This is a genomic window from Paenibacillus sp. FSL K6-2859 (assembly GCF_038008265.1).
GTDB classification, from domain to species: Bacteria; Bacillota; Bacilli; order Paenibacillales; family Paenibacillaceae; genus Paenibacillus_AQ; species Paenibacillus_AQ nitricinens.
This window is the reverse complement of the sequence record NZ_JBBOYU010000001.1, coordinates 576,715-692,057: the sequence shown is the minus strand read 5'-3', so window position 1 is coordinate 692,057 and position 115,343 is coordinate 576,715. Positions and strand designations below refer to the sequence as shown.

The window sequence follows — 115,343 nt, the reverse complement described above, 5'->3', positions numbered from 1 at the left end:
ATTCGTTGACCACGCCTCTTATTGGCATTCTACCCCACCCCATTTCATAACCTCCTTCTGATAATAAAATTAATTTCTACCCATTATCTACATGATACCTCCTTTGGATTAATTTGTAAAATATTTGAAATCATTCATTCTTGCGAATAGAAAAAAAGCATGTGCCCCTCAGCTTAATGCTGCAAGACCACACGCTTTATGATTCGGAGATTTTCTTTTACTCGTACAAGTTACGGATTTCCACTCCCTGAGGAAGCTTGAATGGATTTTCCTTGTTGATTCGGTCGTAGAACATGATCCCATCGAGATGATCAATCTCATGCTGGATGATGATGGCTTGGTAGCCCTTAAATTTAAGGACCACTTCCTTACCTTCAAGATCATATCCCTTTACCTTCACAGATTCATAACGAGGTACAAATCCATGCACCGGCCGATCAACCGACAGACATCCCTCGCTCTCCGGTAAGTATACCATGGTTAGTGAGTGACTGATGATTTTAGGATTAACCCAAGCATGCTCTACAATCCGCCCTCTTTCATCCGTAGAGTACATTACAAACATACGCTTCAACAGTCCGATTTGATTCGCTGACAGACCTACGCCCGAACGTAAATTGTATTCTTCGGAGATCTCCGGATCCTGGCTGTTCTTCAGAAACTGAAGCATACATTGCAGAGTCTCACGATCCTCCTTCTGTAAAGGAAGCTCCACCGGCTGTGCCACGGTACGAAGCACGGGATGACCTTCCCGTACAATATCATCCATTGTGATGATATATTCAGCACTAAATTTTGAACTAGACAATATTCCATCCACCTTTGCCTTACGGGCTTAATTTAAAGTACTTATGGTATAGTATGCAGATTTATGGATTTATGAAAGCCGTTCGCAGTTTGCTACTATAATTAACATCAAATCCAAGTCCGGTCGCCAATGCGGCAAGGGGAAGATAAGTTTTATCTTCTTTGCCTACCTTTTGCAGAAAAGCAGGGGTATCAATGGCTACATTCTGTCCATTCACCTTAATAAATTTGCTGCCGATCGTGATTACAACAGTCCGTCCACCGTATTCAATAGTCGCACTGGAGGTCTTATTATCCCACTTTCCATTAGCGCCTACGGCATTTAGAATATCTTTAAGCGCCAAGAAGTTCTGACCATTCTTAAGGATGGGCTTATTCGGCGTATTTAACTCTACACCCTTTACAACAATCGACATCGGTACAGTATCTGCAGCCATCGCCATTACAGTGGGAATGCGGTATTCCCCCCATTGTAATTCAGCAAATACTTTTGCAATGGTCTCGTATCCGAGCTGCGTAGGGTGAAAATCCGCTTGTCCGGCCCCGATAATATGCGTGAGTGATCCCTCTGAGCCGGCAAACTTTGCCGCTACATGAGCTACTACTACATTTGCTCCTTCTTGATTCATACTTGCAGCCACACGATCTGCCGAATCCGTAAATTTCGCTGCTGCGGTCATCAATTTAGTGTACATCGCACCAAGAGCGATCTTAGGAGCAGGCTGATATTGATCAGCCAGTATAATTGTTGCTTGTGGATTTATCGCACGAATATTCTCAAGACTTGCCTTCACATTCGTATTGTAATCCGCCAGCTTCTGCTCCAGCTGAGATTCGAAATCTGTATCTGTCAGCTCCTTAACCTGTAAGAAAAGACGGCTTACATCATTCCCCCCAATTGTAATCGTAATCAGATCGGCTTCCTTCAGCTCTGATGCAATCTGAGGGGTTAATTTTATGAATTGGTCTATCCGCGGATCTGGAAGACCTGACTGAATACCTTCAGCCGTAATCACTGAGCCATCCTTGATTGCCCCTGTGTAATTACGTAATCCAGCAGTAGTCAGTCCTAAAATACCATAATTGGTAAGCTCGCTCCTGCCATGATACCAACCCTGCTCCAGTAGTCGCTCCGCATAGCCGTAAGGCTTGGTATTCACATCCGTCATTCCCGGCTCATATCCGGCAGTAATCGAATCGCCAAGAGCTACGATGCGAAAGACATCCTGACTTGCATCTTGTGTTGCAGACGTGTCAGCTGCATTTGCCGATCCGGCACCTACGCCAATCAGCACAGATAACAAAAGCATACTGCTTGTGCTGGCTGCTAAAATTCTTCTCCACTTGCTTAGCATCGTATCCCTCCCAAAATGTTCTAATTCTCATTCTACCATCCCTGATAGCAACGCAAAAGAGCGGCCACCCATATTAGGGAAACCGCTCTGAAAATCACAATTATTATCACAGCTAGCAACGAATGTCTTATTCTTTATTGGAATCCTCTTGTGAATTCAAATTTTTCCCGGCACGTTCCAGATATTTATCATAACGCTCGTCTAGTTCACGTCCAATCTTACGGTACCGCAGCGTCTCCTCCACAATAGGATCCATTGTGGTCTGGATACGAATCTCATACTTCGGAGAGATCTCACGGATTTCTTTAGCTATACGGTCACCCTGTTCCATCTCACCATCAACCAACATTTCGCTTAGCTTGCGTTCAAGATCATCCTTCTCGCTCATGATGCATCGTCCTCCCTAAAGCTTATATCCTGTTGCTTCAGCATTCTTCAGTGACGAAACCAAATATTCGTGAATATGACCATTACTTGCAACTATATGACGAGTGCCAATATCATATGGACGCCCAAGCGTATCCGTAATTCTGCCCCCTGATTCCAGCACTAGAAGCACTCCTGCTGCACAATCCCAGGGGCTTAAGCCTACTTCCCAGTATCCATCTACCCGACCTGCTGCCACATAAGCCAAGTGTAGAGCAGCTGAACCTCCTGCGCGAATACCACGAATCTGCGGAAGAATGCTCTGTAGTCCTGCCATATTGACAGGCTGCGCAAATTCACGGTCCGGCGGAAAGCCCATAGCAATCAAGCTATCTCCAAAAACGTTCTCTGTAGATACTGAGGTAGGAACACCATGCATGTAGGCTCCCTTACCTTTTTCAGCAACGAACATTTCATCACGAATCGGATCGTAAATTACACCAACCGATAATTCTCCACGAATCACCAAAGCAATGGAGACACAGTAAAACGGAAATCCGTGTACAAAATTAGTCGTACCATCTACAGGATCTACAATCCACAGATATTCATGCTCACGAGCTTCTTCCAATGCAGCCGTCGCTGCTGCTGCTCCCGGGGATACGCCTTCCTCACCAAGGATCGCATGATCTGGATAATGTGTCAGAATCAATCGGCGGATCATCTGTTCAACGCCTTTATCTACTTCCGTAACCAGATCCTGAGCCGATGTTTTCGTACTAAGTTCATTCACCAGACCCTGTCTGCTCTTTATCCACTCTCCTGCTTTGGCAGCAGCATTAATGGCTACCGCCGTATGTCCCTTGCTCGTTACTACATAGGGTTCACGTTCGGTCTTACCCTCTGGTTTTATAGGACTCATATCTTCACTCCGCTTCCTTGAACATAATCGCCATTGGCATGAAATTTTTAGCAATCCTATTCACAATACCGTTCAATACGCCAAAACGTTCTCAAAGTTCCGCCATAGGGATACCCATTTCTATGATCCCTTGAATGTTAATCTAATCGTAATAAAGTTTCATTCAACGTACCCTATTTCAAGTTACATATCAAGTCATGACAGGGCCCGTATTCGGGACCTATCGCCTTATTTTCATTGTTTAAGGTTCAATATTCACACTTGCCCCATTTAATACGGAAATTCCGTTACCGGCATCAGCCAGCTCCTTCATTGCTTCCATCAATCCAAATAACGCACCATCTTTTAGTTTTGCCTCAATCATAACATCGAGAGCAGGGGTATCTGCAGCTATTCGCTTTAAAAAAGCTACCAATGGCGCAGGCTCCACACCATCTGCATGGCTGCGTGGATCAGACGGACTGCGCGGACTAGATACATGAATCTTAGGCGGCAAAAGCTCTCCCGATGGAACATCCTTCTGCGCAAGCTCGCTCCGCCATGTCTGCTGAATGTCAGGCCACAGCTCCCAAGGGAGCTCTCCTTCATTATTCACCCATTGATGGTGAATATCCAGCACCATCGGCAGACCTACATTCTGGCAGACTGCCAGTGTCTCCGGGGCTGTGAAGGTCTTATCATCATTCTCCAGCGTAATCCGCGCCTGCAGCGCTGCTGGTAGCTCGCGGAAATGCTCCTCGAACCGCTTGGCTGCCACCGGCTTGTCCCCGTAGGCTCCGCCGATATGAATATTGTTCTTCGCCATGGCAGGAAGACCCATGGCATTCAGCATGTCCGTGTGGTGCTGCAAATCCCGGATGGAACTTACTAGCACCTCAGGACGGGGTGTACTAAGCACTGTAAAGTGATCTGGATGAAAAGACACCCGCATCCCATGCTTTTTCACATATTGCCCCACTTCCGCGAATTCCTCAGCGAGCGCAGCAAACGGATTCCAATCCTGTAAATCAGGATGCGTCGCTAGAGGAATCAGCTTAGAAGTGAGACGATACACGAAGATGTCCGAACCCACATTATGCTTCATTAGTCGCAGTGTATTATGCAGATTCATCCGAGCGAGGTTCTCCAGACGACGAAGTGCCGCTTCACGGTCATCCAGCTTCTTGAAGGAGGCCATCGTCATGGTTTTGGATGGAGAGCAGTCTTTAATAACGGTGGACATCGCTACATATCCAAATCGGACTATCATCCCTGCGATCCAAAAAACATTTCATCTGCTAGTGCAGTCTGTACTTTGGATTCTTCTTCATTCAGTTTACGCACGAGTTCCATTTCGACCGCTGTAACCTCATGCCCCTGAAAATTAATCTCTGCAATCGAAGCAGAGATTTTGACAATCGCTACAGCTACATTCTCAGGCGTGTAGGCAATCACCTTCTGACCTGTCGGATATACGCGAAAGCCCTGCTTCACCATTTTGGTACGCCCGTACTCCAGCAGCTCGTACAGCTCTTGTTCATTTTTGAACTTACAGACGGAATTGAATTCAGTTTGAAAACCCATATTTTTTCGCCCCTTTCTAGTCGCTATAAACCCGCTGGTAGCTTCAATTACTCATTGTCATACTTAAGACCTTGTTTGAAATTATAGCGCTCTAAAGCTAACTCAATCATACGGTCTAGCAGAGCTCTATAGGATACACCTGTCTCACGCCACAATAATGGATACATGCTGTAAGGCGTGAAGCCGGGCATCGTATTCACTTCGTTTATTAGAATTTTACCATCCGATCTCCGCAGGAAGAAGTCCGCCCGGGTAATCCCGCTACCCTCAATCGCTCGAAAAGCGGTTATCGCGGACTCCCGCAAATGATCGGCAACTTCAGAATCTACTGGCGCAGGAATCATCATTTGCGATTTGCCGTCCGTATATTTAGCTGCGTAGTCATAATATTCTCCAGAAGAAACGATTTCACCCGGAACAGAGGCCTCTGGCTCATCATTTCCGAGCACACCGACCTCTACCTCACGAGCATCCACGAATTCCTCAATAATGACTTTGGTGTCATAACGGAAGGCGAAGTCTATAGCTTTTACAAGACTTTCCTTATCAGAAGCCTTAGAAATACCTACACTTGAGCCCAGATTAGCAGGCTTTACGAATACTGGATATCCCAGTTTATCCTCTACACCCACAATCAACTCATGACTTTTTCTTTTCCAAGCGCTGATGTTAAAATAACAATATTCACACTGATCCAGACCTGCATCAGCGAATAGCTTCTTCATAACAACCTTATCCATCCCTGCCGAAGAGGCAAGAACACCAGCCCCAATGTAAGGAATATTCGCCATTTCGAACAACCCTTGAATTGTACCGTCCTCGCCATACGTGCCGTGCAATAGTGGGAACATGACGTCCACCGCTTTATCCGCACCGGATAGTCCACTAAATACTACATTCAGAGCTGTGCCCATATCTTCCGTTGCATCTGAAAGCTTAAGCTGCTCTACCTTACTGTAAGGTGCCGATAACGTCTCTCCGACTTTCCACAAGCCCTGTTTTGAAATATAAAAAGGGATAATCTCATATTTATCGTAATCAAATGAGTTCATCACGGCAAAAGCCGTCTGTAGTGATACCTCATGTTCTCCGGATTTGCCCCCGTATGCCAGCCCTACGGTTAGTTTTGCGTTCCCCATACCTTTATAACCTCTTTCTGTCTTATAAATAGTCGTTAATATGAAAAAAACGGTATTTCGTTTGATCCGTCCATGCGTAGGAATCACGATAGTCCCAGAAGCGATGACGACTGCTAACGGTACGTGCATTCACAAGCGGCATGCCACCAGCATCAAAGGCTGTGACGATCGTGCTGTGCTGATATTGCCCGTTACCATCCCAGTCATATTGAATGATATCGCCCAGCATCAATTGCTCCGGCCGCTCCATGACTTCCGCACGCAAGCCATTGCTCCGGCTAACGCTCAAATAGCGCTGCAGACTGTCTGATACAGCCCAGCTATAACTCCACCATTCTTGTTTTCCTTGGTAGCCTTTGTACCACCAGCCCGTTTCTCTTTTACCAGTATAGTTGATAGGCGCGCCCCCTGCAAAGAGGCATTGGGAGACATAATTCGTACAATCCACCTCAAATGTTTCGAACTCCGGATTCCCGTCTTTCCACCAACGGTCGGCATAAGCCACCGCTTCTTCACGATTGTAGCGAACCTCTCTTGAGCCCGAGATCTCACCAAGAATATTCCGGTTTAGAAGGGGCTGTGATGGCAGCGGAGCAGGCAAAGCTTCCCCCCATTTGGACAACCTGCCTGATAACTCCGCCTCAGCTCTATGAACTGTATTCCTTTCGGGAATGGTTCGTTCTATAGCAGCAATTTCCCAACCCCCTCCGTCCCGCACAAAGGTCAACCGCTCCAGCTCAACCCTATCCTCGCGGTGGTTAACGCCTCCTTTTTCATAATAGAGTGCACTATGCAGCGTAACCTCTGCTACCACCTCAGTCGGAGTCTGCCGGACGGTCCGTAAAGTCTTTACACCTGTTTCCCCACGCAGCGGAGTGATCCCACGAGCGGTATACCATTCAGCGATACGGCGTGAACGTTCCCCTTGCTCCACCAGAAAACGCGGATCTTTAACGGATACGGAAACTGTTTGCGATGAGGACTTAGGTTCCACCCTGGCCTTATTCACTTGATCTACATATACATATAGACTCTGCTTCCACTGTTGTTCCATTATACTCGCACCCCTTCATTCCCTTTTAACTACTGCTCTATGTATATGAAAGGAAACAGGCCGCTATACAGATCGCTTCAATTTACATGGTAGGGCATATGCTTTGCTTATAGCTTACGTTTTAGAGGTAACTCTAAATGGTTTCTGAGATGCGATATTTGGGCTTTATATATAGGAAAAAAAACTTTACTCCCCTCTTTGTAACCGTTATAATTAAATAACATGCAATGTGAAATTGAGTTTCAATAGATGAAACAAGGAGGCGCACATATGCCAAGCAAGGATCATTTCTCGTTGGCCCGCACCCTGGAATCAGGTGGCAAATCTTATCGCTATTATGATCTTAACTCCCTTGAGGAACAAGGATTGGGCTCTATCTCTTCCCTTCCTTTCTCGATCAAAGTATTACTTGAGGCGGCTGTTCGTCAATTTGATGGACGGGCGATTACAGAAGAACATGTGAAACAATTGGCTGATTGGTCAGGCGACATTGATCGCAATAAAGAAATTCCGTTTATCCCTGCTCGTATCGTACTTCAGGACTTTACCGGTGTTCCGGTAGTCGTAGATCTGGCTGCTATGCGTGATACTGTAAAGAAAGCCGGCGGAGATCCTAAACAGATCAACCCGCTCGTTCCCGTTGACCTTGTCATTGACCACTCTGTTATGGTTGATGCTTTCGGTACGGCAGACGCTTTGGAATATAATATGAACGTGGAGTTTGAGCGTAACGAGGAACGTTACCGTTTCCTTCGCTGGGCACAGACCGCTTTCAATAACTTCCGCGCAGTTCCTCCAGCTACCGGTATCGTGCATCAGGTGAACTTGGAGTATTTGGCTTCCGTAGCCACTACTAAAACTATCGATGGTGAAACTGTCGTTTATCCAGATTCCCTTGTTGGAACGGACTCCCACACTACTATGATCAATGGACTTGGTGTTGTAGGCTGGGGTGTAGGTGGTATTGAGGCTGAAGCAGGTATGCTCGGACAACCGCTCTATTTTGTTACACCAGATGTAGTGGGCTTCAAGCTTACAGGCAGCCTTATCGAAGGGGCTACAGCAACAGACTTGGCACTGACAGTTACTGAAATGTTGCGTAAAAAAGGCGTTGTCGGCAAATTCGTCGAATTCTACGGTCCTGGTCTTGCTAACATCAGTCTTGCTGACCGGGCAACGGTTGCTAACATGGCGCCGGAATACGGAGCAACGATCGGTTTCTTCCCTGTAGATGAAGAGACACTTGCTTATCTTCGCAGCACAGGTCGTCCAGATGATCTGGTCGAGCTCGTTGAATCTTATTACAAAGCACAAGGCATGTTCCGTACTTCGAATACGCCAGACCCTCAGTTCAGCGATTTCATTGAACTTGACCTAGCTTCTGTCGTCCCAAGCTTAGCTGGACCAAAACGTCCGCAAGACCGGATCGAGCTTACGCATATGAAAGAGAATTTCGAAGGAATTATCCGTACACCTGTAGACAAAGGCGGTTATGGTCTCAGCGATGAGAAAATCGCCCAAGTTGTAGAAATAGAACATAAAAATGGCACCAAAAGCAAGCTAAGCACAGGCGCGGTCGTGATCGCAGCGATTACAAGCTGTACGAATACTTCCAACCCTAGCGTTATGCTTGGTGCAGGTCTTTTGGCGAAAAAAGCTGTGGAACGTGGTCTGACCAAACCAGCATACGTGAAGAGCAGCTTGACTCCAGGATCATTGGTAGTTACTGAGTATTTGGAAAAAGCAGACCTGCTGAAGCCACTTGAAGCACTGGGCTTCTACTTGGCGGGATATGGCTGTGCTACTTGTATCGGTAACTCCGGTCCATTGCCTGAAGAGGTTAGCCAAGCCATCACTGATAACGATATGACCGTAGCTGCTGTAATCTCCGGTAACCGTAACTTTGAAGGCCGCGTACATGCTCAGGTCAAAGCCAACTACTTGGCTTCACCGCCGCTCGTAGTTGCTTACGCACTGGCTGGCACTGTAAATATCGATTTACAGACTGAACCGCTCGGATTTGATCCACAAGGTGAGCCAGTATTCCTGAAGGATATTTGGCCAACCACTGCTGAAATTCGTGAAGCCATTGGTCTCTCCCTTAGTCCGGAGATGTTCCGTCGTAAATACGAGAATGTATTCACTGCTAATGAACGTTGGAATTCTATCCCTGTTCCACAAGGCGAGCTGTATGAGTGGGACGATAACTCCACGTATATTCAGAATCCGCCATTCTTTGAGCATCTGGCAGACGGTCTGGGAGACATCAAGGATATCAAGGATGCACGCGTTCTGGCGTTGCTTGCTGATTCCGTAACAACCGACCATATCTCACCTGCAGGTAATATTTCTACCTCTGGTCCTGCCGGCGAATATTTACGCGATCATGGTGTAGAACGTGCAGACTTCAACTCCTACGGCTCACGCCGCGGAAATCATGAAGTCATGATGCGTGGTACATTCGCTAATATCCGGATTCGTAACGCAGTAGCTCCAGGTACAGAAGGCGGAGTTACAACCTTCCTGCCAAGTGACGAAGTCATGTCCATCTATGACGCTTCCATGCTGTATCAGGACGCTGGACAGAATCTCATCGTTATCGCCGGTAAAGAATACGGCACAGGAAGCTCACGTGACTGGGCTGCCAAGGGCACACTTCTGTTAGGTGTTAAAGCTGTTATTGCTGAGAGCTTTGAGCGGATTCACCGCAGCAATCTGGTTGGTATGGGTGTGCTTCCACTGCAATTCCAGGAAGGCCACGGCTGGAGCAGCTTGGGACTGACCGGACGCGAGACCTTCAACATTACCGGTCTCGATAACGAGGTGACGCCAAGCCAAGATCTAACTGTTACCGCTACCCGTGAAGACGGTACTCAATTTGACTTCCCTGTTACTGCACGACTCGACAGCACGGTTGATATTGATTATTATCGCAATGGTGGTATTCTACAAACTGTACTTCGTCAAATGCTGGCAGATGCCACAGATTCTTCGGCTGTATCGGTAGAATAGGTTTAATAAGGAATGTCTCGCGTCCACGAGTGGCTGTGAGGCAGTTCCTTGTCGCTGGAGCGCCCCAGTAGCCGATTGTTGGCTGCTGGGGCTTCTTTGTTTGCTTGGACCCTTGCCCTGAGTCTAGGGGTTCAGGGGTAGATTAGCGTCTTCTGAGTCCGGATGGCTCGGGAGATATCAGAAGAACAACCTAAATTACTGGTAAACTAGAACGGGTTACGGCGTTTTTACTCTAGTGTTCCAGCTCTGGTATTACGACGTTACGCGCTTCCGAGCATCTCAGCATAGTAAGCAGTGGATTGCCAAAGGCAACACTGAGCTCGGTTAGTCGTCAGGTACCCATTATTCGACAAAATCAAGCCCCCCTTACTCAAAAAAACAAACAGCGATCCTCCAATAACGGAGAGATCGCTGTTCTGCTTCTTAACGGTCTGTCTCATTCAGCGAAAAACACACTTTATGAGACCACCCTGTTCTTCCTATGGAATCATCATACCCATTTCACTTGCTGCTTCCTTCAAGATGGCGGCATACTCCACTAACGTATCCCTAGACAAGCGGCTGACCGGCCCTGACAGCGATAATGCCGCAATCACATTTCCACTACGGCCTGTGACAGGTACAGCCACAGCGGCCGCACCAGACTCACGTTCTTCGAAACTAGTAGCATACCCTAACCGGATGATCTCATTAAGCTGATCTTTGTATACACTCTTCTCAACGTAATCCGGCCACTCCGAACTCTCCAGCAGCGCTCTCAACACCTCAGGCGGTGCATACGCCGCTAACACCTTACTCGACGCACCTACGGATAATGGCAGCCTCGCACCGATCTGTGCGACTCTACGAATCGCCTGCTGGCTCTGTACCGCCTGAATACGTACGCGTTCAATACCATCCCGTAAGTAAAGACTTACCGTCTCTCCGAGTCGATCTCTCAGCCGTTCCATAGATGGCAGCAATACCGCTGCCGACTCGTCAAAAGCAGGCAGATGCGTAGACAACTCCCAGATGCGTATACCCAGCCTGTATTTTTCTGTCGCCGGATTGCGAATAAGAAAGCCCTTTTCCTCGAGTGTTGCCAGCAATCTGTGGACTGTACTCTTATGTAAGTCAATCTTTGATGCGATCTCTGTTAACCCTAAATCACTGTCCTGCGTAAAACAAAGTAATATGTCGAGCGCACGTTCTACCGCGCGTACCGTTAGCTTTCGGTCCTCCACAGTAATCCCCCCTCGTGTTTCATCAAGTGAAACGCGGTTACATTATAATTAACTCTATCTTAGTGCAAAACTCTACGGAAAGTCCAGTATATTCACTGAGCCGAAAAAGACTGGTCCGCACTTTACAGTTACATTACAAAACGGTCCAATTCATTGACTTTGTAAGTGCTTCAACATACGATAAACATATTAAATATACTAATGCTTTAGTATCATTTTCGACAAAATATCCTAGGCACTAGTACTCACATCATACTTAGGAGGGGACCTTATGGATCTGACAACCAGCCGAGCAGGCACGTCAGTCTCCCGTCGTCCTAAACTACCTAAACAGGGCAGTTCATCACGACTATCGCTGCGGATGATCCGTGTTAAGCATATTATCGTTGCATTGCTATTATCTATATTCTTCTTTTTAGCATTTTGTTTTGTCTCGCTTCATGGCTACATCGCTTGGGTGCTGTCCAATCCAACCGTTGCGCCACTGTATTCCAATCCTATGATGGCCAAAGGCCTCGCCTACGAGGATGTAACCTTCCCAGCTAAGGATGGCAGTCGCATGATGAACGGCTGGTATATTCCAGCCAAGGATGCCACTAAGACTATCGTGTTCAGTCATGGCTATGGTGCCAACCGCGAAGAGTCTTGGGTACCTATGTACGATCTCGCGCACTATGCACACAGTCTGAATTTCAATGTCGTAATGTTTGATTACGGATTTGCTGCCCAAGGTAATAAGGATATTGCAACCGGCGGCAAAAAAGAATCCCAGCAGCTTCTAGGCGCCATTGATTTCGCAAAGGAACGCGGGGCGAAAGAGCTAGTTGTTTGGGGCTTCTCCATGGGTGCTGGCACAGCACTGCAGGCAGGATTAGTATCTGAGGACATCGACGCGATGATTCTGGACAGCACCTTTTTGTTAGAACCAGACACGCTGTATCATAATATCAAGCAGAATATCGATCTGCCGCGCCAACCTTCCCTGGCGATCATGGAAATGCTGTTCCCGGTACTGAACGGTACGGGACTAGATCAAATTCCTTATGCCAAGGTTAAGTCCAAAGATTATCCTTTCCCTATCCTATTCATGCATGGAACCAAAGACGATAAAGCCCCTTATCCTATTGCCGAAGAACTAGCAGCAAATCAGAACAATCCGTTCTCTGATTCCTGGATCATCGAGGGTAGTCATCATGAGCTGTTGTTCCGCGAGCATCCCCGTGAGTATTTGCGGCGGGTCTCCGCTTTCTTAGGGAATGTCCATTTGGCCAAAAATAATAATGGCGATCAGCCAGCGATGGCAAGTAACTAACTAAGTGCTAATAACCATACGAACAGCCTCTTCCAGGGACAGAAAGAAATATATCCTAGGAAGAGGCTGTTTTCATCCCCAGGAAAAAAAGAAGCCCAAGAGTCACTCTAAGTTTATGTTCTTCATAACCTTCCAAGACCGTTCATATAATGGACTGATAAAGACATATCACGGGAGGTTTTCTTGGCATGCTATATGTATACGGGCCGATGCTGCCAGTACGTATTCTGGAAGAAATCGTATTTTGGAAAACTCAAGAGAAAGAGCATACTGAGGTCATCAAAGCGATCGTACCTAAATTAGAGGATCCTTATGTGAAACTCCTCGATGAATGGGCCGTTGTTTTTGGTGCAACAGAGCAGGCGGCACAGCAGCTATTGAATGCTGCCCTTTCCGCTTCTCCTCCACCACAGGCAGAACTCACTGCGGAAACGGAAAAACTGCTACATATCTCCTGCAATCAATCCCAAGAGTTCGTCCGGCAGCTCTTTGCCATCATGGAGAGCAGCGCGGCGGTCAAAGCTGTCCCCCTTGCAACTACTGTGATTCTGCATATTATTCGCGAATCAGAATACTTTCTCGCCGTACTGCAGACACTCAGCTCGCCCGGAAAACTTTCACAAATCATGCGCGATTATAAAGAGGATTATGTCGTAAGCATCGATACAGACAATATCACGCGAAATGATGGATTCTCTACTTTTACTGATACTGTTCCTGATATCCGCGATAAAAACGACGCGGTACCCATTGGCGGCCATACGCTACCTCCCTTGCCTTACGCCTATAATGCACTAGAACCTTATATTGACGAAAAGACGATGAGAATTCATCACGATAAGCATCATCAAAGTTATGTAGATGGATTAAACAAGGCTGAAGTTAAATTAGCAGATTCCCGTAAGAACGGTGACTTCGATCTCGTTAAACATTGGGAGAGAGAATTAGCCTTTAATGGCGCAGGCCACTATCTTCACACGATCTTTTGGAACGTGATGTCTCCGCAAGGCGGGGGGCGCCCAACAGGTGCTTTATTAGAAGCTATAGAACAAAGCTTTGGAAGCTATGACAGCTTCAAGAAACAGTTCACCGAAGCTGCGAATAAAGTAGAAGGTGGCGGATGGGCCATTCTCATCTGGAGCCCACGCAGCCATAGACTAGAAATTCTCACTGCAGAAAAACACCAAAATTTATCGCAATGGGACGTTGTTCCGCTCTTGGCCTTGGATGTATGGGAACATGCCTACTATCTGAAACATCAGAATAATCGTGCGGATTATATTAACGATTGGTGGAAGGTCGTCAACTGGCCATATGTGTCAGAGCGTTTTGCCGCTGCCAGTAAACTGGCATGGAAGCCTTACTGATCACTTTTCACTTCGTAGAAGACATCACTTCTATTCGCTTATATTGACCCAAAAGGACCGATCACTCACAAAAAGTGAATAATCGGTCCTTCTAATTTCGAGGCATAGACACCTCTATATACTATTCTTTAATCAAGCTCAGAAACTCCGCACGAGCGGCGGCATCCTCCCGGAAGACCCCTCTAGTAGACATGGTTACCGTCTTACTTCCTGGCTTCTTCACTCCACGTGCGCACATACAAAGATGTTCACCTTCCACTACGACCATAACGCCGTGAGGGCTTAGTACCTCCGTCATAATATCCGCAATTTGCGTCGTAATGCGCTCTTGAACCTGCAAACGCCGACTCACTGCTTCAACTAGGCGGGCTAATTTGCTGAGTCCAGCAATCCGTCCGCTCGGAATGTATCCAATATGCACTTTACCGAAGAAAGGAGCCATGTGATGCTCACATTGGCTGTAATAGACGATATCCTTCACGATCACTAGCTCTTCATGAGACTCATCAAAAGTAACACCGAGCGCCTCGCGGGGATCTATCGAATAACCGCCGAATATCTCCTCGTACATCCGCGTAACACGTGCTGGTGTTTCAAGCAGTCCCTCGCGGCCGGTATCTTCACCGATTAATTCTAATATTTTCTCAACGTGATACTCGATTTGCTCACGGTTCTCTGATACTTTACCGTTCACGTATTCATTGATGTTCCCCATGATGTCTCCCCCTTCCGCACCCGTATAATTTCTATCCGGACCCGGTTACTTACTTCTACGTTTATTCCCTTTAGCTGCTCCTGGTCGGGCGCCTGTCTGGTTCTGATTCTTCATCATCTGTTGGGCACGTTGCATTTGTTTCCCATTCAGGTTATAACCCATTTGTTTCGCAACCTTTTGCAGCATTTCAGGATCATTCTGCATAGTTGTCATTTGTCTGCGCAGATAATACACACCGATAAAAAATCCACCGATGAGACCTACGACCAATGTAATAATAGGTAATGCGATATTCATCTAAAGCCCACCTCTACACTCTATTGTCTGCATCGCCATATGGCGCGCGAATCTATCATAGCATTTCGAGAACTGGACAGCAATTGGGAATATGCAACCTGTCTATGATCTTTTTCCTTCATTAACATCACTGTCCTCTCGTGCCTGCTTCGCAGTAAGGAGCACATCCTGTGCCCGGCTCAGCATTTCTTTTACCGTGTCATGCTCTTCGCGATCTAAAGCCGATTCAACAGCAGCTAGAGCCTCCTCACCACCGATGCGTCCCAGCGCCCAAGCAGCCGTGCCTCGCATCTCAGGCCGCGGCTCTTTCAGAACAATTTCTGTTAGCTTAGGCACAGCCTCTACTTCCTTGAAATTACCGAGAGCGATGATCGCATTTCGTTGCATTGGTTTTTTGCCTCTCCAGGCAGCAGAGCTATTTCCGAATTTCTCTTTGAATTCACGATTGCTAAGATCCAGGATCGGCATTAACAATGGCTTCACGATCTCAGGATCAGGCAGCATCTGAGGGCGATGATTCCAGTTCTTCCCTCGATTCTTGGGACATACAATCTGGCAGGTATCACAGCCGTATAGACGATTGCCAATCTTTGTCATGTATTCGTCACTCAGAAATCCTTTGGTCTGCGTCAAAAAAGAAATGCAAGCCTGCGCGTTAAGTTGACCCGGACCCACCAGCGCGCCGGTTGGACAGGCATCAATGCACTTGGTACATTCCCCACAGCCTTCTTCAACAGGTTCATCCGGAGCAAAAGGAATGTTCGTAACCATCTCCCCCAGATAAATCCAGGATCCCCATTTGGGCGAGATAATGGAACAGTTTTTGCCGCTGAAGCCTATTCCTGCTCTCTCCGCAACTGCTCTATCTACCAACACACCGGTATCGACCATACTTTCCAGCACAGCCTCCGGCACACGTTCATGAATAAAGTCCTCTAACTTACTTAAGGCCTCCCTCAGCACATGATGATAATCCCTGCCCCATGATGCTCGGGCGAGAATGCCTCTACGCGCACCTGGCTCAGACTTCGGGGGATTCTCCATTTTGGAAGGGTACGCTACTGCAATTGCAATAATTGACAAAGGCTTGTCCCCGGATGACAGTGCTGGAATCGTCCTTTTATCCAAATCTGGTTCCTCGAAACCCGATTCATAACCTTTGTCCCGATGGTCTTGCAGAATATTTTTTAAATATAAAAAAGGCTCTGCTGTAGTAAACCCGATATCATCAATACCGAGTGACGTCGCAGCCTCCTGAATTTCCGCTTTAAGCTCTGCCCACTTGGAAGGCGGGGGTGCGTACGGTGACTGAAAAGTATTGTTCATTTCCGCCTTCTCCTTTTCATATCGTTAATAATCTTTCTTATAATCCTTTCAGTTTAGACAACGGCCACCAGATATAATCCGCTCTGCCTACAATCATGTCCTGAGGGATCGAGCCGAAATAACGGCTATCTTTGCTTGCTGAAGCATGACGGTTATCTCCCATGACAAAATAATTTCCGCTCTCCACCGTTAACGCCGCGAAATCCGGGTCTTCAATCTCGGTATCTATATACGGCTCATTCACTATTTTCCCATTCACATATAACTGGTGATCCTTCACTTCTATGATATCTCCAGGTATGCCAATGACACGTTTCACTAAAAAATCCTTTCGACTAGGCCCCGTACTAGGATCATGAAGAATGACGACATCCCCGTGTTTTGGGTTTACAAACATCAATGAAAGCTTATTAATAAAGAGCCTCTCACCTTCCACAAGCGTTGGCTGCATAGACTGACCTTTGACCGTTGATATATTGAACACAAAAATATTAAGAACCGACATTACCGCAAAGACAACTACCGCTGTAAGCAACCATTCCTTCAGTTCCGCGGCCAAACGACCTCCAAAGCCTTTCTTTGATCTGGAGGATCTATGTCTTTGCTTCCGATTACGCATGAACTCTACTTGGGACTCCTGACTCAATATGTCACCTCTTATTCTCAATTATTGATGTCTATACTTGCAGATATTATAACAATAAAAAAGCATATCTCCCAGCCATTAGTAATGGACTTCTGGAAAATACGCTTGAGTATGAATGAAACAGACTATATCATCAACTATAGTTCTTTATTTAGTAAATGTTTCCGCTTACGCATCTGAGTGACCGAAATTACCCAACAATGCTCAGCTTCCGGACAGATTTGAAAATTTGATTCTCGCTATATCCCATAGCTTCATACAATGGCAAGGCAAAAGAATTATGCTCATCGACAGCTACGTAGATACCACTAACCTTACGAGCTTGAAACCTGGATTCCATAGCCGATACCAGACTTCTACCGACTCCTCTGCGGCGATAATCAGGATGTACAGCAATCCGGAAATAACAACCGTGGTTTTTCTCAATCGTACCAATCAGTGCTCCAACAATTTCTTCTTCATCTTCCGCAACTACAATGAGATCTGAATCCCATGAAAGCTGCCTGGAGAAAGGCTCGATAGTGTTCTCGAAACATTCTTCCGATAATGCTGTTTGCAGCAAATCAGTCACAGGGCTAACGTCGCTTAATTGAAAGGAACGAACGTGCATTCTTTAAAATCTCCCTTGTCTATGGCTTATGAATTTAACAAAAAGAAGGGGTTCCCTTAACATTGAGAAAATAAAAAAAAGCATCAAATACCGAGGAATACCTGCTTTTAAATCTATTAAAGCACACTTTTCTCGTGATATCATCATTTTTCTTTTGAAAGCGCTTAATATCAAGCGTTTACATTTTGACTAGGATTCATTGTTTCATTATAAGGGTAATTATATTGATATATGTCTATAGGGTGAAGGCTCTTTCTTTTAACATTCTAAATACAATTGATATTCCTGTTTACATTCCAATTATACTTTATAAACATTTATGTTTGTTTAATGTTGCATTATTGATCCAGATACTGTTTAATTAAAGTATCCTATTGGGAGATACCCTATAGTACATATCAACAATAAAGAATTTTGACGATAAACCGCCGAAGTTCTTTATCTATACAAATTCTAATATACTCAGGAGGGATTTTTCCATGGCATTTCAATTACCAGCACTTCCTTATGCAAACAACGCACTCGAACCACACATCGACGCTTTGACGATGGAAATTCACCATGATAGACACCATAACACATATGTGACTAATCTGAACGCAGCTTTGGAAAAGGCACCTGAATTGCAAAGCAAAAGCATCGAAGAACTTCTTACAGACCTGAACGCTGTACCAGAAGCTATCCGCACTGCTGTTCGTAACAATGGTGGCGGACACGCTAACCATACCTTGTTCTGGGAAGTTATCGGACCAAACGGCGGCGGCGCACCAACTGGCGCACTTGCAGCAGCTATCGACAGCGAGCTGGGCGGATTCGAAAAATTCAAAGAAGATTTTGCAGCAGCAGCAACTACTCGTTTCGGCAGTGGCTGGGCTTGGCTAGTTGTTAAAGATGGCAAACTGGCAGTAACAAGCACACCTAACCAAGACAACCCAATCAGCGAAGGCGCTACTCCGATCCTCGGACTGGATGTATGGGAGCACGCTTACTACCTGAACTACCAAAACAAACGCCCTGATTACATCAAAGCGTTCTGGAACGTAGTAAACTGGGAAGAAGTTGGCAAACGTTACGAAAGCGCGAAATAAGGAATTAAATTACGGATAAAGTCATAGCCTTCAAGGCTGTGGATTTCCCGTTTAACTAAGTATAAACAAAGAAGGTATCTCCGAGCTGTTATGGCTCAGGGATACCTTCTTTGTGTTTGGGTCGTTTATTTGGGTGGGGTGTGTAGAGAGTTTGTTTGAGACTAATTTCGTTTAGAAGCAGATTTGTTAAAAACAAGGTTCGTTAGTAACAGGGTTTGTTAGAAACAAATAGGGTAGATCTTTATCCTCGGACATCACTTTTTTACTCCGCTTGAATGCAGATCAATGAGTGTGGAACGAGACTGCCCTTTATCGTACCGCTGTTGAAAAGACGCCAAAATGAGGCATTCTGCTTCTAATTAGGGAATAACTCCCTCTAATTCTGCTCATAAACACTTAAATACGAGTAATTAGGGAAATCCTCCCTCTAAATCATCCATATTGGAGCATAATTCAGGTATTCACCCAAATTAAAGGGAGTTTTTCCCTAAAAAGATCAAATACAGATCCCCGTGGTCAGTTTATAGGGAGGAATTCCCTTTAAACTGACCACAGGGATGAGGTAAGTGATCATGTTTAGATGCGTACGCCACTCTCTCTTCACGCACAACATATATATACAACACATTTAACTGTATCGATGCATTTAACACATCAAACTGCATCAACTCACACAGCACAATCGACGCATTCATCACATCTTAAATATCTACACATTCGACTCGCTCAGCACATTCCACGCATTTAACACATCTAAAACATCTACATATTCATCTCGCTCAGCACAATCGACGCATTTAACACATTTCCTACTCCAGAGACTTTGGATGCATTTCTTACTTCATCCACTTCCGCGTAATTTACTTACTTCAGACACTTCTCATATATCTGCTGTTTCTCTTACAACTCATTCTTTTGCCACATCGGATAATCTCTACTCCCCCGACTTCGCCAGCTCTTCCTGCTCGTCGAAATAAAGGTTCAGCAGCTTCAAGAAGACATTAGGAAACGCATAATTAGCCATGTCCTCACGGCTGATCCAGCGAACAGCTCCGCCATCCTCTGGACTAGCATTGCCATCCTCAAATTTCTCGATGGGCACCTTACTGTCCATCTCTGGGAACAGGCCTGCTTCCGCGGTGTAGGCTGCCTGTCCTTCTGCCGCTATTGGCAGCGGAAGGGCGTCCTCCTCCCTGCAGCGATACACCTGCAGGGTCCACACGATATGGCTGAAGATATGCTCAGCAGCCATCCAGTGCTCCTCAGGCCGGGCGGAGATCCCGGCCTGCCGCAGTGACCGGCGCAGCCGGTCCCGCGCCGCGGCCTCCGGCAGCCGCGCGCTCTTAGCGCCGCCTTCGGCTGGCGGCGCCTGCCAGTGCGGCAGCTCCCACATGCGGGCTAACAGCCCGCTTTGTGGCCGCTGCCGGATGAGCACTTGGCCCGCGTGGGCACCGCGGCCCTCGATCAAGGCTGCCAGCCGCTCCTCTGGGCGCGGCGGCTTGGCCTTGGTCTTGACGGGCAGCGAAGTCTCGCAGCCCGCCAGGCGCGCAGCGCAATGCTCCATCACCGGGCAGGTTAAGCAGCTCGGTGATTTCGGGGTGCATACGAGCGCCCCGAGCTCCATAAGCGCCTGATTAAAGGAGGCAGCTTCCCCCTCTGGGATCAGCTCAGCCGCCAGGCGCTCCATTTTCACGCGGGTGGGTCCCTTAGCGATATCATCCTCGATGAGGAAGTATCGGGACAACACCCGCATTACATTACCATCTACCGCTGGCTCCGGCCGATTAAACGCAATACTGAGAATAGCCCCTGCTGTGTAAGGACCCACTCCCTTTAAGCTGAACACCGCCTCACGATCATTCGGCACCTGTCCCCCATAAAGCTCCTTTACCTGCTTGGCTGCATGCTGTATATTACGTGCGCGGGAATAATACCCTAAACCTTCCCAACACTTAAGCACGTCTTCTTCAGGGGCATCAGCGAGTGACTCCACCGTCGGAAAACGTTCAATAAAACGATTAAAATAAGGGATTACCGTGTCTACCCTTGTCTGCTGCAGCATAATTTCAGAAATCCAAATATAATAAGGATTGCGATGCCTGCGCCAAGGCAAATCCCGCTTCTGCCCTTGATACCACTCCAGCAAATGATAACTGAAATATTGCTTGGCCTCCCGCAGCTCCTGATCTTGTTTATCTTGTCCTTCTTTTAAATCCACCTGTTTTTGTCGTTCATCTCGCTCTAGCAAATCTTGTCCTTCTCGTGCTTCTTCTCGTTCCTGCAAAACCTGTCGTTCTTGTTGTTTCATTGTAACTCTCCTTGCCCTTCTATAATCACGGTTCAATTCATGAACCTAGCTCCTCCACCACCGCAAAAGCTGAAGCCAAATCACGGCCATGTGTTATCGTAAGATGAATGATATACTTCTGTCCTTCAGGTAGATCTAGTCTGCTCCAGGCTTCGCATGATAAGGTTACTTCCGGCTTACCTTTATGGTCAGGTAATATCTCAATATCCTGAAAACCAACCACATTACCAATACCACAGCCTAAAGCCTTCACAACGGCTTCCTTGGCAGCAAAACGCCCGGCTACGAACTCAGCCAACCTTCCACCTCGTTGCTCAGCAAGCTGGTACTCTTGCTCCGTTAGGATGCGCTGGTTAAATTTTTCCCCCTGTCCCCTAAGCATTACCTCAGAGATTCGCTCAATTTCTAACACATCATGTCCGATTCCGTAAATCAAAATTTCACGCTCCTTATGGACGTGTATCCTATACTACTTCAATAATGGTATGATCATTATACAGGTCTTTCATTTCAATTTTTAATTATAGTCCTATAAGATTCTTTCTGCTATCTTAAAAGAAAATGCTTTGGAAGTCTATCTAGATGCCTTCGTGATGGACTTGCTGATTTACTTCATTTATATATAGAGAGAGGGGATTACCCTATGCAGCATCGTAATTTCGAAATACCCGCTGGTGAAGACGCTGTTCTCCGCTGCTCACACTTTCCTGCCCAAGAAGCACCTAAGAGCCTAATCGTTATTGCACACGGCTACAAGGGCTTCAAAGATTGGGGGATGTTTCCTTACATAGCCACTACTCTCAGCCAAGATCATGAAGTGATCACCTTCAACTTCTCACATGCCGGAATCGGAGAGGATCTGCTGCATTTTACCGAGCTTGAGAAATTCGCCCGCAACACCTTTCGTCGCGAGCTGAAGGATATGGAAATACTGTTGTCCTACCTTAGCCAGCACCCGAAATTTGGCAGCTTGCCCTTATTCCTTCTCGGGCATAGTCTTGGAGGGGGAATTTGTCTGGTCTACACGCTTGACCATCCCAATGAAGTTAGCGGGGTCATTTCCTGGAACGGGGTTACGAAGCTCGATTTGTTGACAGAAGAACAAAAGCAGGAGATGAAGCAAACAGGACGAACCCACGTCCTTAATGCACGCACGGGCCAACAAATGCCGCTGGATGCTGTTATTTTAGAAGATATGGAGAACCAACAAGAACGTTATAACATCCTTGAACGCATGAAGACAGCGTCCTTCCCAGTTGTTCTTATTCAAGGCAGTCTGGATGGAGTGCACCTCCGGCAAGGATCTGAGCAGCTCACTGAACTCCGACCCGATATTAACTGGGTTCATATTCCTGAGGGTAATCATACCTTCGGTACTGTGCATCCTTTTGCCGGCACTACCCCACAATTGGAGCTTGCGATTGCTTCGACCACTGATTTTATCGATCAAACGCTGGCTAACTAAGATTCTTGTAGCTTATCCATCTCATAAAATATCCCCACAGAGTGAAGCTTTGCTTTGATGAATACTCAGATACTTTTTTTGGGGCCCCAAATATATACTTTCTGATATGATAAAAACCGCCACGTGAGCTGCTACAACGCAGATCCGTGGCGGTTTCTACTGCTACCTATTCTAAATTCCAGGAATGACATTGCGCTTATGCGCCGTTCTCCGGTAATAATTCTCGAGTTTCTCAGCTACCTCAGGCTTAACCTGCTTGCCTTCCAAATAATCACTATTATCGTCATAAGTAATGCCCAGCTCGGTTTCATCCGTCTGCCCCGGCCATAAGCCTGCCGTAGGTGCTTTAGTAACAATATCCGCAGGCACACCAATATGAGCAGCTAATTGACGAACCTGACGTTTATTAAGTGTGGATAGAGGTGTAATATCTACAGCGCCATCCCCCCACTTGGTGTAGAAACCCGTAATGGCTTCTGAAGCATGATCCGTTCCTACTACAATCAGATTGTTCTCAAAAGAGAGCGCATATTGCATAACCATACGTGTTCTCGCTTTAACATTACCCTTGCCTTGATGGGTCATATGACGATGTTGCCCCAAGGACTTCAGGCTATGCTCTACTTCAAGCGCAATCTCATTTACAGCTTCCTCAATGTTTGTCTCCACGGTATGGGTCAGATTAAAGGCTTTAGCGACATCATAACTGTGCTGGATATCCTCTTGAACACCATATGGCTGGTAGACGCCAAGCGTAATATACTCTGTGCCTTCTTGAGCCGACAGCTCGTCTGTAGCCAGCTTACATAGACCCGCAGCTACCGCGCTGTCCACCCCGCCGCTAATGGCGATCAATAATCCTTTGGCCCCTGCCTTCAGCACGTACGACTTTAAGAAATCAACCCGTTTGCGTACCTCATCTTCTACATCAATCGTTGGCTTCACACCAAGATCAGCAATAATTTCTTCCTGTAAACTCACAAACCACACCCCGTTCCATCAGAAATGGTTCCATATCCATCAAAATATCCATACCAAGTGAAGCTCTGTGCTTCTAAGTATATTCTATCCCATTATCGCTCTTATATTTTGAAAAATCCCGCAACAGCCGAATTACCGACTATTGCGAGATTATATGGAATAACTTTTTTACTTGCAAAAACGATCGAAAACTTCTTTCAACTCAGCAGCAATTTCAGCAGCTGAACGATTCTCAACACTATGGCGTTCAATAAAATGAACGAGCTCTCCATCCTTCATCAATGCGATGGAAGGGGAAGATGGCGGATAAGGAGCAAAATATTCACGCGCTTTAGCAGTAGCTTCTTTCTCTTGACCTGCAAACACTGTGAACAAGTGATCCGGAGCGATCTCATTTTGCAATGCCTGAGCTACACCAGGACGGCATTGTCCAGCAGCACAACCACAGACCGAATTCACGACTACAAGCGCCGTACCTTTTGCGGTAGGAAGAGTGGCTTCCACCTCTTCTGGAGTCATAAGCTCCTGAAACCCAATGCTTGTAAGGTCATCACGCATAGGCTGAATCGAATCTCTCATATATTGATTAAAAGACATGGACATTTCTCTGCACTCTCCTTCACTAATTACTGTTTTGTCAGATAACATTACAGCAGTACTTACTAACTTTATTATACATTCATACTCTGTGAAAGCAAGAGATGCTGCAGTAACCTGATTCAATCCGCAAGCATGGCTTCGCTATATTCTTCCTTTGCTAAAGGGAAGGAGATGGTAAATACTGTACCCTCCCCTTCTACAGAATCTACAGTTATTTTGCCGTTATGCCGTTCCACAATACTGAGACACAAGGATAACCCTAGACCCGTTCCCTCCCTTTTTGTTGTGAAAAAAGGGGAAAACAACTTCTCTCGTTGACTTTCCGACATACCTATTCCTCTATCCCTTACAATCAGCTCCACTTGATCCTGATTACTGTGTGTTTCCAGTGTCAGAATCCCCTTGGATCCCATAGCCTCCATACCGTTGCGGCCTAAATTAAGGATAAGCTGCTTTATTTCCCGAACGTTTAACTCCAATTCATGGATGGATGCGTTCAGCTTTAACTCAACACTTTGACCACGAAGATTAGCATCCGCCCATAGCAGCGGACTGACTTCTTCTATAACTCGGTGTAAAAGCACCTTCTCCTTATCGGATATCCGGCTCTGCGCCAGCGATAGGAAATCGTTAATAATGCTATTCGCCCGATCCAGTTCCTCGAGCACGATCTGATAATAAGAATCCAAATCATCCGAACTCTTTTCTCTCATCAGCTGCAAGAATCCACGAACTACCGCCATAGGATTACGAATCTCATGGGTAATTCCGGCAGCCATCTGCCCTACTAAGCTCAAACGTTCCACATGGTCAAGCTCAGAACGGAGTTTCACTTCATCCGTAATATCCTGTGCAATGAGTACCACTCCACTCGTTAATCCTGAGTTCTTATGCATTAGTGGTGCTGAATAAATTTGATAGATCCGCGTTCCATGAATCATTCGCTCATGGGAACGCCGTTTATGCTGAATGTTATCCCGTACCCGCATATATGCATCAGCATCCGCTGAACCATTAAAAAACTCCCTAACCGGCTTGCCAATAATATCTTCCCTTCTCAAATTGGGATAATGAATTCGTGCCATTCCCAACATACAATCATTAAGGTCGGTCACAACTCCGTGATCATCCAGAGACATAATACTGAGAGGTACTACATTTGTAATCTGCTGCAGCTTCTCAGACTCCCACTGGAAATTATCACTTATACTTTCCATATGTACTTTAGCCCGCCAACTACTCCAGACCATTTCAACAAAATAAACAAAAATACCACCTAGCGCGATCGTAAAAAAAAGATACACAGTAATCAAAAACGACTCGCCAGAATGGGCTTCATATATATTTTCCCCACCTATAATAGGTACAAGTGCAATGAACAACATGTTCGGACAAAGAACCATCCATAACATTCCTATCTTCTCTACCACTGTGCCTTTCTTAAAAGGCTTAGCCAGCCCAAATAGCAACGGATATAATAATATTCCTGAATTTAATATCATATTACTTATTCCGGTTGGCTCTGCAATGATTATATTGCAGACAAGCAAACAGATGGACAGCAGAATCCCTGAACGTACAGTTCCATATAAAATACCGATATAAGCAGGGATCATTCCTAAATTCAAATAAGCAATACCGAATAAAGTCGTCGAAAGAAGTGAGCATAGAATAAGGCTTAACGTACACGCCAAAACCAAAAAAGTTTGATTATCCGGGAAACTACCTTTTTTTCGAGCCACAAGCCCCCGGTCCACCCACCACTGAATCAGAAAAAGAAAGGAGCATGCTGCCGATATTTGCAATAATATATCCTTAATTGCGCCAATAATTACAATCACACCCCAAAATGGACAAATTGCCCTACATGTCTAGATTAAAGCACAGGATCACTCTTCTGACAACGAATTATCACTAAGTGGATGGACAAGACTGGTTACATGAGAGTCAGAATGGTATGATTCCGTTAGGAAAACACGAAGTAACACCCGTGTCTTAACATGTAAAGGAGTAAAATTTCATGAGCAACTTCGATGTGATCGTCATAGGTGGCGGCCCTTCGGGATTAATGGCAAGTGTAGCCGCAGCAGAACACGGGGCATCCGTACTACTGATCGATAAGGGAGCTAAGCTAGGACGAAAGCTCGGGATATCTGGTGGCGGACGCTGCAATGTAACGAACGTCAAGGAGAGAGATGAGTTAATCTCCTATATCCCGGGAAACGGGCGGTTTTTGTATAGCGCCTTCGACCATTTTAATAATCAAGATATCATTGCCTTTTTTGAAGGCTTAGGTATTGCATTAAAAGAAGAAGACAACGGACGGATGTTTCCCGTCTCCGATAAAGCCTCCAGCGTTGTCTCCGCCTTAATCAACAAAGTACGGAATCTAGGTGTGCAGATTATGACAGATAGTCCTGTCTCACATGTAATATATGAAGAAGGGGCTGTTAAGGGTGTTCAGCTGGGTCCCGGCAAAACGATTTCCAGTGCTGCCGTAATCATCGCCACCGGAGGAAAGTCCGTTCCTCAGACTGGCTCTACAGGAGATGGGTACCCATGGGCTGAAGCCGCAGGCCACACCATTACTGAGCTATTTCCGACAGAGGTACCGATTATTTCACGGGAAGAGTGGATTAAATCCGGTGAGCTGCAAGGATTGTCGCTACGCGATGTGGCACTAACTGTCTGGAATCAAAAAGGAAAGAAGGTCATTTCTCATCGCGGAGATATGATATTCACCCATTTTGGATTATCCGGGCCAATTGCACTGCGCTGCAGCCAATTTCTGAGACAGGTCCAGCGTAAATCAGGGACTGACACTGTTGAGATGTCCATCGATCTCTTCCCTGATCTGAACTTGCAAGAAGTGGAATCATTGCTGCAAGACAAGCTGGACCAGGAGCCGAAGAAAGCGATCCGCAATTCACTAAAGGGGCTGCTGCCAGAACGTCTCATTCCCCTCTTGTTAGCTAAAGCTGACCTGGATGGAGATATTACGGGGCATCATGTATCCAAGAATGGATTGCTTGCGCTAGCAGGCATCTTGAAAAGGATGCCCGTTAATGTTCATGGTACCCGTTCCCTATCCGAAGCCTTTGTTACAGGCGGCGGCGTAAATCTGAAAGAGATCGATCCCAAAAGAATGGAATCGAAGCTTATGCAAGGGTTATTCTTCTGTGGAGAGGTACTCGATATCCATGGCTACACTGGTGGCTACAATATAACAGCCGCATTCTCTACTGGGTATACAGCAGGCAAACATGCTGCTGACCTTCGCCTTAGCTAATGCGGTGCAATTAAAAACAGCGTGAATTGAGAAGCTTCTCAATTCACGCTGTTTTTAGTTCTATCTATCAATCTTTGCCCAGCCGGAACGTACCAAATATTCTGCTGATAAAGAGTCCAACCATGTATCCAACCGGAATGAACAAGATGAGCCCCCACCATCCATATAAAGAGAGACAGATCAGTGCGGAGGAAATCATGGTAAAGGGAAGCAATAGGATAGGGACCGCATGCATACCTGCTTCAGCTTTTTGTTCTTTCGTAAACGGAAGGATCCCAATGTAATCATCACCAACAAACAACGACCAGAAAGAGAACAGCCAAAACGTCATAAGCGATGTTAAGACTACAAATCCCAGCCATTTGAACCCCGATGGAATGATAAGGATCGCTACAGCGGACACGGCTGTAAAAGCAAAGTAAAGCTTCAAATGGGCCGGATTTCGCACAAGTGCCTTAATCGCTGCCGCAGAGAACCGGCTCTCGGCAGTCTTTGATTTAAGCAAAGGCTGTGACTTCCGGAAAATCCACGGCTTATGGCGAGTCGGACGAGGTTTATCCAGAACATTGCGAAGCAGTATGGCTGCTATCTTCATTCGCTGCTTGTAGTCTTCGCGCACGTCGTTCATAAATGTCCCACGCATCACTAAGCGACAACGGAAGGCGATTATTGCAACGACTGTAAATACAACCGCACTGAGACAAATGAAGAGCGGACGATCACTCCAAAGGCTAGCTACTCTGAAATAGATAGCGTTCGGGACGGAGATCGCCAGAAACAGCCACAACCAGCGCCGCCAACCATGCTTTTGTACTTTTACAAGATGTCCAAGTAACTTAACACACCAGCTGCACGCCAAGGTCAGAGCGAACAGCGCCCACACCTCCGATGACGTCATCTCAAATCCCCGAATCAGAAAAGGCAATAACAGTGCAAAAGCCACAACGAACTTCAGCGATGTTACAATCAGGCTGTAAAGTAATCCTCGAAATACGATCGTATTTATCCAGCGCTGCCTTTGTCTAAGAAATAATAGATCGCCTTCCTGCAACAATAGCACCAAGCCCCCATTGCAGATCAGAAGTACTAATAATGAAAGAATGAGCATAAACGGCAAATTTTCGCTCCAAGCCGGTAGCCCCTCATTCCAGAATCCATAATACAACCGCCCGCCCAGAAAACCTCCGGGAATAAGAATATATAAGAGCACGGTCCAATCAGCCGCCGTACGGATAATAGCGGATTGCTCACGCCAATGAGAGAATAGCCGCCGTCTGAATAATTGTTTGGCATTAGAAAAAGCAAATGCCCGCTTGCCCTGCTTACTCATGTCAGTTCGTCGAAGCAATCAAACAACGACGCCTCCGGCAGCCCAGCATAATCGCGTATATCTTCGAGTGTTCCCGAGGCGGCAACCTTTCCCCCGGAGATCAGTACGAAATCATCGCATATTTTCTCTGCAGTATCCAGTACATGTGTGGACATTAATACACCAGCTCCACGCTTCCGCTCCGCTTCCAGCAGCCGCAGGAAATCTTTCGTAGCCCGAGGATCTAAACCAATAAATGGCTCGTCCACAATATACACATCCGGCTGTACCAAAAAGCCAAGCATTAGCATCATTTTTTGTTTCATGCCCTTAGAGAATCCAGCTGGAAGATCATTGCGCACATGGCCCATACCAAACTGCTTCAACAGTCTTTCTGCAGTTTCTTCGAACTGTTCGTACTTCAGTCCATAGGCAGCGGCCGCTAAATCCAAGTGCTCCCACAATGTCAAATCCTCATAAAACACAGGTTGCTCCGGTACATAAGCGTATGATTTATTAACTCCACTAAAAGACACCTTAGCCTTGGTATTCTTCAACAAACCAAGCAGGGTCTTAATGGTTGTACTTTTCCCAGCACCATTAGGTCCGATCAATCCGAGCAGTTGCCCTCGCTTCACTTGAAAAGAAATATCGAATATGCAAGGATCTCCCGCTTCATAGCCAGCTTCATCGATCTCAACATCGAGCACAATGTCGTCGTAGCTATCGGTATCCATCATTGTATCTACCTTCTCCATACTCTCCATCTCCTAAAACTTCTAATAGGTACTATTATAAATTGCATTCTCTATTACGTATATGAATGATATTCAAATGATCAACAGAGGCAATCGCAACTTATCTAATCGTACTATATATTTTTCCTGAAAATAATCAAGCTGCTTTTTTCACAATAATAACTTAAGCCCTGTGCAATAGCGAATAAAAGAAACCTCCCATCAAAGGGAGGTCTGTCCTACAAATTCCATGTTATTCGTCGCAGCTATTCCTTCCTGCTTCTTGATCGCCGCCTCATCCCTGCGTTCGATTTTACCACGCAGCATTAACAACCCTAGTCCTAACAATCCTGTAAGCAAACCAGATAGAATAAAGGCAGATACCGGCCCCGATGCTGTCACTAAGGCTCCACCGGCTACAGGTCCTAGAATAACAGCTGCGCTTGTAAGACTGCCAATGGTTCCAAATACACGACCTGTGTATTCCGCAGGTGTCCGTTGCTGGAGCATTGAATTGAAGGGGATAAACGCTAATCCTGCACCCACACCAGCAAACATGAAGGACCCAAACAAAGCAATGTTCATCCAGATTCCCGCTTGGCCATGAGCAGTTACGATTCCTGCACCCGAGAAGACAACGCCCATGATTACAGCCCCTAATCCCATAAAAATAAGCGGATGCTTACCACTGCCTAATCGGCTTACAAGCAGCGCAGATAGTAAGGTTCCAAAGCCACTGGCTGCTACACACCACCCCAGGAGATCTCCGTTCACACCTGGAATCTCCCGGAATAACGTTACAATCTGAGAGTCTCCGATCTGTAGCATTAGCAGCACCAGTACCAACATAACAATGCCACACAGCACTACAGGCATTCCTGCAATCACTTGCAGACCTGCCGACATTTCTTGGCGGAAGGATTTACGTACCTCCGTATCCCCCCCGCTTGTTTCCGTATCTTTCTTCTTAATTGCAGCTGTACGCGGTAATCCAAGCAAAATGATCGCCGATAAAACGAATGTAGCAGAATCGATCATATAACAAACAGATATGCCGAAGGCTGCAACTAGCAATCCACCAAGCGCTGGACCCACAATTTTAGTTATCTGCTCTATAGATGAGCTAAGCGCCATTGCTTTATCCATCTGAGCCACAGGCACAAGTTCCTTAATCTTTCCGCTTTTGGCCGGAGAGAACAGCACATCCATACATCCCTTAGCCAGCAGCAGCACATAAACCTGCCACAGCGAGCCTGCAAATACCAAGCAAATAACTACCGCTGCACGGGCTATATCTGAACCAATCATTAGTGCCTTGCGGTTGAAACGGTCACTTAAATAGCCGGCAAACGGACCTCCTAACAGCAGAGGCACAGCCATACATAAAGATAGGGCCGTAATCTCCCATGGCGTAGCATTCCATTTGAATCCTACCATCGTCAATAGTGCCAATATATGCAACCAGTCTCCTATGTTCGATACAAGCTGTGCAGCGATAAGCAACATAAATGGCTTATTCGCGGTTAGCTTACTTTCTTTTAAAGCATGAATATGATGTTCCTCCATCCTTCCTTCACTCCCCATTACTATTTCTCGATAAAATAATAGTAAAATATTGGAGAATGAGATTCATCCGTCTCGGGTCGTAAATGGCACTTGAACCGTGGAATGAAATTAATATCCTTTCAGAGACTGAGGTGAAAAACATTCAATTTCAACATATTCAAAAAATTGTTTGATTTTTAATAATTAAAAGTTGCTCATTGTGACAAATCACATGTTCTTCATCCGATCTTTCACGTATTCTATTGTTATCTCAAAGTTCGTTGCACAGGTAAACCGTGCACTAATAGATATGATTACAGAACGTGCGACGAGTTCACATGATTAACGATAAAGGGTGGAGAAGCATGATACAATCTTATGAACGTGATACACAATTAACACTACATTTGTACCGGGTATTTGCCAAATCCTTTAAAAGCATTAATGAGCATGCTGTTACTGGTAGCAAAATTGAAGGTTTTAATCCTACTGCCTTTGCCGTCATGGAAGTGTTGTACTATAAGGGACCACAGCCCATTCAACAAATTGGCGCCAAACTGCTGCTACAAAGCGGCAACGTGACTTACGTAATCGACAAGCTTGAAGAACGCGGCTATTTGCAGCGCAAGCCTTGTCCAAGTGATCGTCGTGTGATTTTCGCGGAGTTGACCGCGGAAGGCGAACGTCTCATGAATGAGATGTATCCGAAATACTCAGAGCGTCTTCATCTTGCTTTCAGCGGACTAAATGATGAAGAGAAGGAACAAATGATCACTCTGCTCAAGAAGATGGGCCTGCAAGCTGAGAAGCTTTCCCCTCTTCCCCGTAAGTAGAGCTAGAGGCTAGGCTGCTTTTTACTTCATATGTGTTAGACAAGCTGTTATCGCACGAAGAAGCCCGACCGGTAAATACCCGGTCGGGCTTCTTTATATGATTTAGAGATTGAGTTATGCCTTTTTCAAAGAAGAAGTAGCATCCTCTACCGAAGGTACACCCTTGCGCAAACCCCAAGATATAATTAGTGATAAGACAGCGAATACTGCCATCACGATGAATAGTGAATGAAGTCCTCCTTCAAGTGCACCACGCAAACTGTTGGATACTTCACCAGACAGGTTAGTTCCTGTATGCGAGCCGAGCAGCTTATTAATATCTTCACCTGTTACGTTTGAATCCGGTTGTTTTCGCAACAGTTGATCAATATTCAAGTTCAGCCAAGAACCAAATATAGCTACCCCAATGGTCTGACCCAGTGAACGGGTAAATGCATTAAGCGCTGTGGACGCACCACGTTGATCGTACGCAACCGAAGATTGAGCGATAATCGTGAAGACCGTAGAAGAGTATCCGAAGCCCACTCCACAGACCAGCATTAAGCCTAAGAGTATTAGCTGCGAAGATTCTCCAGTCAAGAAGACCAGTCCAATTGCTCCGGCAGCAATCATCATCAACCCAAGCATTGCCGTCCGGCGAGAACCCGCGCGCAGAATCATCCGTCCACCTGCTATTGACCCAAGCATCCAACCTACAGACATTGGTGCAAGCAGCAAACCTGAGATTGCAGCGCTTTTTCCAGATACGCCTTGCACCCATAAGGGGATATACGTAGAAAGTCCAATAATTAAGGTACTTACCAGCAGGTTAGCACCCGTTGATACCGCGATGTTACGGTTTGAGAATAAGTTCAGTGGAAGCATAGGCTCTGATGCACGGCGCTCCACAAACAGAAATAGAATTAACAGGATAACCGCTGCACCCAGTGTTGCCAGTAGTAATGGAGAAGTCCATGCCAGATTCTGTCCTCCAGTGGACAGTCCAAAGAGTAAAGCCCCCATGCCTGCTGCGAACAGAAGAACGCCTGCCACATCGATCTGTGTCTTCCGACGCACCTTCTCTTCCTTCAGGTAGCGCGCAATAAATACCATTGCCAACACACCAAATGGAAGATTGAATACAAATACCCAGCGCCAGCTTAAGTAATCTACCACATAGCCACCAAGCAGTGGCCCTACCAAAGAGGAAATCCCCCATACAGAGCTTAGCAGCCCTTGTGTCTTTGCTCTTTCTTCAATGCTGTAAATATCACCGATAATAGTAAAGGTCATTGGAATAAGTGCACCCGCACCGATCCCCTGTATCGCGCGAAACAGGATCAGCTGTTCCATACTTTGAGATATGCCGCATAATAATGAGCCTAGTAAAAAAACAGCCGCTCCCCACATGAATACAGGTTTGCGTCCGAACAGATCACTGATTTTGCCAAAAATAGGTGTAGTAATAGCCATTGCCAGTAAATATGAAGTAAATATCCAGCTCAGCCACTGCATTCCCTGAAAGTCGCCTACAATCGCCGGCCCGGCTGGTCCTGTTACAGTCCCCTCAATGGCCGCCAGAAACGTGGCCAGCAGTACCCCTGTTAATATTAGTTTACGTTCTAAATCCCCTGTTGACTTCAATGTTCCAAACCCTCTCTTTATGTATTAAGTGGATTGCCACTCCTCGCGCAGTAAAGCATAGAGAGCAGTATCCTGAAAGCCGGAAGCGATCTGCCTGTATTGACGCAGTAAGCCTTCTTTCTGAAATCCAAGCGTATGAACCAGCCTCTCCGCACGGATATTATCTGGATGACAGAACGCTTCAATCCGATTCAAGCCCATAATATTGAAACCAAAATCGAGTACAAGACCAAGTGCTTCTTTCATATATCCAAGCCCCCAAAAGGCAGGCGACAGATCACAGCCTATTTCACCACGGTAAGCCCCCTGAAGCTGCCAATGGTTATACCCACAGCTACCTATGACTTCCTCCCCAGGTCCAATAATACTCCAACGTAAGCTCTCCTCTTCCTGAGCCATCTGTGATAGAAGGTCTATAAGCTGCTTCGTCTCTTCTATAGAGGATAATGCCGGTGCACCCAGCCAGAGAGTAACTTCCGGATCAGACCAAACCTGAAATAACGCTGACGCATGCTCTGTAGTCATAGCAAATAATTTTAATCTTCTACCGATCAGTGTAGGTGTCACTCCATTGCATAGATACAATTCTCCGCTCCCCCTTCAACTTATCAATTATACATCATTCAAGAGTATATCCTTAAGCTAAAAGTTCTAATTTTTTTAACATAGAAAAGAACAAATTGTATCCTCTCACGTAAAAAGCGCCTGCATCAGAAGGTTAATTCTCCCTTGATACAGACGCTTTTATGAAACTTTGAGTTAAATGATTTCATTCTGCTCCCTGAATAACTTCACTACACAGCACCTGAAGTTTGGCTCGAATATCCTTGAACTCTTCAATACCCGTGCCAGTAATACTGTACCCTTCACTATGTGCAGTCAGAAAGTTGTCCAGCGTCAGCTTTTCCAATTCCTGTTTCACTTCGCGTTCTCCTACACGATATCCCATGTCTTCCAGTCCGAGCAGCATCTCCGAGATCGTCACATCTTTATCATGGGCACAATAAAGCATGTGGATTCCTATGAACAAGTTCTGTACATCAGCGCGCATATTCCACTCCTTCTGGCAACAAAGCCTTCGGTATTTACTCTTGCATTACCCTATGACAGTTCATTGGAAACATCACCACAAGGGTTCAGCGCTACAGAGGGAGTTTGATACATTCCAAAATATTACAAATTAATGTTGTGTCTTGACGTACCCCTCATAGCTGTACTATGTTGTTAGTTACAGTTAATGGTTTCATATTGAATTTAAAGTACAGGAAGGTGATGCTTCATGTTTCAAGCTATGCCCTATGATGGAACGCGCAGCGAGCAGTTTGAAGCCGTTCTAATCCAACTCGAAGCATTGATGAAGGACGAACCAAGTGCTACAGCCAATCTGGCTAATGCTTCGGCACTACTTAAACACGCTCTACCGGATACGAATTGGGCCGGTTTTTATTTATTTGACGGCAAGGAGCTAGTACTTGGACCTTTTCAAGGCCTCCCTGCATGCATTCGAATTCCGCTATCTCGCGGGGTGTGCGGAACGGCAGCCGCAGAGCGACGCACACTTGTAGTAGGAGATGTGCATGCATTCCCAGGTCATATTGCCTGTGATGCAGCTTCTAACAGCGAGATTGTTGTTCCTTTACTAAAGGATGACCGCCTGCTTGGCGTGCTTGATATCGACAGTCCGCTTAAGGATCGCTTTGATGACGAGGAACGCCGGTTTCTGGAGCGGTTCGCAGCTTTAGTATCGGAAGCTATCTAAAAATCCTCTCACAAATATATACTTTCTGATAGGTCAAGCATAAACGCCTTCGTCGTCCTCATAAGGACGGTAAGCGTTTAAGCGAGAAATATAAGACATAAAGTATGGTGTGAAACTTATACTTTATGTCTTATATTTTAAAAAAGGCTGTCTTATTTGTAGGGGTTACCTACTTATAAGACAGCCTTTTATGTTGATCCTACAGTCGAACTGGACTAATGTTCCAAATCTCAGCTGCATAGCGACTAATTGTGTTATCGCTGGAGAATTTACCGGAATGACCAATATTAATAATGGACTTCTTCAGCCATTCCTGCCGATTGCGGTATGCCCGATCAATTTCGACGTGCGTCTCAACGTAACTGGCGAAATCCTTCAGGACAAAAAACTCATCGTTATTATCCAGAAGAGAGTGGAAGATACTCTCAAACTCCGCAGCGTGACAACATATAGGTCCTGGTTTGATTAACTGATCCAGCACTTCCTTCACACGACTATCCCCGTTGTAAATATCACGCGCATGATAACCGCCATGCTGGTAGTAATCCATGACCTGCTCCGCGCGAAGTCCGAACAGGAACATATTGTTGTCTCCCACCATTTCATGCATTTCCACATTTGCGCCATCCATCGTCCCTACCGTCAATGCACCGTTCATCATAAACTTCATATTCCCGGTACCGGATGCTTCTTTGCTGGCTGTAGAAATCTGCTCACTGATGTCCGCTGCAGGAATGATCTTTTCTGCTAGGGATACCGAATAATTTTCAAGGAAAAAGATACGAATCTTCCCTTTAACATCCGGATCTTTATTGACTACCTCCGCAACTGTATTAATCAGTTTGATAATCCGCTTCGCCAGATGATAACTTGGCGCTGCCTTTGCTCCGAATATAAACGTGCGTGGAACCATATCCATCGAAGGATTATCTTTGATTTGATTGTACAAATGCAGAATATGCAAAATATTAAGCAACTGGCGCTTGTAGGCATGCAGACGTTTCACCTGTACATCAAAGATAGAGTCTGGATCGACATGTACAGAATGCTTGCTGTAGATGTACTCTGCAAGACGAAGCTTATTCTGGCGCTTAATACTTGCTACTTGTTCCTGGAAGGAAGCATCCTCACAATATTTAATCAAGCCAATCATTTCTTGAGGATGGCTCACCCAACGGGTCCCTATCGATTGATTGATCAAATTAGCCAGGTCCGGATTGGCATGCAGTAACCATCGCCGATGGGTAATTCCGTTCGTCTTATTATTAAACCGGTGTGGATACATTTCATTAAAAAGCCGCATCTCGCGCTTCATTAATATTTCTGTATGCAACGCCGCGACTCCATTGACACTATGGCTCGCTACAATCGCCAGATGAGCCATCCGAACCTGATCATCATGAATAATCGCCATCTGCGCAATTCGATCCTGATCCCCCGGATAACGACTCATAAGCTCGCCACAGAAGCGCGCATTGATCTCTTCAATGATAAGAAAAATACGTGGCAGTAGCTCCCTAACCATTTGAATAGGCCATTTCTCAAGCGCTTCGCTCAGAATAGTGTGATTAGTATAAGAGACCATACGCGTCGTGATACTCCATGCCTCATCCCATCCTAAACCATGTACATCCATCAAAATCCTCATCAATTCAGGAATCACCAACGTTGGATGTGTATCATTAATATGAAGAGCAACCTTGTCAGGCAGCGATTCTATAGGAATCCCAAGCTTGGCATAGGTACGCAGAATACTTTGCAGCCCCGCACTACAGAGAAAATACTGCTGCTTCAGGCGAAGCAGCTTGCCTTCGTATTGAGAGTCATCTGGGTACAGAAACTCCGAAATGGATTCTACCGAACGCTTATACTCCAGAAACTTATGATAATCCGTCCCGGCAAAAGAACCAAAGGTTCTAGAGGGCTGGGTAATGGATTCTGCACTCCAGTTCCGCAGTGTATTCACATGCCGGCGATCTGCACCAATGATAGGGACATCATAAGGCACTGCACGAACAGCCTCATATTGCGTATGCTCAAATACGAGCCGTCCGTTCTCTTCGCGGGTCTCAATAGTCCCCCAGAACCTAACTTCAACCTGCTTGTCTTCGCGGCGCACTTCCCAAACATTATCATTCTGCAGCCAATAATCAGGAAGCTCCACTTGATACCCATCAACGATCTTCTGCTCGAACAGGCCATATTTATACCGTATACCACAGCCATGTCCCGCATATTGCAGGGAAGCGAGTGAGTCCAGGAAGCAGGCAGCCAAACGACCGAGACCTCCATTCCCTAACCCAGCGTCCGACTCCTCCTCCTCTATATCCTGCAAGCAAAAGCCAAGGTCCGCTAAACCTTCTCGCACTACTTCCAGTACACCCATATTCAGCAGATTGTTCCCTAAAAGCCTACCGATCAAGAATTCCATTGAAAAATAATAAACCTGCTTATCTTTATCGAGCTTATATTTCTGGTTCGTTTCCGCCCAATTTTTTCCGGCGTTCTCACGAATCATGTTGCCCAGTATTTTATAGACATCGGCATTCGAGGCTTCCTCAAGCGGTTTACCTAATTTACCAATGAGGGTCTCACGGAATACCTGTTTGAAAGATTCTTTATCGTTAAACAACAGTAGGTCCTCCTGACAAATGCTTTTATTAGAAGTGCAGCAGACTGTGCCATTAGATCAGACAGGTTAATACTGCTTTGTGCATCTAATCCAGTCGTTAGATCTTGCTGCTCTTGGCGATGACGAATGGACGTTTGCTATCTCCAACAAGAATTCGATTCTTACTCAAATGTACGTCTTTATCCATAATTACATTCTCAATGACCGCATTTTCTTCGATGACGCACTTTTGCATAATTACTGAGTTGATGATCTTCGCTCCCTTACGCACCTGGACCCCACGAAAGATCACGCTATTCTCTACCGTTCCAGCTATAATGCAGCCATTCGCCACCAACGAATTACTGACATTAGCACTTTCCAAGTACCTTGTTGGAGCCTCATATTTAATCTTCGTCTGTACCGGGCTTTCTTTGAACAAACTGAAGTAATTCTCCTGCTGGAGCAGTTCCAAACTGTTCTTATAATAACTCTCTAATGAATTAATTACGGCATGATAGCCATGATATTCGTATGCGGCGATATTAAATTTATGTCGGTTCTTCTGAATCACATCACGGAAAAAATAACTCTCTCCATGCGCAATGCAATGCTCCACCTGCTCCAAGAACAGTTTTTTCTCCATAATGAAGATATCCAGATATAAATTAGGATGGTCTTTCTCATGATGGATATTAGTTACCTTATTCTCTTCGTCTACTTCAATACGCTGGCATAGATCATGTTCTGGCTGCAGTTCTTCAATCTTTTTATACACTACTGTAACGTCGGCACCCTTCTCCAGATGGTAACTGTACAAATCCTGAAGATCAATTGTATTGATATGCTGGCTGCCGGAAAACACGATATATTTAGCAGATCCCCGTTTAAAAAGATCCAGATTGTTATGATAATGCTGTAAGTCCCCGAGAGAAGTATCCGTAGGATCGTTCCAGTCTGGAGGCAAAATGAATAATCCTCCATGCTTGCGGTTCATATCCCAAGATTTTCCGTCACCCAAATGGTCCATTAGAGAACGGTATTTACGGCGGACGAACAGGCCAACGCTCTCCAGGTCTGCACGCATCATATTAGAAAGCACGAAATCAATCAACCGATAACGACTGGCAAAAGGTACGGCTGCACCACAGCGGAAATAAGTGAGTTCATTTAGTTTGTCAAGTTCATGATCCAGATTAATTACACCCATGAGTTGCTTCATCGGAATCCACCGTCCTCTTATAATTTATAAGAAAGTATAAGTTTCACGATATACTTTATCCTTATAAATCTCGCATAAACGCTTACCGTCCCTAGAAGGACGCCAAAGGCGTTTTAGCTTGATTATATGGTTTTGGCTACAGCTGATTTACGTTTTTTGCTTTTGTTGTCGATCAGCAGAATTTCATTCTCATTCTCCCGTTCGATGCCTATTTCCATATAATCGTCGATTACCGTATTCTCACTAATAATCGCTTTATGAATACGTACATTTTTGCCAATCTTGACCTTAGGCATAATCACGGAGTCCGTAATTACACTTCCCTCACCCACTTCTACACCATAAAAGAGAACCGAGTGATTCACTTCTCCGTGCACAATGCAGCCCTCATTAATAATGCAGCCTGACACTTTCGCCCCAGGGGCGACATATTGGGCAGGTTGATTCGGATTACGTGTAAAAATGCGCCAGCTAGGATCATTTAGATTAAGTGGCGGGGTATCGCTCAGCAAATCCATATTCGCTTCCCATAAGCTAGTTACTGTACCTACATCTCTCCAGTATCCTTCAAAAGGGTAAGCAAATAAGGAGTTTCCGTCCTCCAGCATTAAAGGAATGATATCCTTGCCGAAATCGTGGGAGGATCCTACATTCTCTCCATCCTCCAGTAGATGCTTGCGGAGAACCTCCCATTTGAAGATATACACCCCCATAGAAGCTAATGTACTTTTTGGCTGAGCGGGCTTTTCCTCAAATTCGTAAATTTTTAGATCTTCCTCGGTATTCAAAATTCCAAATCGGCTTGCTTCCTCCAGCGGAACGTCAATGACAGAAATTGTGCAATCGGCGTTTCTTTCCTTGTGGTATTGAAGCATAGCGTGATAATCCATTTTATAAATGTGATCTCCGGATAGAATAAGAACATGCTCTGGATCAAACTGATCCACAAACTTAAGATTCCGATAAATCGCATCTGCTGTTCCCCGGTACCAACTGCTTCCATTCTCACGTTCATGCGGTGGCAACACGAATACCCCGCCGTTCTTACGGTTCAAATCCCAATCGCTGCCTACTCCGATGTAAGAATGCAGTATGAGTGGCTCATATTGAGTCAGCACACCCACTGTATCAATACCTGAATTGGAGCAGTTACTTAAAGGGAAGTCGATGATCCGATAGGTCCCTCCAAAATAAACAGCGGGCTTGGCAAGCGATTTGGTTAAACCTTTCAATCTTTTGCCTTGGCCTCCAGCCAATAGCATGGCTACCATTTCCTTTTTCTTCATGGAAAAGCCTCCCTTGACTTATGGGTAATATGAAGTTCAGCAAGCACAGGTTGAATGAACAGAAGTTCCAAAAAGAAGTGAATGAACAAGAAATACACTTGAAAGAAATGAGCCTTGATAGGAAGATGGACAAAGATGAGAAAAACGTGGAAGGAAATATAACACGGTCGAATAATCTTCCCTAAAATGGGTAACTTTCACCAAAATCAGGAGATTATCCTTATTGTAAAGTGTTCTATATCCGCCGTCAAAACCCTTTATCACATTTTCGAAAATCCGGATTTTTTAACCTTGTTTGTTATTAAACACATTAATATTACTTATAACTAAATTAACCCCTTTGAAACATCATGAAATAAGAAAAGACTCCTTTACACGTAAAGCAAAGGGACGGATCTTCAGCAAACTTTCAACCGGATATGTCATAATGTAGCTATCTATCACTGATTTGGAGGTACCTATGATGAAAGCAGCTCAAGGCGTTCGACTACTGCTAGTAGATGATGAGCCTCATATACTACAATTTCTGGAGCTGGGTCTCCTTAACGAAGGATTTGAAGTTAGAACCGCACCCGATGGGATCACAGCCATCTCGGTAGCTGCTGAGTTCAAGCCACATGTAGCCATCCTAGATGTCATGATGCCTGGCATGGATGGATTCGAGTTATGTCATTACCTTCGCTCAGAAGAGACGGAACTAGCCGTTATTATGCTAACTGCAAAGGATGAAGTGGACGATCGAGTCAAGGGTCTCACTATTGGCGCTGACGATTATATGGTCAAGCCCTTCAGCTTCGACGAATTGCTTGCCCGAATTCAAGCGCGGCTACGCAATCAGTTTCCAGGTCTGCTCGGCGAGGTGCGCTGCGGTCCATTCCGAATTGATAGCCGTAGAAAAGAAATTCGCTTCAAGGAAGAAGTCCTTGAACTCTCCCCCACGGAATACGAGTTATTACAGTATCTCGTTATTAATCACGGCCTTGTACTAAGTAAACCCATGATTCTTGATAAAGTGTGGGGCTATGATTTTGGTGGTGAGGAAAATATCGTTGAGGTCTATATCCGTTCACTTCGCGAGAAGCTAGGGGATAAGGAGCACCGTATTATCCGTACCCTGCGGGGAGCAGGCTACCGGGTAGATCTATGAGTAAGCGCATCTTTAAATGGTTTCGTAAGCTGCCTGCACCACGTTCTCTGCGTAAGCAGTTGCTAGCCATTTCGCTGCTCATTCTATCAGGATTGCTGCTGCTAATCGGAGTATTACAATATATACTCATGCGGGATTTCATATATAGCAATAGAGCAGAGTCTATGGAAGCGCAAATACGTTCTGTTCCCCGTGAAATGTTTTTCAACTTTTTCAATTCCTATGACGAGGACACCACAACTCCAAATGAGGGAAACACCGAGTTTAATGGCAATTTGCCGGGGGAAAGAAACGGCGAGAATAAAATTCCAAATGGTCAAAGAACCGGTGAAAATAGGCGTCCACTCCTGCTGGATGCCCATACAACACTCGCTATTTATAGCGCGGATGGCACCTTCCGAGACTTACAGCAAATGACTTTATCTGATTCAGCCGCGCCTAGATTAACGAATGAACAATACAATAATCTGCTCACTCATATCACGGATAGAGCAACAGGAAACTATAAGCTCGTAGAGGCCGATGACGGCACTGAACATCTGGCTATATTTGTGAATCTCTATAGACCTGGAAATACTCGATTGCTACTCCAAATGAGTGTGAATACCGGACCTCTTACGGATGTAATCTTACAGCAATTGATGATATACGCAGGCTTGTCAGTGATTGCTTTATTGGCTGGCTTCTTCCTATACTTGCCTGCCCTTCGAAAGACGCTGGTCCCTCTGTCAAATATGGGAGAGTCCGCCGAGATCATTGATGCCGGTAATCTGGATATCCGATTTCCAATGAACCAAGGCCAGACTGAGATCGACAAGCTGGCTCATTCATTCAATGGTATGCTCGAGCGTCTCGAAATATCCTTTCATAATGAACGGGAAGCCAAGGAACAAATGCGCCGCTTCGCTGCCGACGCTTCTCACGAGCTGCGAACACCGCTGACCTCGATCCATGGCTTTCTAGAGGTCTTACTGCGAGGCGCTGCGGATAATAAAGAACAGTTATACAATTCATTGCGAAGCATGCATGGCGAATCGAAACGGATTAATAAGCTGGTGGAGGATTTACTGCTGCTCGCTCGGATGGACGGCGCCCCTCAACTGCGGATGACGAATCTACTGCTCGGTGAGGTCATATCCGAAATGAAGCCGCATCTGCTCTTGTTAGCGGATCAGCGCAAGGTTACTTTTGATATCTCGTATGGCATCCAGGGTAAATATGAACCCAATAAAATCAAACAGGTGATTCTGAATCTGTTCCACAATGCGGTTCAGCATACGGATGCAGAATCTGGCACCATTCATCTCTCTTTATATGCTAGGGGAAATGAGGCCATTCTAACGGTGCAAGACAACGGCTGCGGGATTTCTCCAGAGCATATCCCACATATCTTCGATCGCTTCTACCGCAGCGATTCCTCTCGTACACGAAAATATGGTGGATCTGGACTCGGCCTTTCTATTACCAAGTCTATCGTAGAGGCACATCAGGGCAAGATTATTGTAAGCAGCACCCTCGGTGAGGGAACAACGTTCAGAGTTACCCTTCCTTGCGAGGAAGGATTAGCCAAGAGAGAGTAATAGTCGTTATAATAGATGATAGGCTTAAGCCCATGCTTACGAAGTAGTTTTACTACGTTGTCCATTCTAAGGAGCGTCGCTCCGCAAAACTTAAGCCTATGCTTTCGAAGCGAGTTTTGCTCCACAAAACTTTTAGGAGGTCAAAAAAATGTACGAAATCGCCGTAATTGGAGCCGGTCCTGCCGGTGCAAGCGCAGCCCTGTTCGCCGCCAAGGCGGGCAAAAAAACGCTGCTGATCGACAATGATAAAGGCATGACCCGTAGAGGATGGTTTGAAAATTTTTATGGAATTTCCGAAGTAGGCGGTCCTGATCTCGTAGAAACCGGACATAAGCAAGCCGTCAAATTTGGCGCTGAGCTGGTAGCAGAACAAGCGATTAACCTCACTTCCAGCGGCAATGGATTCGTCATTGAAACTGAAGACGGAATCATTTATGAAGCCAAACATGTTATTCTAGCAACAGGCGCCCTTACCGATCTAGCCGCCAAAGCAGGTGTGGAAACTAAGGATGGTACAGAACCAAGAATCAAAACAGTAGTCGCTGTTAATCCAGAAGGTAAAACAAATATTGAAGGCATTTGGGCTGCAGGTACCGTTGCCGGAGTAAGTGTACATGCCATTATTACGGCAGGCGATGGCGCGAAGGTAGCCATTAATGTGATTAGCGAGCTAAATGGCGCGCGTTATGTTGATCATGATGTGCTAAAGGCTTAATCAATGACTGAAAATATAGATCCGGAGACGATTCTTAGGAATCTGTCCTCCGGATTTTTTATATCGCAAAAAATAACTGTACTTGGTGCAGTTATTTCATACCTTAGCCCCTCTATGACTCTTTTAAGTGCAGTTTATGCAACAAAAAACAGATGGAAAGAGTATTTCCATTGGATTATGAAGAAATAAGTGTATCAAGTGCAACTAGGTCGATATATAGTAGTCTGATGCGCTTTTTAATTGCATAAAGTGCGCTTATTTGTTCATCCCCAACTGCCCTGTAAACGCCCCACGCGCAAAAAAACTGCCCCAAACATCATCCCACCGCCGCCGAAGACGATGTTAGGATCGTTTGTTACAGTCTCCTTCAATCACTAGCGTGTACCCCAAGGTAACGCCCCCACTTCTTCACTTTCCTTCAGACTAGCAGCCAGCTTTTGCAAATACGGAACCAGTAATGGACGCAACTCCTCCCGGTTCAATCCGACCTCCAGCGTAGCCTGAATGTAGCCGAATTTATCACCAATATCATAACGTCTGCCGATCAAATCCAGCGCTAGCAGACCTTCAGTACGGCATACCTCATGCAATGCATCAGTCAGTTGATATTCACCACCTGCTCCCCGTTCAAGGTTAGCCAGCACTGAAAATATCGAAGACTCCAAAATGTAACGTCCCATAATCGCATGCTCTGAAGGTGCCGTATCCGGTGAGGGCTTCTCCACCAAACCTTTAACTTCATGGACGCCTTGTAGTGAACCGCTAGATGAAATAATTCCGTATTTATGAACCTCCTGCCGTGGTACCTGCTGAACACCGACGATGGTCTTCTCTTCTTGTTCATACAATTGCATCATTTGCAGTAGCGCCGGGTCCTCCGAGACCATGATATCGTCACCGAGCAGAACAGCGAACGGCTCATCGCCAACGAACTGTTCCGCACAAAGGATGGCGTGACCTAGTCCTAGCGGCTCTTTTTGCCGAATGTAATGAATGCTGGCCAGTTCGCTAATCGCTTGGACTTCACGAAGCAGCTCCTCTTTTCCTTTTTCCAAAAGCATCTGTTCCAATTCCACTGATTTATCGAAATGATCTTCAATCGATTTCTTGTTACGCCCCGTCACGATAATGATACTTTCAATGCCGGATCGAACAGCTTCTTCTACGATATATTGAATCGCCGGCTTATCCACAATGGGCAGCATTTCCTTGGGCTGAGCCTTAGTTGCAGGCAGGAAACGAGTGCCTAAACCCGCGGCGGGAATAACCGCTTTTCTAATCTTCACAACGAATCCCTCCCTTGTATTTATCGATTGTGTAGAGCTTGCTGCTCACGAGCATCCTGCTGCTTCTTGCCTTCATAGAACTCCTGAACAATATAGAGCGGACGTCCCTTGGTCTCATCATAAATCCGACCGACATACTCACCCAGAATCCCTAACATAATGAGCACAAAACCATTAAAGGTCAGTGTGATTCCGATCATCGATGCCCAGCCTTTAACGACTGAATCCGTAAAAATCACCAGATATAGCACATACATCAGATATAGAAAACCAGAGGCCGACAGCAACGCGCCAAGGTATCCTGCCAGCTTCAGCGGCTTATAAGAGAAGGAAGTAATTCCATCCAGAGAGAGCTTAATCATCCGTTTCAGCGGATATTTTGTTTCTCCCGCCAGACGTTCATCGCGTTCATATTCAATGGCTTTTTGCCGAAAACCGACCCAGCTGACCAGACCGCGTACGAATCGATTTTTCTCCGGCAGGCGTTTGAGCTCCTCACAGACTTTACGATCGATGAGGCGAAAATCCCCCGTATCGACAGGTATTGAAATATCGGTTGAATAACGTAGCACTCTATAAAAGAGGCTGGCCGTCCACTTTTTGAATAAGGATTCTCCGTTGCGCTTTATCCTTTTGGCATATACAACTTCATACCCCTGCTTCCATTCCGCAATCATGTCCAGAATCAGTTCCGGCGGATCTTGTAAATCGGCATCAATAATGACAACTGCATCCCCTAGGGCGTAATCCATTCCGGCAGTAATAGCGATCTGATGTCCAAAGTTACGAGACAAGTCGATCAGCTTCACACTCTCATCCCAGTAGCTATATTCCTCAATCATCTGGGCGCAATTATCTGTGCTGCCGTCATTCACAAAGATCAGCTCATACACTTCATTAGTTAAGCCCATTACTTTTTTGATACGTCGATACGTCTCTTGAATGACCGCCTCTTCGTTAAACATCGGTATAATAATGGAATAGCGCACGTGGGTACTCATGAGCAGCTCCTCCTTAAATTTGAATAATGAAGCGTGCCTGATCTATCTCATAACACGCTTCATATGCTTAACATTCGCCTAGTTTACAGTGACCTTGTATAATGTACCGCTGTTTCCTCCATCGCTTCCTGCCCAATCGGCTGCTGGAACTTCTGTACCATTCTCTGTGATCCAAGTCGTCAACTCGGAGCTTCCCCCGCGTCCACCACCCATACCACCGCTATTGATCAGGAAGTACTTCACCTTTCCGCTCTCTACGAACGCCTTTAGGGTATCTGGGGTATACACGGTGTCTGAGTTAGAAAATCCGTTCAAAATAACAACCGAGGCACCCTTATCAACGATATATGGAGCTGCTGTGCCATAATCCAATGTAGCAAAAAGATAAGGCTCCCCAGTATTGTTCTCCTCCAGATAGGACAACAGACTCTCATTCGCACTTGCGGCGCTATTACGTCCAAAATTGCTTGGACTGCCGCCCATTCCCCCTCTACCCTCACTACTGCTCGGGCCTGCCTCAGGGGTTTGACTGTTTAAACCATAAGTTATGGGAGTAGCTGCCCAGTAAAGCGGCCCAACTAACAATACTAATACAGCTGCAATACCTGTCGCTGTCGTATAAATAAAGGATTTTTTAAAGCCTTTAAGAACTACCAGGACCAGCGAAACCACTATGCCTGCAGCTAAAATCCCAATGGACCAGCCACTGCCAATCGTATCGTTATAAGGATGAACAATGTACCACTGGAACCCTGCTGTAACCAGCGTTGCGGCAGGCAATAGCCAAGACAGCCAACCAGAGTGCTCCCGATATAGCGTCCACAGCTTCGACCATCCTGCACCGACTAATGCTGCAACTGGTGGAGCCATCATCACCAGATAATATTGATGGAAGAATCCTGCGATACTGAAGAATCCCATAACGGGCACCAGCCACGCTAACCAGAAGAGAGCCTCTTTATGAGCTTGGGTAAAGTTCTTTCTCCGCAGATTGGCGAATAATCCAATGATGCCTAGCAATACGAAAGGCAGCATCCAGCTAGCTTGACCTGACAGCTCCGATTGGAACAGGCGCAGTGGACCTGCTGTTCCTGTATTGAACATTCCGCCTCCGCTTCCACCGCCGTTCATGCCGCCGCGATTTCCTCGCCCGCCGTCCTCGCCACCAAATTGCCGACCTTGACTGTCTGTTCCACTAGGAGGCTGACCTGGTGCACCTCCATCATCGTCACCAGTCTGGGTATTCGAGGTCGAATTTGTGCCTTGCCGGCCCGAAAATGCTGCACGTCCGCCATCAGCGCCACTATTACTGCCTGACCCGTTCATGTTGGGCATCTCGCCATTCATAGCTGGCATTTCACCATTCATGTTCGGCATCTCGCCGCCATTCATTCCTGGCATTCCACCGCCACCACCACCTGCCCCGCGATCCCCCGTTAATCGGGCCACGCCATTATACCCAAAAGCAAGATTCAGCACTGAATTGGTACCACTGCTGCCGATATAAGGCCGTTTGCTGGCGGGAATCGAATCCACGATCACTGCCCAGGATAAGGAGACTACAAGCAAAATTGCTGTGGAGGCGGCCAATACTCCCGTCTTCCGCTTCCAGTTCACTTTGGCAGCTAAGACATAAAACAAATAAAAAGCCGGTAGAACCATGTACGCCTGTAGCATCTTCTCGTTAAAACCAACACCGATTAACGCAAATGCGGTAAGAAGGCTGCCCATCTTGTTGCTCTTCGTCCCTTTAAATAGAAACCATGTCGCGAGCAGAAGGGTGAATACAAGCAGTGCATCAATATTGTTCGTCCGGCTGACTGCCGCTGCTACCGGAGTAGTCGCCATGACTAGAGCTGCTATACGTGCTGCCGCTCTGCCAAAGGTAGGCTTCACCAGCAGGTATACAAGTAACACGGAGCCCACGCCGCCAAGTGCCTGTGGCAAAATCACACTCCAACCGTGCAGCCCGAAGATAAGCGCGCTAAGTGTCTGAATCCAAAAGGTAACTGGTGGTTTATCTACCGTTACTGAACCCGCGGAGTCCAGTGAAGCGAAGAAGAAATTATGAAAGCTCTGCAGCATACTTCCCACCGCGGTGGTGTAGTATGTATTCACATAGTGGTCATTCCAAACACCATACCCGTACAAAAAAGCGGCAAGTAATAAAATGAGCCACAATATAAGATCCGAGCTTATTTTTTTGACCCTGCTCATCTCCATCCACTCCTATCCTTTGATCATCTGTATTCCGGCAGTTCTGTGCCCCCGGTTCAATCTTTCTGTAGGTGTATTATTTCACCCTTACCTTAACTCTCAATGAGTCCAAGCTGAATGTTTGCTGAATATACAAGGCCCCCAGAACGCAAAAAAGACCCCACAATGTGGAGCCTTTCTGTTTTTAAAATTGACTATTCCATCCTGCCCATAGCAACGAGCTTATTCACTGTATTCCAGTTACGTGCTGTAACAGACATACCTAATATTTTGTCAAAAGAAACCTTAAAAAGCGGCGATTGGCTCACGCTGATCTCATATAACACGTACATCTCTCTGCCGGCAAAACGCAGTTTATCCGGTCCTTCCTCATAAATACGCAGCTTATCTAGTGCTTCAGCTGAAGGCACTGCTGGCAGAAAAGAAACATACCATCTTTTGAACGCCTCTGGGTCGGTCAGCTGAAAGGGATTATTAGTGATTACTTCCTCCATCTCAGCCAGTGTACGAATCATAACAGAGACCTCAAAACCAAAAACCTCATGAATCTGGCGTTCAATGACTCCGCTAAGGAGACTCTCCGATTCCTCATCACTTTCAAACACTACATTGCCGCTCTGAATATACGTTCGTACATTGTGAAAACCAAGGGACTGCAACATTGTCTTCAGATCCTGCATCTTAATGATTTTGTGGCCGCCGACGTTAATGCCACGCAGCAGCGCAATATAGATAGTCATGGAGCACACTCCGTTTCTAGTCAGGATCAAGGTAGTCCCACGGTTAAGGTCTGCAGACGTTTACGCACTTCTTTTACCAGAAGCTCCTTCTCCGGTGGCGGAAGTCCTTCCACCAGACGCGCGGCAGCGATTGGCAAAATCCAGCGGTCTATGTCCTCATAGGCGAGACCTGATAAACTGAGATACTCCCGAATGTATCCCTTGGTTAATTTCTTTCTAATAAAACCTATCATCATTCTCGATAAGGCAGAGGCTCCAGGAGGCATGGCTCCCATACTGAACATCACTACAGATCGAGCAGCATCGGCCGCTGGTTCTCCCGCCACACCTGTCATCCAGTCGATTACCCAGAGCTGGTCATCCATAAGCACATTGTCAGGATGGAAATCTCCATGACATAAATGGGTTCCTTGTGGTAACTTCTCCAGATAGCTCAGGATGGCTGACTTCTCATCTTCACTAAGCATTGGAGCCCCCATAATATTCCACTTCAACATATCCTTCTGCTGTCCAATTTCTTCTGTAGGTTCAAGCTTATGCAAATCACAGTGAAGTCCCGCCATCATTCTGGCATAATGGGTAACTTTCCAAGGCTTCTCACCCATCACTTTTAGCAGGGAGGGACCTTGAATTTGTTGAAAAACGATTCCTTGTCGACTCTGTTCAGAAATTAGTTCAAAGGGCTGCGGTGTCCGGACGCCCTGCGAGTGCACAAACTGGCTGATCTTATATTCTCGGCTAATATTCTGCTCTGAAACATCCGCCAGGTACAATTTAAGAATCCTCTGATCATCATGCTGCCAGATCTCCGCTGTTCTGCCTTTCCCAACAAGCTTCGCCTTCATTCAGCAGCCTCCATTTAGTCCAGATTAATGCGGGTAAAATGCTCAACAACCGGAAATGGATCGTAGTAATGGTGAAGCAGCGCCTTCCATTCCTGATACTGGCTGGATTCTCTGAATCCTATGGTGTGATCTTCAAGCGTTCTCCACTTCACAAGCAGAAGATATTTATGATCATCCTCCAAGCAATGCTGCAATTCATGCCCTATGTAGCCTTCGATCGAAGAAATTAAGCTTGAGGCCTCCTTGAAGCTTTTTTCAAATTCAGTAGTAAAACCAGACTTCACTTGCAGCATCGCAGCTTCCAAAATCATAATCAGCATCCTCCAAAGGTTATGTATTTAAAGCATCACGGAAAAATTCATGATAAAAATTAATAATAACAAGCAGAATGGCTAGTGACTCGTTGACCTGCTCTACCTCAAGGCTATGATTAGCATCATCGATTCTATACACTTTTAAATGATGAAGCCCACTAATTTCACCAGATAGCTGTTCGCTAAATAAAGGGTCGCTTCCGCCATAAATTACAGTCCCACGACTCTGCTGTATCAAAGGGATCGCCTCAGGTAATGGTGTTATATATAGATGAGACGTCTTTTTCTGTATTTCCAGCTCTTCTGCAATTCTCCCTGCTATGACCGAACCCACGCTTTTGCTAATGAATAGAATCTTTTTGTAATCAGGAAGAGATGCAATGGCCGCCTTACATTCCTGAATGAGAATAATCATTTCATCACGCTTAAAACCTACTCTAGCACTCTGGTAGCCATATTCAAGCAGCAGAACATCGCAATTATGTTCCCGAGCAGCTTTGGCCGCATAATCTAGCAGAGGGCGTTCAGCCGAGTAATTTTTACCTGGAAAAATAACAGCCAGTGTCTTAGATCCTTGAGTAATATATTTATGTCTAACCTCTCTACCCCAATAAGAGGACATAATGATGTTGCTGACGTTCATACCTGTTTCCCTCTTTTCTAAAACAACCATTCTATATATCTATCATTATAGCTAACTTATGTTTAGTTTTAAAATCAAAGAATTCCTAATCTTTACTAGAGATCAGGAATGTTCGAAAGTAGGTCTATTGCTGTGATGCCACCTGCTTATGTTTACTTTTACTAACCTTAATTTCAGCACAAATCCACAATATCAACGGAATAATCACCTGAAAAGGAAGCGCATATATTGGATAAATAGTATAGGCAAAATGCTGCATCTCCATAATATCCTTGAAGATAAACCGAGAGAAATAAACCATAATCAATCCCAGCTGAAGCACAACGGATCGGTAGCTCTTCAGTTTGAATAACTTAGCTACTCCAACACTAGCCACATATAAACATAAGCTGGCCTTTATGAATATGGTGATTACAAATCCAAGTGCGGATGATGCCTCCATTCGGGTCAAAAAATCCCCGATATTAATCCGACTAACTGCTACATAAGAGGGAAAGTATAAGCTTTGAACAATATCAGGATTGAGAATCAGCAAATTCCGCAGTGAAACGAGTAAAATCACTCCACCAGAAATCAGTAATCCGCTTAGCAGAATCTTTTTGGCTGAGTCTTTTGCCGGTAAATGACTAAATACTCCCATAAAAAGAACAATTTCAGCAAAAGGAAACGTAAATGATCCAAATGTATCTGCAAATATCGGTGACCATCCACTGTCAAGAAAAGGCTTCAAAGGAATCGCTAAGATTTCAATAAACAGCACCTCAGCTAAAAGCAGCAGTAGAAATAGTTTAGCACATCGTCCAATCACCTCAATTCCTGCCTTAACCACCCAGATACATAACAGTCCAATACATAACATGGGTGCAATCATAGGGGTCTCAGTCAAAGCCACTGTTTTACTAAATTCCCCAAAATTCCTTAGAACGAGGGCCCCCATATGCAGCGCGTACCATATATACATACAAGAAACTACTCTTCCAAAGATAGATCCAAATACGGTGATCAAGATATCAAATAGATCCCTCGCCGGAAAAAGCACATGAAATCTCGCGTATATAAACAGCAGGGGAACCGTTAACGATATGGCAAAAAGTAGAGCAATCCAGCTACTGTTGCCCGATTTCCCCGGAAGTCCCATGAATAGTGAAGTCCCAATAATAAATAGAACAACAATACTTATAGAATGCCCTGCGGGTATGATCTCTTTTTTCATGCTTAAATCTCCTCTTAGACTTGTAACTAAAATAACTTGCTGATCCAGCTTACAATTAAAGGCGAAGGACTAGGAAGCTGCCATTTCATGGCCAATGCAAAAGCAATACAGAAAGAAAACAGACATAGTGTACAACACACATAAAAATCCCGTTTCATCCCTTGCTTTAATAGTCCGTAAGGATCCATCAATACAACAAAAAAGTAGATTAACACAACGATAACAGCCAATTTAATCACCTATTCTTGATGGATCTGGATAGATCTTGAGTTTTGAGCACTGCTCTCAATAATTACTGTTGAATTTACAACCACTTCTAGATCAGAGAATTCCCGCTCCCAATCTTTATCTAGCTCGGTCCAGGTCTTAGGCATATTCTCAAAGATAATCTCTCCGAATCCAAAAATATCGGAATGATAATCCTGCTGTACCTTTTTAATTACAGAGAGAATATTCTTCTGTAATTCCTTAGCGGCACGCTTTTCTATAACATTCTTACTATTCAGACTAGTGAATCCTTCAGTAGTCATTACCTCATCAAGCCCGGTATGTGTGAACGTATTTATCTGTAATTGGAGCTTACCGTTTACCCAAACAGGCTTTACTTTTGTTTTATTAGAGAAAATTTCAAGTGTAAAGTCGGGGGTTCCCTCTTCGTTATTCACGGTTAACACCCCTCCCTTAATATTATCTTTAACAAACAACATATACTTGGTCTCTTCGCCACTCAGCTTGCCAATCATTTTGTCCATTTTGAAAATAGCTGTTCCACTAACACGCGGATTCTTCTGACCATTCTTTTCGTGAATATAAATAAGAGGAGCTATAGCACAATCCCCCGGCGTTTCAAGCTTTTCAATGAAGTCCCAAATTTCCACAACCGGAGCCGTACTCACATTTTGTTCAATTGCCATCTGCTGAGCAAGACCATAAGACATAATAGTTTCTGTTGAGCTGTTCAAATTAATTACTTCCTGAGCCGTCTTCTCTTTAGAAACAAACACATATACATCCGACCGAGTTTCTGTATCTCTGTTGTACCAATCAATCACCTTTACAACCCCTTCCTTCGCTACCTCCTCACTGATAATGATCGCCTTGGAATGGCTCCAGAATAATTTTTTTCCCGTGATTGAAATCATGCCTCGCACAATTTCAAACAACGTTTTACCTGAAAGACTAACCATTTTATATCCCGCTTGACTAGACTTCATCCCCTCTTTCGTATCCACGATTTCGACCGTTGCTAATAGCTTCCCGTCAGAATCTTTATCGATGCCAATGCCTGCTACAACCGCCCTGTCTTCAATTTCAGCGTAATCCCAACAGCCCAAGATACTGACCAGAAGTAATAGCGATATACAAGCTAGCAACCCTTTTTTGATTTTTTTCATGACCGATTCCTTACTTTATTTGTCGCTTTTCTCTTTCGGTTACGGGCACCAATCATCGCTGGACGCAGATACATATGCCACCACGGCGCCCTTATAGCTGTATCCTTAATATCCTGCGGGCGAATAGAACCTACTCCAAGCATGTATTGAACTCCAAAGGAACGTAAACTCATCAAATGAATAACTAAACCGATCACGCCTAAAAAATACCCATATAACCCCAGGAAAAAGGTGGCGAACAGCAGCAGCGACCTTACTACGATTAAAGGACCCGTCAGCCTAGGGTTAAGCAAAGCCATAATTCCGGTTAAACCCACAACAATAATCATAGGCGCGCTAACTATCCTCGCTTCCACAGCCGCCTGACCCAACACTAGCGCACCTACGATACTAATCGCCTGTCCAATGTAGGTTGGTATTCGTTCTCCTGCCTCGCGCAGAATTTCAAATATCGTTAGCATGAACAAGACCTCCACTACAGTTGGAAAGGGAACGGCTACTCTCGATGTTGAAATACTAAGCAACAACATGGTAGGCAACATTTCCTGGCTGTAAGTAACCAAAGCCACGTACAAAGCAGGAATACTAATAGACAAGAAGGCTCCAAGTACCCTTATCATTCGGTTAAACGAACCAAAGTAATAGTTAATATAATAATCAGAACTGGCCTGAAAATTCTCCACAAACATATAGGGCACTGTCATTGCATAAGGACTGCCTTCCATTAATAAGGCAACTCTACCCTCCATAATTTTGCTTACTACAGAATCAGGACGTTCTGTGCTTCCCGTCATTTCAAAGGGTGAAAAGGGTTCATCTCGAATAAGCTCCGAAAGAATAGACGTATCCAATACAACATCTATGTCTACCTGCTGAATTCGGTTCTGCAGCTCTTTAATAACCTCCGGTGAGGCCAAGCCTTCCATATAACAAATACAGGTTTGTGTTTTGGAGCGAGTCCCGACTTGACCATAAATCAACTTTAAGTCCGGACTCTGCACTCTTCGCCGAATGAGCGTCAAGTTCACAAGCAGCGACTCTGTAAAACCTTCTCGTGGACCCTTGACACTTTTTTCCGTCACAGGCTCCGCGATGGCCTTCGTTTCCCACCCCTGCGCACTAATGTTAAGCGCACCAGCAAAGCCATCCAGCAGAAATAATGTTTTTCCAGCTACGACCGCGCTAACCATCTCATCCAAACTCGTAGAGCAAACCACATCGCTAATGTTAATTACCAGCGTCCGAATTTTCTCCATCATTTCGGCTGTATTCCCGCTATCCATTGCCGTAAAATCAAAATCCATTAGAGGCTTTATCACCCCGTACTGGATCATTTCCCTGTCTACCATTCCGTCTACATAGACTAATCCGCAGCGGATGCCGTCACTATGGATATTATTTAGCACCCTTATCCTAAGTGTTCCATCATCCTTGAATATTTGCCGAAACAGATTCATCATTTCATCTAGTGACGTACTCGGAGTCTGCTCAGAGGTCGTATTTTGTTGAGAATCTTTGCGGTTACCATCTGCTGCCTTTTTCTCCACAGTAGTCACTCCTGTCACAATAGTTTCCTAGAAATTATCCCCCATCTCACTAAATACTATCCGCCAAAATTATACTGAAAAGGGATCAACTTCTTTGCAAAGGAGAGTAAATTCCATCCGTTAAAATAAAAAAAGCCGCTTTATCAGCGGCATGTTGAATGTTTATGATTGTAGGGGTCATCTGGTATAATTTGATGAAAATAAGAGATAGGAGCTCCCTATGACACCATTTACAGAACAAGTGATTCGTATCATTCAATCTATACCTGAAGGAAAAGTGATGACTTACGGAGGCGTTGCTCGTGCGGCAGGAAGCCCAAGAGGCGCAAGGCAGGTGGTTCGTATCCTCCACTCCATGAGTAGAAAATATAAACTTCCCTGGCATCGGGTTATCAACGCCAAAGGAATGATCGCCTTGACTGAAGATGAATCCAACTCCCTCCAGAAGCTTTATTTGCAGGAGGAAGGGATTATTTTTAATGAAAAAGGTGTGGTAGATCTGAAGCAATACCAATTTGATCCGGAATTTATGGATTAACCACGTATGCGCTTGGCGTTCCTTCCTTTTTCACTGGTTCCAAGACCATTTAGCAAACAGTACATCGTAGCGTATATAACCAGCAATACGAACGCAATGAACAAGCTAAAAAATACCGACTGTCGATTCAAGCTGTCCATAACCAGTTGGTACAACTGATGCCGGTCCGTCAGTACGTCCCAGCTATTCAGCCTGTAGACTCTGCCAAGCAGGACCCCATACCCCCCAAGTACACATGCTGCGAGTACGAATATCCAAGAGAAGAGCAGGCTGCTTTTGCGGTAAACAACCGTCTGAAACTGGTATAAAGAGAAGAATCCAGTCAACCAGCCGCTCCAAGTGAACAATAAGAGGGTAGTCAGATCATACCAATACCGATTCTGAATGGTGCCATCCACGATATATCTGCTTTTTCTTATCGTTAGATGCACCAGATCCGTCATGAGATAAGGCGCGTTCGGAAAGAACAGCAGCCAAGCGATGCCTAGCGGAACAAGCAGCAAGCCACCTATCTTCCTTTTATCCAGTTCATAAGCAGCCATAGAGAACAGGAACGGAATCCAAGCCAGGAATAAATTCCAGAGTAAAAATGCATAAAACGAATCCGTCTGTAGTGACACTACACGATATACGGCCAATGTCGCCACAGACAGACCTGCCAAGAGCATAAACACCTTCGGATAATTCAATTCCTTCATGAGCTTATATTCTCCTTATCGAGATAGTTTACATTTAACTTATACCCAATTGTACAAATTTGGCATTCTCAAGTCCAATCTGCGGGAAATATAAGGCTAATGTATAGTGTGAAACTTATACTTTCTTATATTTAAATAGAAAAAACCGGACGCAGAAACGTCCGGGCTGACTCTTATCTATTTAACTCAAAGACCACTATTTAGTTCAGGTGCAATTACAGGATTCTTACGCCCTTTCAGACCGTGCATACTTCCCGCCTCTTCCAGGCTGGAGAACGCTGTACACTCCCTAAAAGCGGCATGGCTACATCCAATACACTTGCTGTAATCGATGCTGTTAAGTGCGTCATTAATTGCTTCCCCGGTGCGCGGATAAAACTGAGCCTCTCCTATGGTACTATACAGTCCAGTTCTCTTGAGTAGCTCAAGCGGCTGTGGCTGAATACCTGAGATCATAAGCTTCCCTCCAACGGCTTGTAAATGCCGCACCAGCTCTGCTAAATTGGATTCTCCGGTAGTATCCATGAAGGGTACTTTTCCCATCCGCATTAATATAATTCTAGGCTGATCTGAACCATAGCTTGGCATAGTGTCATCGAATCGATAAGCAGCGCCAAAAAAGAGCGGACCTTCTACCGTGTAAATTCCAATTTGCGGACAATCATGACTCTCCGTAACCATATGTGCCTCTACCTTAACGGACTTCGGATCAGGCAGTACCTTGGCTACCAAATGAACCTCTCCCATTCGTTTCACAAACAGAATAACCGCAAGAATTAACCCCACCTCTACAGCCAGCGTTAAATCTGCAAATATCGTTAACAAGAAGGTGATGAATAACACCAAGGAATCACCGGTCTTGATCTTAAGCAGATGAAGGAACTCTTTGCGCTCACTCATATTCCAAGCTACTACCATTAAGATAGGTGCCATCGCAGCTAAAGGAATACTGGAAGCATAGGGTGCGAGCAACAGGAGAATTAGAAACACCACAACACCGTGAACGATCCCCGAGATCGGAGAAACAGCGCCACTCTTGATGTTCGTCGCTGTTCTAGCAATTGCTCCTGTCGCTGGTATGCCTCCGAACAAGGGAGCAGCAATATTAGCGATTCCCTGACCGATCAACTCTCGGTTACTATTATGGCGGCTACCTGTCATTCCATCCGCTACAACAGCGGATAACAATGACTCAATAGCACCTAGCATTGCAATGATAAATGCCGGACGAATGAGCAGGGTAATTCGTTCCCAAGTAATGTCCGGAAATCGAAAGCTTGGTAAGGTATTAGGGATATCTCCGTAAGCAGAGCCAATCGTAGTCACTTTACCGCTAAAGAATAACGCAGCAATCACAGTCGCGCACAGAAGACCTACCAATGATCCAGGCACCTTCGGCGCGAATCGAATCGCTAGGATAACGACGGCAAGACAAATCACGGCGGTCAGGATACTGTATCCATTCATCGTCGATAGATGAATCCCTATTTCTTTCATGTTATTTACAAAGCTCTCATGCCGTTCTATATTCCTTAATCCAAGGAAATTTGCAATCTGCCCGGTGAAGATAATGACCGCTATCCCTGCTGTGAAACCAATCGTTACTGGCCTCGGAATAAACTTAATCAATACACCCAGCTTTAATAATCCCATGAGAACTAGAATAACCCCTGCCATCATCCCAGCAATAAGCAAGTTCTCATAGCCATACTCCATCGCAATGGCAAACAAGATAGGAATAAAAGCACCTGTCGGTCCACCAATCTGAAATTTTGATCCTCCGAACAATGAAATACATATTCCGGCAACGATTGTCGTGTAAATGCCATACTCGGGTTTCACTCCGGATGCAATAGCAAATGCCATCCCCAAAGGAATGGCAATCACACCAACGATTGTTCCCGAAATCAAATCCTTACGAAATGCATTCATGTTGTAGCCTTTATATCGGCCCCACCCTGTCATGATCAAACCTTCTTTTCTTTAAATATCTGATTATTTGAATATAAGAAGAACATTACTCTAGGACGCAACTGTTGTCAACGCCAAAATAATGTTATTCCTTTATTCTCCGCGCATACCTTCGAGCAATGAAATGGTATTCACCAGATGGTTATCAAATATTTGTTTAGCTACGACCAGAAGATCTTTAATCAGAGGATCACGTAACGAATAGATCACAGTGGTACCTTCTTTTACACTGGCTACTACATTCTTAGCGCGTAAAACAGCTAACTGCTGGGATACTGCAGAACCTTCCGATCCTAGAATGGCTTGTAGCTCATTCACATTCTTCTCACCTTCGCTGAGCAGTTCCAGTATACGAATTCGCATCGGATGAGCCAGCGCCTTGAAGAATTCGGTCTTAAATTGCTGAATTTCGGTGTTCATAGACTTCTACTCCTCATAGCTTACTTCTGAATCTAATGTTATCTTTGTATGTTATCTTAGTCCCTGATAAGCGTCAAATACTCAAGGGGTAGATGCTCACATTACGAACTTGCACTTCTACAAACACACCAAGCGCCATAGGCTCACCGAGACACTCGAACATTAGTAAACTTTCACCTGTTCGCAAAAATCCTGTCCCGTCTTCTTCAATATTCTCCAGCACACCGGTAAAAACAACCTTATCTCCCTCTAACCTAATATTGAACTCACTAGCAGGTACAGGCAGAATATCCACCCATCTCATCAGCAGCTCCGAAAGCTCGAATTCCACATCTGTTTCCGTATCTGGCTCCACAGGAGCACCGCACCAGATCCCCTTACCCTCGCCAAACTCCGTGCGAAAGAATACCTCGTCCTTTTTCAAGCCACTCTTTGTAATTTTAATTTTCATAGCTATTATTCCACCTTGATCATTTATAACGATCATTATACATGACAATGAACGGATATTATCAAGTGTAATTCTGGGTAACCTTGTTCAGATAAGTACTAGGATGCAGCCAAGGATGCTTAAAGAACTCATTTTTCTTCGTGATTCTCCGTGAGACACCCAGATCATAATCGATCATAGACTTTATCCGCGCTGCGAAGGCCTCCCCTTTCACCAGCATTCCCAGCTCAAAATCGTGGCAGGCGCTTCTCTCATTGATGTTGTAGGAGCCATGAAATACCGCCCGTGATCTATGGTCATAGGCTATTTTCCAATGTGAAAACCGGCCTGTGAAGCTGTAATCATAAAAGGAAACCCCATTGATAAACGGCTTATACATATTGCCTCGTACCGCCGCAGAATTGGTAGGATGATCATTAACCTTCAGCGGATTGCAGATGCTCAGATGACAGGAACAGTCTGGCCCCAGCTCCCCCAGCCGATCCCAGAACTCTTGATCAATCAAATAAGGATTTACAATCACAGTTTCCTCCGTCGCATAGGTAATTAAATTCAAGTAATATTGCTGAATGAAGTTAACTGGATTGCCCGGAAAGCTTGCAAACAGCGTACATTCTTCCTCTCCAAAATGATAATCTACATTCGGCTGGTAGAAGGCATCCTCCACGTCAAAATGATCACCTCCCAGAAGCAACCAACGGGAATGAAACTTAGCATTTAAAGACTGCGCCGCCGCGCCACGAATCCGGAAGCAGCCATCATGCCACTCCTCTTTTTTACTAGGAATCCCCTGCAGTTGTCCTTCTATACTGACCGCAGATGATGCCTGAACAGGCGTCATGTATGTGTACTGATCCCCAATGTTCAGACTGCCAATAATAGAGGTTACCCCATCAATGACCATAAACTTCCGATGATCAATGACATTCAGTCCAGTGATCTCTACGTCCTCTTGTACTTTATCCTGTAAGAACAGGATGCTTTCCGGTACACCTTGCTGCTCCAGCACCTTCCGCTTCACACGCCATTCTACGGCTGTATAATACGAATTGAAGGTATCCAGCAGTTTAGCTCCTGCATTCTCAAGCCTTTCAGAAATCTTGGAGAATTGGCCAAACGCCAGATTATTCTCATACCCTAATGCTGTCAGCGTGTAATTGACCATGATCCGTACCTTCACCCCCCGTTTAAGAGCGTGAAATAATTCATCTGCAACCAGATTGCCTGAACGGTCATTAAAGAAGAGCATCACTGACAGGTGAATATAATGCTGTGCCTTCTTTATTTCTTCTATGATCATCCCAAGGCACGCAGGTCCATTCACGTAAGGATCTACTTGGTTATTCCATGTGGTTTGCGGGGCTAGAACTGTTAGTTTGTCTGAATCAAGTCTGCCTAATGCTTCAGTAAGATGCCCCAGTAATCTTGGGCTAAAGCCAGGAACCTGGAATAGCTGTTGACCCTCGGTAATAACTCCGCCAATGGACTGACGATATGCTTTGGCCGCCTCTAAGTTGATCTCCTTTAGCGTACATTCCGCCTCTTCTCCAGCTTCGCCCAAAATCCGGACAAGTGAACCGCCTGATAAGTAATAGTTCAAGATGTCGATCATATTTTTCTGTATTTCCATATGTAAGATCCCCTATCTTTATTGTGAGTACACATGTATCAAGGTAAGGTTAGATACCCTTGAACTCCTCTTTATAAACGGGGAATATAAAAAACAGGAATGCCCGTAGCCATTATGGCTATGGAACATCCCTGTTTAAGATCAACCAGGATTTACTAAGAATCGAGATAACTTATTTCACTTGCTCTGCGCTAAACACTTTTACGTCTAGTGGTGCAGCCAAGAATTCACCAGCTTTAGCTGAGAACGCTGTAAAATGAGGGCTCGTGTTGTGGCTGGATACGGCCTCAGCGTCGCGCCAAGTCTCCACCATAATAAATGAGTTTGCTTCTCCAGCATTCTCATACAGCTCGTAAGAGAGATTTCCTTCTTCAGTATGAGTAGCCGTGAGAAGTGTTTTAGACTCCGCCAAAAACTGCTCGCGACGTTCCGGATTTACTTTAAGCACAGCATGAATAATGATCATTGTATTTTCCTCCTAAGGTGTAATTTATTATTTCCACTCAGCAATCTTATCAATAGGCAAACGGACAGATGGATAGCCTGCATCAACAGCCTTACCGATGGAAAGCAGCATTACAGGAACATAGCGGTCTTTCTCCATGCCAAACGCTTCTGCGATTTGACCTTTTTCATAACCGCCAATTGGGTTTGTATCGTAACCATGTGCACGGGCAACCAGCATCAACTGCATCGCAACAAGAGCACCATCGATGAGCACAGTGTCTTTGTTAACTTCATGTGGCAGGGTGGCAAAGTGAGCAGATAATCTAGTCAATTGGTTTTCTTTTACTTCAGCAGGCATTAGTCCACGTTCAACAGCTGTGCCATAAATCTCCTCTGCATAGTCGAAATTGTTCAAATCACCGAAGATGGCAATCATAGCGGCAGAGGTTTCAACTTGTACACCATTAAAGCGAGCAAGAGGCGCTAGTGTAGCTTTAGCTTCATCACTTTCGATGACAAGAAAACGCCAAGGCTGCATGTTCACTGAGGAAGGTGCAAGCGTAGCTTCGGTAAGAATCTGTGTCATCTCTTCTTTGCTGATCTTAACGGATGGATCATATTTGCGGATAGAGCGGCGACCCGTAATAATTTCTTTAAAATCATTGGTTTGTGTTTGTGTAGCGTTCATATGTGTATTTCTCCTTTGAATGTGTAATTTGGGTAGTTACAGTTACAACAGATTGATATTAGATTGCAGGCGATTAAGCATATCTATGAGCACTTTTCGCTCCTGATCGTTAAATCCAGTTAGCAGAGTAGCGACAAATCGCCTCTTCTCTTCGCTATATTGAATCATTCTTTCCCGCCCTTGATCCGTCAGTGAGACCAATGTAACCCTGTTATCTGCGGGGTTGTTGCGGCGAGTGATCGTACCACTCTCTTCCATTCCTTTCAAGTGCCGGGTAACGGCGGCCGCATCTATATCCATGCCCTTTTGCAGCGTAATTTGGCTGACTTCATCTACTTGGAATAATTCATGCAGGAGGCGAAGCCGTGTGGGACTAATCCCAGCACATCGTTCGAATTTCGGACAGATTCCCTTGTTTAATGCCTGCAGCAGCTCAAATATGCGGTCTTCCTCAGGATAGTGCTCCGTCAAAATATACCTCCTTCTTTAATTTGATTGCATACAATTGTTTTGTATAAAATTATACTAACTGATAATCATTGACCCGTCAACTAATATATCAAATCATTTTTTACAAATCAACATTGCTTATCCTCTTATGGTGCTATAGTCTTGAACAAAAAGGAGGCATCCTATGAGAATCTCCCTGATTCAGCTGGATATAGCATTTGGCAATCCCGATGTGAATTATGCTGCTGCAGCAAATAAAATTAGTGAAGCTGCCGCCACAGCCCCCGACTGTCTTATTCTCCCTGAGCTTTGGACCACTGGCTATGATCTGGCCCGACTAGAAGATATTGGCGATCCAGAAGGAGAAATCACCAAGGAATTCATCTCCGGCTTATCCAGACAATACAACGTCAATATCGTCGCTGGTTCAGTCGCTAGCAGGAACGCCTCCGGTGTAACTAATCGTATGTTTGTATTTAATCGATCTGGAGAACTCGTTGGCGAATACAGTAAGCTGCATTTATTTCAGCTAATGGATGAACATCTATATTTGCAGCCGGGAGAAGATAGGGGTCTCTTCACATTGGAGGGCACATTATGTGCCGGATTGATCTGTTATGATATCCGATTTCCAGAATGGGTTCGCGCTCATACCGCACAAGGTGCAGAAATCTTGTTTGTTAGTGCAGAATGGCCATTATCCAGGCTATCACATTGGCATGCACTACTGATCAGCCGAGCAATTGAGAACCAATGTTATGTAGTAGCCTGCAACCGTGCAGGAAGCGACCCTTACAACACCTTTGCTGGGCATTCTATGATAATTGATCCTTGGGGAGATATTTTATGTGAAGCTGCTGAAGGGGAAAAAATCCTAACGGGGGATATCGATTTACATATGGTGCGTGAAATTCGAGCACAAATCCCTATTTTTGCAGACAGACGTCCCGACTTATATGATTAAAAAGGACGTAACAGATGCTGGCCTCTCGCCAGCTTTCTGTTACGTCCTTTTTAACGATGCTCAATATCCATTTATCCTTGGGCATAACGTTCATGCAGGACTCGCGCAGCATCCAGAACACGCCGATCTTCATAGTCCAAGAAATATCCCGTCTCCTGCTGTAGCCTGTCAGAGGATTTAAGCACCACTCCACGGTGGGCTAATGCTTGTCTAATGCCTTCGGCAAATACTTCAGTAGCATTCGGTCCACCTAGTTCACCAAGCCCAGCGATCGTCTCTGGACGAACCCGTGGATAAGATAATGCTGAGTCTCCTCCTGAGGCTTGCTCATAGAATTTATGAATGAGCTCACCACGTTCCTGTCCCGAACCCGAAACCACTACAAATGCATGCACGAAATAGGCATTATTTTGTCTGCGCTGAGCAATGCCGCAAAATTTTCGCCCACCGATCGCCAAATCGAAGTCCCCCGGGCAGTAAGAACCAACAATTTCACCAGCCTGAATTTGAGCAGCAGCCTGTGGATGACTCATAGCAACTGCCTCAGTGATCAGAGAAGCCAGAAGCCTAAAGTCATCATGAAAGTCCAGCTTTCCGCGTCCTTTGGGGAGCACTAGCGAAACATTAACAATTCCATCATCCAGAGGCACCGCAGCACCACCGGAATGTCTTACCGCTGTACGAATTCCTTGCTGCTCTAACTTAGCCATCGCTTGAGCCGCGTACGGAAGCTTGCTGTCCCGTAGGCCGAGCACCACACCCCCGGAATGACTCCATAGGTGCAGACTAGGAGGAACAAGTCCCGATCCGACATCCCTGCAAAGGGTCTCTTCAAAGGCGAACGGGATCAGCATCTCCCCGATGCCCCCTGCTTCCTCATCTATACTGTCACTCTTTAAGATTAGATGCTGGAAAAGTCCCATTTCTGCAGGAAGTCCGATGACTTCTTTACTTCTATCAACAGATCCATTGATCATTCCATCGTACTCCCGAGTATCCACCAATTCCCCTCTTTCCCGTATTATCTGTGATATTGTAATCGATCTGCCTCGCTAGTGCGAAATCAGAATTGAAATGAGGTTATGATAACGCTATCCTTATAGTATACGAACATGCCCCAGCTCGAATAGGGGGTAGCCTTAGGTTCATGCTATACACAACGTTAAGGAGTGATGCCGCATGACAGTGGAAGTGATGAAGGAACGACAGTTAACCAAGACAAGACAATGGGAACAGGCACTTAACCTGCTGTATATTGATTTCTGGGATTACTGCCATGATGCACTTAGCAAATTCGATGACGAGGATATTCATCAAGCAAGAGTGAACTGCCGCAAGCTGTTAACACTGCTATCCATTCTCGACCCTGGCCATACTCTAGGGCTATACCCCTTATTTGAAAAAGCCCAAAAGCGATTAGGCAAGGTCAGAGATGCAGACGTTCTGATCGAATCGTTCAAGACTAAACGCAAACACGCCAAGGAAAACGGCGATACAAAGACCGCAGAATTGTTGAAGGCAGTGATCGACCACCAAAAGGACAAGCGCAAAACTTATCGTAAGAAGCTGGCCGATGAGCTGCCTAAGCTAATCAATGAAGATCTGGATGAGAAGTGGAAAGTCTTCCTAAGTGAACAGCTTGAGGCCCTGGTAGCGAAAAAAGATGCCAATGTTGTCATGCGCGAACTAGAGGTAGCTTACGAGCAGAAGAAAAAAGCTTGCAAGGTTATATTTCGTGGACAAGATGCCGAATCTGAAGCAGCCTTCGACGCACTGCATGAGCTGAGGATGGCTGCTAAGGAACTGCGATATACGGCTAGTGCAGCCTCTTTTGCGTTAAATCAAAAATTTCATGCCCATGAGGAAATATATAAGCAGATCCAAGACCAGCTCGGGCTAATTAACGATAAACGCCTTTGGTTAGAAACACTAAATACTATTGGACGTGAAGAACTGGATATCGGCAAAAAAACATGGAATACCTTTACTGAACAATTAAAAACCGAAGTACTTGATGCGCTGCATCAAAATGATGTAATACCTGTCACCCATCACATGAAGTAGCTCTGAATTGTCTGCAACCTTTCTATTCAGCTGTTGTATCTGACGCACCGTATTCTTCAATATTCAGGTTTACTTCATAGGTAATCGGTATTTTGCTGAAGGTTTCGTCCCAGTTAGCCTTGACGCTCCGCCATACGGCTGGATGCTGATTATGTAGGCTGGTGCCGAAACCGGCAGCTTCGGTATGCAGTTCCTTCTGCATTTTTGTTACAGTAGTTTGCACCATTTCCAGGACACGCTTTTGCAGCAAGGCTTTATCCTTCTTTACAATTCCGTCATGTAATTTCTTTGGCTTTTCGGCAAAGACCTCAGCATATCTACCTGTAGATTTTATTTTCACATTAAAAGAAATCTGACCATTGTTCACATTCGCTTTGATTTTGCTATGCATGGATTTCACCTCATAGGTTAAGAGATTATTGTTATCCGGATCATACGTTTTAAGCACTCCTCCCAGCCCCTTTCCGGTCAGCCAGGCCATCCCCTCCAGCTCCGACTCATCCAAAAAGCCAACAAGTTTTCCCGTTCCGCCGTTGAATACACCCGCTCCTGATAGCTTTGTCTCCTGATCAATAGGGATAACATTTTGCAATAAGAAACTTTTCTTTGCTTGCAAAGGCCCAACTACTTTTGCCAGAGATACCGGCTCCCAAATTCCCATATTCCGGTCTCTGTTATTGAATATGCCTTCAAGTACAAAAGCAGGCGTCTGACCCGGCAGTGCATTTTCCAATACATCTTTGGCCATTCCTTTGCTGACAAATAACATAACACTCGGACGGATATCATTATCCCGAGTAAAGAAATCTATGATTTTAGTAAGGTTATTGGAACGAGCAAGCTTTTCACTGATTATAATGACCTTCAGATGATGGCCAATCGGAGTGCGTCTAGTACGCAGCGAAAGCTGCCGCATCGCTTCAAAGATAGAATCGCTGGTTTCACTCATATTATAGTAATTCTTAAAGGAGGATGAACTAGCAGAAGACTTCATGATCGCCCCTCCTGATCCTTGTGGAATCGTAAATTGATAGGTACTTATTATTTTTTCAGGCTTCTTATGATTTCCACCCTCCGGCTTAGCTGCCTCCTCGCCTCCTGGTTCCTCAGCACTGTCCAGTGCAACACCAATCTGCATGTTTAATTCCTCGATCGGTGTGCTGCTCCAGCAGCCTGATAACAGCGAACATGCGATAGAGAGTACAACCCACAACCTCCATTTTTTCATGAAGCAGCCCTCCGGAAGTATGTGATAATTAACAATGGCAACGGAAGCAATCCGAATAGAATAAGCATACAATCACCGATACCTGTTCCTAAAGCAAACAGAGCATTCACATTTGGTGGAATTCTAGAAATTACATAGACAACCGGAAGTATCGCCAACAAACAACCTTTAAAGTTTTTATGAATGACTTGAGACAACCCTAAAGACGCTGCATAAATGGCAATACAAAAGGTACAGAAGATCTGCATAATCCAGATCACCAACAACAACGACTCAAATCTTTCAAAAATGAGATAGTTCACCTCAAAACTTCTTACAAGATCGAGAAACGGCCAGGTTCTTGTGATCACTCCATCTATAGAAAAAGCCCCTATGGTCGCTACAACAGCTAGGGTATAAAATATCGTCGAGATACAGGTTCCAGCAATGATTACCTTTACTGCTTTTTGAGGTTTGTCCATAAAAGCAACAATGAACAGCATTGCTTCTCCAGCTGTAAAGGTTAGGATGGTTGGTCTGATCCCTTTCCACACAGGCTCCAATCCATCTCCAAGTATTGGTAGAAGGTTGTTGAGGTCAAAAACTTCAAAACTAAGCAGACAAACCCCAATAAATACTGTCCAGGTGATTGGAACAATGAGTCTGCACATACTAGTGATCGCATTAATTCCTCCTCTGCATAAATAGAAGGCAATCCACATAAAAGCAGCCACAATCGCCCAAGGAGGTGTACCTTCCAGTAGAAAAAAAGAGGTTACCTCCTGCACCGAACGTATCTCAAAGCCGGCGATACTGATAAAATAACCCACGACTCCTATAGTAAGAACTATTCCGAGTGGTTTGCCGATAATCTTCCCAATATATTGAAAAAAAGTTTGACCTGGAAACCGTTGACTAAGCTTCACAATAATCAATCCTGACAAAAAAGAGATTACTCCCCCTAACAAAATACTTATCCATACATCTGGACTGCCACTGGCCTCTACAATGGTCCGAGGAAGCGTAAGTACCCCTGCCGCAATCGTATAATTGGCTAGAATGATCGTCGCTTGAATAGCAGTTATTCGGTCCTTTACCTCGGCGCTCATGTACTCTTCCTCCTTTACCTAAACTTCTTACCCTTTACGCAAAGGGTCCTTTGGTTTCAACAATGTAGGCCGCCCGGTTAAAAATTGCAAAGGCATACGGAATATAAAATCTTTCCAATTGACTGTCTTATTCGGGACTGCCAGACCAAGATAGGGAACACCAAAACTCTTCAGCTTAATTAAATGACTACTAAGCAAAAGAAAAAAAAGTACAACACCGTATAATCCAAAGATCGCTGCAAAAAACATGGCTGCAAACCGGAGCATTCGAAGCGTCATCCCTGCACTATACATTGGCATAGAAAAGGACGAAACAGCCGTAACTGAAACTACAATGACTAAGATAGGACTCACAATTCCAGCTTCTACTGCGGCTTGTCCGATGATCAGACCGCCAACAATCCCCATTGCCGGACCGATAGGTTTAGGCAAACGAAGTCCAGCCTCCCGTAAGATTTCAATCGAAATTTCCATAATCAATGCTTCGATCAATACAGTGAAGGGAACGCCTTGCCTGGAGGCAATTATGGAAATGGCCAGCTTTGTTGGAATCAATCCAGGTTGGAACGAGAGAAAGGAGATATATAGTGCCGGCGCAAACAATGATATCGTTGCCGCAAAAAAACGTAACAGACGTAGCAGCGACCCTACCATCCAGCGATCGTTATAATCCTCTGGCGATTGCAGTAACATCCCGAAGGTAACCGGCATAATCAAGGCGAAGGGCGTACCATCAATTAAGATAGCTACTCTTCCTTCCAGGAGTGCTGCCATTACGCGGTCTGGTCTTTCTGTATTCTGAATCTGCTGGAAAGGACTGAAGCTATTGTCTTCGATTAATTGCTCCACATAACCAGATTCTTGAACATCGTCTATATCTATCGTTTTAATTCTTCGTTTGACCTCTTCTACAAGCTCATCATTCGCAATATCTTTGATATACGTTAGGATCAATTCCTTCTGCATTCTCTTTCCTACAGTAAAAGAAATCATCGCTAGCTCCGTACTCTGCCCGTGTCTACGCAGCATTGCCGTGTTGTCGCTTAATGTCTCATTAAATCCGCTTCGCGATCCCCGCAAGACTGCTTCAGATTCTGGCTCTTGAATCCCTCTAGTAGCCCCCTTTGGACTACTAAGCACAAAAACCTCTGATATCCCCTCTACGAGCAGTATGGCAGATCCAAATAACACTTTTTGAAGGGAGAGGTATACATTATCCGTGAGCTCAACTTCCGAAATGAGCAATATTTCATGGATGAGAATATCTTGTAGATCTTTCGCTTCCGGTATGGTATTCATATCCTTAAAAGGCTGATACGCATTCATTAACGGCTTTAATATATTCTGATCCATTTTGTCTTTGTCCGTTAGCCCGTCTACGTACAACAACGCTGCCTTTGTCTGTATGCTTCCGATTCGCAATTCCCTTATATTCACATCATGCATATCCGCACTGATCTCTTTGAATGTCTGCAAATCCTCGTTTAAATGACCACTGTAAGTTAATCTTTCACCCTTATCCTTAGTTACTTTATCTGTGCTTTGCTGCTCCTTAGACCCTTCTGAGATGCTTTTCCCTCTGGATGCTTCTCCATATGGAACTCCCCCACCTTTGCTGCCTATGGCTTTTTTAGCCCTGGTCGTTATTCGATCTTCTTTAGCTTTAGCCCAACTTATTGATCGAAGGATGATAAACGGGACGCAGAAGATCATAATCCCTTGGAAAACCACTTCCCAACTTGGAATTAATTCTATTACCTCATTCCACACCGCTAACACCTCCTTCGTAGCTGTGACCGTATTTTTTACCGAAGATGGATAATTCATGCATACAAAAAAGACCCCACAGTATGGGGTCTCCCTAAGTTAAACTTCATATGATCTTTAGAGCGTCATGAGATCATCTTCAGATCCCATAATTAACAAATTTCAGAGATGGTAAGGTGCTAGCCTTCGGCGTTCGGCTGACGTGATTAAAGTTTATTGCGGCAACATGCGAGTGGTGATCGCGATGCGATTCCATGCATTGATTGTAACAATTGCCATGATGATCTCGCCAAGTCGCTTAGTATCGAAATGGCGCTCCGCTTCCGAATAGACATCGTCCGGTACATGTCCTTGCGTCACGAGCGTAACCGATTCGGTCAGGGCAAGCACTGCGCGCTCCTCGTCGCTGTAGAACGGCGCTTCACGCCATGCGTTCAGCATGTAGATGCGCTGTTCCGACACGCCTGCCTTGCGGGCATCCTTCGTGTGCATATCTATACAGAAGGCGCAGCCGTTAATTTGTGACGCTCTGATTTTGATTAACTCCAATAACGACTTCTCCATGCCTGTCGATTGTACGAACGCTTCAAGACCCATCATTGCTTTGTATGCGGCTGGGATTTCACCGGCCAGATCCATTCTTTGTTCCATGGGGATAGCTCCTCTCCGGCTATAGACCGGTTATCTTTTGATTGTTTCACTAATAAGACAATGCAGAAGCTCCGTTTGTGACAGGTTACCCCATTCGTTGTAATTTATCGGGATTGAGTACGATATAAATATGCTCGATCCGCTCCCCGGCCGTATCAAGCTGGAAGCTTATCGCCTTAAGCGGCCGGCCATCCCGATAGATGACGATGCCCAGCTGGCCGTTAAGTAGCACCATCCTTTGCGAATCTCCGAGGAAGCCCTTCGTAATGACACCTTCAATGAAAGCTTGAACACGATCTCTGCCCGTGATGGTGAAGATCGCTGCGCGAACTTTACCACCGCCGTCCGACGTAAGCAGCGCGTCCTCGGCCAGCAGACTAACAAGCGCATCGACGTTGCCGCCTCGCGCAGCTGCAAGGAATGCTGTCGCTAGAGGTGTTGCCTGAGCCGTATTATCTGGTAGAACGGGCGATTGTTCATGCAGCTTATCATTAGCGCGGCTAAATATTTTTCGACAGTTGGCTTCTGATTTTCCTAATACATCGGCAATTTCGCTATATTCGAAAGCGAAGGATTGGCGCAAGATGAAGACGGCTCTCTCGACAGCCGATAAATGTTCCAGCATGACGAGCAGGGCGTAGGATACATTTTCATCGTGATCGAAGAGATCAGCAGGATTATCGCCGCTTCCATTCGTAAAGCTGACGAGCGGCTCCGGCAGCCATGTGCCGACATATTGCTCTCTCCTTATACGGGCGGATTGCATATAGTTGATGCAACGATTTGTAATCATACGGATTAAGTAAGCTTTCGGATGGGTGATATCTATTGTTTGTAGCTTGCTGTACTCGATGAATACGTCTTGAACGAGGTCCTCTGCATCTGCTATAGAGCCGGTCATACGGTAAGCGATTGCTTGCAGCAGAGAGTGATAGTTGGTATATGCGACCTGAAAATCCATACGGGCTACTCCTTCCAAAGCTGTGCCTTTCATACCGTCACGGCTCACCGCGGCGTCTACATCGTTCAGCGGATAATCAACAATATAGACGCTCTCCTAGGGCTTTACGTCTAGCCTATCGAGCGTACGCAGGAAAATATCCGGATGTGGCTTATTAACGCCTTCTCAGCTTGAGATCAATATAGCATCAAAATACAACTAAATTCCAATGCCCTATGCTTGAATAACCTTGTTCAATATCCCTTGGTAGGCTGCTATCGGACGTAAGCCAACCAACTTTTCCATTGGTTGCCCATCTTTATATACAATGACTGTAGGCATCCCCATAACACCAGCTTCCCCAGCCAGATCCGGCAGTTCGTCACAATTCACCTTTACGATAGAAACATCATCTCCATATTCTTGATGAAGGTCCTCCAAAAGGGGCAGCAGTACCTTGCAAGGGGGACACCATGGCGCACCGTAATCTACCAACACCGTTCCACCACCGCGTATTTCTGCTCGCACCCAATCAGCGCTATCTGCATTTGAAATAGCCATTTGTCTTTCCTCCTCATAGTTTTCAACTCTAGCAGTACCTACTCCAAACTCTCCAGTGTACATGCCTCTAAACTACACTCGTTCTGCTCTCGCAAGATAGATGCCATTCTTTCTTCCAAATTGTGCTTAATCTGATTCAGTTCTACAAGCTGACGTTCAATCTCTTCAAGTTTACTGTGGTATAGTGGCATCACTTCTGCGCAGAAGGCTTCTTTGTTCTTCAAGACACAATGTAGAAAGCCCGCAATCTGTTCTGTGGACAGACCGAGGTTCAAATATAATTTAATCGTTTCTACCGTCTCCACAGCGAGTGGAGAGTACTCCCGATATCCGTTGGCCTGACGGATCGACGAGATTAATCCTTGACTCTCATAATAACGAATTGACCGGACGCTTACGCCCGTTAATTTAGCAAGCTCACCTATTTTCATATCATTCTCCCCGGGGTTCATGAGAATTGTTCTACCCCAGTATAAACCCTGACACCAATGTCAGAGTCAACAAAAAAATCCAACCGTAGTTATCCCACAGTTGGATTCATTATGATGTTACAACATCCTACAATAATCCTGCCGCCCAAAGCCCGCCTCTACGAATCATTTCGCGGAATGGCTCTACCGAAAATGAAGGTAAATGGTGCCCCGGCATTAAATAAACTACCCGCCCCAGGCCAAATTCATGACACCAAGCCGCTTGTCGCATCGCTCCCTCATGAGGATATTCAGCGAGCACCGTCGTTTCAAAATGAGGATGCATCTCAAAATAATATGGCTCATCTTCAATCACAAATTCTTCAATTCCCTGCATAATGGGATGCTCACGTGCGGGAATGGACATCTGCAGAGAAGTAAACTCTGGATGATGGGTGAAATGTGCGCCCAGCATAACACCAAGCTCCTGATTCCGTTGTAAGGAAATTCCGTTATGTACCACTAGCAGTCCGCCCCCGCCAGCCACATAGGATAGCAAAGCAGCGCTTTGTTCCACCGGGATTTTGTCATCCGAAAATTCGGTGTAGGAGATTACCAGCTTGTGGTCAGACAACGTTTTATTATTAAGAAGCCCGTAATCCTCTGAAGAGAACACCTGAAGATCATTGGCCAGTATTTGCTCAATCTCCCGGTCCACGCCTGCAAAGGGGTGATATTTAACCTCCGCGTAGCTTCCAAGTGCAAGTGCTTTTAGTGTAGACATATGATCAGCGCCTTTCTTCTTATCTTATTTGAGATATCGTACTACCACGGCCAAGAGCTTCCATCCATATCCAGATAGGCCGGTTCCTCGCCCATATATTTTGAATGATTCAATACAAGACCGATAATCTGCTCTGCCGACTTTTCCGGTGTCGTGTCCGCTTGCTCATCCTTCTTACCCTGCATAAAGGTCTGCAGCCAGCCGGGATGGAACACCATCACTTGACCGCCAAGTGTTCTCAGATGATTATGCATCAAGGAGGACTGCATATTTAGTGCTGCCTTCGACATACAATAGCCATACATATTGATACGTTTATTCCGGGCAATACTACCCGCTTCCGAGGAAATATTGACGATTAACTTATCCTCACTTTGTAGCAGCAGTCCCATAAGTGCATTGCTGACTCTTAACGCGCCAAGCGTATTTACATTATATATTTCTGCCATGCCTTCATCATCCAGCTCTACCAGCACAGTAGCATTATCAGCCGAACGGATAATCCCTGCATTATTAATAATAATATCGACATATCCGGTTTTACTTGCTATTACTCTTGCAGCCTGTTTCACACTGTCTTTAATACTGATATCTAGGGGGATAAGCTCCAGTTGATCAGGATATTGCTTTTTAAGCGCTTTCAAATCTTCTGATTCTTTCAAAAACTGTCCTGCAAATACGGAGAACTGTTTGGCCAGCAACGAGCGTACAAGCGACAGTCCGAGCCCCCGGTCTGCTCCAGTTACACATGCAACTCTCTTCATTCTTCTGAACACTCCTATCTCCTAGCGATATGGTTAGGCATGTTGCTTCTGTCCACCTTAGCATGCTGAACTCTTTTTTTCAACGCAATTGGTTTCAGGTATAGCGCCTCTTGTGCAAGCCTTTAAGAATCCTTTTTGTTTTAATTTTGATATATGTTACAATCATGATTACAGGTTGTTAACAACACAATTGTTAGCAAGCAATAACGCCTTCAGCGTCCTTTAGGACGGTAAGCGTTTATGCGAGAAATATAAGGATAGTGTATAACGTGAAGCTTATACTCTCTTATATTTCAAAATAACGATCCCAGGAGGGTGATATCTATGTCTATTCAACAACTCCATACGCTGGAGGATCTTGAGCAATATGTAGCTAAGCCTGGCAAGAAGCTGCTGTTCAAACACAGCACGACCTGCCCGATTAGTGCTAAAGCTAATGAAGAGTTTCAGGCTTATCTGAAGGATGCGGATACTGCCGCTGCAGTGGTCTTAGTCATCGAGGATCGTCCCGTTTCCAATCAAATTGCTGAGGATTTTGGCATCAAACATGAATCTCCACAACTCTTCCTGCTTGAGGACAATGAGGTTCGCTGGAACACTTCCCACTGGAAAATCACAAGAGATGCAATCAAAGAGGCTGTGAACCAATGAGTGAGCCAGTGATTGTCTATTCAACCGCAGGGTGCAGTGACTGTAATTTGGTTAAAACCTATCTTACGGAGCAGGGTATCCCTTTTGAAGTAAGAGATGTTATGACCAGCACAGTCTATCAAGAGGAAGTTGAGAAGCTTGGATTCATGGGCGTTCCTGTCACTGTAGCAGGGGATCAAGCGATCAAGGGATTTAATCTTCCTGCGCTCAAAGCACTCATCGGAGCTGCCCAATAATTCAGCCATTAAACTATTCAGTACATGATGTAATTCATAGCTGTAAAAAAAGGGTATCCTCATAGCCAATCGGCTTGAAGGTACCCTTTTTCAAAATATAAGAATCTATAATTTTCACGCTATACATTATCCTTATATTTCTCGCATAAACGCTTACCGTCCTTTAGGGACGGCGAAGGCGTTTTTATTTGTTAGTCTTAGTCTATGCTTCCACACGTATGAGATCTGCCACGACCAGCACATCCACGTTTCTGGCAGAACGCAGAATCTGCTTGGTAACATCGCCGTGAATACTTTTTCGCAGCCAGGAGCGTTGTGATTGACCGATAATAATCTGAGTGCTCTGCAAAGCTTGGGATCTTTCAAGCAGCAAGGACGCCACTCGGGCAGGAAGCGCGCTCTCAATCATCTTAAACGTCCCACCCAGTCGTTCCGTCAATTCCTTTAAATCAGTTATTCGTTTATCATAAACGGGTCCATGCTGTTTAAATTCCTGCACATACGTAACATACCAGCAAGCTTTTAGACGATATGCGATTCGAAAACCACGCCGAATTAAGCGCTCCGCATGATCCCCCAAGGTGATACACACATAAATGACTTCCTCACGCCGCCAAGGCCCCCGTAACGAACCGACACGTTCCCAGGATTCCAGCCGCTCATCCACATCGTCAGCAATTTCCCGCAACGCCAGCTCCCGAAGGGCGATCAAATTCCCGATTTTGAAAAAAGCCCCCAGCGCCTGATCCACCTTGGCCATGGCATATATTTTCCCGTCCTTCATTCGTTCTTGAAGCGTCTTGGGTGATACATCAATAAGTTCTACCTCGTTAGCCCGCTGTAGAATGCTGTCCGGAAAGGTCTCTCTTACTCTAACTCCTGTAATTTGCTCTACGGCGTCATTCAGGCTTTCTAAATGCTGCACATTCACAGTAGAGATCACAGATATTCCCGCATCGAGCAGCTCCATAACATCCATATACCGTTTCTTATGTTTGCTGCCTGGCATATTGGTATGGGCGAGTTCATCCACTAGGACGACTTCTGGATTACGCTGTATGATAGCTGCCGTATCCATCTCCTCAAGGACAGTCCCTCGGTACTCTATACGTAGACGTGGTAGGATCTCCAGATCACCGATTTGTTCAAGGGTTTCTTGGCGGCCATGCGTTTCAAGAAGTCCGATCACAACATCAATCCCTCTCTTCAAGAGATCGTTCCCTTCACGCAGCATCTTGTAAGTCTTGCCCACACCGGGAGCAGCCCCAATGTATACCTTAAAGGTTCCTCCGTGAATCGCATCGATTTGATCCTTTACTTCCTGACTGCTTAATCTGTGATAGGCATCCGCTTTCCGTTCATTACGACGCTGCCGGGTTGGAAGTACACGTTCTCCCTCTCGGTCTGCGCGATCCGCCACGAAGAACACATCCACACCTCTGATTTGCTTCAGTAACGAATTGGCGATCGAACCTTTCCATAACTCCTGCCAAGCGGTCTGCTTGGAGTGTCCCATAACAATCCGGGTAATGTTGTGCCGGGTTGCGTATTTTACCAACAGATGAGGGATCTCCCTTTTCGAGCGAAAAGTTATCTCTTCCATAGAGGCACCAATCTTCTCAGTCAGCTTCCAGAGGGAGCGCTTAAAGGTAGCTGCTTCTTTAGAAAGGGTGAGGCCCTGCTTCGAGAATGACACCACTGAAAGATCCCCATTTAACCGCTTGGCAATCTGCTGTCCACGGCGGATATGGATCGAGCCATTCCAATAATACTGTGCCGATACCAACACCTTTTCTGCGATCCCCGAAGCTCCCAGCAGCCCCTGTTCTTCTCTGTGTTTCTCCAGTGAATCATTAACATCTTCAGCAACCATTCTAAGTGCCAGTTCCCGCAGCTTGCTTATATTCCCCTTGTTAAAAAGCGATCTTTGCTGATGTTTACTTAAATGGCCGTCGGACAAGCGCTGAAGTATCTTCTCCGGCGTCACATCAATTAGAACGATATCATCAGCAAGGGTAAGCACCTCAGCAGGAAGGGAATGCTCTACCTCAATTCCGGTCCATTTCCGCACTAAATCCGCAGCACCCTCCAGTTCGTATACGTTTACAGTTGTGATAACACTTATCCCATTGCTCATTAAGTATTTGATATCGTCCAGTCTTCCAGATCTTTCCGCACCCTCGCGATTCTGGTGGGCCAGGCCATCGGTCAGCACAACCTCAGGATTACGAGCCACAATAGCTTCCACATCAAGATCCTTCTTCTCGAACTCCTTCTGGAACCAATGAATACTTGGAATCCGTTCCAAATCGCCCAGCTGATCCTTAGTTTCTGGGCTTTGATTCGTTGAAACTGCACAGATCACGACATCAATTCCCTGCGCTTTAAGTGCCTGGCCCTCACGCAGCATCTGATACGTCTTGCCCGAACCACTAACTGGTCCTATATAGATCTTAAGACGTCCCCGATGCAGCTCATAGATAGAGAGCAGCAGTTCCTCCGGCGTCTTCCTACGGTATGTTCCCATCCAGACCACTCCTTAATAACCCCGATCATGCATGTACTCTTCTGTTCCAAGAAGAAACGACGTTGTCGTCCTTCAAAGATGACAGCCGTTTCTCGTAGAAATATAAGGATGATGTATAATGTGAAACTTACACTTTCTTATATTTTAGAAAGCAAGATATCCCTGCCCGATTCTAGTAATCTGGCAGGGACATTTGCTATATTTATTGGTTCGATAGTTTCAGAAGCTCCATGTTCAGCTTCAACACATTTACCCTTTCTTCACCGAACAGCCCCAAGTCACGACGCTCGGTATGCTTATTCACAAGCTCTTCCAGCTGTGACGCAGGAATACCGGTTAAATGGCTAATCCGAGGAATCTGCACGATGGCCGAACCAGGTGTGATATGCGGATCAAGCCCTGAACCTGAGTTGGTGACCAAATCGACTGGCAATTTGTTCACGGGCACATCCGGGTTATCAAGCTGCCACTGTGTAATAAAGTCCTTTGTCCGCTGCAGCATATCCGGATTGGATGGACCGTAGTTATTGGAACCTGAAGCTTCTGCCTTATACTCAATGCTGGACACACGACCCTGGAATAAAGCTGGGTTCGTAAAGTTCTGCCCAATGAGTTCTGAGCCTACCACTACTCCAGCATCATTCTTAAGCAAGCTACCGTTCGCTTGCGAAGGCATCAGAACCTGGGCAAGCGCTGTAGTTGTCAGAGGATAGATCACTCCGCAGAGAACAATAAATACTAAACTAATTCGTACAATAATAAAGAAATAAGCACCTTTCGATGATGACAACTGCTCTTCAGTGTCCTCCATGGCGTTTCTGTTATTCACGATGCTCTCACCCTTTCAGTGATTAGTCAACACGTCATTAAATCCATACACTTACGATCATATCAATGAGCTTGATGCCCGCAAAAGGAACAACTACTCCGCCTAGCCCATAGATAAAAATATTGCGTCCCAGAAGCTTCGTAGAGCTCATAGCTTTATAGGACACACCCTTCATCGCCAGCGGGATGAGCAGGGGAATAATAATTGCATTAAATATTAAGGCGGATATTATTGCTGAGCTTGGCGAGCCTAGTCCCATTACATTCAGGGCTTCCATCTCCGGAATGGCGAGCATGAACATTGCGGGAATAATGGCGAAATACTTCGCGATATCATTCGCGATACTAAAGGTTGTCAACGCTCCCCGTGTCATCAGCAGCTGTTTACCAATCGCTACGACCTCTATAATCTTCGAAGGGTCAGAATCCAAATCGACCATATTTGCCGCTTCCTTAGCGGCTGTCGTACCGCTGTTCATGGCTAAGCCCACATCGGCTTGTGCAAGAGCAGGGGCATCATTGGTACCATCCCCGGTCATCGCAACCAACTTGCCCTCGTTCTGCTCACGGCGAATGACTGCTATTTTATCTTCAGGTGTACTTTCCGCGATGAAATCATCTACACCCGCTTCACGGGCAATGGTAGCTGCGGTCAGCGGATTGTCGCCCGTACACATGATGGTCTTAATCCCCATCCTCCGCAGTTCATCAAACCGCTCTTTCATGCCTGGCTTAACGGTATCCTTCAAGTAGATTAATCCATAGATCCGATGGTCTACCGCAACCGCTAATGGGGTCCCCCCCATTCGAGCGATGGCATCAGAATTACTGTCTAGGTTCGCAGGAATGACTCCACCTTTCGACTGTACCCATTTTTTCATGGAGTCCACCGCACCTTTACGTACACAGCGTCCATCTTGCAGATCAATACCACTCATCCGAGTTTCTGCCTTGAACTCTACGAATTCGCCACCTTCAGCAAGCTTGCTGTCATAGCTGCGTTCCAGCTTCTTGGCCAGCTCAATCACAGAACGTCCCTCAGGCGTCTCATCCTTTAGGGAACTGATAGCCGCCCATGCCGTAAGCTCCGCTTCGGATTCATTTCCGACAGGTACAAATTCACTCGCCATCCGGTTCCCAAAGGTAATCGTACCGGTCTTATCTAGGATCATCGTATTAATATCGCCAGCAGCCTCAACGGCCTTACCCGACATCGCGAGTACATTAAACTGGGTCACCCGGTCCATACCCGCTATTCCGATTGCGGAGAGTAGTCCACCGATTGTAGTCGGAATCAGACAGACCAACAAAGCGATCATGACCGGAATGTCTAGATCAACACCAAGATAAGTCGCAATTGGCCGCAAGGTCACTACTACAATCAGGAAAATCAGCGTCAAACTGATCAAAAGCGTATTTAGTGCGATTTCATTCGGTGTCTTCTGACGTTTCGCCCCTTCAACAAGGGAGATCATTCGATCTAGAAACGACTCACCAGGATCACTTGTAATTCTAACTTTAATCTCATCACTGACGACCCGTGTACCACCTGTAACGGATCCAAAGTCCCCACCAGCCTCCTTGATTACAGGTGCAGATTCACCTGTAATCGCTGATTCATCTACAGAAGCCAGTCCTTCAATCACTTCACCGTCACCAGGGATAAGTTCTCCCTGACTGACAATGACGATATCCCCTTTACGCAGCTCGGAGGAAGATACGGTCTTCACTGACCCTCCAACCAGTTTGTTAGCTGTGATATCTTGTTTTGTTTTTTTAAGCGAATCGGCTTGGGCTTTACCCCGGCCTTCCGCCAATGCTTCAGCGAAGTTCGCAAATAGCACTGTGAATAGCAGAATGAACAACACGGTGATATTGAAGCCTATCGATTGCTCTGCATTAAAATATCCAGGAGCCAGCACCATGAGGAGCACAATGATCGTACCGACCTCTACCACGAACATGACTGGATTTTTGATTAACGTTACTGGGTTAAGCTTTATAAAACTATCCTTTACAGCGCTTAGGAGTATGGGTCCCGTCAGCAGCTTTTTTCTTTTTACAGTACTCATCTTATTCTCCTTCTTCCTACCGTAAGGTTAGATATTCTGCAATAGGGCCGAGTACGATGACCGGCAAGAACGTCAGCGCTCCGATAATCACTACCGTACCAATCAGAATTCCAGTGAACAGACCATTGTCTGTGCGGAATGTGCCAATTGTCTCCGGAACTGGCTTCTTCTGAAGCAGAGAACCTGCGACTGCCAGCATTGCGATTATAGAGACATAACGACCTAGCAGCATAACAATCCCGGTTGTAACATTCCAAAAGGTGGTGTTGTCCGCAAGTCCTTCAAAGCCTGAACCATTGTTCGCGGCAGAAGAGACATATTCATATAACACTTGGCTAAGCCCATGGAATCCAGAATTCGTGATGGCCCCTTGGCCCAAATCGGTTAGAAACGCACCTGCTGTCGGCACAAGGATAATGAACGGATGGACAAGGATCGCAATAGCAATTAGCTTCATCTCCTTGGCCTCTATCTTCCGTCCGAGAAACTCCGGTGTTCTACCAACCATTAATCCACATAGGAAGACCCCCATGATGGCATACATCAGCATATTAATTAGTCCGACACCTTTCCCACCGAAGACATTATTGAGCATCATCAGTGCCAGAGGCGTAATCCCTCCCAGCGGTGTCAGCGTATCATGCATATTGTTAACACTACCTGTCGTAGCTGCCGTTGTTACTGAAGTAAACAGTGAAGATTGCGGGATACCAAAGCGTACCTCTTTCCCTTCCATGCTACCTTGTGAAGATTCGATTCCAAGTGCATTGATCGCCGGGTTACCCTTGGATTCAGCATAAAAGTTCAGGCTTAGCAAAAGTACGAACAAGGTCATCATCGCGGTAAAAATCACCCAGCCCTGACGTTTGTTCTTCGCAAACAATCCGTACATATAAGGGAGCGAAGCTGGCATCATCCACATGGAGAGAATCTCCAGAACGTTCGTAAGTGGATTAGGGTTCTCAAAAGGATGCGACGAATTAGCCCCGAAGAAGCCGCCCCCGTTCGTGCCCAAATGTTTGATCGATTCCAAAGAAGCGACTGGCCCGATAGCAATTTGTTGGGTTTGCCCTTCCAGAGTAGTGACCTCAAGCGAAGGCTTTAGCGTTTGCGGCACATGCAAGCCTACCAGCACCAATGAAACTAACAAAGCTAGTGGAATGAACACACGAATATGTGCTTTGACGAAATCCTCGAAGAAGTTCCCGACTGATTTCTGGCCTGTGATCCCTCTGACAAAAGCAACCGCAACAGAAAATCCGCTCGCTGCAGACGTGAACATCATCATCGTGATGACAGCCATTTGTGAAAAATACGAAAGCCCCGTCTCCCCGCTATAATGCTGCAGGTTCGTATTGGTCATAAAGCTGATCACCGTATTGAATGAAAGCGTCTGTTCCATATCTGCAATTCCATTCGGATTTAGCGGCAGTCCCCGCTGTAATCTAAGAAAAATATAACTGAAAGTTACCAGTACGATATTCGTTAAAACAAAGGTGAGCGCATATTTCTTCCAGGACATTCCGTCCTTTTTTTTCAGGCCGATCAGCTTAAAAATCCCTTTTTCTATACCTCCAAACCAGCGATCCGTACGGTTCGGTTCATTAGAAAATACATAATATAAATACGTGCCCATCGGCTTAACCAGCAAGATGAGAATTACGATTACAAGAGCGATTTGCAAAATGCCCATGAATGCCCCTCCTTAAAATTTCTCCGGATGAATCAATGCGTAAACCAGATATACAAACAGTAATAGGGTAACAGCGATTACTAGAATCACAGCTTATCCCTCCCTGTATCCTCAACTACACCTGCGCACCAGCGCATAAATCCATAAAACAACCCGTAAATCACAGCTAGCGTAGCCACCATATACAGATCCATCATATTTCCCGCACTCCTTCTTTTATCCTTGATGAGGTGATCTGTCGACCAGAAAATCAGCATCACCACTGTGGGAATAGATTACATAACTTGCGCCAAGTCTTTTATAGACCAATCTAGGATTTATTGAGCTTGTGATTACAAAAATCGGCTGTGTCGTCCAAGTGCGGCACATCTGAATATAGCGGCAGCATAACGTAAAGCTGCTCTCGAACAGATATACCCGGCCTACCGGGAACGGCGGGCGAAACCAAGTATTCTGATGGCGGGTATCTACTAGAACAACTTGCTCAATCCCCATCTCTTCAAGTAGGGACTTCTCAGGCAAGTTGTTGGTCAATCCGGCCATCTTAATGCCTCTGAATTTTAGAAGCTTAATAAAATGTTCTCCTGCCTTCGTTGGCGCACATACCAGTACATATTCATTCTGATCTGTCATCTCTTATTCTCCTCAAATGCTTTGCTTGTAAGATCAGAGCTTGATCACCCTGGTCTTGAAAGAAAAGCTACCGCTAATGATGAATATAACGACCTCTTCGTGAGGTTTTCCATAAATGCTTTGCTAAAAACAGCACAGCAAAAAGCCACAAAGGATTCTCCTCTGTGGCTCGCTAGCGGTCACATTGCACTCATCCTCTCTCCATACGCTTACGAGGTTAGCTGTCGGATTCGGGCGGTGAGAGTCGCCCTACCTGTAGAGGATGCGAGCACACTCGCATCCTCTACAGGATTCACCCCATAACCGGCTTCCGACTCTCACATCGTCTGCCGATTGTTGGTTCCCCCGCTTTCCTTAACGGAAATTAAGCGGATCAAATATTCGATTGTTGTGTTGAAACAGGAGTAATCATACCCTTATGCAGGAAGTATTGTAAAACCTGATTGATGCCAAAATAATGCAAATTAAAAACTATTTTCGTATTGGATAGCGCTTACTTGATATCCAATCTCTCTATATCTCTTGTTTACTCGAATTTGAATCGATTAGCGAAATACGGGCATACCACGTGATTTTACTCACCACAATTGGAGGAATCCCCAAAAATCGCCTTTATAGGAAAGGAAACAAGAAAGCGAGATTAAGCGAGGAAGAAGCCCGATAACGCGCAATAAATACCTATTTGGATCCTTTTTTCGTCGTAGTCGGCAGGATATGGATAAAATTGCGCTCAAAAGAACACTTTCTGTTTTTACAGAAACACCTTGAAAAGAGTATGATTCGGGTTGAATCTATTTCACGAAATACATTCAACGCTGAGTTCCTGCTTTTGCAGGGAACGGGGGAACCATCAGGCCACATGGCCTACTTGGGGTGAATCCGAAGGAGACTGTTCAAGTCTCACATAGGTAGGGCGACTCTCACCGTCCGAATCCGGCAGCTAACCTCGTAAGCGTAAAGAGAGAGACCCTTGATCCGCCACGCTTTGGCACAGGTGTGTATATACCTGTATTCCAAAACCGCAGCAGAGGTCCTCCTCTTGCTGCGGTTTTTGCGTTACCTGATTCTATAGGGTAATAGCATGCTGGACGGGGTGAAAGGAATGAAACACTATTATTGGGGAACTCAGTAAGGGCTACTTGAGCCAAAAAGTCTAAATTATGTTTACTTTGGAGTTCACTTCGCCATTTCAACAGCCTATCTACCTGTGAATACTGTTTGGATCGAACGATTATATACGAAATATATAAAAACATCCGAGAAAAGCAACAGCTGAGGATTGGTCAGCACACCAACGTTTTCCGTGTCTCACCGCTTTTAAGGAACCGTGAAAAGATGTTGAAGTCGGTTGGTACGCAATGAGATCCCGCAACAACCTTCCCTTACATTTATCCGTTATACGCAAACAGAGATTCTTACTATGGCTGGAGCATGCCGCAGTCTGTGAGTATGAAGCTGAAATGCTCGCCTGTATAGAGAAGGCTAACGTAATTCACCATGTAGATCTAAAGCTTTTGGAAACCTAAGGAGGAGAAAACCGTCATGGACCAGCGAAGACTATCTCGCATAGAAGTATTTGTCTTTGATTCACCTGAGCCTATTCACTATGGAATGGAGGCTCATCAAGGCAGCCGGTATGGCATCCTGAAACTTACCTGTAAAGGAGGTAGCAGCTGGGGGGCATGTCTTATCTCTGCCAATACCCAAACCTTCGACCTTATTAAATGGAGTTCTTTTCTCAGAATGATATACCATTGCCGGCTTGAGGAAGCGATAGATAAAGTACGTACCCATGGTTCAGAGTGGGATCAGACTCAGTTTGAGCTAGTGCAAGGTGCTTTACAGGATTTAAAAGCCAAGCTGCAGGGTAAATCCTTGGCAGGGCACATTGAGCAAGGTCGTCTGTACAGAGCTGTTGCTGGTGGGAGAGATTCCAGAGGAGGGCGGCTATATTATAAACCATCCAGTGTTGCGCTTCAAAAACATAGTTATCCAGAACCTGATACCGCCGAGCTTATCAACAAATCCATTTCTTACTTTTCTATATTATAGGTTCATCCCATAACCCATTCTGAAAGGATCGTGTTTATTATGCCTGACCCCTTACCTGCTGAATCACCCCGTGGAGCTATATTTGCAGCGTGTGTTCAAAAGTGTACGAATGATATCTATGCGCTCAGTTCTATGTTGTTACAACAATCAGCAGAAGCCGAGAAGGTTACTATCCGTACTTTTAAAGAGCTTCATAAAATATTCCGTCAAAAAAGCTTCGACAGCCAGCTATTCTCTATCGAAGCTTACCGCTCTTGTATTCGACAATGCGCTGATTATTACACGCGCCGGTCTCTCCTATCTGCCAAGGCATTGCCTTGGGAGGAACAGCTTGTAAAAACGATGTGGTATGGCCTAAAGCTATCTTTACCTCAAATAAGCATCATCCTGCAAAAGAGTGTTCCTGTACTAAAAGCGCAGCTTAGACATGTGCGGGAGCAACTGACTGTTCAAGAGGATTTACTGCCTAGTGGTAATCTATCCGTTGTGTAGCCCTAATGGGAAAAGACATTTGGTAAGTTTGCGAACTTCATGGACCTTATTGGATCAAAAACACCAACTAACCCCCCATCCATATCGAACAGCTGCACTGGAGTCCGCAACTATCTTCCAAAGGCGGTTTACTCGCAAATAACGCCTGCTGAGTCCGGATGAAGCTAAGATTAGATCTACTCCTTCATAATGAATATCAACAAAGGAGAAGCCGCAGCTACATAACTTTTACGATATGTATACAAAAAAGCCACGGCATCTGCCGCGGCTTCCTTATTTCCTACTATTACGCTTTGCTCTTACGCGCCTTACCGTACATCCACAATCCTGCAACCATCCCTACCATGGCGATACCAGTTAATACACCTTGAGTGAAATCCATTAAAATGGATCCATCTGTCGGGAGCATTCTACTAACCATAGCTAGAGATACCGAACTCATTAAAAGCATCATATTATTTTGTTCACTTTTAGTCATGATTACCACTCCTTAAAAGTTATTTAAGCCACTTAGATCTTGTAAGCCTTCATCGCTTTTCTGATCTCTTTAATACTTGGACGTTTACCGTACATCAATACGCCCGTGCGATAAATCTTGGCAGCCAACCATCCAAAGATGAACGTGGTAACAAGCAGGATGGCTAATGACACAATAACTTGCCAAATCGCTACTTCACCGACACCAATTCTGAGCAGCATGGTCAATGGAGAGGTGAACGGCACATAACTCGCTACCTTAACCAGCAGAGTATCCGCATTGGAGATACTGAATAGTGGAACATAGAATGCTACGAAGCCTAACATCATAATCGGCATAACCGCTTGGCCAAGATCCTCTGTACGGCTGACAATTGAACCTACAGCTGCATACATCAAGGCATAGAGGAAATAACCCAGTACATAAAGAACAATCCCATAAAGCAACAAGTTAATATTAAGCTGGCCTAAATCCAGGTCTAAATCTTTTAAAATCGTTGCATTATGCGGAAGCTTAAGATTGACGACTACCGCTGCGATAATGACGCCAATTTGTAATAATCCTACTAAGAACACTCCGATAACTTTACCGAACATTTGCGCTAACGGTGAGGCACTAGTAATCAGAATCTCCATGATCCGTGAGCTCTTCTCCGAAGTAATCTCAGCTGCGATCATATTACCAGTCATCATGATAGACATGAAGAACAGCATAAGCATGGCGTATACAATAACGTAATTAATAGCTGGAGCGGATTCCTGCGACGCATCTTTATCTCCCGCAGTCCCATCAGGGTTGAGCTGCTGAGTAGCTATCTGTACCGGTGTTGACATAGCAGCAATCTGCTCCTGTGTCAGCTTGTCGCCAACAACGAACTGGGTGTTGGCCTGCTGAAGGGCATTTTGGAGATAGATTTGTACATCGCCCTTCAATTCACCACTTTCACTATAATAAGTAACGGGTGGAAGTCCTTCACCAGTCGATTCTGCAAAAGTAACATACCCCTCTACAGTCCCTTCATCTAAAGCTTTCTTTAGCTCCGCATCATCGGCAGAAGTATATTGCACAACTTTCGCCTGCGGCATTCCTTCAGGTGAAGTATATGCCTTCAACAACTCTGCAGCCTGATTTCCATCTTCCGCGATCACAGCAATTTGAGTCTCTGCGTTTGTTTTAGAATCACCCTTAAACTGATCGATGATATACGGAAGATTCATCCCGATGCTGAGCAGCAACACTAGAATTAACGTAGTAATCATGAATGATTTCGTTCTTACTTTATTTTTAAAGGTAAAGCCAATAATTGTCCCCATCTTATTCATGAGATTCACCCACCGCTCTGATAAAGATTTGATTTAACGTTGGTTCCTTAATTTCAAAATGCTCCACTTCACCCTGCGCCATCGCCTGCTGTAGGATACGTTGTGCTGCGCCGATCCCACTGATTGACAGCAGATAACCTCTCTCCTGTCGCTGTACTGCTGTTACACCTGCAATTGATTCTAGACCGGTCACTTCGTTATCCGTACGCAACAATACTTGTTCACGAGGATACCCACTCTTAATCGTACGAATATCGCCCTGCACGACAGTATTGGAACGATCCAAAATCGTAATATTACGGCAAAGCTCTTCAACATGCTCCATCCGGTGAGTAGAGAATAAGATACTTGTTCCTTGATCACGCAATTCTTTTACCGTATCTTTCAGTAGTTCCACGTTAACAGGGTCCAAACCACTGAAGGCTTCATCAAGGATCAGAATTTGCGGCTTATGAACAACTGCGGCGATAAAGCCCATTTTCTGCTGATTCCCTTTGGAGAGCTCTTCAATCTTCTTATTGTAATAATCCGGAACCTCAAACCGATCAAGCCAGTAGCGAAGGCTCTTATCTGCATCACTAGCCGACATCCCGCGCAGACGTGCCAAGTAGACGATTTGATCGCTTACCTTTACCTTTGGATATAATCCTCTTTCTTCGGGCAGATAGCCCATGATTTGCTGGAGTTCGCTGTTATAAGGCTTTCCATTATATAAAATATTCCCGCCATCAGGGTAAATTAGGCCAAGCACCATACGCATTGTGGTTGTTTTTCCAGCACCATTTGCCCCCAGTAATCCGTAAATTTCCCCCTTGCCTACCGTTAAATTAATTCCGTTTACAGCGGTTTTTTCTCCATATTGCTTCATTACACTTTCCAGCTTTAAGGCTTCCATTTCTCTAGTCCCCTCTCTTGTGATCAATCAGGATAGGACGGTATCCCTGTGTCCATAAACCCAATATTTCATCTAATTCCAAAATGCGACTCTTGATAACTTTTACGCCCAAGTCATGAATGCGTTTCTCGTTCTTAGAAAATTGTTCTATGATAAACGAAGCTACACCCGGTGTATCCATGGCAAAGTTTATGCCTCCCGGTAATTCCGCTGATAACTCAGCAAGCTCCTCTTCATCTGCAATATTCACCCACACTTCAGTCCAAGCACCGAATAGACTGTCTTTTTCGGCCATACCCAGCAGTTCACCCCTATGCATAAGCACGATATAATCTGCCAGCCGCCGTACCTCTTCCACAATGTGTGTAGAGATAATCATCGTTGCATCCGTCTCTTCCATATACTTGTGAAGCGTCTCCATCATAATCTTCCAGGCAAAAGGATCAAGGCCAGAAGAGGGCTCATCCAGTAATAACAGACGTGGGCGTGACGCAAGAGCTGCGGCAATTTCAAATTTCCGACGCTCACCTTTAGACATCTTCGAGAGCCTCATATGATACGGAACTTCAAAGCGATCCATCAGATCCTGAAAATACGACTCATCCCAGTTTGGAAACCAATGCTTTCGAAATCGGGACGCTTGTTCCGCATTCCAGTGATTCTCTTCTGAAATCGGATTCTCAGGGACGTAAGCAATAGATTGTCGCAGCTCTATAGGCAGCTCGTTATCATACTTGTTCTCAAACCAATAAATATCACCTTCCTCTGGGTTCGACAGCTGTAGAAGTAGATTCAGTAACGTGCTTTTACCAGATCCATTCTGACCTACCAAAGCTGTGATATATCCTTGAGGCAGATTCAGGTTTAGCGGTCCAATTGTCTTGCTACGCCGCTGTTTACGTACATTCCGCAATTCTATCGCCATCTGTACCATCTGAGTAAGCGCCCACCTTTCATTCCTGTTCTCTATATTTACGTTCTACAATTTCCAGAAAAATCTGTTCAAGCTCTTCCTTGCTGCAATGTACCGATCGACCGATGTCTACTGCACTCTCAAGCGCTTTGCTGATCGTCTCTCGCTTATATTCCTCCATCGCAGAGGCACCTACATGGGATACAAAGGTACCTGTTCCTTGTCTTGTTCGTAGCAACCCTTCGTTCTCTAGATCCTGATACACGCGTCGTACCGTAATCACACTACATTTCAGGTCTCCAGCAAACTCACGAATCGAGGGGAGCAGCGTACCTTCTGTAATAACTCCACTTATGATTAATGATCTAAGCTGAGTCTCTATCTGATGGTAGAGGGGTTCAGCACTATTTTCGTTGATTTGTACGGGTATCCACATGTTTACACCTCGCCTTCCACTCTAGCTTGCTAGAGCGCCGTCCTTGCCATTTCAGATTGTTCATACGAGATCGCGACTCTTGAGTCGATGGATAGTCCATTTAGAGAATAATTGCACGGATATTGTCCCTAGCAGAAGTGTGCCCCACATGATCGGGGATAGCAGCCCCCATTCCTTAGAAAGCGAGATGCTATACAAGAATAGGTTGCCTCCCCCTAGCATAACCAGGAACGATATTGCCCAAGATGCCACTACGATTAGCACGGTTAGCCCTAGATAAACTTTTCCGCTAAATAGATATTCGATAAAAATATATAAGCCTGAAACAATGAGTCCTACACCGATCCAAGTTATAGCAAAAGCAATAAACGCCGGTAATGTCATCCCCTTGCGGTAGTTCTCACCGAGCATATAGACAATTCCGAAGAACAATACACCATTCACAGTAAAGGACCCTATCGCCTGAAACTTTCTCCGAGTTAATACCACTGTCACAGGAATCGGTAAAGCTCGTAAGTAAGCCAACATTCTTGTGTAGGAGTCTTCACTCCAATATTTCATAGAACGACGGGAGAATGAGACTCCGATTAACGGCATTAATGAGAGAAGTAAAAAATCTGCTAACATTGTCCGATCTTGATTAGCTAGCACGTCATTTGTTACCAAACTCATCATTCCAGCCAGATAACCCATAAAAATAATTGTGGTTATGAGTGTTCCAAATACTTTTAATTTGTCTCCTCTAAAATCAGAGCAGACGATAAACCACGAATCCCTTATTGTTCTCATAAATGCTAACCTCGCTTTACAATGTCTTCAGCGTCTTCGGGAAGCAGGTGTTCATATCCCTGTGCTTACTGTATATATCTATATACACAGTATATGTCCCTAATTTACCATTGTCAATCCTGTAAATGGTAAATATTCAAAGAGATTAGGAGGTATTCGCTCCCCTTCCTTTGGAGAAGACCTTACACGCATGAGGGCTGATCATTATTGGGATTAACTAATCAGAGGGTTAAGTATTGCATGTGGAAAGGTTTAATGTATGCGAAGAATGCGGAGTGAGATTACCTCATTGTTGCTTCGCCTATAAGTTGTAGGTTGCAGGATGTGGGGGCTGTTGCTCCTTCGTGGAGGGGTGTTGAGTAGATGCGATTTGTGGTTAGATACGAAGACTCGGTGGGTGCGACTGCTTGGCGGGTGCTACTACTGGGTGGATGGGATCGCTCGGTGGGTGTAACTGCCAGATGCAACTGCGAGGGGTGAAGGCGAGCTGGGTCAGATCAATCTGAGGTATGACATCATGTGAAGTAGATCAACAATTAGGGAAAATCTCCCTCAAATTACTTGGATTTTGCCTGAAATCAACGTTTTTAGGGAATTTCTCCCTAATAATTCACCCAATTCTACGTTTTAGAGCTAAAACGGTTAAAATACAGGGGGAAATTCCCTAATTATCGTTTTCGAGATCAAAACTTATCTCTTTTCAGGGAGGTTTTCCCTAAAAATAAGCCTGGCATCCACTATCCCTATTTAGGAACAAGCAGATACACAGGCTTACTTCATTACTATTCACACAAATTCACGTACGATTCGCACGCATATTCACATGCTCTTTTCACACGCCAATCACAAGCTCTATTCACACAGCTAACCTACGCGCCCAAAATAACTTCCCACACCGGCTTGGTGTGTCCACCTGGATACAGAACATAAAGCAGCACATACACCATAACGCCAGTAATCGCAGTAATGAACCAGATTATAGATGTCACTCTGCCCCACTTACGGTGCTTGGAGTACTTCGCTTTAAATCCAAGAGTTAATGTAGTAAGTCCGAATACCGCAGCTACCGTTGCCAGCACGATATGGAAGATCAGAAACACTTGATAAATCGTCTGTAGTTCATCCGGTCCGCCCCATGAGGTGTTCCCCACGAACAACGTTCTAGAGACATAAACAATAAAAAACAGGAGCGCAGCGATTGCGGCAGCAATCATCGTCTTCTTGTGCGCCTCGCGTTTGCCCTTAATGATGAGCCACCAGCCAATAGCTACGAGCACCGCACTAAGCACGATGAACGATGTGCTAATCGTTGGAAACACCGTAAAAATATCCATGATTCTCCTCCTTGGCAGTCTACCAGTTATGCACGGGTCAAGGTGCTCTCCTCGAGTGCTGAGGAAGGCGTCGATAATTCATCGCCCTCTTGTCCGTTCTCTTTTTTATACCAATGATAGAACACATAAGCAAGCATAGAGGCAAAAATAAATTCCTGAATGAACTTCATCGCGATCCCTCCCACCTGCTGATCCACCTTTGGTGACAACAATTCAAAGAACGCAGGACCCCCAAAATTCTGAAGTAAGGCAGAAGGATCACCCGATATACAATAGCCCATGGCAAGTGCCCAAGTCTCCGGATCACTGTAAGTAGCATAGAGCGGTTGATCTGCAAAAATAATCAGTCCGCATGCTGGTGTCAGCAATACCATATTTAGAAAAATAAACCCAATCTTGCCCAGTCCACTCGCCATTCGGCGCTCCGGTAGCGGATTGATCAATGTCCACCACATTAAGGCAGCGGTTAGGAATAAAACAATATAGTAGATTCGGTGAACGGTAAAATGCAGCATCACATAATCATGGATAACAGGAATATGGTACAAGGAAAATAGTCCATTAAACATAAGAGCAGCTACCACCGGTCGAGCTAAGAAAGACAGCCGACGAAAGGGATTTACTTTCAATAGGCTGCGCCACATAAAATCTGGAATCCCCAGCATAATTAGCGGCACTGCCACTAGGTATGATAAGGCCATACTAACCATGTGGAATGAAAACATCATATGTCCTAATAAGCTAACAGGACCGCCTTGTGCCAGATAAAGCGCAAGCATTCCGCACACAAATAGTGCTCTTCGCCAGAACGGAACCGGAACTGAATCCGCATAACGTCCAGCAATCGGACCAATCCAAACGAAATAACCCGCCGTCAGCAGCAGCATAACCGCCAGAAAAAGCGGGCTCCATAGTTCTGCAAAGCTAAAATATTGTAATCCGAGCATAACCCTAACCCCTCCTAGCGCAGGATCTAGTTAAACACCAAAAAGAGGGGGCATCGCAGCCCGCCTCTTTCTTTATAGTCCGTTAATTCCACCAAACCCAATACAGCGACATAATAATACAGGTACCGGCGGTAAAAAAACCACCCAGCATGAAAATAATCGGGATTAGATGTCCTTTATCTTTCAGGTGCATCCAGAAGCCCATCTGCACAATAACCTGAATGACTGCCATCACCAGTAGTAGAATAACCGCAAAGGTGGCATTCACGCCTCCAGCCGCAACAGCGGCGAAAGCAATTAAGGTCAAGACAATGGACAGTATAAAGACAACAATATGCCTCTGTGGCCCTTCATGCCGATGGCGATGCTTATACCCGTCGTTCTCCGGCACATGCTGATCTGTCGTCATAGTGTCTAGCCCACCTTTCCAAGTAGGTATACAACCGTAAAGATGAAGACCCATACCACATCAATAAAATGCCAGTACATGGCTGACACATACACTTTTGGTGCAGTAACTACGGTTAATCCTTTACGCATGAGTTGCCCGATCAGGATGGAGATCCATGCAATCCCGAAAGCTACGTGCGCACCGTGGAATCCTACTAATGTATAGAATGCCGAACTGAATGCACTTGTAGTCATTCCGAAGTCTTCGTGTCTCACATATTGAGTAAACTCATAGATCTCCAGAATCAGGAAACCAAGCCCTAAGGCTACAGTGACCAAAAGCCAGTTACGAAGCACAGCCGGACGGTTTCTATGCATCGCTTGAATAGCGAACACACTCGTCAAACTGCTTACCAAAAGAATGAATGTCGCAGCAGCTACAAGCGGCAAGTGAAACAGTTCATTCGCCGATGGCCCCTCATTCGTCTGATTACGCAATGCGAGGAACGTAGCGAACAACGTGCCAAACAATACCGCTTCCCCACCTAGAAACAACCAAAAGGCAAGAACCTTGTTTCGTCCTTCGAGCGTAGCTTTTTCCGGCTCGTGAGGAAATTCTTCCTTAGAAGCTTCTGCATGTGCCGTTGTCATGTCCGCTCACTTCCTTCCAGCTCTTCAGGTTCAATATGCCATCCATGATCATCATACAGCGAACGCAACAGCATGGATCCAAACGTAATGATAAGACCGATGGCTGTAACGATATAATTATTAAACATAAAGCTCATAAAGGCGTTGCCGAAGTCGTCCCGACTGAACATGAAGCCAAGTCCAGCGATGAAAATCCCAACAGACATAGTAAACGGCAATATAGTTGCAGACGGCATATGGATCGAGCCGACCGGTTCTGCCGGAGTCATGCCTTTATTTCCTGCCATTTTTTCTTTCCAGAATGCATCAATCCCACGGATAAGCGGGGTTTGCTTGAAGTTATATTCCGGTGGCGGCGAAGGAATCGTCCATTCTAGTGTACGTCCATCCTCCCACGGATCATTTGCTGCATCCGCCGGCTTTCTTGAAGTCAGGAAGATGTTGACCAAGAAGATAATCATGCCAACACTCATCAATCCAGCACCGATTGTACTGACTAAATTCAGCAAATCGAATTGCTGATTCGGCAAATACGTGAATACCCGGCGCTGCATCCCCATAAGTCCAAGGAAATGCTGTACAAAGAATGTCAGATGGAATCCGATAATAAATGTCCAGAAGGTCCATTTGCCCAGCTTTTCACTTAGCATCCGACCAAACATCTTCGGCCACCAGTAATGCAGACCTGCAAACAGGCCAAGCACCAATCCGCCCACAATAACGTAGTGGAAATGCGCTACAACAAAATACGTATCATGGAACTGAAAGTCAGCAGGCGCAGAAGCCAGCATGACGCCAGTGACGCCACCCATCGTAAAGGTAGGAATGAATCCTGCCGCGAACAGGTTTGGTGTCGTGAAACGCACTTGCCCGCCCCACATCGTGAACAACCAGTTAAAAATCTTGATTCCGGTCGGAACCGCAATCAACATCGTCGATACAGAGAACAACGCATTAGCTACTGGTCCAAGTCCGGTAGTGAACATATGGTGAGCCCAAACCATGAAGCCCAGGAAGGCAATCAGGATGGTAGCGAACACCATTGAGCTATACCCGAACAGTCGCTTCCGCGAAAAAGTCGGGATAACCTCCGATATAATTCCGAAGGCAGGCAGAATGAGAATATATACTTCTGGATGCCCAAATATCCAGAAGATATGTTGCCAGAGCACCGGATTACCGCCAGCCCCAACCTCGAAGAAATTGGCTCCAAGTATCCGGTCGAATGTCAGCAGTACTAATCCTACTGTAACTGCCGGAAATGCAAACAAAATAATTGCGGAAGTAATAAATGTAGTCCAAGCAAACATCGGCATCCGCATGTAGGTCATTCCCGGCGCGCGCATCGTAATGATCGTGGCTAGAAAGTTAATCCCCCCGATGAGGGTACCTAATCCGGCAATTTGAAGACCAATCGTATAAAAGTCTACACCGTGTGTAGTGCTGTATGTACTCGTAGATAGTGGGGTGTAGGAGGTCCATCCGGCATCAGGAGCGCCACCCATTATCCAGCTGAGATTCAGTAGAATTCCGCCGAACAGGAAGGTCCAGAAGCCAAGTGCATTTAGAAAAGGAAAGGCTACATCACGTGCACCGATCTGTAGCGGTATGACAGCATTCATTAAGGCGAAGATGATTGGCATGACGCCGAGGAATATCATCGTCGTACCATGCATGGTAATAAGTTCATTAAACGTTTGGGCATCCAAAAAATTATTCATTGGTTTGATGAGTTGCCAGCGAATCAGAAGTGCTTCAATTCCACCGATACCAAAAAATAATCCTCCGGCCCATAGGTACAAAATTGCGATTTTTTTATGATCGACGGTTGTTAGCCAATCCATAAGTCCTGTATGGCGCTTCACACTGTGGCCATGCCCCAGAGGCTTGGATGAATTCAAGGTATGCGCTGCTTGAGCCAAAGTTCGTACCCCCTTTTTCGAAAGTTCCGCCCGCCTTTAGGCTAAGGCATTAGTCCAGCTTATAGTTGGCCAGATACTCAGCAATGCCATCAATCTCCGCATCACTTAGGCCTAGATCTTTGGGGTTAGGCATCAGATTGCCCGGTTTTACGGATTGTGGATCATGCAGCCATGTTTTGAGATTCTCCTCAATTGGCGCACCATCCTCCCTCGTGTCGTCGTTGAGCAGGATTCCTGCAATCGACTCCCGAGAACCAATTCCGGTCAAGTTCGGCGCATTATTAATCCCTTGATCACCTACAGCGTGGCAAGTCAGACACGCCGCTTTGAACTTCTCAGCTAAAGCAGGATCCTCTGGCAGCACAGCTACGGGTGCTTTCATCGAATCTATCCACTTCTGAAAATCTTGTTCACTAACCGATTTCACCTTAAACTCCATGAATCCATGAGACGGCCCGCATAGTTCCGCACATTTGCCACGGTAAACGCCTTCATTAGGTGCACTGAAGCTGAAGCGGTTAATCGTCCCGGCTGGGTTGGTGTCAATTTTACCGGAAAGAGAAGGGACCCAGAAGGAGTGCAGCACGTCTTTAGTCTCCAGTTCAAAAGCAATATCTTTGCCTACTGGAATAATCAGATCCTGCGCTGTAGTCACCTTGTAATCGGTATACTCAAACTCCCACCAATATTGATGGCCGGTTACTTTAACCTTAATCGCATCCTTGTCATTGGCATGATCATCTCCTGCGGCGAACACTGCTTTCACCGTTGGAACTGCCAGTACCACTACGAGGATAAGCGGAATGACCGTCCAGAGAATCTCAAGCTTGATGCTACCCTCAACCTGCTCAGGGATTTCATTCTGACCCGGCTTTCGACGGAAACGGATCAGTACATAAGCTGCAATCGTAAAGACAATCAGCAACACGACGATCATAATACTGATCGACAGCTCCATTAATCCATAAGACATTTCCGCCTGAGGACCCTGTGGTCTGAGTACTGACAAGTCCTCACGGCCGCACCCGGCAAGAAAGAGACCAAACATAGCGGTCATGGGAAGGAGTCGCTTTACAGCTTGCCACGTTTTCATCATTGATCTACCCCGCTTTTCCCGATTTCGTAGGTTCCTGTTTTTTTCTGTCAATTATAACAATCACTATTAATATAAGTTTAAGGGAAAGTTTTGTCAATCGTTCACAACTAGTTCACATTGTAATTTTCGACATAATAATTCCTTGTCCTACCTGCATTTATGCGCATTTTTTGAAAACGCAATCAAATAAAAAATGATCATTAAAGCGCATTCATTTCGAAATGTGTCTATTAATTCATTTGACTATTTTATGAGAGACGATATTTCTTATTCATAAATGTACATACAAAAAAAACCGATTCCTGCAACAAACGCTGCTCGGGCACGGTTTATAAGAATCCTCGTGGATGTTATTACTCAAAATGATGTCAAAAGTAAGTGACACTCGTATCTGTTAGCTAGGAGACGGATGAATTCATCTTTACCAGCTCATGCTCCACGACCATGGTCAGTTCTTCTTCATAGCCTCCGGTAATCCGATATTTTCGGACGTACTCCTTTACGAATTTCTTGGGATCTTTGGGCCGGAAAATACGTGTCATTTCCCGTAAACTTTCCTTGACTTCGTTATGACCTTTACTTGCCATGATCGTTCCCTCCCAAAACATTGAAAATGAATGCTCCGTTGTAGAGAATGCATGATGAAAAGTACGCCGTAACCTCGAATGCAAGTGAAGTAACCATTACACATACGTGGCTTGCATTATCCGCCAAAACGTAAAATTCAAAGCTTCAAAGCCTTGAGATACTGGTTCGCCGGTGAAGCAGGTTCGTCGTGATTTGGGCTGAGAGTAAGGACGCCTGTTGAACGAAAGCTCCTTGACACTTTTATTACCCGAAGAGCCACTTACTGAATCACCCCTTTCGGGCCTTATCGTTATATTGTATCATATTCCGGTCCAACTTCCACCTTTCCTTGTAAAATGTGCTAATTGGAAAATTTTTATTTTTTATAATGTTCTTCGTAAGTCATATTGCTCGTGTCGGGTTAAAATACATTATGCTCTATAGCAGGCCACACCTAACACATACCACAGCAAGAAAAGGAGAGATCCTATGGGCCAACCCACACCATTACTGACTTCATCCTATAACGTAGTTCCCGCGATGACTATCGCGCTACCTGAGGAAACTGCAACGCGCCGTGAAGGCCTTGAACAAGCTGATTATGCTATTCAGAAAGAATATCCAAAGATGCATAGTATGCTTATTGCTCGCCATGGCAAGCTCATCTTTGAACGTTATTACGGAAACCATCATGCCGGGGCATTAAATGATCTTCGATCTGCGACTAAAAGCTTTATCAGCACAATTACCGGAATCGCTATCGATCGGGGAGATATCCCTGATATCGATGTCTCGGTTTCCAAGGTACTTCGTAAACATGTTCCATACCTACACTCCCCTCATTTATCAAAAATCACTCTCCGTCATCTGCTTACCATGACTTCCGGATTTAGCTGGATCACGGGCAAGAAGCTTGGGGAGCCCTTCGTCCGGAATCTCCATCGTAGTCGCCGCTGGGGTTCCTTTGCTCTTAGTATGAACATAATTCCGGAACATATCGGTCAATTTCAATACCGTAGTATCGACTCCCATTTGATTTCGATGATTTTAAGTGAATCTACAGGTCAAGATGCGTTTACTTATGCTGCTGAGCATTTATTTAGCCCTCTCCGAATGACTCACACGGCTTGGTTACCGAGTCCCGAAGGTCATAGTATGGGACATATTGGTCTGTACTTGAACTCAAGAGATATGGCTAAATTTGGAATCTGTCTGCTTAATAACGGCGTATTTGCGAAGCAGCAGATCATTCCGAAGCATTGGCTCCAAGAAGCACTCACCGCACAGACTACCGGATACCCGGCTTTTGGAGATTACGGATATCAGTTCTGGGTGGGTACGATGAGCGGCCAACCCTACAAGCTTGCCCACGGTCATGGTGGACAGCAAATCCTTCTCCTACCTAAGTTAGATGCGGTTGTGGTCTTTACAGCAGAGAGTAAGACAAACAATTGGAAGAGCCCCCGCAAGCTGCTCGAAAAGTATATTATACCCACAATGAGCTAAACATACTTTTTCCTGACAAGTCATAGGCTTTTAAGGAAGAAGGAGTAGTGAACTAACCCCCTTCTTCTCCAAGTAGAAGGAGAGTGAGCCCTTTGTCCCCTTTCAAATCATCCACCGGATTGCCCGATAATATTGCGGGCGCGCTGTGCTATTTTTTCCCTTTTATCGGCGGCGTGGTCTTTCTCGCTCTGGAGAAACGCAACCGCTTCGTGCTGTTCCACGCGTTGCAATCACTGCTTACGTTCGGCGTGCTGATGATTCTCCATGTTCTAACCGGATTTATCCCTTTCCTTGGCGCCCTAATGAGTGCAATCCTTTCTCTTTGCAGTTTTGCTATATGGCTACTTATGATCTATCAAGCTTTAAGTAGCAGATGGTATAAGCTTCCTTGGGTTGGGGATGTAGCGGAAAGTCAGATTCGACATCTATAAACACCACTGAAGGAACACCTCTAATCGCTGAAAAGTATTCCCTTTTGCCCTTCCACTCCTTACAATGGAAAGACGGGCATCACGGAATTCTACAGGCTGGAGGAATTTAAATGTATCTAATCATCATAAACCCACGCTCCGGCGGGGGCGCAGGAGGACGGACCTGGCATACTGTAGAGGCGCTCATAAAAGAGCGGATGCTGCCATATATGACCTTGTTTACGCATAGCGAAGAGGGTGCAGAAGCCCTTGTTCTAAATACAATTAAACACCGCGAGGACTGGAAAGCCGCGATTGTAATCGGCGGCGATGGCACGCTGCACAGCATTTTGGGTGCCCTTCGTGGCAAGGACATTCCCATGGCAATCATCCCTGCCGGCTCCGGTAACGACTCCGCACGCGGCTTCGGCATTCCGCTTTCGACTGAAGCCGCGCTGGAAGCTGCACTTAGCGAACGGTATATCGAAGCCGATCTGATCTCAGGCGCAAACGGACTGACTTTAACAGCCGTTGCCAACGGCTTTGATGCTCAGGTGGCCGAGAATGTGAATGCCAGCCGTTACAAACGGCTGTGCAATGCCATTGGCGCAGGCCAACTGGCTTATATCATCGGCATATTGCATACGCTGATGACGTTTAAGCCATGCCGGGTGAGTGTTGCGTGCGACGGGACGGAGCACGTCTTTGAGAAGGCATGGCTGGTCTCGGTCTGCAACCTGCCCAGCTACGGCGGCGGGCTGTTGATCTGCCCGCAGGCGAAGGCCGATGACGGCCAGCTCGACGTCTGCGTCGTGCATGGGTGCAGCCGCGGGCAACTGCTGCGGCTGTTCCCCACGGTACTGAAGGGCAAGCATGTAGCGTTGCCCTTCGTGTCCATGCTGCGTGGACGTAGCGTAGCCGTCAACTTCGCAGAGGCCCGGCCAGCGATCGGCGATGGCGAGAGCTTCGGCAAAGGGCCGCTTGCCGTACGCTGCGAGCCAGGAACGCTGCGGGTGCTCTCGCCGCTGGCGGCGGTTAGCGCGCAGCACCACGCCGATCCTGCAGCGGCATGCGGTGGCAACGGGTAAGCCATACCGGTGCATCACAAAAAAACAGCAAGAGACAGGCTTATCAACCTTGTCTCTTGCTGTTTTTTTGTTAACTTCATCGAATCTACACTAAAGAATCTTAGCTGAGTAGCCCTTCCTCTTCTTCGACGAAAGAAATTCTTCCGTCCTCCAGGGAAGCGATCCGCACGAGTGATTCTACCCGGTAGCCAGCTTCCTGCAGAAGCCGATTCCCTGGCTGGAACGCTTTTTCGATCACGATACCAATCCCAACCACACTTCCTCCTGCCTGCTCAACAATACGAGCAAGTCCGAAGGCGGCTTCGCCATTCGCCAAAAAATCATCGACAATCAGAACCCGCTCACCCGGAGCAATGAATTTCTTCGAAACGGTAATCTCATTCGTTTCTTTCTTCGTGAAGGAGTATACCTTCTCTACATAAATATCCTCTGTCAGCGTCAACGATTTCTGCTTACGGGCAAAAATCAGCGGAACCTCCAGCTCTAATGCCGTCATAATCCCCGGAGCAATTCCCGAAGATTCAATCGTCAGTACCTTCGTAATTTCTTCGCCGGAAAAACGGCGGATAAACTCACGGCCAACTTCACGCATTAGGAAGGGGTCCATCTGATGATTCAGAAAAGAATCTACCTTGAGCACGCCTTGCCCGAGTACAATTCCTTCTTTCAACACTTTTTGTCTCAACAGCTCCATAGTGCTCCTCCTTCTCCCATCAATGAAACCTTTCTTCCCACTTTAAAGACCTGTCGGTTTCTGTGGTAATAAATTTCCAACGATAGATTTTAAATTATGATCATCTTTGGTCTTTTCTTGCCCGTTATCATAACCCGTAATTCGAATCTCCACGAAATCGCCCGGATTTACCGGCTTAAAAATCAATTTCTCGCGGTCTTCCAGTCTCACGTTAAATTTCATGTCCTTGAACATTTCAACTAGCTCTGCTTCTCCGGGACTTGCTCCCTTATCCAGAAACAGAAGTCCACGCAATTTCTTCGGACCATCCTCATGCACCACTTCAAAATGTACGATACATTCCATGCTTTTCACCTCCCTATAATAGCTACTGCGCCTGTTTTTCCCCATCATCACTTTGATCATGCATCACATATTTGCCATGAATTTTGCTGTAACGTTCGCCGTAGCGCTCTTCTAATTCTGCGCCCATATCCTGCTCCAGCTCGAACAACACCATTTCCTGTGCAAAATGATTCAATAGCAGATCTACTAAGACCGGGTGCTCGGTTACAACCGCTTGCGCCGATCCATCTTCATAGCGCATCCCGAGCATACACCAGCTCCGATCAATCACGAATGAAAATTTCCGTCCATCTGTTCGCTGAGAATCTCTTCCGAGAGGCGGCCATACCGGATAGGCGGCAGGAGCAGCATTGCCACCGTCAAACGCCCATAAGAGTCTAACGCCTCGCAACTCCGCCTGTTCAAGTTCACTCCGCAGAAGTGACGCTTCCTCACGCCACATATCCACTACGATCTCTTGCTCAGCCATATTAAGTTGGCGAATAAGAGCGCCCAATACATTGCGGTCACCTTCCACATTATAAAACGATGGGCTAACAGGTCCACCGCGAGGCATCTCACTTTCCATATAAGCCAGTGAAGCTTGTACCCGTCCCGAGATCATGGTCGCGAGCTCTTCTGGATTGAGAACACTGTACCGCGCAGGTTCTCCTTCGCCACATCGTACATATCCCTGCTGTGTAAGGCGTTGTAACGCCGCATACACATTCGATCTTGAAACTCCGAGCTGTTTGGCAACCTCATAGCCAGAAGCCTGACCTTTTGTCGCAAGCTCTACCATAATTTTGGACTCCATCTCCGTGAAGCCCAGATTGCGCAGATGCAGCAGCAGCTGTTCCATCTTGTTGTCCCCCTAAGCTGACTGAAATCCGTTCTATATTTGCTCTGACCCACATCGCGGACACCATAAGGAGCCCTTAGGTAATTCGTTCCGACAGATTTGGCACTGGATCATATCTCGTACACCATTGTCCTCAGTGACCGCAGATTCCTCCTGATGCTCATTCTTGTGCCATTCGCCGAAGCGACGGTCTAGTTCAAGTTGTCTTTTTCTTTCCCGTTCCAGCTGCTCGGCTTGTTTACGTTCCCGCTCAATATCTTGTTCGCTCGCCTTATATTCTTCAAATGGCAGCTCATCATCCAGATGCTGAACTTCAGCATATACGACACTCTGCGGGTGCAGCTTCATTGCAATTTCCTTCTCTTCATCCGTAAGCTCATCTGCGCCATAATATTGATCTTCATCATCTTCATTCACAGATTGAACAAATACCGGTGTAGAAGGCACCTTTCTCGAAGCGGACAATGGCTCCAGCTTACTTCCGCATTTCGGACAAAAGTTTGCATCAAGCGCCACAATATGACCACATGGACATAACCGCTCATTTTTCAGCTCAGCAATTCGTGTCCGCAGGACTTCGATTTTTTCCTGAAGTTTGGAACAGTTACGGGACAGCTCCACCATTTTACCTTCAGCAACCGACATATCCTTTGAACGATATCCTTCATAAAAAAGTCTGCCCATTTTCGTAAATTCAACTTCCATCTCTTGTTCAACATCGGAAATAAGTCCGTTCAGCTTGCCGATCTCTACTGAGTTTTGGGCTTTTTCGGTAACCCGGCTCGCGCTATCTTTAATTTTTTTGATAAAACTCATTACAGTTCCTCCCTCTCCAGCGATACGTGTTTCTATCATACCAAATGTATCGAGTAGATTCATTAATGTGCTTTAATACGCGATTTAGAGGAGAATGTTCCTATAAAATCCATACTAATTGATTTAAGCCACTCATCCCTTACACTTATGGATTATTTTTCCTGATTTTGAATGTAATTTTGCGTCAGGGGTTCTACATCGGTTAAAATAGAATTATCACAAATAACGAAATCGGGAGAGTTTCAGTGGAAGAACATGAGAGCACACAGCTTACGCTTAGTCAGCTACAGGTACACGTAAAGGATCTGCAACAGTGGCAAGGTAACAGCAACGAGGATTTCGCCAAACTGGTTAACGAGTTCGAAGCCTTACCAGCACTCTATCGCCACGCGTTAAATGATCTTCAGAATAAAATTGATGTGATCAAGACGGAATGGCAATCCCGCGACGGCTTTAGTCCTATCGAACATGTCAAATGCCGGATTAAAGAACCAAAGAGCATTCTTCAAAAGATGGAGCGTAAAGGCTACGGTTTCAGCTTGGAAAATATGGAGCAATACATTCACGATATTGCCGGAATGCGGATTGTATGTGCCTTCGTTAAAGATATATACCGTTTAGTAGATCATCTTAGTACACGCGAAGACATCCGCGTGCTTGAGATTAAAGATTATATAGCTCATCCTAAACCAAACGGATATCAAAGTCTTCATCTTATAGTCGGTATCCCCCTCGTCCTGTTGGAAGGAACACGCTGGGTCAAGGCTGAGATTCAGCTGCGTACCCTTGCTATGGACTTTTGGGCAAGCATGGAACATATTCTGTATTATAAATTCGATAAGCAGTTGCCTTCCCATGTCGCTGATGAACTAAAAGAAGCCGCGCGTGCCGCTGATGAACTAGATCAAAAAATGCTTCGTCTTCGCCGCGAGATTCTAGAGCTTTCAGAAGGAGAATCGCCTCCTGCTGGTCAGCATTAGAATAACTAACCAGAAACTCTGTTAGATAATTAGGCAAAACAAGAGGCTGTTTCAAGAGTAGCATTCACTACTTTTGAGACAGCCTCTTTCGTATTTTCACTTACCGCTTAATCAGACTCTTATTCGCCCGACGCGCAGACGCTTCTGCAACCCGCTGCATAATCAAAGTTAATCCCTCAATGGCTTTAGGTGTCTGCGGTAGCAACGCTCCCCAGTCTTCTGTAACTTCAGCTACTACTACCGGCGAAGGAAAAGGTCTAGCCGCAATCTCATGGAACTGTGGCCCAGGCTGATGTAGCGAACCTTCAGCAGCCGCTTCTGCCAGCCATTCTCCAGAGGAAATGGCCGGACCCTTGCGTTCAAGCCGAGCCAATTCAGTAGAAAGATCACTAACCGAGGCTTCTTCTCCCTCTGTTTCAGCTTCGCCGCTAGAAATATCCCCTTCAGCCCAAAGGGCAAAAATCCCGTCCAAGAGCTCTCCCTTAGTAAATCCTCTGAGCGAAAGTGCCAGCAGTGGCTCTTCAGCAAGACGTTCTTTAATAAGCTTCAAAGTCTCCGCCTTATACTCCACACCTTCACCCTCAAAAAGGGCTTGCTCCAGCTCACTATCCGTAGGTAAAAGCTCAAGCTCTGCCAGTTCACCCGTCAAACGCCCTTGCAGCAAGGCAAATACTTCCCCAGGACTTAGTGCCAGACTTCGTAAAATTTCTTTTCTTCGGGAAGCATGCCATACCGGAACCTTCAGAGAGAGAGGTCGATCCGCTTGTTGTTCCTGAGCAGGCGCGCTGGCGTTCAATTCACCCTTCGACCGAGACCCTCCTGTCACTTTCCCAGGTAGCATCGTCCATGCTGCCTTTACTAATCCAGGCACAACTTCCAGCCGCATCTCTAACCGTTCACTCATTGTTCGATCCCTCCGTAACACTCATATCTGTCTTACATCCAGTCCTGATCCTGCAGTTCAATAAGTTCCTTCAGCTCATGATTGGACATTTCAGTCAACCATGTTTCGCCAGAGCCAACAACCTGCTCGGAAAGATTTTTTTTACGCTCAATCAATTCATCAATACGTTCTTCCAACGTTCCTTGGCAAATCAACTTATGCACTTGAACATTCTTATCCTGACCAATTCGGAATGCCCGGTCTGTCGCCTGATTCTCAACGGCCGGATTCCACCAACGGTCGTAATGGATGACATGATTAGCTCTTGTAAGGTTCAACCCTACGCCACCCGCTTTTAAAGAAAGTACGAAGAAGGATGGCCCTTTTCCCTCTTGAAAATCATGAACCATCTCGTCGCGCTCCCGTTTTGGAATTCCGCCGTGCAAGAACAGCGGTGCTGTTCCATAACGCTTAGTCAGCTTGCTAACCAAGAGCTCACCCATTGCTACATATTGAGTAAAGATCAGCGCAGATTCTCCGACCTCCGCAATGCTATCCAGAATCTCGAACATGACCTCCATTTTACCGGAATGCTCACTTCGCGGACCCCTGCCTTCTTCTTTGCGGAATAGCTGAGGATGATTACAAATCTGCTTCAATTTCGTTAGAGAAGACAGCACGAGTCCTCTGCGAGCCATCCCGCTACTCTCTCCGATCACGCCAAGCATTTCATCCACGACACCCTGATATAGGACTGCCTGTGTTTCCGTCAGCGGGCAATAAGACTTCAGCTCCAGCTTCTCCGGTAAATCTTTAGAAATATCCGGATCGCTTTTCAAGCGGCGCAACAAGAATGGTGATACCAAGCGATGCAATTCCCTTAGTCGCTCTCCACCCTCTCCTGATACATAACGCTGCCGGAAGGAATGGTAGGTCCCTAAATAGCCCGGGTTTAAAAAGTGAAAAATAGACCATAACTCGCCTAATCTATTCTCTACTGGTGTCCCCGTCATAGCTATGCGATGCGGCGCTGATAGCTTCATCACACTTTGCGCCTGTTTCGTCCGATGATTCTTAATATACTGAGCTTCATCCAGCACCACGGTGGACCACTGAACATTCGCTAAATCCTCGCTGTCACGACCCGCTAAATGATAGGTCGTCAATACAATATCATGACTGGCAGCCAGTTCTAAAAAGCTATCCCCCCGCACGCGGCGTCCACCATGATGAATGTGAACTTTAAGCGAAGGCGCAAAGCGCTGCAATTCCCGCTGCCAGTTCCCCAAAAGTGAGGTTGGACATAGAATCAGCACAGGCTCCTGCTTTTCTTCAGGTGGGGCACTTAAAGCGCGGTCCAGCAGGCAGGTAATGACCTGCACCGTCTTACCGAGACCCATGTCATCGGCCAGGCATACCCCAAATCCCAGACCACTGAGAACGGAGAGCCATTGATAGCCACGCTCCTGATAAGGTCTCAGGGTGCCGTGCAGACCTTCAGGTACGGGACGCACTGGAAGATTACGCAATATGTCACCCCGCATCAGCGATGACAATAGTCCGGATGTTTCCATCCCCGTGACCGACATCCCTTTCCAGAGCCGCTCTTCACCATCCTCAGCTTCTAGACGCATCCAATCGGCTGCGGTCATTTCCCCATTTTCATGGCGTTTCATATATCTAAGAACCTGGCGAATTTCTTTAGGATCTATCTCAATCCATTCTCCGCGGAAACGTACAAAAGGTACGCCAGCCTCCACCAGTGCGTTTAGTTCTTCTTCACTGATTGTACTCTCCCCAAGTGAGGCTTCAATGCGAAATGAAATCAGCTCTTCCATCCCAAGAGCCACTGGAGCAGGACTATCAATCCCGCTCACTACCGGCTGCATTTTCATCTTCATGCCAATCCGGCGGCGTCCCTCACGGCTCCAGCGCGATGGCATCTGCACGGTTATTCCACGCTCACGCAGCTGCTGCACCGTCTCCTTCAAAAAGAAATAAAGACGCTCTGGTTCCAATTCCGCTCCCGTAGGTGCAGGCTTAGAAAGAGCACGCTCTATATCTGGAGAGGTTCTTGCCGCTCGGCCCAGCGCTATAAGAAGCTGCTGCTGTATATTGCGATAGCGTTTCCCCCATAACATAAACTCTCGTTCCTTACTGCTCCAAATCGATTTTGCCGGAATCCAGAATTCCCCTTCTTCCTTGTTCTCCGCCCAGAAGGTTAAACGCCAAATTTCATCATGATCTCCAGGTGGCTCAAGTCGTAGCCCAAGACCCAACTGTCCACTCCGTGCTTCTACAGGTTCTGATTGCGGCACATCGCTACCAGCTGTCTCATTCACGGTAGCCAGAAGATCTGCCACTTCTGCTTGAGTTCCCTGCACGGGTATATCCCGGCTGCCTGTAAGAAGACTATTCCACCACAGCTCAGTTAAAGGGGAGTAACCCCGGCGATAATTAGCTTTGTAAGGGGTAAGTTCACTTTCAATACCCGCAATCACTTTCTTTATCTCTGCAGTCATTACCGCCTGCATAAAGGAGTAAAGCACATAGGCGCCAGCCTCTTCCCGCGAGGATAAGTCACCCGCCTCAGCGATATGTGTCCCGAGTGCCAATACTGGCATGGAAGCCGCTAGTTGCAGAAAGATCTCCTGATCCTCCTGTTTTCGAAAAGCTGGTGACCAGCAGACCGTTGCTGCCTGTTCACCACCACGCCGGCGTGAACCTACCGGACGTGGGGGCAAGGCTCCAGGCGTAACGCCTCCTGTACCCATCAATTCCAGCGCAAAACGAGCTGCTGCCGCCCAATAGCGCAATTCGCCGCCAGGCTCTACTCCCTGATCCCGGCATAACGACTCATCCCATGCCAGAAGCAGTTCAAATGCATCGCTAGGGACTAAGGCGAGCCCTTCAAATGTTCTTCCGGGCAATCCACGGCGTGCCGGCTTCCCCTCTACAGGAGGAGCCGGATATTTCACTTCTGCGAGCCGCAGAGCAGCACTCGCAAAAGGGCGAACTCCTCCCTGCAGCTCCAGCCGCTTCACCACTCGGGTCCAAGCGTCAACCTTCGGCTCCGAAGTTTCGCCAGAGAAGCAAAATAACACATCCCCCAACCATATTGCATAAAGATGCTTAGTCATCGGTGATCTCCTGTCTTTTAAGCAAGCAAAAAAAGAACCAGTCCGCCACCATCAGGTGGTAACTGCAACCTTTTTCACGAGAAATAAAATTTTGAAGCTATACAAGTAGAAGTAGTTTCTCCATCCTTTTAGAGATGAGATACACTCCTGTAAGAAATATAAGGATAAAGAACTAGGATAAAACTTATCTGCTCTTGAATCTTCATCTCTTCATCTTATACGAAAAAGCGCTGATTTAAAAACGTTTCTGCATATTTTCTGTAGATTTTTATGCAAATAAAGTTGAAGTACATAGAAACACCTATGAAATTTGATTCATTTCAGCATATTTTTAACAAATGTTCTAGCCACTATCGTAAAATACCCTTCACCACTACCATGCTATCCATGAATATTATGACTGACTAGTCACTTCTTTTCTTGTTTATAGTCTTAATTGTGCTGAAAGCGGGTATATTTTAAGTAGGTATTACCCTATTAAAAAAGCTAGGGAGTGAATTCTTTGAGACGTTATAATCCTTATAAGTGGTGGAATCTTCTGTTCTTTCTAGGTGTGATTATTGTCAATGTACTCTCAGTGACCTTGCCATTAGGTGGAAACAGCACCGGTGAAATTTCCGACAAATATCATACCTACATGACCCCTGCTGGTTATGCTTTCTCCATCTGGTCACTGATTTATCTACTGCTAGCCGGCTTCGTTATTTATCAATTCCGCTCCTATACAGCCTCTAGAGATTCTGTGAGGGCGATTCAGTTCTGGTTTGTTCTGAGCTGTATTTTTAATATGAGCTGGCTCTTCCTCTGGCAGTATTTATACATCGAGCTTTCTCTGGTTGCTATGGTGCTGATGTTAATCACACTAATTGTCATTTATCGAAAAACACGCCTGATTGCAAATCCTACTCCAGGCGAGAATTGGCTTGTAAAGTTGCCCTTCAGTATATACCTTGGCTGGATCTCTGTGGCCACTATCGTGAACGTCAGCGTTGTTCTGGAGAAGAATCATTGGGAAGGTTGGGGCCTTAGCGGTAGCACTTGGGCCGTTATCCTGCTCTGCGTGGGGACTCTGCTTGCGGTTGTGGTCAGCTATCCTTACCGAGATAGCATCTATCCACTCGTATTCGTATGGGCTTTCATCGCGATTGCCTTGGAACAAAAAGAGGCCAGCAATGTCTATTTAACTGGCCTAATTACAGCAGGCATCCTGCTGCTCTACAGCATCTGGCTAGTGCTTACACCTCGCCGCAGCAGGTACAGTAGTCCTAGATTCTAATATATAAAATGGCGGGCTAAGGTTATCCACCTTAGCCCGCCATTTTGTATATTAATAAAAAAAAGTGCAAAGGATAACTCCTTATTTCTTACGAGCTACCGCTTCAATCTCAACAAGTCCGTCTTTAGGCAGACGCGCAACCTCAATAGCACTGCGGGCAGGATAAGGTTCTTTAAAGAAGGTGCTATAAACCTCATTAACGGCCGCAAAATCATTCATATCCTTTAAGAATACGGTTGTCTTTACTACATGGTCTAGTGTTGCACCAGCTTCCTCAAGAATAGCTTGTACATTGTTAAGCGCTTGTCGCGCTTGTTCTTGTACGCCCTCAGCCAAATTACCCGTTTCCGGATTCAGACCAAGTTGTCCTGAAGTGTATACCCAACTACCAGTGGTTATAGCTTGACTATAAGGACCGATTGCTCCGGGTGCTTTTGTTGTAGCTACTTGTTTTTTGCTCATCTTACTACCCCTCTCCATTATCGCTGATCATTTATTGTCCATTGTAAGTCCTGTTCTCATCTTAATGCAAATTTATTAGAGACTCAGAAAGCTTAGCGTCTCCCAATCACATGTATCACTTCATTCGTATAAATATGTAATCCGTGAGTATCCGCAGACGCAATGTTAACCATAGCTCTTGCGACTGTCGTACCAGGTATGGCACGATATTTAGCCGCCTTACCCACCATTACAAAATCCAGCGTTTTCATCAAACTAGCTCCGACTCTTTCCCCTAATCTGAATTCTTCACGTTGGCCTAGTAGCAAGGAGGGGCGAAATATATGCATCCCTTGGAATCCAATAGCGGTTAAACCTTCTTCCGCTCTTCCCTTTGTCCGACTGTAGAAATTACGCGACTTCGCATCTGCCCCTATTGAAGAGACGACCAAAAACTGTTTAACACCCTGATCTCTAGCTATCGCTGCAGCATCAAGCGGATAGTGTAGATCAACTCGTTCAAACTTTTCTTGTGAACCCGCCTTTTTTATTGTAGTCCCTAAACAACAGAAGATGGAATGTACCCCTTCGAACGACTCTGTATAGTTTCTTAAGTTCTCCCAATCTACAACGATTTGTTTAAGTTTAGGATGTTCTATGGCTAACGGTGTCCGTACAAGCACTCTTACTTCTTCCCAGCTATCACGATTTAACAATTCCTCCGTAACCGCTTTGCCTACCAATCCGGTGGCACCTAATACCATCGCTATTCTTAACAAGGAATAACCTGCTTTACTTCTATTCGTCCTTTAGAATACGACGACCTAGCAGAAACGCAAGTGCAATCATCAGCGTCCCTACCACTAGCTGCATACCGTATACCTGAGTCCATTGCGGCCAGTGTGTTATTTTTTCATAGAGCTGACCGCCAATAAGCGGACCAAAAAAGGATGATAACCCGGTAAGCGCCGCATAGGTGGCCATATACATCGGCCGTTCTTTTTTCGGCGTGTCTCCAATAATAAAGTTAAAGGCCAACTGGTTGAAACCGCCTACACCAACACCAAAAACGATATGGGCCGCAAATAAGACCAGCAGCATCGGCATCACAGACAAGAGTCCCCACATCAATGAGGACAACGCAATAATCGGCAAAGTAAAGAATAACAGTCGCTTATTGCTGTATTTCGCATTTAGATTGCCCCAAACGTAGAAGCTAGCCATCATAAACACGGTCTGGGACACATTAAGCAATGACAACGTTTCATAATTAATATGAAGTAACTGCAACATGACATAAGAGTATAGTGGAACCGTTAGGTTCTGCAACAATAGCCAAGCAGCCAGAAACAAGGTTGACTTCATAAATAATGTATCTTTGAGCGGTTTCTTAAACATGGGTAAAAATTTATGCTCTTCTGATTTCTCGAATGGCACATCCGGATAAAAAAAGAATACTACGACATTCGATATCGAGAAGATCCACACAACAATATATAGAATCAGAAAACCATGACCCCCGGGATAGCGGTCCAGAATAATACCTCCGCCATACATAACCAAACTTCCAAGTGCATTCAGGACAGTGTTACGAATCCCAAAATAACGTCCACGTACCCGTGCGGGAACTAGATCACTAATCACAGAGCTCCACAGCACACCACCAGCAGTATTCGCAATAAAGGCAGTGGTATATAAAGCAATAAATGCGATGACCCAATATTCTTTAGGAAAAATAAACGGGATTAGTCCCGTAGAACCCCAAAGTATCCTGTGCAGACCGATAAAAGTAACCATGGCCCATTTGCGACTTGGCAGCTTCTGAATCAGAAAAGCTACACCAATCTGTGCCACATTAACTAATGTAGTAAGCGCTAGCACAAATCCAATTTGACTAGAGGAGGCTCCTAAATATAGCAGGAATCCTGTTAGGAACTGCCCTTGCAGCAGTACCTGAAAAATAGTTGACGGCACACCTTCCAACGTAGCTATTCGCAAATTTCTGCGATGCACTGAAGGTTTACGAACACGTTTTGAAACCGTAACCTTATGCTTATTTTCCATGTTGTCCATAGAGGCGGTAACACTCCTTTGATGCGGCATTGGCTTCATTCTACTCCGCATCAATCTACTGTCAATACGCCAAATCAACAAATAATATTGGAGCTTTATTCACTATCCGCTTCAAGGGGCAAATGAAGCGAAAATCGACTCCCCTTCTCTTCCTTACTCTCCATAGAAATGAACCCGCCGAGCAATCTGGCCAAGTCATTACTAATGGAAAGTCCTAGTCCTGTTCCACCATATTTCCGGCTAGTCGTTCTGTCAGCCTGTTGAAAGGCCTCAAAGATCATGGCATGCTTCTCCGGTGCGATTCCTATGCCACTATCCTTCACATCAAATACAAGCCAACGTTGCACGTTATCCCCTTCCCCACATTCCTGCTCGCGGATATGCAGCGATACGTAACCTGTCTTTGTAAACTTAAAAGCATTTGAAAGCAAATTACGCAAAATCTGCTGCACTCGATGTGGATCGGAATGAATCATTAGAGGGACATTCTTATCCATAGAGATGTTAAATTCCAGTCCTTTTTGCTTGGCGGTTACAGCAAACTGCATAGCCAGCAAATCTGGAATCTCGCTAACATTTAATTCTTCATTTATAATATCTAACCGACCGGCCTCCACCTTGGACAAATCCAGAATATCGCTGATGATCATCAATAACTCATCACCCGAACGATGGATTATGGCTGCATACTCTCTAATATCTGTTTCCGTAAGCGAATCATCATTTTCTTCAATTAATTGCGATAAATTAATGATGCTATTCAGTGGAGTTCTAAGTTCATGTGACATGTTGGCTAGAAATTCCGACTTGAATTGGGACGCCATCATTAACTGATTAGCACGCTCTTCAAGATCAAGCTTGTTCTTATGTAATTCTTCAGTCTGAGCAGACAACTGTTCGTTAGCATGCTGGATCTGCTCATTCCTTAGAAGACCGAGTTGAAAATCCCGGATAATTAATGAGAACAAAATACTTAAAATCAGCCCCGCCGGGAACGTAATTGGCATAATCTCTCTTATGTACTCTTCCACAGGGATAACGCCTAACAACATAATGTTTATGGCATTCATAAGATTAACAATTAGAATAACGATCAAACCTTGATTCACAATACTGAGGGTTGAGCGTCTGACCCAGTAGCTAAGCGCCGCGCAAATAACTCCCAAAATAAAAAGATTTAGCATTCCTGCAATCGCTGCCTCTGTCACTCCAAAAGTTAACCTTGTAAGCCCCGTGCCTATACCGATTAATATAAGCGTGATGGGTCTAGGATATGCTAGCGTCGAGATGATTAGGGGTACAAACCGCAAATCAAAGATCACGTGGTCGTCCAGATTATAACCAAAAAGAGTACTGATCCAACCAGCAAAGATCGCCAGGATCACCCAGCTGGCCTTCTTTATTCCTACACTTGCATTCGAAATGGTATGTTTATAGATCAGATTAGCCAAATAGGCCACGGCTATAAGAATTGCGGTATTCCCGAAAAATATTTTAAGATACCCCATGATTTTGCTCCTACCTGCACAAGATAAATTACAGATTTCATCTCACAATAATACCATAGCTTAACCTTTGCACACCTAATTGTTGCATAGGAAGAGCGCAAATCGTATACGATTTGCGCTCTTCCTATGCATTTTATATTTGGATATAAGCTAATTTGATTTAATCGCGGTAGGAACGTCCCCAGGTTTGATACTCTTTTTCCGCGTCTTCTTTCGAATGGCCATAACGCTCTTGTAGTTTACCTACTAACTTATCCTTTTCACCATCAATCACATCAAGGTCATCATCTGTAAGCTTGCCCCATTGCTTTTTGGCCTCGCCTTTGAGCTGTTTCCATTTTCCTTTAAACACATTGTTGTCCATTATATGCTCATCTCCTTAGCTGAATTAAATAGGGTAGAATTCTAACCTGTGTTATCGTTACATTACCCTGTCCTATTCGCCATGAATCTTACCTAATCTATAGAAAGTCACAATTTGTCAAATAATAGTTTAAAAAAAGGTATTCAAACCCTTTAAAATTTGATACAATCTAGATATAAATTAAACATTTAATTTTTTAAGTGATTTTTTTCACATGGGTTTATCTGATCTATATGCTAAAATGCCCTCGGAGATAAAACAACATGGTTAAATTTTTTTCTATTACATGCCGATATATGTCATGATACTGTTGGAGCTTGGTACTTCATCCCAAAATTAAAGTGACAAATATCATTTATAAAGTGATTTTTATCACTTCGCACAGCTATTAAAATGTTTTACATTTTAATATATATATTTTAAACTATATTTTTGGAGGTCATAACAAATGAAAAAAACAACAGTAATCTTGTCGACTGCCCTTATCCTTGGTAGTTTGCTTGCAGGTTGTGGTAACAACACAGACAACACACCGGCAGCAACAAACGCTCCAACAGAAAACAACACAGCAACTAATTCCACTAACACTGGAACTGAAGCGGCGAAGTACAAAGATGGAACATACTACGCTACTGCTGATGTTGATGCTAAAACTGGCTGGCAGTATTTCGCACTCTTAACTGTAGAAGGTGGCAAGATTACTAAAGCTGACTGGGATGCTTTCAACGTCAACACAGCTGGTGACCTTAAGAAAAAAGTTTCCGAAGATGGTAAATATGGCATGAAAGCTGGTGGTGCTTCTTCTGAATGGCACGAGCAAGCAGCAAAAGCTGAAGCTTTCCTGATTGAAAAACAAGATCCAGCAGCTATAACTTTAGACGCTGAGGGGAAAACTGATGCTATCTCCGGTGTATCTGTACACGTATCTGACTTTGTGAAAGCTTCTGAAGCTGCTCTGGCTGCTGGACCTGTTGAAGCTGGCCAATACAAAGACGGAGGTTACCATGCTGAAGGCGAGATGGATAAAGACTCCGGTTGGAAATCTACTGTTGACTTGACTGTTGCTAACGGTAACGTTGTTGCTGTTAAATTCAGCGGCGTAAATGCTGCTGGCGACGACAAGAAACAATTCTCCGTTGATGGTAAATACGGTATGAAAGCTGGCGGCGCTTCTGCTGAATGGCATGAAGAAATCGCAAAAGTTGAGCAATACTATCTTGAAAAAGGTGCTGCTCCAGAACTTACAGCTGAAGGTAAAACTGATGCAATTTCCGGCGTGAGTATTCATGTTGGTGAATATTTTACACTTGCTGAAAAAGCACTCGAAGGCGCGAAATAATTTCGCATAACCTTCTGCAGTTAATCAGACGAATGAGGTGAATTTCTTTTGAAAAAAATAGTCATTTTAGGCGGCGGCTACGGCGGCGTACTCACGGCTAAGAAACTGGCAAAGAAATTTAAGAAAAACAAAGATGTTGAAATCACACTGATCGACCGGAATCCATATCACACTCTATTGACTGAGCTGCATGAGGTTGCCGCGAACCGCGCTCCAGAGGATTCAATTAAGATCGATCTAAAGAAAATCTTTGCTGGCCTTAAAGTGAATGTTGTTCTTGACGAAATCAGCAATATTGATTTCAAGGGTAAGAAACTCAAATCCAATAAAACTACCTATGCGTATGATTACCTTGTAATCGGTACAGGTAGCAAACCAACGTTCTTTGGCATTCCAGGTGCAGAAGAGAATACTTTCTCCTTCTGGTCTTACGATGATGCGGTAGCATTGAAACGTCAAATCCGCGACATGTATACCAAAGCCGCTATGGAGAAAAATCCAACTGTACGCCGTGCAATGTTAACTTTCGTTATCATCGGTGCCGGCTTTACAGGTGTCGAGCTTGTTGGGGAAATGGCTGAGCAACGCGAAGAGTTATGCAAAGAGTTCTATATCGACCCATCCGAAGTGAGATTGATTGTGGCTGATATGGCTCCGAAGATTCTGCCTATCCTTCCAGATAAGCTGATTCAAAAAGCTGAGGCTCACCTTCGCAAGCTGAACGTGGAAATTGTTACAGGCGCCAAAATCACTGAAGTGGGCGAAGGCAGTGTTGCCCTTGGTGAGAAAAACGTTGTCGCTTCACAAACCATCGTTTGGACTGCAGGTGTCGAAGGATCTGAAATCGTAGGCGGACTTGAAGTACAACAACAAGGACGCAAACGTATTGTTACGAATGAGAACCTTGAAAGTGTAGATCATAAGAACGTATATGTAGTAGGGGACAATATTTTCTTCATTCCTGAAGGTGAAACTCGTCCTGTACCACAAATGGTTGAGAATGCTGAACAAGCAGCTCCGATCGTTGCTGGTAACATTGCAGCTGACATTCAGAACACTGCTAAAAAGGCATACAAACCAGGTTTCCACGGTACCATGGTATCCATCGGTAGCCGTTACGGTGTAGCAAACGTTGGTTTGCCAGGCAAGTTCTTTATGCTTACTGGTTTTATGGCAATGTTATCCAAAC

Annotated in this window: 112 protein-coding genes, 1 pseudogene and 2 riboswitches (2 of these 115 only partly in view); of the genes and pseudogenes, 26 read left to right on the top strand and 87 right to left on the bottom strand. The window is 45.4% G+C overall.

The window, feature by feature from the left end:
• The 9 genes from MHB64_RS03085 to MHB64_RS03045 form a co-directional block, all read right to left on the bottom strand.
• On the bottom strand, window positions 1-43 hold the start of the coding sequence (locus MHB64_RS03085; RefSeq protein WP_341133681.1) for a hypothetical protein. The gene continues 578 nt to the left of window position 1, outside the view; only the first 43 of its 621 coding nucleotides appear in the window; its start codon is at window positions 41-43; the stop codon falls past the left edge of the window.
• Between the two features lie 174 nt (window positions 44-217).
• Window positions 218-769, bottom strand: coding sequence for a peptide deformylase (gene def, locus MHB64_RS03080; protein ID WP_094870731.1), 552 nt, complete (start codon window positions 767-769; stop codon window positions 218-220).
• Window positions 770-869: 100 nt separating this feature from the next.
• On the bottom strand, window positions 870-2,162 hold the full coding sequence (locus MHB64_RS03075) for a stalk domain-containing protein (RefSeq protein ID WP_341133680.1): 1,293 nt from the start codon (window positions 2,160-2,162) through the stop codon (window positions 870-872).
• Between the two features lie 127 nt (window positions 2,163-2,289).
• On the bottom strand, window positions 2,290-2,550 hold the full coding sequence (locus MHB64_RS03070) for a hypothetical protein (protein ID WP_094870713.1): 261 nt from the start codon (window positions 2,548-2,550) through the stop codon (window positions 2,290-2,292).
• Window positions 2,551-2,565: 15 nt separating this feature from the next.
• Complete coding sequence (locus tag MHB64_RS03065; protein WP_094870714.1) at window positions 2,566-3,450, bottom strand: inositol monophosphatase family protein; 885 nt, start codon at window positions 3,448-3,450, stop codon at window positions 2,566-2,568.
• 241 nt (window positions 3,451-3,691) lie between these two features.
• Entirely contained in the window at window positions 3,692-4,699 is a 1,008-nt protein-coding gene (uvsE, locus tag MHB64_RS03060; RefSeq protein ID WP_094870715.1) for a UV DNA damage repair endonuclease UvsE, read from the bottom strand.
• A complete protein-coding gene (locus tag MHB64_RS03055; RefSeq protein WP_094870716.1) occupies window positions 4,696-5,013 on the bottom strand; it encodes a hypothetical protein in 318 nt (105 codons plus the stop codon). Before MHB64_RS03055 ends, uvsE begins: the two co-directional genes overlap by 4 nt.
• Before the next feature lie 47 nt (window positions 5,014-5,060).
• Window positions 5,061-6,152, bottom strand: coding sequence for a D-alanine--D-alanine ligase (locus MHB64_RS03050; RefSeq protein ID WP_280788342.1), 1,092 nt, complete (start codon window positions 6,150-6,152; stop codon window positions 5,061-5,063).
• Between the two features lie 22 nt (window positions 6,153-6,174).
• The gene (locus MHB64_RS03045) at window positions 6,175-7,206 is read right to left on the bottom strand and encodes an amidase domain-containing protein (protein WP_445671596.1); all 1,032 of its coding nucleotides are present in this window, start codon (window positions 7,204-7,206) and stop codon (window positions 6,175-6,177) included.
• Window positions 7,207-7,476: 270 nt separating this feature from the next.
• Between MHB64_RS03045 and acnA the strand changes: the two genes are divergently transcribed.
• A complete protein-coding gene (gene acnA, locus MHB64_RS03040) occupies window positions 7,477-10,218 on the top strand; it encodes an aconitate hydratase AcnA (protein WP_094870719.1) in 2,742 nt (913 codons plus the stop codon).
• 479 nt (window positions 10,219-10,697) lie between these two features.
• On the opposite strand, the gene MHB64_RS03035 is transcribed toward acnA, so the two are convergent.
• On the bottom strand, window positions 10,698-11,441 hold the full coding sequence (locus MHB64_RS03035; RefSeq protein WP_094870720.1) for an IclR family transcriptional regulator: 744 nt from the start codon (window positions 11,439-11,441) through the stop codon (window positions 10,698-10,700).
• 271 nt (window positions 11,442-11,712) lie between these two features.
• On the opposite strand from MHB64_RS03035, the gene MHB64_RS03030 reads away from it, so the two are divergent.
• Window positions 11,713-12,753, top strand: a complete 1,041-nt coding sequence (locus MHB64_RS03030; RefSeq protein WP_076285877.1) for an alpha/beta hydrolase — start codon at window positions 11,713-11,715, stop codon at window positions 12,751-12,753.
• A gap of 188 nt (window positions 12,754-12,941) precedes the next feature.
• A complete protein-coding gene (locus MHB64_RS03025) occupies window positions 12,942-14,120 on the top strand; it encodes a Fe-Mn family superoxide dismutase (RefSeq protein ID WP_341133679.1) in 1,179 nt (392 codons plus the stop codon).
• Window positions 14,121-14,241: 121 nt separating this feature from the next.
• Here MHB64_RS03025 and folE read toward each other — a convergent pair whose 3' ends face one another.
• From folE to MHB64_RS03000, 5 genes and pseudogenes are all read right to left on the bottom strand, one after another.
• Window positions 14,242-14,835: a GTP cyclohydrolase I FolE gene (folE, locus tag MHB64_RS03020; RefSeq protein WP_042123940.1), complete on the bottom strand. Its 594-nt coding sequence runs from the start codon at window positions 14,833-14,835 to the stop codon at window positions 14,242-14,244.
• A gap of 45 nt (window positions 14,836-14,880) precedes the next feature.
• Window positions 14,881-15,132 carry a YneF family protein gene (locus MHB64_RS03015; protein ID WP_042123938.1) on the bottom strand — a complete coding sequence of 84 codons (252 nt, stop codon included), beginning with the start codon at window positions 15,130-15,132 and terminating at the stop codon, window positions 14,881-14,883.
• Between the two features lie 129 nt (window positions 15,133-15,261).
• A pseudogene (gene queG, locus MHB64_RS03010) lies at window positions 15,262-16,458 on the bottom strand (tRNA epoxyqueuosine(34) reductase QueG); the annotation flags it as partial.
• A 37-nt stretch (window positions 16,459-16,495) separates the two neighbouring features.
• Window positions 16,496-17,104 (bottom strand): signal peptidase I, encoded by a 609-nt coding sequence (gene lepB / locus MHB64_RS03005; RefSeq protein ID WP_256990523.1) that lies wholly within the window; start codon window positions 17,102-17,104, stop codon window positions 16,496-16,498.
• A 190-nt stretch (window positions 17,105-17,294) separates the two neighbouring features.
• Entirely contained in the window at window positions 17,295-17,714 is a 420-nt protein-coding gene (locus tag MHB64_RS03000; protein ID WP_036676822.1) for a GNAT family N-acetyltransferase, read from the bottom strand.
• A gap of 479 nt (window positions 17,715-18,193) precedes the next feature.
• Between MHB64_RS03000 and MHB64_RS02995 the strand changes: the two genes are divergently transcribed.
• Complete coding sequence (locus MHB64_RS02995; RefSeq protein WP_042184652.1) at window positions 18,194-18,802, top strand: superoxide dismutase; 609 nt, start codon at window positions 18,194-18,196, stop codon at window positions 18,800-18,802.
• Between the two features lie 934 nt (window positions 18,803-19,736).
• On the opposite strand, the gene mutY is transcribed toward MHB64_RS02995, so the two are convergent.
• Window positions 19,737-21,110, bottom strand: coding sequence for an A/G-specific adenine glycosylase (mutY, locus tag MHB64_RS02990; protein WP_341133678.1), 1,374 nt, complete (start codon window positions 21,108-21,110; stop codon window positions 19,737-19,739).
• Window positions 21,111-21,147: 37 nt separating this feature from the next.
• A complete protein-coding gene (gene acpS, locus MHB64_RS02985; RefSeq protein WP_341133677.1) occupies window positions 21,148-21,546 on the bottom strand; it encodes a holo-ACP synthase in 399 nt (132 codons plus the stop codon).
• 207 nt (window positions 21,547-21,753) lie between these two features.
• On the opposite strand from acpS, the gene MHB64_RS02980 reads away from it, so the two are divergent.
• Window positions 21,754-22,575 carry an alpha/beta hydrolase gene (locus MHB64_RS02980; protein WP_094870725.1) on the top strand — a complete coding sequence of 274 codons (822 nt, stop codon included), beginning with the start codon at window positions 21,754-21,756 and terminating at the stop codon, window positions 22,573-22,575.
• 171 nt (window positions 22,576-22,746) lie between these two features.
• On the opposite strand, the gene nadE is transcribed toward MHB64_RS02980, so the two are convergent.
• The 3 genes from nadE to MHB64_RS02965 all read right to left on the bottom strand — a co-directional run bounded on the left by nadE (window position 22,747) and on the right by MHB64_RS02965 (window position 25,898).
• The gene (gene nadE / locus MHB64_RS02975; protein WP_094870726.1) at window positions 22,747-23,556 is read right to left on the bottom strand and encodes an ammonia-dependent NAD(+) synthetase; all 810 of its coding nucleotides are present in this window, start codon (window positions 23,554-23,556) and stop codon (window positions 22,747-22,749) included.
• A gap of 168 nt (window positions 23,557-23,724) precedes the next feature.
• Window positions 23,725-24,159 carry a BrxA/BrxB family bacilliredoxin gene (locus tag MHB64_RS02970; protein ID WP_042184644.1) on the bottom strand — a complete coding sequence of 145 codons (435 nt, stop codon included), beginning with the start codon at window positions 24,157-24,159 and terminating at the stop codon, window positions 23,725-23,727.
• 116 nt (window positions 24,160-24,275) lie between these two features.
• Window positions 24,276-25,898 carry a two-component system sensor histidine kinase NtrB gene (locus MHB64_RS02965; RefSeq protein WP_143812417.1) on the bottom strand — a complete coding sequence of 541 codons (1,623 nt, stop codon included), beginning with the start codon at window positions 25,896-25,898 and terminating at the stop codon, window positions 24,276-24,278.
• A gap of 278 nt (window positions 25,899-26,176) precedes the next feature.
• Between MHB64_RS02965 and MHB64_RS02960 the strand changes: the two genes are divergently transcribed.
• On the top strand, window positions 26,177-27,445 hold the full coding sequence (locus tag MHB64_RS02960) for a BaiN/RdsA family NAD(P)/FAD-dependent oxidoreductase (RefSeq protein WP_341133676.1): 1,269 nt from the start codon (window positions 26,177-26,179) through the stop codon (window positions 27,443-27,445).
• 67 nt (window positions 27,446-27,512) lie between these two features.
• On the opposite strand, the gene MHB64_RS02955 is transcribed toward MHB64_RS02960, so the two are convergent.
• From MHB64_RS02955 to MHB64_RS02945, 3 genes are all read right to left on the bottom strand, one after another.
• Window positions 27,513-28,775 (bottom strand): ABC transporter permease, encoded by a 1,263-nt coding sequence (locus tag MHB64_RS02955; RefSeq protein ID WP_094874762.1) that lies wholly within the window; start codon window positions 28,773-28,775, stop codon window positions 27,513-27,515.
• Window positions 28,772-29,512, bottom strand: coding sequence for an ABC transporter ATP-binding protein (locus tag MHB64_RS02950; protein WP_179281789.1), 741 nt, complete (start codon window positions 29,510-29,512; stop codon window positions 28,772-28,774). The genes MHB64_RS02955 and MHB64_RS02950 overlap by 4 nt, the downstream gene beginning before the upstream one ends.
• Window positions 29,513-29,713: 201 nt before the next feature.
• Entirely contained in the window at window positions 29,714-31,057 is a 1,344-nt protein-coding gene (locus MHB64_RS02945) for an MFS transporter (protein WP_094874763.1), read from the bottom strand.
• A 344-nt stretch (window positions 31,058-31,401) separates the two neighbouring features.
• On the opposite strand from MHB64_RS02945, the gene MHB64_RS02940 reads away from it, so the two are divergent.
• Complete coding sequence (locus MHB64_RS02940) at window positions 31,402-31,869, top strand: MarR family winged helix-turn-helix transcriptional regulator (RefSeq protein WP_042123913.1); 468 nt, start codon at window positions 31,402-31,404, stop codon at window positions 31,867-31,869.
• Between the two features lie 114 nt (window positions 31,870-31,983).
• Here MHB64_RS02940 and MHB64_RS02935 read toward each other — a convergent pair whose 3' ends face one another.
• The 3 genes from MHB64_RS02935 to MHB64_RS02925 all read right to left on the bottom strand — a co-directional run bounded on the left by MHB64_RS02935 (window position 31,984) and on the right by MHB64_RS02925 (window position 34,543).
• Window positions 31,984-33,492: an MDR family MFS transporter gene (locus tag MHB64_RS02935; RefSeq protein WP_341133675.1), complete on the bottom strand. Its 1,509-nt coding sequence runs from the start codon at window positions 33,490-33,492 to the stop codon at window positions 31,984-31,986.
• A 24-nt stretch (window positions 33,493-33,516) separates the two neighbouring features.
• A complete protein-coding gene (locus tag MHB64_RS02930; RefSeq protein ID WP_341133674.1) occupies window positions 33,517-34,077 on the bottom strand; it encodes a GNAT family N-acetyltransferase in 561 nt (186 codons plus the stop codon).
• Between the two features lie 184 nt (window positions 34,078-34,261).
• Window positions 34,262-34,543 carry a hypothetical protein gene (locus tag MHB64_RS02925; protein ID WP_094874766.1) on the bottom strand — a complete coding sequence of 94 codons (282 nt, stop codon included), beginning with the start codon at window positions 34,541-34,543 and terminating at the stop codon, window positions 34,262-34,264.
• A 228-nt stretch (window positions 34,544-34,771) separates the two neighbouring features.
• Here MHB64_RS02925 and MHB64_RS02920 point away from each other — a divergent pair, with 228 nt between their 5' ends.
• Window positions 34,772-35,251, top strand: a complete 480-nt coding sequence (locus tag MHB64_RS02920; RefSeq protein WP_094874767.1) for a GAF domain-containing protein — start codon at window positions 34,772-34,774, stop codon at window positions 35,249-35,251.
• Window positions 35,252-35,450: 199 nt separating this feature from the next.
• On the opposite strand, the gene MHB64_RS02915 is transcribed toward MHB64_RS02920, so the two are convergent.
• The 3 genes from MHB64_RS02915 to MHB64_RS02905 form a co-directional block, all read right to left on the bottom strand.
• Window positions 35,451-37,883, bottom strand: coding sequence for a glycogen/starch/alpha-glucan phosphorylase (locus MHB64_RS02915; RefSeq protein WP_341133673.1), 2,433 nt, complete (start codon window positions 37,881-37,883; stop codon window positions 35,451-35,453).
• A 97-nt stretch (window positions 37,884-37,980) separates the two neighbouring features.
• A complete protein-coding gene (gene glgD / locus MHB64_RS02910) occupies window positions 37,981-39,084 on the bottom strand; it encodes a glucose-1-phosphate adenylyltransferase subunit GlgD (protein ID WP_094873599.1) in 1,104 nt (367 codons plus the stop codon).
• Window positions 39,085-39,206: 122 nt separating this feature from the next.
• Window positions 39,207-40,370, bottom strand: coding sequence for a glucose-1-phosphate adenylyltransferase (locus MHB64_RS02905; RefSeq protein WP_094873597.1), 1,164 nt, complete (start codon window positions 40,368-40,370; stop codon window positions 39,207-39,209).
• Between the two features lie 463 nt (window positions 40,371-40,833).
• Between MHB64_RS02905 and MHB64_RS02900 the strand changes: the two genes are divergently transcribed.
• The 3 genes from MHB64_RS02900 to MHB64_RS02890 all read left to right on the top strand — a co-directional run bounded on the left by MHB64_RS02900 (window position 40,834) and on the right by MHB64_RS02890 (window position 43,812).
• Window positions 40,834-41,517: a response regulator transcription factor gene (locus MHB64_RS02900; protein WP_076116779.1), complete on the top strand. Its 684-nt coding sequence runs from the start codon at window positions 40,834-40,836 to the stop codon at window positions 41,515-41,517.
• Window positions 41,514-43,097 carry a sensor histidine kinase gene (locus MHB64_RS02895; protein WP_094873595.1) on the top strand — a complete coding sequence of 528 codons (1,584 nt, stop codon included), beginning with the start codon at window positions 41,514-41,516 and terminating at the stop codon, window positions 43,095-43,097. The genes MHB64_RS02900 and MHB64_RS02895 overlap by 4 nt, the downstream gene beginning before the upstream one ends.
• A gap of 148 nt (window positions 43,098-43,245) precedes the next feature.
• Window positions 43,246-43,812, top strand: coding sequence for an FAD-dependent oxidoreductase (locus MHB64_RS02890; RefSeq protein ID WP_042184618.1), 567 nt, complete (start codon window positions 43,246-43,248; stop codon window positions 43,810-43,812).
• A 374-nt stretch (window positions 43,813-44,186) separates the two neighbouring features.
• On the opposite strand, the gene galU is transcribed toward MHB64_RS02890, so the two are convergent.
• From galU to MHB64_RS02840, 10 genes are all read right to left on the bottom strand, one after another.
• Window positions 44,187-45,098, bottom strand: a complete 912-nt coding sequence (galU, locus tag MHB64_RS02885; protein WP_341133672.1) for a UTP--glucose-1-phosphate uridylyltransferase GalU — start codon at window positions 45,096-45,098, stop codon at window positions 44,187-44,189.
• 20 nt (window positions 45,099-45,118) lie between these two features.
• Window positions 45,119-46,099, bottom strand: coding sequence for a glycosyltransferase family 2 protein (locus MHB64_RS02880; RefSeq protein WP_094873591.1), 981 nt, complete (start codon window positions 46,097-46,099; stop codon window positions 45,119-45,121).
• 78 nt (window positions 46,100-46,177) lie between these two features.
• Window positions 46,178-48,316 (bottom strand): glycosyltransferase family 39 protein, encoded by a 2,139-nt coding sequence (locus tag MHB64_RS02875; RefSeq protein WP_341133671.1) that lies wholly within the window; start codon window positions 48,314-48,316, stop codon window positions 46,178-46,180.
• A gap of 194 nt (window positions 48,317-48,510) precedes the next feature.
• Window positions 48,511-49,056 (bottom strand): DUF1697 domain-containing protein, encoded by a 546-nt coding sequence (locus tag MHB64_RS02870; protein WP_094878267.1) that lies wholly within the window; start codon window positions 49,054-49,056, stop codon window positions 48,511-48,513.
• Window positions 49,057-49,082: 26 nt separating this feature from the next.
• Window positions 49,083-49,901, bottom strand: coding sequence for a phosphotransferase family protein (locus MHB64_RS02865; protein WP_341133670.1), 819 nt, complete (start codon window positions 49,899-49,901; stop codon window positions 49,083-49,085).
• Window positions 49,902-49,915: 14 nt separating this feature from the next.
• Complete coding sequence (locus MHB64_RS02860) at window positions 49,916-50,212, bottom strand: antibiotic biosynthesis monooxygenase family protein (protein ID WP_094878265.1); 297 nt, start codon at window positions 50,210-50,212, stop codon at window positions 49,916-49,918.
• Window positions 50,213-50,231: 19 nt separating this feature from the next.
• A complete protein-coding gene (locus MHB64_RS02855) occupies window positions 50,232-50,858 on the bottom strand; it encodes a hypothetical protein (RefSeq protein WP_094873581.1) in 627 nt (208 codons plus the stop codon).
• A gap of 124 nt (window positions 50,859-50,982) precedes the next feature.
• On the bottom strand, window positions 50,983-52,071 hold the full coding sequence (locus MHB64_RS02850; RefSeq protein WP_341133669.1) for a GerAB/ArcD/ProY family transporter: 1,089 nt from the start codon (window positions 52,069-52,071) through the stop codon (window positions 50,983-50,985).
• Between the two features lie 239 nt (window positions 52,072-52,310).
• Window positions 52,311-53,465, bottom strand: coding sequence for a Ger(x)C family spore germination protein (locus MHB64_RS02845; protein ID WP_094873576.1), 1,155 nt, complete (start codon window positions 53,463-53,465; stop codon window positions 52,311-52,313).
• Window positions 53,462-55,030, bottom strand: a complete 1,569-nt coding sequence (locus tag MHB64_RS02840; protein ID WP_341133668.1) for a spore germination protein — start codon at window positions 55,028-55,030, stop codon at window positions 53,462-53,464. Before MHB64_RS02840 ends, MHB64_RS02845 begins: the two co-directional genes overlap by 4 nt.
• Window positions 55,031-55,232: 202 nt before the next feature.
• Here MHB64_RS02840 and MHB64_RS02835 point away from each other — a divergent pair, with 202 nt between their 5' ends.
• On the top strand, window positions 55,233-55,550 hold the full coding sequence (locus MHB64_RS02835) for an MGMT family protein (RefSeq protein ID WP_042184593.1): 318 nt from the start codon (window positions 55,233-55,235) through the stop codon (window positions 55,548-55,550).
• On the opposite strand, the gene MHB64_RS02830 is transcribed toward MHB64_RS02835, so the two are convergent.
• The 8 genes from MHB64_RS02830 to MHB64_RS02795 all read right to left on the bottom strand — a co-directional run bounded on the left by MHB64_RS02830 (window position 55,547) and on the right by MHB64_RS02795 (window position 62,326).
• Window positions 55,547-56,248 carry a DUF1361 domain-containing protein gene (locus MHB64_RS02830; RefSeq protein WP_094873572.1) on the bottom strand — a complete coding sequence of 234 codons (702 nt, stop codon included), beginning with the start codon at window positions 56,246-56,248 and terminating at the stop codon, window positions 55,547-55,549. The genes MHB64_RS02835 and MHB64_RS02830 overlap by 4 nt on opposite strands.
• Before the next feature lie 186 nt (window positions 56,249-56,434).
• On the bottom strand, window positions 56,435-58,213 hold the full coding sequence (locus tag MHB64_RS02825; protein WP_341133667.1) for a SulP family inorganic anion transporter: 1,779 nt from the start codon (window positions 58,211-58,213) through the stop codon (window positions 56,435-56,437).
• Window positions 58,214-58,312: 99 nt separating this feature from the next.
• A complete protein-coding gene (locus tag MHB64_RS02820; protein WP_042123860.1) occupies window positions 58,313-58,639 on the bottom strand; it encodes an ArsR/SmtB family transcription factor in 327 nt (108 codons plus the stop codon).
• A 73-nt stretch (window positions 58,640-58,712) separates the two neighbouring features.
• Complete coding sequence (locus MHB64_RS02815) at window positions 58,713-59,090, bottom strand: hypothetical protein (RefSeq protein WP_341133666.1); 378 nt, start codon at window positions 59,088-59,090, stop codon at window positions 58,713-58,715.
• A gap of 61 nt (window positions 59,091-59,151) precedes the next feature.
• Entirely contained in the window at window positions 59,152-60,720 is a 1,569-nt protein-coding gene (locus MHB64_RS02810; protein WP_341133665.1) for a phospholipase D-like domain-containing protein, read from the bottom strand.
• Window positions 60,721-60,892: 172 nt separating this feature from the next.
• Window positions 60,893-61,186 (bottom strand): putative quinol monooxygenase, encoded by a 294-nt coding sequence (locus MHB64_RS02805; protein WP_094873564.1) that lies wholly within the window; start codon window positions 61,184-61,186, stop codon window positions 60,893-60,895.
• Between the two features lie 27 nt (window positions 61,187-61,213).
• Window positions 61,214-61,855, bottom strand: a complete 642-nt coding sequence (locus MHB64_RS02800) for a nitroreductase family protein (protein ID WP_341133664.1) — start codon at window positions 61,853-61,855, stop codon at window positions 61,214-61,216.
• Between the two features lie 42 nt (window positions 61,856-61,897).
• The gene (locus tag MHB64_RS02795) at window positions 61,898-62,326 is read right to left on the bottom strand and encodes a MarR family winged helix-turn-helix transcriptional regulator (RefSeq protein WP_094873560.1); all 429 of its coding nucleotides are present in this window, start codon (window positions 62,324-62,326) and stop codon (window positions 61,898-61,900) included.
• A gap of 163 nt (window positions 62,327-62,489) precedes the next feature.
• On the opposite strand from MHB64_RS02795, the gene MHB64_RS02790 reads away from it, so the two are divergent.
• Window positions 62,490-63,269 carry a carbon-nitrogen family hydrolase gene (locus tag MHB64_RS02790; protein WP_341133663.1) on the top strand — a complete coding sequence of 260 codons (780 nt, stop codon included), beginning with the start codon at window positions 62,490-62,492 and terminating at the stop codon, window positions 63,267-63,269.
• 71 nt (window positions 63,270-63,340) lie between these two features.
• Here the strand turns inward: MHB64_RS02790 and MHB64_RS02785 are convergent, their stop codons facing one another.
• On the bottom strand, window positions 63,341-64,270 hold the full coding sequence (locus MHB64_RS02785; RefSeq protein WP_341133662.1) for a lipoate--protein ligase family protein: 930 nt from the start codon (window positions 64,268-64,270) through the stop codon (window positions 63,341-63,343).
• A gap of 178 nt (window positions 64,271-64,448) precedes the next feature.
• On the opposite strand from MHB64_RS02785, the gene MHB64_RS02780 reads away from it, so the two are divergent.
• Entirely contained in the window at window positions 64,449-65,333 is an 885-nt protein-coding gene (locus MHB64_RS02780) for a CHAD domain-containing protein (RefSeq protein WP_094873554.1), read from the top strand.
• A gap of 22 nt (window positions 65,334-65,355) precedes the next feature.
• Here MHB64_RS02780 and MHB64_RS02775 read toward each other — a convergent pair whose 3' ends face one another.
• From MHB64_RS02775 to MHB64_RS02735, 9 genes are all read right to left on the bottom strand, one after another.
• Entirely contained in the window at window positions 65,356-66,561 is a 1,206-nt protein-coding gene (locus tag MHB64_RS02775) for a Ger(x)C family spore germination protein (protein WP_341133661.1), read from the bottom strand.
• Window positions 66,558-67,649, bottom strand: a complete 1,092-nt coding sequence (locus tag MHB64_RS02770; protein ID WP_094873550.1) for a GerAB/ArcD/ProY family transporter — start codon at window positions 67,647-67,649, stop codon at window positions 66,558-66,560. The genes MHB64_RS02775 and MHB64_RS02770 overlap by 4 nt, the downstream gene beginning before the upstream one ends.
• Window positions 67,650-67,676: 27 nt before the next feature.
• Window positions 67,677-69,419, bottom strand: a complete 1,743-nt coding sequence (locus MHB64_RS02765; RefSeq protein WP_341133660.1) for a spore germination protein — start codon at window positions 69,417-69,419, stop codon at window positions 67,677-67,679.
• A 210-nt stretch (window positions 69,420-69,629) separates the two neighbouring features.
• Window positions 69,630-70,067 (bottom strand): carboxymuconolactone decarboxylase family protein, encoded by a 438-nt coding sequence (locus MHB64_RS02760; RefSeq protein ID WP_094873548.1) that lies wholly within the window; start codon window positions 70,065-70,067, stop codon window positions 69,630-69,632.
• A gap of 85 nt (window positions 70,068-70,152) precedes the next feature.
• Window positions 70,153-71,061 (bottom strand): RNA polymerase sigma-70 factor, encoded by a 909-nt coding sequence (locus MHB64_RS02755; protein WP_341133659.1) that lies wholly within the window; start codon window positions 71,059-71,061, stop codon window positions 70,153-70,155.
• Window positions 71,062-71,241: 180 nt separating this feature from the next.
• Complete coding sequence (locus MHB64_RS02750; protein WP_094877473.1) at window positions 71,242-71,568, bottom strand: thioredoxin family protein; 327 nt, start codon at window positions 71,566-71,568, stop codon at window positions 71,242-71,244.
• A 38-nt stretch (window positions 71,569-71,606) separates the two neighbouring features.
• Window positions 71,607-71,999, bottom strand: a complete 393-nt coding sequence (locus MHB64_RS02745) for a MerR family transcriptional regulator (RefSeq protein WP_094877474.1) — start codon at window positions 71,997-71,999, stop codon at window positions 71,607-71,609.
• A gap of 127 nt (window positions 72,000-72,126) precedes the next feature.
• Complete coding sequence (locus tag MHB64_RS02740; protein ID WP_094873540.1) at window positions 72,127-72,762, bottom strand: ThuA domain-containing protein; 636 nt, start codon at window positions 72,760-72,762, stop codon at window positions 72,127-72,129.
• A 41-nt stretch (window positions 72,763-72,803) separates the two neighbouring features.
• Window positions 72,804-73,526, bottom strand: coding sequence for an SDR family NAD(P)-dependent oxidoreductase (locus tag MHB64_RS02735; RefSeq protein ID WP_341133658.1), 723 nt, complete (start codon window positions 73,524-73,526; stop codon window positions 72,804-72,806).
• Window positions 73,527-73,850: 324 nt separating this feature from the next.
• On the opposite strand from MHB64_RS02735, the gene ytxJ reads away from it, so the two are divergent.
• Complete coding sequence (ytxJ, locus tag MHB64_RS02730) at window positions 73,851-74,177, top strand: bacillithiol system redox-active protein YtxJ (protein ID WP_042123836.1); 327 nt, start codon at window positions 73,851-73,853, stop codon at window positions 74,175-74,177.
• On the top strand, window positions 74,174-74,413 hold the full coding sequence (locus tag MHB64_RS02725) for a glutaredoxin family protein (RefSeq protein ID WP_094877477.1): 240 nt from the start codon (window positions 74,174-74,176) through the stop codon (window positions 74,411-74,413). The genes ytxJ and MHB64_RS02725 overlap by 4 nt, the downstream gene beginning before the upstream one ends.
• A 202-nt stretch (window positions 74,414-74,615) precedes the next feature.
• Here MHB64_RS02725 and MHB64_RS02720 read toward each other — a convergent pair whose 3' ends face one another.
• The 6 genes from MHB64_RS02720 to MHB64_RS02700 form a co-directional block, all read right to left on the bottom strand.
• On the bottom strand, window positions 74,616-76,940 hold the full coding sequence (locus MHB64_RS02720) for a histidine kinase (RefSeq protein ID WP_341133657.1): 2,325 nt from the start codon (window positions 76,938-76,940) through the stop codon (window positions 74,616-74,618).
• A gap of 202 nt (window positions 76,941-77,142) precedes the next feature.
• Window positions 77,143-77,751 (bottom strand): potassium-transporting ATPase subunit KdpC, encoded by a 609-nt coding sequence (kdpC, locus tag MHB64_RS02715; RefSeq protein WP_094874006.1) that lies wholly within the window; start codon window positions 77,749-77,751, stop codon window positions 77,143-77,145.
• Window positions 77,752-77,806: 55 nt separating this feature from the next.
• Window positions 77,807-79,840 carry a potassium-transporting ATPase subunit KdpB gene (gene kdpB, locus MHB64_RS02710; protein WP_341133656.1) on the bottom strand — a complete coding sequence of 678 codons (2,034 nt, stop codon included), beginning with the start codon at window positions 79,838-79,840 and terminating at the stop codon, window positions 77,807-77,809.
• A gap of 16 nt (window positions 79,841-79,856) precedes the next feature.
• On the bottom strand, window positions 79,857-81,533 hold the full coding sequence (kdpA, locus tag MHB64_RS02705; RefSeq protein ID WP_341133655.1) for a potassium-transporting ATPase subunit KdpA: 1,677 nt from the start codon (window positions 81,531-81,533) through the stop codon (window positions 79,857-79,859).
• Between the two features lie 12 nt (window positions 81,534-81,545).
• Window positions 81,546-81,623 (bottom strand): K(+)-transporting ATPase subunit F, encoded by a 78-nt coding sequence (gene kdpF / locus MHB64_RS33845; RefSeq protein ID WP_076285959.1) that lies wholly within the window; start codon window positions 81,621-81,623, stop codon window positions 81,546-81,548.
• 126 nt (window positions 81,624-81,749) lie between these two features.
• Window positions 81,750-82,166: a hypothetical protein gene (locus MHB64_RS02700; RefSeq protein ID WP_094873994.1), complete on the bottom strand. Its 417-nt coding sequence runs from the start codon at window positions 82,164-82,166 to the stop codon at window positions 81,750-81,752.
• 190 nt (window positions 82,167-82,356) lie between these two features.
• Window positions 82,357-82,547: riboswitch (cyclic di-AMP (ydaO/yuaA leader) on the bottom strand.
• A gap of 422 nt (window positions 82,548-82,969) precedes the next feature.
• A riboswitch (cyclic di-AMP (ydaO/yuaA leader) is annotated at window positions 82,970-83,135 on the top strand.
• Between the two features lie 389 nt (window positions 83,136-83,524).
• On the opposite strand from MHB64_RS02700, the gene MHB64_RS02695 reads away from it, so the two are divergent.
• From MHB64_RS02695 to MHB64_RS02685, 3 genes are all read left to right on the top strand, one after another.
• Window positions 83,525-83,692 carry a hypothetical protein gene (locus tag MHB64_RS02695; RefSeq protein WP_341133654.1) on the top strand — a complete coding sequence of 56 codons (168 nt, stop codon included), beginning with the start codon at window positions 83,525-83,527 and terminating at the stop codon, window positions 83,690-83,692.
• A gap of 16 nt (window positions 83,693-83,708) precedes the next feature.
• A complete protein-coding gene (locus MHB64_RS02690) occupies window positions 83,709-84,218 on the top strand; it encodes a hypothetical protein (RefSeq protein ID WP_094873992.1) in 510 nt (169 codons plus the stop codon).
• 132 nt (window positions 84,219-84,350) lie between these two features.
• The gene (locus MHB64_RS02685) at window positions 84,351-84,710 is read left to right on the top strand and encodes a hypothetical protein (RefSeq protein ID WP_341133653.1); all 360 of its coding nucleotides are present in this window, start codon (window positions 84,351-84,353) and stop codon (window positions 84,708-84,710) included.
• Between the two features lie 286 nt (window positions 84,711-84,996).
• Here MHB64_RS02685 and MHB64_RS02680 read toward each other — a convergent pair whose 3' ends face one another.
• The 13 genes from MHB64_RS02680 to MHB64_RS02620 all read right to left on the bottom strand — a co-directional run bounded on the left by MHB64_RS02680 (window position 84,997) and on the right by MHB64_RS02620 (window position 96,470).
• Window positions 84,997-85,188 carry a hypothetical protein gene (locus MHB64_RS02680; RefSeq protein ID WP_094873988.1) on the bottom strand — a complete coding sequence of 64 codons (192 nt, stop codon included), beginning with the start codon at window positions 85,186-85,188 and terminating at the stop codon, window positions 84,997-84,999.
• Between the two features lie 32 nt (window positions 85,189-85,220).
• A complete protein-coding gene (locus MHB64_RS02675; protein WP_094877486.1) occupies window positions 85,221-86,510 on the bottom strand; it encodes an ABC transporter permease in 1,290 nt (429 codons plus the stop codon).
• Window positions 86,503-87,405 carry an ABC transporter ATP-binding protein gene (locus tag MHB64_RS02670; protein ID WP_341133652.1) on the bottom strand — a complete coding sequence of 301 codons (903 nt, stop codon included), beginning with the start codon at window positions 87,403-87,405 and terminating at the stop codon, window positions 86,503-86,505. Before MHB64_RS02670 ends, MHB64_RS02675 begins: the two co-directional genes overlap by 8 nt.
• A 4-nt stretch (window positions 87,406-87,409) precedes the next feature.
• Window positions 87,410-88,339 carry an ATP-binding cassette domain-containing protein gene (locus MHB64_RS02665; RefSeq protein ID WP_094873982.1) on the bottom strand — a complete coding sequence of 310 codons (930 nt, stop codon included), beginning with the start codon at window positions 88,337-88,339 and terminating at the stop codon, window positions 87,410-87,412.
• 19 nt (window positions 88,340-88,358) lie between these two features.
• On the bottom strand, window positions 88,359-88,754 hold the full coding sequence (locus MHB64_RS02660; RefSeq protein ID WP_094873980.1) for a GntR family transcriptional regulator: 396 nt from the start codon (window positions 88,752-88,754) through the stop codon (window positions 88,359-88,361).
• Between the two features lie 60 nt (window positions 88,755-88,814).
• Entirely contained in the window at window positions 88,815-89,543 is a 729-nt protein-coding gene (locus tag MHB64_RS02655; RefSeq protein ID WP_094873978.1) for a hypothetical protein, read from the bottom strand.
• An 869-nt stretch (window positions 89,544-90,412) separates the two neighbouring features.
• Window positions 90,413-90,877, bottom strand: coding sequence for a DUF420 domain-containing protein (locus tag MHB64_RS02650; RefSeq protein WP_042123812.1), 465 nt, complete (start codon window positions 90,875-90,877; stop codon window positions 90,413-90,415).
• A 26-nt stretch (window positions 90,878-90,903) separates the two neighbouring features.
• Window positions 90,904-91,824: a cytochrome c oxidase assembly factor CtaG gene (gene ctaG, locus MHB64_RS02645; protein ID WP_094873976.1), complete on the bottom strand. Its 921-nt coding sequence runs from the start codon at window positions 91,822-91,824 to the stop codon at window positions 90,904-90,906.
• 82 nt (window positions 91,825-91,906) lie between these two features.
• A complete protein-coding gene (locus MHB64_RS02640; protein ID WP_042184535.1) occupies window positions 91,907-92,233 on the bottom strand; it encodes a cytochrome C oxidase subunit IV family protein in 327 nt (108 codons plus the stop codon).
• 5 nt (window positions 92,234-92,238) lie between these two features.
• Window positions 92,239-92,865 carry a cytochrome (ubi)quinol oxidase subunit III gene (locus MHB64_RS02635; protein ID WP_094877489.1) on the bottom strand — a complete coding sequence of 209 codons (627 nt, stop codon included), beginning with the start codon at window positions 92,863-92,865 and terminating at the stop codon, window positions 92,239-92,241.
• Entirely contained in the window at window positions 92,862-94,709 is a 1,848-nt protein-coding gene (gene ctaD, locus MHB64_RS02630) for a cytochrome c oxidase subunit I (protein ID WP_094874004.1), read from the bottom strand. Before ctaD ends, MHB64_RS02635 begins: the two co-directional genes overlap by 4 nt.
• 127 nt (window positions 94,710-94,836) lie before the next feature.
• Window positions 94,837-95,883 carry a cytochrome c oxidase subunit II gene (coxB, locus tag MHB64_RS02625; protein WP_042123804.1) on the bottom strand — a complete coding sequence of 349 codons (1,047 nt, stop codon included), beginning with the start codon at window positions 95,881-95,883 and terminating at the stop codon, window positions 94,837-94,839.
• A gap of 398 nt (window positions 95,884-96,281) precedes the next feature.
• Window positions 96,282-96,470 carry a hypothetical protein gene (locus MHB64_RS02620; RefSeq protein ID WP_042123803.1) on the bottom strand — a complete coding sequence of 63 codons (189 nt, stop codon included), beginning with the start codon at window positions 96,468-96,470 and terminating at the stop codon, window positions 96,282-96,284.
• A gap of 469 nt (window positions 96,471-96,939) precedes the next feature.
• Between MHB64_RS02620 and MHB64_RS02615 the strand changes: the two genes are divergently transcribed.
• From MHB64_RS02615 to MHB64_RS02605, 3 genes are all read left to right on the top strand, one after another.
• Complete coding sequence (locus MHB64_RS02615; protein ID WP_094877490.1) at window positions 96,940-97,956, top strand: serine hydrolase domain-containing protein; 1,017 nt, start codon at window positions 96,940-96,942, stop codon at window positions 97,954-97,956.
• A gap of 92 nt (window positions 97,957-98,048) precedes the next feature.
• Entirely contained in the window at window positions 98,049-98,387 is a 339-nt protein-coding gene (locus tag MHB64_RS02610) for a DUF4870 domain-containing protein (RefSeq protein ID WP_094873972.1), read from the top strand.
• Between the two features lie 110 nt (window positions 98,388-98,497).
• On the top strand, window positions 98,498-99,454 hold the full coding sequence (locus MHB64_RS02605; protein ID WP_341133651.1) for a diacylglycerol/lipid kinase family protein: 957 nt from the start codon (window positions 98,498-98,500) through the stop codon (window positions 99,452-99,454).
• Window positions 99,455-99,554: 100 nt separating this feature from the next.
• Here the strand turns inward: MHB64_RS02605 and MHB64_RS02600 are convergent, their stop codons facing one another.
• Genes MHB64_RS02600 through MHB64_RS02585 form a run of 4 tightly spaced genes read right to left on the bottom strand, consistent with a single transcriptional unit; the run spans window position 99,555 to window position 102,150 of the window.
• A complete protein-coding gene (locus MHB64_RS02600; protein WP_094873968.1) occupies window positions 99,555-100,148 on the bottom strand; it encodes a xanthine phosphoribosyltransferase in 594 nt (197 codons plus the stop codon).
• 42 nt (window positions 100,149-100,190) lie between these two features.
• Window positions 100,191-100,493 carry a hypothetical protein gene (locus tag MHB64_RS02595; RefSeq protein WP_094873966.1) on the bottom strand — a complete coding sequence of 101 codons (303 nt, stop codon included), beginning with the start codon at window positions 100,491-100,493 and terminating at the stop codon, window positions 100,191-100,193.
• 22 nt (window positions 100,494-100,515) lie between these two features.
• On the bottom strand, window positions 100,516-101,334 hold the full coding sequence (locus MHB64_RS02590; protein ID WP_094873964.1) for a TrmB family transcriptional regulator: 819 nt from the start codon (window positions 101,332-101,334) through the stop codon (window positions 100,516-100,518).
• Between the two features lie 33 nt (window positions 101,335-101,367).
• Window positions 101,368-102,150, bottom strand: coding sequence for a zinc ribbon domain-containing protein (locus MHB64_RS02585; RefSeq protein WP_094877493.1), 783 nt, complete (start codon window positions 102,148-102,150; stop codon window positions 101,368-101,370).
• A gap of 305 nt (window positions 102,151-102,455) precedes the next feature.
• On the opposite strand from MHB64_RS02585, the gene MHB64_RS02580 reads away from it, so the two are divergent.
• Window positions 102,456-103,130, top strand: a complete 675-nt coding sequence (locus MHB64_RS02580; RefSeq protein WP_256990013.1) for a GTP pyrophosphokinase — start codon at window positions 102,456-102,458, stop codon at window positions 103,128-103,130.
• 100 nt (window positions 103,131-103,230) lie between these two features.
• On the opposite strand, the gene MHB64_RS02575 is transcribed toward MHB64_RS02580, so the two are convergent.
• Together MHB64_RS02575 and MHB64_RS02570 are read right to left on the bottom strand one after the other, a co-directional pair.
• Window positions 103,231-104,034, bottom strand: coding sequence for a hypothetical protein (locus tag MHB64_RS02575; protein ID WP_341133650.1), 804 nt, complete (start codon window positions 104,032-104,034; stop codon window positions 103,231-103,233).
• Window positions 104,035-104,066: 32 nt separating this feature from the next.
• Window positions 104,067-107,153, bottom strand: coding sequence for a DEAD/DEAH box helicase (locus tag MHB64_RS02570; protein ID WP_341133649.1), 3,087 nt, complete (start codon window positions 107,151-107,153; stop codon window positions 104,067-104,069).
• Between the two features lie 502 nt (window positions 107,154-107,655).
• Between MHB64_RS02570 and MHB64_RS02565 the strand changes: the two genes are divergently transcribed.
• Window positions 107,656-108,429, top strand: coding sequence for a tryptophan-rich sensory protein (locus tag MHB64_RS02565; protein WP_094873954.1), 774 nt, complete (start codon window positions 107,656-107,658; stop codon window positions 108,427-108,429).
• 81 nt (window positions 108,430-108,510) lie between these two features.
• Here MHB64_RS02565 and MHB64_RS02560 read toward each other — a convergent pair whose 3' ends face one another.
• The 5 genes from MHB64_RS02560 to MHB64_RS02540 form a co-directional block, all read right to left on the bottom strand.
• A complete protein-coding gene (locus tag MHB64_RS02560) occupies window positions 108,511-108,891 on the bottom strand; it encodes a RidA family protein (RefSeq protein WP_076285938.1) in 381 nt (126 codons plus the stop codon).
• Between the two features lie 92 nt (window positions 108,892-108,983).
• On the bottom strand, window positions 108,984-109,649 hold the full coding sequence (locus tag MHB64_RS02555) for an oxidoreductase (protein WP_094874809.1): 666 nt from the start codon (window positions 109,647-109,649) through the stop codon (window positions 108,984-108,986).
• Window positions 109,650-109,668: 19 nt separating this feature from the next.
• Window positions 109,669-110,943: an MFS transporter gene (locus MHB64_RS02550; RefSeq protein WP_094874810.1), complete on the bottom strand. Its 1,275-nt coding sequence runs from the start codon at window positions 110,941-110,943 to the stop codon at window positions 109,669-109,671.
• Window positions 110,944-111,038: 95 nt separating this feature from the next.
• A complete protein-coding gene (locus MHB64_RS02545; RefSeq protein WP_341133648.1) occupies window positions 111,039-112,451 on the bottom strand; it encodes an ATP-binding protein in 1,413 nt (470 codons plus the stop codon).
• Between the two features lie 160 nt (window positions 112,452-112,611).
• Complete coding sequence (locus MHB64_RS02540) at window positions 112,612-112,815, bottom strand: CsbD family protein (protein ID WP_094874535.1); 204 nt, start codon at window positions 112,813-112,815, stop codon at window positions 112,612-112,614.
• A gap of 448 nt (window positions 112,816-113,263) precedes the next feature.
• Between MHB64_RS02540 and MHB64_RS02535 the strand changes: the two genes are divergently transcribed.
• The gene (locus MHB64_RS02535) at window positions 113,264-114,154 is read left to right on the top strand and encodes an FMN-binding protein (protein WP_341133647.1); all 891 of its coding nucleotides are present in this window, start codon (window positions 113,264-113,266) and stop codon (window positions 114,152-114,154) included.
• Between the two features lie 48 nt (window positions 114,155-114,202).
• On the top strand, window positions 114,203-115,343 hold the 5' portion of the coding sequence (locus MHB64_RS02530) for an FAD-dependent oxidoreductase (RefSeq protein ID WP_094874533.1). 740 nt of this gene lie beyond the right edge of the window; 1,141 of the gene's 1,881 nt are visible here — the first part of the coding sequence; the start codon lies at window positions 114,203-114,205; the stop codon falls past the right edge of the window.

Bases quoted from the DNA above. Each gene is read 5' to 3' on its own strand.
- def (WP_094870731.1), bottom strand. From the start codon at position 769: ATGGATGATATTGTACGGGAAGGTCATCCCGTGCTTCGTACCGTGGCA.
- MHB64_RS03075 (WP_341133680.1), bottom strand. From the start codon at position 2,162: ATGCTAAGCAAGTGGAGAAGAATTTTAGCAGCCAGCACAAGCAGTATG.
- MHB64_RS03070 (WP_094870713.1), bottom strand. From the start codon at position 2,550: ATGAGCGAGAAGGATGATCTTGAACGCAAGCTAAGCGAAATGTTGGTT.
- MHB64_RS03065 (WP_094870714.1), bottom strand. From the start codon at position 3,450: ATGAGTCCTATAAAACCAGAGGGTAAGACCGAACGTGAACCCTATGTA.
- uvsE (WP_094870715.1), bottom strand. From the start codon at position 4,699: ATGATAGTCCGATTTGGATATGTAGCGATGTCCACCGTTATTAAAGAC.
- MHB64_RS03055 (WP_094870716.1), bottom strand. From the start codon at position 5,013: ATGGGTTTTCAAACTGAATTCAATTCCGTCTGTAAGTTCAAAAATGAA.
- MHB64_RS03050 (WP_280788342.1), bottom strand. From the start codon at position 6,152: ATGGGGAACGCAAAACTAACCGTAGGGCTGGCATACGGGGGCAAATCC.
- MHB64_RS03045 (WP_445671596.1), bottom strand. From the start codon at position 7,206: ATGGAACAACAGTGGAAGCAGAGTCTATATGTATATGTAGATCAAGTG.
- acnA (WP_094870719.1), top strand. From the start codon at position 7,477: ATGCCAAGCAAGGATCATTTCTCGTTGGCCCGCACCCTGGAATCAGGT.
- MHB64_RS03030 (WP_076285877.1), top strand. From the start codon at position 11,713: ATGGATCTGACAACCAGCCGAGCAGGCACGTCAGTCTCCCGTCGTCCT.
- MHB64_RS03025 (WP_341133679.1), top strand. From the start codon at position 12,942: ATGCTATATGTATACGGGCCGATGCTGCCAGTACGTATTCTGGAAGAA.
- folE (WP_042123940.1), bottom strand. From the start codon at position 14,835: ATGGGGAACATCAATGAATACGTGAACGGTAAAGTATCAGAGAACCGT.
- MHB64_RS03015 (WP_042123938.1), bottom strand. From the start codon at position 15,132: ATGAATATCGCATTACCTATTATTACATTGGTCGTAGGTCTCATCGGT.
- MHB64_RS03000 (WP_036676822.1), bottom strand. From the start codon at position 17,714: ATGCACGTTCGTTCCTTTCAATTAAGCGACGTTAGCCCTGTGACTGAT.
- MHB64_RS02995 (WP_042184652.1), top strand. From the start codon at position 18,194: ATGGCATTTCAATTACCAGCACTTCCTTATGCAAACAACGCACTCGAA.
- mutY (WP_341133678.1), bottom strand. From the start codon at position 21,110: ATGAAACAACAAGAACGACAGGTTTTGCAGGAACGAGAAGAAGCACGA.
- MHB64_RS02980 (WP_094870725.1), top strand. From the start codon at position 21,754: ATGCAGCATCGTAATTTCGAAATACCCGCTGGTGAAGACGCTGTTCTC.
- MHB64_RS02970 (WP_042184644.1), bottom strand. From the start codon at position 24,159: ATGTCCATGTCTTTTAATCAATATATGAGAGATTCGATTCAGCCTATG.
- MHB64_RS02960 (WP_341133676.1), top strand. From the start codon at position 26,177: ATGAGCAACTTCGATGTGATCGTCATAGGTGGCGGCCCTTCGGGATTA.
- MHB64_RS02955 (WP_094874762.1), bottom strand. From the start codon at position 28,775: ATGAGTAAGCAGGGCAAGCGGGCATTTGCTTTTTCTAATGCCAAACAA.
- MHB64_RS02950 (WP_179281789.1), bottom strand. From the start codon at position 29,512: ATGGAGAAGGTAGATACAATGATGGATACCGATAGCTACGACGACATT.
- MHB64_RS02945 (WP_094874763.1), bottom strand. From the start codon at position 31,057: ATGGAGGAACATCATATTCATGCTTTAAAAGAAAGTAAGCTAACCGCG.
- MHB64_RS02940 (WP_042123913.1), top strand. From the start codon at position 31,402: ATGATACAATCTTATGAACGTGATACACAATTAACACTACATTTGTAC.
- MHB64_RS02925 (WP_094874766.1), bottom strand. From the start codon at position 34,543: ATGCGCGCTGATGTACAGAACTTGTTCATAGGAATCCACATGCTTTAT.
- MHB64_RS02920 (WP_094874767.1), top strand. From the start codon at position 34,772: ATGTTTCAAGCTATGCCCTATGATGGAACGCGCAGCGAGCAGTTTGAA.
- glgD (WP_094873599.1), bottom strand. From the start codon at position 39,084: ATGAAGCAACTCATGGGTGTAATTAATCTGGATCATGAACTTGACAAA.
- MHB64_RS02905 (WP_094873597.1), bottom strand. From the start codon at position 40,370: ATGAAGAAAAAGGAAATGGTAGCCATGCTATTGGCTGGAGGCCAAGGC.
- MHB64_RS02900 (WP_076116779.1), top strand. From the start codon at position 40,834: ATGAAAGCAGCTCAAGGCGTTCGACTACTGCTAGTAGATGATGAGCCT.
- MHB64_RS02895 (WP_094873595.1), top strand. From the start codon at position 41,514: ATGAGTAAGCGCATCTTTAAATGGTTTCGTAAGCTGCCTGCACCACGT.
- MHB64_RS02890 (WP_042184618.1), top strand. From the start codon at position 43,246: ATGTACGAAATCGCCGTAATTGGAGCCGGTCCTGCCGGTGCAAGCGCA.
- MHB64_RS02880 (WP_094873591.1), bottom strand. From the start codon at position 46,099: ATGAGTACCCACGTGCGCTATTCCATTATTATACCGATGTTTAACGAA.
- MHB64_RS02875 (WP_341133671.1), bottom strand. From the start codon at position 48,316: ATGAGCAGGGTCAAAAAAATAAGCTCGGATCTTATATTGTGGCTCATT.
- MHB64_RS02870 (WP_094878267.1), bottom strand. From the start codon at position 49,056: ATGACTATCTATATTGCGCTGCTGCGTGGCATTAACGTCGGCGGCCAC.
- MHB64_RS02865 (WP_341133670.1), bottom strand. From the start codon at position 49,901: ATGAAGGCGAAGCTTGTTGGGAAAGGCAGAACAGCGGAGATCTGGCAG.
- MHB64_RS02860 (WP_094878265.1), bottom strand. From the start codon at position 50,212: ATGATTTTGGAAGCTGCGATGCTGCAAGTGAAGTCTGGTTTTACTACT.
- MHB64_RS02855 (WP_094873581.1), bottom strand. From the start codon at position 50,858: ATGAACGTCAGCAACATCATTATGTCCTCTTATTGGGGTAGAGAGGTT.
- MHB64_RS02850 (WP_341133669.1), bottom strand. From the start codon at position 52,071: ATGAAAAAAGAGATCATACCCGCAGGGCATTCTATAAGTATTGTTGTT.
- MHB64_RS02845 (WP_094873576.1), bottom strand. From the start codon at position 53,465: ATGAAAAAAATCAAAAAAGGGTTGCTAGCTTGTATATCGCTATTACTT.
- MHB64_RS02835 (WP_042184593.1), top strand. From the start codon at position 55,233: ATGACACCATTTACAGAACAAGTGATTCGTATCATTCAATCTATACCT.
- MHB64_RS02830 (WP_094873572.1), bottom strand. From the start codon at position 56,248: ATGAAGGAATTGAATTATCCGAAGGTGTTTATGCTCTTGGCAGGTCTG.
- MHB64_RS02825 (WP_341133667.1), bottom strand. From the start codon at position 58,213: ATGACAGGGTGGGGCCGATATAAAGGCTACAACATGAATGCATTTCGT.
- MHB64_RS02820 (WP_042123860.1), bottom strand. From the start codon at position 58,639: ATGAACACCGAAATTCAGCAATTTAAGACCGAATTCTTCAAGGCGCTG.
- MHB64_RS02815 (WP_341133666.1), bottom strand. From the start codon at position 59,090: ATGAAAATTAAAATTACAAAGAGTGGCTTGAAAAAGGACGAGGTATTC.
- MHB64_RS02810 (WP_341133665.1), bottom strand. From the start codon at position 60,720: ATGGAAATACAGAAAAATATGATCGACATCTTGAACTATTACTTATCA.
- MHB64_RS02805 (WP_094873564.1), bottom strand. From the start codon at position 61,186: ATGATCATTATTCATGCTGTGCTTAAAGTAAATCCGGAACGTCGCGAG.
- MHB64_RS02800 (WP_341133664.1), bottom strand. From the start codon at position 61,855: ATGAACGCTACACAAACACAAACCAATGATTTTAAAGAAATTATTACG.
- MHB64_RS02790 (WP_341133663.1), top strand. From the start codon at position 62,490: ATGAGAATCTCCCTGATTCAGCTGGATATAGCATTTGGCAATCCCGAT.
- MHB64_RS02780 (WP_094873554.1), top strand. From the start codon at position 64,449: ATGACAGTGGAAGTGATGAAGGAACGACAGTTAACCAAGACAAGACAA.
- MHB64_RS02775 (WP_341133661.1), bottom strand. From the start codon at position 66,561: ATGAAAAAATGGAGGTTGTGGGTTGTACTCTCTATCGCATGTTCGCTG.
- MHB64_RS02770 (WP_094873550.1), bottom strand. From the start codon at position 67,649: ATGAGCGCCGAGGTAAAGGACCGAATAACTGCTATTCAAGCGACGATC.
- MHB64_RS02760 (WP_094873548.1), bottom strand. From the start codon at position 70,067: ATGGAACAAAGAATGGATCTGGCCGGTGAAATCCCAGCCGCATACAAA.
- MHB64_RS02755 (WP_341133659.1), bottom strand. From the start codon at position 71,061: ATGAAAGGCACAGCTTTGGAAGGAGTAGCCCGTATGGATTTTCAGGTC.
- MHB64_RS02750 (WP_094877473.1), bottom strand. From the start codon at position 71,568: ATGGCTATTTCAAATGCAGATAGCGCTGATTGGGTGCGAGCAGAAATA.
- MHB64_RS02745 (WP_094877474.1), bottom strand. From the start codon at position 71,999: ATGAAAATAGGTGAGCTTGCTAAATTAACGGGCGTAAGCGTCCGGTCA.
- MHB64_RS02740 (WP_094873540.1), bottom strand. From the start codon at position 72,762: ATGTCTACACTAAAAGCACTTGCACTTGGAAGCTACGCGGAGGTTAAA.
- MHB64_RS02735 (WP_341133658.1), bottom strand. From the start codon at position 73,526: ATGAAGAGAGTTGCATGTGTAACTGGAGCAGACCGGGGGCTCGGACTG.
- ytxJ (WP_042123836.1), top strand. From the start codon at position 73,851: ATGTCTATTCAACAACTCCATACGCTGGAGGATCTTGAGCAATATGTA.
- MHB64_RS02725 (WP_094877477.1), top strand. From the start codon at position 74,174: ATGAGTGAGCCAGTGATTGTCTATTCAACCGCAGGGTGCAGTGACTGT.
- MHB64_RS02720 (WP_341133657.1), bottom strand. From the start codon at position 76,940: ATGGGAACATACCGTAGGAAGACGCCGGAGGAACTGCTGCTCTCTATC.
- kdpC (WP_094874006.1), bottom strand. From the start codon at position 77,751: ATGGAGGACACTGAAGAGCAGTTGTCATCATCGAAAGGTGCTTATTTC.
- kdpB (WP_341133656.1), bottom strand. From the start codon at position 79,840: ATGAGTACTGTAAAAAGAAAAAAGCTGCTGACGGGACCCATACTCCTA.
- kdpA (WP_341133655.1), bottom strand. From the start codon at position 81,533: ATGGGCATTTTGCAAATCGCTCTTGTAATCGTAATTCTCATCTTGCTG.
- MHB64_RS02700 (WP_094873994.1), bottom strand. From the start codon at position 82,166: ATGACAGATCAGAATGAATATGTACTGGTATGTGCGCCAACGAAGGCA.
- MHB64_RS02695 (WP_341133654.1), top strand. From the start codon at position 83,525: ATGAGATCCCGCAACAACCTTCCCTTACATTTATCCGTTATACGCAAA.
- MHB64_RS02690 (WP_094873992.1), top strand. From the start codon at position 83,709: ATGGACCAGCGAAGACTATCTCGCATAGAAGTATTTGTCTTTGATTCA.
- MHB64_RS02685 (WP_341133653.1), top strand. From the start codon at position 84,351: ATGTTGTTACAACAATCAGCAGAAGCCGAGAAGGTTACTATCCGTACT.
- MHB64_RS02680 (WP_094873988.1), bottom strand. From the start codon at position 85,188: ATGACTAAAAGTGAACAAAATAATATGATGCTTTTAATGAGTTCGGTA.
- MHB64_RS02675 (WP_094877486.1), bottom strand. From the start codon at position 86,510: ATGAATAAGATGGGGACAATTATTGGCTTTACCTTTAAAAATAAAGTA.
- MHB64_RS02670 (WP_341133652.1), bottom strand. From the start codon at position 87,405: ATGGAAGCCTTAAAGCTGGAAAGTGTAATGAAGCAATATGGAGAAAAA.
- MHB64_RS02665 (WP_094873982.1), bottom strand. From the start codon at position 88,339: ATGGTACAGATGGCGATAGAATTGCGGAATGTACGTAAACAGCGGCGT.
- MHB64_RS02660 (WP_094873980.1), bottom strand. From the start codon at position 88,754: ATGTGGATACCCGTACAAATCAACGAAAATAGTGCTGAACCCCTCTAC.
- MHB64_RS02655 (WP_094873978.1), bottom strand. From the start codon at position 89,543: ATGAGAACAATAAGGGATTCGTGGTTTATCGTCTGCTCTGATTTTAGA.
- MHB64_RS02650 (WP_042123812.1), bottom strand. From the start codon at position 90,877: ATGGATATTTTTACGGTGTTTCCAACGATTAGCACATCGTTCATCGTG.
- ctaG (WP_094873976.1), bottom strand. From the start codon at position 91,824: ATGCTCGGATTACAATATTTTAGCTTTGCAGAACTATGGAGCCCGCTT.
- MHB64_RS02640 (WP_042184535.1), bottom strand. From the start codon at position 92,233: ATGACGACAGATCAGCATGTGCCGGAGAACGACGGGTATAAGCATCGC.
- MHB64_RS02635 (WP_094877489.1), bottom strand. From the start codon at position 92,865: ATGACAACGGCACATGCAGAAGCTTCTAAGGAAGAATTTCCTCACGAG.
- ctaD (WP_094874004.1), bottom strand. From the start codon at position 94,709: ATGGATTGGCTAACAACCGTCGATCATAAAAAAATCGCAATTTTGTAC.
- coxB (WP_042123804.1), bottom strand. From the start codon at position 95,883: ATGATGAAAACGTGGCAAGCTGTAAAGCGACTCCTTCCCATGACCGCT.
- MHB64_RS02620 (WP_042123803.1), bottom strand. From the start codon at position 96,470: ATGGCAAGTAAAGGTCATAACGAAGTCAAGGAAAGTTTACGGGAAATG.
- MHB64_RS02615 (WP_094877490.1), top strand. From the start codon at position 96,940: ATGGGCCAACCCACACCATTACTGACTTCATCCTATAACGTAGTTCCC.
- MHB64_RS02605 (WP_341133651.1), top strand. From the start codon at position 98,498: ATGTATCTAATCATCATAAACCCACGCTCCGGCGGGGGCGCAGGAGGA.
- MHB64_RS02600 (WP_094873968.1), bottom strand. From the start codon at position 100,148: ATGGAGCTGTTGAGACAAAAAGTGTTGAAAGAAGGAATTGTACTCGGG.
- MHB64_RS02595 (WP_094873966.1), bottom strand. From the start codon at position 100,493: ATGGAATGTATCGTACATTTTGAAGTGGTGCATGAGGATGGTCCGAAG.
- MHB64_RS02590 (WP_094873964.1), bottom strand. From the start codon at position 101,334: ATGGAACAGCTGCTGCTGCATCTGCGCAATCTGGGCTTCACGGAGATG.
- MHB64_RS02585 (WP_094877493.1), bottom strand. From the start codon at position 102,150: ATGAGTTTTATCAAAAAAATTAAAGATAGCGCGAGCCGGGTTACCGAA.
- MHB64_RS02575 (WP_341133650.1), bottom strand. From the start codon at position 104,034: ATGAGTGAACGGTTAGAGATGCGGCTGGAAGTTGTGCCTGGATTAGTA.
- MHB64_RS02570 (WP_341133649.1), bottom strand. From the start codon at position 107,153: ATGACTAAGCATCTTTATGCAATATGGTTGGGGGATGTGTTATTTTGC.
- MHB64_RS02560 (WP_076285938.1), bottom strand. From the start codon at position 108,891: ATGAGCAAAAAACAAGTAGCTACAACAAAAGCACCCGGAGCAATCGGT.
- MHB64_RS02550 (WP_094874810.1), bottom strand. From the start codon at position 110,943: ATGGACAACATGGAAAATAAGCATAAGGTTACGGTTTCAAAACGTGTT.
- MHB64_RS02545 (WP_341133648.1), bottom strand. From the start codon at position 112,451: ATGGGGTATCTTAAAATATTTTTCGGGAATACCGCAATTCTTATAGCC.
- MHB64_RS02540 (WP_094874535.1), bottom strand. From the start codon at position 112,815: ATGGACAACAATGTGTTTAAAGGAAAATGGAAACAGCTCAAAGGCGAG.
- MHB64_RS02535 (WP_341133647.1), top strand. From the start codon at position 113,264: ATGAAAAAAACAACAGTAATCTTGTCGACTGCCCTTATCCTTGGTAGT.